Annotated in this window: 98 protein-coding genes and 5 tRNA genes (1 of these 103 running past the window's edge); 81 read left to right on the top strand and 22 right to left on the bottom strand. The window is 56.0% G+C overall.

The annotated features are described in order from the left end of the window. Positions 1–218, bottom strand: the 5' portion of a protein-coding gene (locus G538_RS0114020; protein WP_029069794.1) for a DUF7455 domain-containing protein. The gene continues 16 nt to the left of window position 1, outside the view; the window shows 218 of its 234 coding nt (coding positions 1–218); the start codon lies at positions 216–218; its stop codon lies off the left edge, out of view. Between the two features lie 211 nt (positions 219–429). Here G538_RS0114020 and G538_RS0114015 point away from each other — a divergent pair, with 211 nt between their 5' ends. From G538_RS0114015 to G538_RS17835, 7 genes are all read left to right on the top strand, one after another. After that, positions 430–2,562, top strand: a complete 2,133-nt coding sequence (locus G538_RS0114015; RefSeq protein WP_029069793.1) for a DNA gyrase/topoisomerase IV subunit B — start codon at positions 430–432, stop codon at positions 2,560–2,562. A gap of 53 nt (positions 2,563–2,615) precedes the next feature. Then, positions 2,616–3,662, top strand: a complete 1,047-nt coding sequence (locus G538_RS0114010; RefSeq protein WP_029069792.1) for a GNAT family N-acetyltransferase — start codon at positions 2,616–2,618, stop codon at positions 3,660–3,662. A 116-nt stretch (positions 3,663–3,778) separates the two neighbouring features. Beyond that, positions 3,779–4,837, top strand: a complete 1,059-nt coding sequence (locus G538_RS0114005) for a prenyltransferase/squalene oxidase repeat-containing protein (protein WP_029069791.1) — start codon at positions 3,779–3,781, stop codon at positions 4,835–4,837. Positions 4,838–4,850: 13 nt separating this feature from the next. Beyond that, entirely contained in the window at positions 4,851–5,516 is a 666-nt protein-coding gene (locus G538_RS17615; RefSeq protein ID WP_051197265.1) for a hypothetical protein, read from the top strand. 45 nt (positions 5,517–5,561) lie between these two features. Further along, on the top strand, positions 5,562–6,527 hold the full coding sequence (locus G538_RS0113995; protein WP_029069790.1) for a hypothetical protein: 966 nt from the start codon (positions 5,562–5,564) through the stop codon (positions 6,525–6,527). A gap of 7 nt (positions 6,528–6,534) precedes the next feature. After that, positions 6,535–8,259: an ATP-binding cassette domain-containing protein gene (locus G538_RS0113990; protein ID WP_029069789.1), complete on the top strand. Its 1,725-nt coding sequence runs from the start codon at positions 6,535–6,537 to the stop codon at positions 8,257–8,259. Continuing rightward, complete coding sequence (locus tag G538_RS17835; protein ID WP_157544509.1) at positions 8,256–9,122, top strand: ECF transporter S component; 867 nt, start codon at positions 8,256–8,258, stop codon at positions 9,120–9,122. The genes G538_RS0113990 and G538_RS17835 overlap by 4 nt, the downstream gene beginning before the upstream one ends. Here the strand turns inward: G538_RS17835 and metH are convergent. Further along, complete coding sequence (gene metH / locus G538_RS0113980) at positions 9,037–12,582, bottom strand: methionine synthase (RefSeq protein ID WP_029069788.1); 3,546 nt, start codon at positions 12,580–12,582, stop codon at positions 9,037–9,039. The two genes, G538_RS17835 and metH, sit on opposite strands and share 86 nt — an antisense overlap. Before the next feature lie 60 nt (positions 12,583–12,642). Further along, the gene (locus G538_RS0113975; RefSeq protein ID WP_029069787.1) at positions 12,643–15,114 is read right to left on the bottom strand and encodes a DNA gyrase/topoisomerase IV subunit A; all 2,472 of its coding nucleotides are present in this window, start codon (positions 15,112–15,114) and stop codon (positions 12,643–12,645) included. Between the two features lie 137 nt (positions 15,115–15,251). Between G538_RS0113975 and G538_RS0113970 the strand changes: the two genes are divergently transcribed. From G538_RS0113970 to G538_RS17080, 3 genes are read left to right on the top strand one after another with little or no spacing between them, the layout of a single operon-like run. Further along, positions 15,252–17,981 (top strand): GNAT family N-acetyltransferase, encoded by a 2,730-nt coding sequence (locus G538_RS0113970; RefSeq protein ID WP_029069786.1) that lies wholly within the window; start codon positions 15,252–15,254, stop codon positions 17,979–17,981. Positions 17,982–18,016: 35 nt separating this feature from the next. Then, on the top strand, positions 18,017–18,616 hold the full coding sequence (locus G538_RS0113965) for a DUF5998 family protein (RefSeq protein ID WP_029069785.1): 600 nt from the start codon (positions 18,017–18,019) through the stop codon (positions 18,614–18,616). Between the two features lie 5 nt (positions 18,617–18,621). Continuing rightward, positions 18,622–19,788, top strand: a complete 1,167-nt coding sequence (locus tag G538_RS17080; protein WP_051197263.1) for an alkaline phosphatase family protein — start codon at positions 18,622–18,624, stop codon at positions 19,786–19,788. Positions 19,789–19,792: 4 nt separating this feature from the next. Here the strand turns inward: G538_RS17080 and sepH are convergent, their stop codons facing one another. Next, entirely contained in the window at positions 19,793–21,028 is a 1,236-nt protein-coding gene (sepH, locus tag G538_RS0113955) for a septation protein SepH (RefSeq protein ID WP_029069784.1), read from the bottom strand. Between the two features lie 163 nt (positions 21,029–21,191). On the opposite strand from sepH, the gene G538_RS17075 reads away from it, so the two are divergent. The 6 genes from G538_RS17075 (at position 21,192) to G538_RS17070 (ending at position 25,093) form a co-directional block, all read left to right on the top strand. Continuing rightward, positions 21,192–22,058 (top strand): inositol monophosphatase family protein, encoded by an 867-nt coding sequence (locus G538_RS17075; RefSeq protein ID WP_051197260.1) that lies wholly within the window; start codon positions 21,192–21,194, stop codon positions 22,056–22,058. A gap of 240 nt (positions 22,059–22,298) precedes the next feature. After that, positions 22,299–22,595, top strand: coding sequence for a DUF4193 domain-containing protein (locus tag G538_RS0113940; protein WP_029069783.1), 297 nt, complete (start codon positions 22,299–22,301; stop codon positions 22,593–22,595). A 90-nt stretch (positions 22,596–22,685) separates the two neighbouring features. Further along, positions 22,686–23,150: a dUTP diphosphatase gene (gene dut / locus G538_RS0113935; protein WP_029069782.1), complete on the top strand. Its 465-nt coding sequence runs from the start codon at positions 22,686–22,688 to the stop codon at positions 23,148–23,150. 114 nt (positions 23,151–23,264) lie between these two features. Beyond that, positions 23,265–23,972, top strand: a complete 708-nt coding sequence (locus G538_RS0113930) for a DUF3710 domain-containing protein (RefSeq protein WP_029069781.1) — start codon at positions 23,265–23,267, stop codon at positions 23,970–23,972. Beyond that, a complete protein-coding gene (locus G538_RS0113925) occupies positions 23,973–24,356 on the top strand; it encodes an OB-fold nucleic acid binding domain-containing protein (RefSeq protein ID WP_245566871.1) in 384 nt (127 codons plus the stop codon). Continuing rightward, on the top strand, positions 24,353–25,093 hold the full coding sequence (locus tag G538_RS17070; RefSeq protein ID WP_035834383.1) for a DUF3159 domain-containing protein: 741 nt from the start codon (positions 24,353–24,355) through the stop codon (positions 25,091–25,093). Before G538_RS0113925 ends, G538_RS17070 begins: the two co-directional genes overlap by 4 nt. Here the strand turns inward: G538_RS17070 and G538_RS0113915 are convergent. Next, complete coding sequence (locus G538_RS0113915) at positions 25,038–25,700, bottom strand: potassium channel family protein (RefSeq protein WP_029069779.1); 663 nt, start codon at positions 25,698–25,700, stop codon at positions 25,038–25,040. The two genes, G538_RS17070 and G538_RS0113915, sit on opposite strands and share 56 nt — an antisense overlap. Then, on the bottom strand, positions 25,697–26,353 hold the full coding sequence (locus tag G538_RS0113910) for a potassium channel family protein (RefSeq protein WP_035834519.1): 657 nt from the start codon (positions 26,351–26,353) through the stop codon (positions 25,697–25,699). The genes G538_RS0113915 and G538_RS0113910 overlap by 4 nt, the downstream gene beginning before the upstream one ends. 66 nt (positions 26,354–26,419) lie before the next feature. Between G538_RS0113910 and G538_RS0113905 the strand changes: the two genes are divergently transcribed. The 6 genes from G538_RS0113905 to G538_RS0113880 all read left to right on the top strand — a co-directional run bounded on the left by G538_RS0113905 (position 26,420) and on the right by G538_RS0113880 (position 34,813). Beyond that, positions 26,420–28,453 carry an APC family permease gene (locus G538_RS0113905; RefSeq protein WP_029069777.1) on the top strand — a complete coding sequence of 678 codons (2,034 nt, stop codon included), beginning with the start codon at positions 26,420–26,422 and terminating at the stop codon, positions 28,451–28,453. A 7-nt stretch (positions 28,454–28,460) separates the two neighbouring features. Beyond that, on the top strand, positions 28,461–29,753 hold the full coding sequence (locus tag G538_RS0113900; RefSeq protein WP_029069776.1) for a class I SAM-dependent RNA methyltransferase: 1,293 nt from the start codon (positions 28,461–28,463) through the stop codon (positions 29,751–29,753). 104 nt (positions 29,754–29,857) lie between these two features. Continuing rightward, a complete protein-coding gene (locus tag G538_RS17065; protein WP_051197258.1) occupies positions 29,858–30,481 on the top strand; it encodes a serine hydrolase domain-containing protein in 624 nt (207 codons plus the stop codon). Positions 30,482–30,920: 439 nt separating this feature from the next. Further along, complete coding sequence (gene acnA, locus G538_RS0113890) at positions 30,921–33,677, top strand: aconitate hydratase AcnA (RefSeq protein WP_029069775.1); 2,757 nt, start codon at positions 30,921–30,923, stop codon at positions 33,675–33,677. A gap of 114 nt (positions 33,678–33,791) precedes the next feature. Further along, positions 33,792–34,505, top strand: coding sequence for an AzlC family ABC transporter permease (locus G538_RS0113885; RefSeq protein ID WP_029069774.1), 714 nt, complete (start codon positions 33,792–33,794; stop codon positions 34,503–34,505). Further along, positions 34,502–34,813 carry an AzlD domain-containing protein gene (locus tag G538_RS0113880; RefSeq protein WP_029069773.1) on the top strand — a complete coding sequence of 104 codons (312 nt, stop codon included), beginning with the start codon at positions 34,502–34,504 and terminating at the stop codon, positions 34,811–34,813. Before G538_RS0113885 ends, G538_RS0113880 begins: the two co-directional genes overlap by 4 nt. A gap of 54 nt (positions 34,814–34,867) precedes the next feature. On the opposite strand, the gene G538_RS17060 is transcribed toward G538_RS0113880, so the two are convergent. Next, on the bottom strand, positions 34,868–35,776 hold the full coding sequence (locus tag G538_RS17060) for a phosphotransferase (protein ID WP_051197255.1): 909 nt from the start codon (positions 35,774–35,776) through the stop codon (positions 34,868–34,870). Between the two features lie 182 nt (positions 35,777–35,958). Between G538_RS17060 and dxs the strand changes: the two genes are divergently transcribed. The 5 genes from dxs (at position 35,959) to G538_RS0113850 (ending at position 43,240) form a co-directional block, all read left to right on the top strand. Beyond that, positions 35,959–37,869 carry a 1-deoxy-D-xylulose-5-phosphate synthase gene (dxs, locus tag G538_RS0113870; protein ID WP_029069772.1) on the top strand — a complete coding sequence of 637 codons (1,911 nt, stop codon included), beginning with the start codon at positions 35,959–35,961 and terminating at the stop codon, positions 37,867–37,869. Positions 37,870–38,100: 231 nt separating this feature from the next. Continuing rightward, positions 38,101–40,365, top strand: coding sequence for a formate C-acetyltransferase (pflB, locus tag G538_RS0113865; protein ID WP_029069771.1), 2,265 nt, complete (start codon positions 38,101–38,103; stop codon positions 40,363–40,365). A gap of 204 nt (positions 40,366–40,569) precedes the next feature. After that, entirely contained in the window at positions 40,570–41,502 is a 933-nt protein-coding gene (gene pflA, locus G538_RS0113860; protein ID WP_029069770.1) for a pyruvate formate-lyase-activating protein, read from the top strand. Between the two features lie 179 nt (positions 41,503–41,681). Beyond that, positions 41,682–42,032, top strand: coding sequence for a YciI family protein (locus G538_RS17055; RefSeq protein WP_051197253.1), 351 nt, complete (start codon positions 41,682–41,684; stop codon positions 42,030–42,032). A gap of 2 nt (positions 42,033–42,034) precedes the next feature. Continuing rightward, positions 42,035–43,240 carry a sigma-70 family RNA polymerase sigma factor gene (locus G538_RS0113850; protein ID WP_169514135.1) on the top strand — a complete coding sequence of 402 codons (1,206 nt, stop codon included), beginning with the start codon at positions 42,035–42,037 and terminating at the stop codon, positions 43,238–43,240. 56 nt (positions 43,241–43,296) lie between these two features. Here the strand turns inward: G538_RS0113850 and G538_RS0113845 are convergent, their stop codons facing one another. From G538_RS0113845 to G538_RS17045, 6 genes are all read right to left on the bottom strand, one after another. Next, the gene (locus G538_RS0113845) at positions 43,297–43,509 is read right to left on the bottom strand and encodes a PLDc N-terminal domain-containing protein (RefSeq protein ID WP_029069768.1); all 213 of its coding nucleotides are present in this window, start codon (positions 43,507–43,509) and stop codon (positions 43,297–43,299) included. A gap of 91 nt (positions 43,510–43,600) precedes the next feature. After that, entirely contained in the window at positions 43,601–45,691 is a 2,091-nt protein-coding gene (locus tag G538_RS0113840; protein WP_029069767.1) for a 3-hydroxyacyl-CoA dehydrogenase NAD-binding domain-containing protein, read from the bottom strand. Continuing rightward, positions 45,688–46,914 (bottom strand): thiolase family protein, encoded by a 1,227-nt coding sequence (locus tag G538_RS0113835; RefSeq protein ID WP_029069766.1) that lies wholly within the window; start codon positions 46,912–46,914, stop codon positions 45,688–45,690. Before G538_RS0113835 ends, G538_RS0113840 begins: the two co-directional genes overlap by 4 nt. 215 nt (positions 46,915–47,129) lie before the next feature. Continuing rightward, positions 47,130–48,125, bottom strand: coding sequence for a lipid II:glycine glycyltransferase FemX (locus G538_RS0113830; protein ID WP_029069765.1), 996 nt, complete (start codon positions 48,123–48,125; stop codon positions 47,130–47,132). Between the two features lie 14 nt (positions 48,126–48,139). Continuing rightward, positions 48,140–49,360: an HRDC domain-containing protein gene (locus G538_RS17050; RefSeq protein WP_035834380.1), complete on the bottom strand. Its 1,221-nt coding sequence runs from the start codon at positions 49,358–49,360 to the stop codon at positions 48,140–48,142. A 19-nt stretch (positions 49,361–49,379) separates the two neighbouring features. After that, the gene (locus G538_RS17045; protein ID WP_051197251.1) at positions 49,380–49,952 is read right to left on the bottom strand and encodes a DUF3000 family protein; all 573 of its coding nucleotides are present in this window, start codon (positions 49,950–49,952) and stop codon (positions 49,380–49,382) included. A gap of 122 nt (positions 49,953–50,074) precedes the next feature. Here G538_RS17045 and G538_RS0113815 point away from each other — a divergent pair, with 122 nt between their 5' ends. After that, positions 50,075–51,316, top strand: a complete 1,242-nt coding sequence (locus tag G538_RS0113815) for a carboxylate--amine ligase (protein WP_029069764.1) — start codon at positions 50,075–50,077, stop codon at positions 51,314–51,316. Positions 51,317–51,322: 6 nt separating this feature from the next. Here the strand turns inward: G538_RS0113815 and G538_RS17040 are convergent, their stop codons facing one another. Continuing rightward, a complete protein-coding gene (locus G538_RS17040) occupies positions 51,323–52,111 on the bottom strand; it encodes a dihydrofolate reductase family protein (protein WP_169514134.1) in 789 nt (262 codons plus the stop codon). Between the two features lie 94 nt (positions 52,112–52,205). Here G538_RS17040 and zapE point away from each other — a divergent pair, with 94 nt between their 5' ends. Beyond that, positions 52,206–53,246: a cell division protein ZapE gene (zapE, locus tag G538_RS0113805; protein ID WP_029069763.1), complete on the top strand. Its 1,041-nt coding sequence runs from the start codon at positions 52,206–52,208 to the stop codon at positions 53,244–53,246. Positions 53,247–53,270: 24 nt separating this feature from the next. Here the strand turns inward: zapE and G538_RS17610 are convergent, their stop codons facing one another. From G538_RS17610 to G538_RS0113785, 4 genes are all read right to left on the bottom strand, one after another. Beyond that, a complete protein-coding gene (locus G538_RS17610) occupies positions 53,271–55,007 on the bottom strand; it encodes a glycosyltransferase family 2 protein (protein WP_051197247.1) in 1,737 nt (578 codons plus the stop codon). Between the two features lie 174 nt (positions 55,008–55,181). After that, positions 55,182–55,256, bottom strand: a tRNA-Val gene (locus G538_RS0113795). Positions 55,257–55,342: 86 nt separating this feature from the next. Next, complete coding sequence (locus tag G538_RS17030) at positions 55,343–56,173, bottom strand: aminotransferase class IV (protein WP_051197245.1); 831 nt, start codon at positions 56,171–56,173, stop codon at positions 55,343–55,345. Next, positions 56,170–57,270 (bottom strand): chorismate-binding protein, encoded by a 1,101-nt coding sequence (locus G538_RS0113785; RefSeq protein WP_029069762.1) that lies wholly within the window; start codon positions 57,268–57,270, stop codon positions 56,170–56,172. Before G538_RS0113785 ends, G538_RS17030 begins: the two co-directional genes overlap by 4 nt. 172 nt (positions 57,271–57,442) lie before the next feature. On the opposite strand from G538_RS0113785, the gene G538_RS0113780 reads away from it, so the two are divergent. The 22 genes from G538_RS0113780 (at position 57,443) to G538_RS0113675 (ending at position 76,480) form a co-directional block, all read left to right on the top strand. Beyond that, a tRNA-Gly gene (locus G538_RS0113780) sits at positions 57,443–57,514 on the top strand. Between the two features lie 31 nt (positions 57,515–57,545). Further along, positions 57,546–57,616: transfer RNA gene (locus G538_RS0113775), tRNA-Cys, on the top strand. A 27-nt stretch (positions 57,617–57,643) separates the two neighbouring features. Next, positions 57,644–57,715: transfer RNA gene (locus G538_RS0113770), tRNA-Val, on the top strand. 195 nt (positions 57,716–57,910) lie between these two features. Beyond that, a complete protein-coding gene (gene aztD, locus G538_RS17025) occupies positions 57,911–59,314 on the top strand; it encodes a zinc metallochaperone AztD (RefSeq protein ID WP_035834503.1) in 1,404 nt (467 codons plus the stop codon). Between the two features lie 170 nt (positions 59,315–59,484). Beyond that, a tRNA-Gly gene (locus G538_RS0113760) sits at positions 59,485–59,556 on the top strand. A 139-nt stretch (positions 59,557–59,695) separates the two neighbouring features. After that, complete coding sequence (locus tag G538_RS0113755; RefSeq protein ID WP_029069761.1) at positions 59,696–59,908, top strand: hypothetical protein; 213 nt, start codon at positions 59,696–59,698, stop codon at positions 59,906–59,908. 38 nt (positions 59,909–59,946) lie between these two features. Then, on the top strand, positions 59,947–61,989 hold the full coding sequence (gene thrS / locus G538_RS0113750) for a threonine--tRNA ligase (protein WP_425402192.1): 2,043 nt from the start codon (positions 59,947–59,949) through the stop codon (positions 61,987–61,989). Positions 61,990–62,051: 62 nt separating this feature from the next. Further along, positions 62,052–62,606, top strand: coding sequence for an HIT family protein (locus G538_RS0113745; protein ID WP_029069759.1), 555 nt, complete (start codon positions 62,052–62,054; stop codon positions 62,604–62,606). A 103-nt stretch (positions 62,607–62,709) separates the two neighbouring features. Continuing rightward, positions 62,710–63,333, top strand: coding sequence for a phosphatidylinositol phosphate synthase (gene pgsA, locus G538_RS0113740; protein WP_029069758.1), 624 nt, complete (start codon positions 62,710–62,712; stop codon positions 63,331–63,333). A 1-nt stretch (position 63,334) separates the two neighbouring features. Beyond that, positions 63,335–64,285 (top strand): phosphatidylinositol mannoside acyltransferase, encoded by a 951-nt coding sequence (locus tag G538_RS0113735; protein ID WP_029069757.1) that lies wholly within the window; start codon positions 63,335–63,337, stop codon positions 64,283–64,285. After that, positions 64,282–65,490, top strand: coding sequence for a glycosyltransferase family 4 protein (locus G538_RS0113730; protein WP_029069756.1), 1,209 nt, complete (start codon positions 64,282–64,284; stop codon positions 65,488–65,490). The genes G538_RS0113735 and G538_RS0113730 overlap by 4 nt, the downstream gene beginning before the upstream one ends. Beyond that, a complete protein-coding gene (locus tag G538_RS0113725; RefSeq protein ID WP_029069755.1) occupies positions 65,487–66,167 on the top strand; it encodes a hypothetical protein in 681 nt (226 codons plus the stop codon). Before G538_RS0113730 ends, G538_RS0113725 begins: the two co-directional genes overlap by 4 nt. Then, complete coding sequence (locus G538_RS0113720) at positions 66,164–66,688, top strand: NUDIX hydrolase (RefSeq protein WP_029069754.1); 525 nt, start codon at positions 66,164–66,166, stop codon at positions 66,686–66,688. Before G538_RS0113725 ends, G538_RS0113720 begins: the two co-directional genes overlap by 4 nt. A 160-nt stretch (positions 66,689–66,848) precedes the next feature. Beyond that, positions 66,849–67,610 (top strand): YebC/PmpR family DNA-binding transcriptional regulator, encoded by a 762-nt coding sequence (locus tag G538_RS0113715; protein WP_029069753.1) that lies wholly within the window; start codon positions 66,849–66,851, stop codon positions 67,608–67,610. 18 nt (positions 67,611–67,628) lie between these two features. Then, positions 67,629–68,201, top strand: a complete 573-nt coding sequence (gene ruvC / locus G538_RS0113710) for a crossover junction endodeoxyribonuclease RuvC (protein WP_029069752.1) — start codon at positions 67,629–67,631, stop codon at positions 68,199–68,201. An 89-nt stretch (positions 68,202–68,290) separates the two neighbouring features. Continuing rightward, positions 68,291–68,902, top strand: coding sequence for a Holliday junction branch migration protein RuvA (gene ruvA / locus G538_RS0113705; protein WP_029069751.1), 612 nt, complete (start codon positions 68,291–68,293; stop codon positions 68,900–68,902). Between the two features lie 61 nt (positions 68,903–68,963). Then, positions 68,964–69,947 (top strand): Holliday junction branch migration DNA helicase RuvB, encoded by a 984-nt coding sequence (gene ruvB / locus G538_RS0113700; protein ID WP_169514138.1) that lies wholly within the window; start codon positions 68,964–68,966, stop codon positions 69,945–69,947. Positions 69,948–70,041: 94 nt separating this feature from the next. Next, the gene (gene yajC / locus G538_RS0113695) at positions 70,042–70,413 is read left to right on the top strand and encodes a preprotein translocase subunit YajC (RefSeq protein WP_029069749.1); all 372 of its coding nucleotides are present in this window, start codon (positions 70,042–70,044) and stop codon (positions 70,411–70,413) included. 59 nt (positions 70,414–70,472) lie between these two features. After that, positions 70,473–72,347, top strand: a complete 1,875-nt coding sequence (secD, locus tag G538_RS0113690) for a protein translocase subunit SecD (protein WP_029069748.1) — start codon at positions 70,473–70,475, stop codon at positions 72,345–72,347. A 3-nt stretch (positions 72,348–72,350) separates the two neighbouring features. After that, positions 72,351–73,451 carry a protein translocase subunit SecF gene (secF, locus tag G538_RS0113685; RefSeq protein ID WP_029069747.1) on the top strand — a complete coding sequence of 367 codons (1,101 nt, stop codon included), beginning with the start codon at positions 72,351–72,353 and terminating at the stop codon, positions 73,449–73,451. A gap of 2 nt (positions 73,452–73,453) precedes the next feature. After that, entirely contained in the window at positions 73,454–73,987 is a 534-nt protein-coding gene (locus G538_RS0113680) for an adenine phosphoribosyltransferase (protein WP_029069746.1), read from the top strand. 168 nt (positions 73,988–74,155) lie between these two features. Then, positions 74,156–76,480, top strand: coding sequence for a RelA/SpoT family protein (locus tag G538_RS0113675; protein ID WP_051197299.1), 2,325 nt, complete (start codon positions 74,156–74,158; stop codon positions 76,478–76,480). Here G538_RS0113675 and G538_RS0113670 read toward each other — a convergent pair. After that, a complete protein-coding gene (locus tag G538_RS0113670) occupies positions 76,467–77,171 on the bottom strand; it encodes a hypothetical protein (protein WP_029069744.1) in 705 nt (234 codons plus the stop codon). The two genes, G538_RS0113675 and G538_RS0113670, sit on opposite strands and share 14 nt — an antisense overlap. A 96-nt stretch (positions 77,172–77,267) precedes the next feature. After that, positions 77,268–78,722, bottom strand: coding sequence for a DUF349 domain-containing protein (locus tag G538_RS0113665; protein WP_029069743.1), 1,455 nt, complete (start codon positions 78,720–78,722; stop codon positions 77,268–77,270). Between the two features lie 267 nt (positions 78,723–78,989). On the opposite strand from G538_RS0113665, the gene hisS reads away from it, so the two are divergent. Then, positions 78,990–80,363, top strand: a complete 1,374-nt coding sequence (gene hisS, locus G538_RS0113660; RefSeq protein WP_029069742.1) for a histidine--tRNA ligase — start codon at positions 78,990–78,992, stop codon at positions 80,361–80,363. Between the two features lie 80 nt (positions 80,364–80,443). Then, complete coding sequence (gene aspS / locus G538_RS0113655; RefSeq protein WP_029069741.1) at positions 80,444–82,207, top strand: aspartate--tRNA ligase; 1,764 nt, start codon at positions 80,444–80,446, stop codon at positions 82,205–82,207. Between the two features lie 198 nt (positions 82,208–82,405). Here the strand turns inward: aspS and G538_RS0113650 are convergent, their stop codons facing one another. Continuing rightward, positions 82,406–84,673, bottom strand: coding sequence for an MMPL family transporter (locus G538_RS0113650; protein ID WP_029069740.1), 2,268 nt, complete (start codon positions 84,671–84,673; stop codon positions 82,406–82,408). Between the two features lie 108 nt (positions 84,674–84,781). Between G538_RS0113650 and G538_RS0113645 the strand changes: the two genes are divergently transcribed. From G538_RS0113645 to G538_RS17010, 25 genes are all read left to right on the top strand, one after another. Continuing rightward, complete coding sequence (locus G538_RS0113645) at positions 84,782–86,155, top strand: replication-associated recombination protein A (protein WP_029069739.1); 1,374 nt, start codon at positions 84,782–84,784, stop codon at positions 86,153–86,155. A 161-nt stretch (positions 86,156–86,316) separates the two neighbouring features. Further along, entirely contained in the window at positions 86,317–86,943 is a 627-nt protein-coding gene (rpsD, locus tag G538_RS0113640; RefSeq protein ID WP_029069738.1) for a 30S ribosomal protein S4, read from the top strand. Positions 86,944–87,091: 148 nt separating this feature from the next. Beyond that, positions 87,092–87,475, top strand: coding sequence for a DUF948 domain-containing protein (locus tag G538_RS0113635; RefSeq protein WP_035834369.1), 384 nt, complete (start codon positions 87,092–87,094; stop codon positions 87,473–87,475). Then, positions 87,472–87,819, top strand: a complete 348-nt coding sequence (locus tag G538_RS0113630) for a hypothetical protein (protein ID WP_029069736.1) — start codon at positions 87,472–87,474, stop codon at positions 87,817–87,819. The genes G538_RS0113635 and G538_RS0113630 overlap by 4 nt, the downstream gene beginning before the upstream one ends. A gap of 110 nt (positions 87,820–87,929) precedes the next feature. After that, complete coding sequence (gene alaS, locus G538_RS0113625; RefSeq protein WP_029069735.1) at positions 87,930–90,614, top strand: alanine--tRNA ligase; 2,685 nt, start codon at positions 87,930–87,932, stop codon at positions 90,612–90,614. 5 nt (positions 90,615–90,619) lie between these two features. Then, entirely contained in the window at positions 90,620–91,132 is a 513-nt protein-coding gene (gene ruvX, locus G538_RS0113620; RefSeq protein ID WP_029069734.1) for a Holliday junction resolvase RuvX, read from the top strand. A 160-nt stretch (positions 91,133–91,292) separates the two neighbouring features. Next, a complete protein-coding gene (gene mltG, locus G538_RS0113615) occupies positions 91,293–92,480 on the top strand; it encodes an endolytic transglycosylase MltG (RefSeq protein ID WP_029069733.1) in 1,188 nt (395 codons plus the stop codon). Beyond that, positions 92,480–93,325 (top strand): shikimate dehydrogenase, encoded by an 846-nt coding sequence (locus G538_RS0113610; RefSeq protein ID WP_029069732.1) that lies wholly within the window; start codon positions 92,480–92,482, stop codon positions 93,323–93,325. The genes mltG and G538_RS0113610 overlap by 1 nt, the downstream gene beginning before the upstream one ends. A 125-nt stretch (positions 93,326–93,450) precedes the next feature. Then, on the top strand, positions 93,451–95,124 hold the full coding sequence (locus G538_RS0113605) for a GspE/PulE family protein (RefSeq protein WP_029069731.1): 1,674 nt from the start codon (positions 93,451–93,453) through the stop codon (positions 95,122–95,124). Positions 95,125–95,201: 77 nt separating this feature from the next. Next, positions 95,202–96,920 (top strand): PilT/PilU family type 4a pilus ATPase, encoded by a 1,719-nt coding sequence (locus tag G538_RS18470; protein ID WP_281170273.1) that lies wholly within the window; start codon positions 95,202–95,204, stop codon positions 96,918–96,920. Then, on the top strand, positions 96,920–98,152 hold the full coding sequence (locus G538_RS0113595; protein ID WP_029069730.1) for a type II secretion system F family protein: 1,233 nt from the start codon (positions 96,920–96,922) through the stop codon (positions 98,150–98,152). Before G538_RS18470 ends, G538_RS0113595 begins: the two co-directional genes overlap by 1 nt. A gap of 162 nt (positions 98,153–98,314) precedes the next feature. Beyond that, positions 98,315–98,725 carry a prepilin-type N-terminal cleavage/methylation domain-containing protein gene (locus G538_RS18465; RefSeq protein ID WP_029069729.1) on the top strand — a complete coding sequence of 137 codons (411 nt, stop codon included), beginning with the start codon at positions 98,315–98,317 and terminating at the stop codon, positions 98,723–98,725. A gap of 209 nt (positions 98,726–98,934) precedes the next feature. After that, positions 98,935–100,932, top strand: coding sequence for an Ig-like domain-containing protein (locus G538_RS0113585; protein ID WP_157544506.1), 1,998 nt, complete (start codon positions 98,935–98,937; stop codon positions 100,930–100,932). Next, entirely contained in the window at positions 100,932–101,564 is a 633-nt protein-coding gene (locus G538_RS0113580) for a PulJ/GspJ family protein (RefSeq protein WP_029069727.1), read from the top strand. Before G538_RS0113585 ends, G538_RS0113580 begins: the two co-directional genes overlap by 1 nt. Positions 101,565–101,641: 77 nt before the next feature. Further along, positions 101,642–103,186: an RICIN domain-containing protein gene (locus G538_RS0113575; protein WP_157544505.1), complete on the top strand. Its 1,545-nt coding sequence runs from the start codon at positions 101,642–101,644 to the stop codon at positions 103,184–103,186. A gap of 5 nt (positions 103,187–103,191) precedes the next feature. Beyond that, positions 103,192–104,016, top strand: a complete 825-nt coding sequence (locus tag G538_RS0113570; RefSeq protein ID WP_029069725.1) for a prepilin peptidase — start codon at positions 103,192–103,194, stop codon at positions 104,014–104,016. 91 nt (positions 104,017–104,107) lie between these two features. Beyond that, complete coding sequence (gene pilM, locus G538_RS0113565; RefSeq protein ID WP_029069724.1) at positions 104,108–105,169, top strand: type IV pilus assembly protein PilM; 1,062 nt, start codon at positions 104,108–104,110, stop codon at positions 105,167–105,169. Then, entirely contained in the window at positions 105,166–105,894 is a 729-nt protein-coding gene (locus G538_RS0113560) for a hypothetical protein (RefSeq protein WP_029069723.1), read from the top strand. The genes pilM and G538_RS0113560 overlap by 4 nt, the downstream gene beginning before the upstream one ends. Then, positions 105,878–106,699 (top strand): hypothetical protein, encoded by an 822-nt coding sequence (locus G538_RS0113555; RefSeq protein ID WP_029069722.1) that lies wholly within the window; start codon positions 105,878–105,880, stop codon positions 106,697–106,699. The genes G538_RS0113560 and G538_RS0113555 overlap by 17 nt, the downstream gene beginning before the upstream one ends. Before the next feature lie 132 nt (positions 106,700–106,831). After that, complete coding sequence (gene aroC, locus G538_RS0113550) at positions 106,832–108,046, top strand: chorismate synthase (RefSeq protein WP_029069721.1); 1,215 nt, start codon at positions 106,832–106,834, stop codon at positions 108,044–108,046. Positions 108,047–108,053: 7 nt separating this feature from the next. After that, on the top strand, positions 108,054–108,590 hold the full coding sequence (locus G538_RS0113545) for a shikimate kinase (protein WP_029069720.1): 537 nt from the start codon (positions 108,054–108,056) through the stop codon (positions 108,588–108,590). Then, positions 108,587–109,735 (top strand): 3-dehydroquinate synthase, encoded by a 1,149-nt coding sequence (aroB, locus tag G538_RS17015; protein WP_035834365.1) that lies wholly within the window; start codon positions 108,587–108,589, stop codon positions 109,733–109,735. Before G538_RS0113545 ends, aroB begins: the two co-directional genes overlap by 4 nt. A 16-nt stretch (positions 109,736–109,751) precedes the next feature. After that, the gene (locus G538_RS0113535; protein ID WP_169514133.1) at positions 109,752–110,186 is read left to right on the top strand and encodes a type II 3-dehydroquinate dehydratase; all 435 of its coding nucleotides are present in this window, start codon (positions 109,752–109,754) and stop codon (positions 110,184–110,186) included. A gap of 215 nt (positions 110,187–110,401) precedes the next feature. After that, positions 110,402–110,920 carry a hypothetical protein gene (locus G538_RS0113530; RefSeq protein WP_157544504.1) on the top strand — a complete coding sequence of 173 codons (519 nt, stop codon included), beginning with the start codon at positions 110,402–110,404 and terminating at the stop codon, positions 110,918–110,920. Between the two features lie 7 nt (positions 110,921–110,927). Continuing rightward, positions 110,928–111,338: a hypothetical protein gene (locus tag G538_RS17010; protein ID WP_051197244.1), complete on the top strand. Its 411-nt coding sequence runs from the start codon at positions 110,928–110,930 to the stop codon at positions 111,336–111,338. A gap of 9 nt (positions 111,339–111,347) precedes the next feature. Here G538_RS17010 and G538_RS0113520 read toward each other — a convergent pair whose 3' ends face one another. Continuing rightward, positions 111,348–112,244 (bottom strand): hypothetical protein, encoded by an 897-nt coding sequence (locus tag G538_RS0113520; RefSeq protein WP_029069717.1) that lies wholly within the window; start codon positions 112,242–112,244, stop codon positions 111,348–111,350. A gap of 152 nt (positions 112,245–112,396) precedes the next feature. Between G538_RS0113520 and efp the strand changes: the two genes are divergently transcribed. The 3 genes from efp (at position 112,397) to G538_RS0113505 (ending at position 115,259) form a co-directional block, all read left to right on the top strand. After that, on the top strand, positions 112,397–112,960 hold the full coding sequence (gene efp / locus G538_RS0113515; protein WP_029069716.1) for an elongation factor P: 564 nt from the start codon (positions 112,397–112,399) through the stop codon (positions 112,958–112,960). A 1-nt stretch (position 112,961) separates the two neighbouring features. Further along, the gene (nusB, locus tag G538_RS0113510; protein ID WP_029069715.1) at positions 112,962–113,378 is read left to right on the top strand and encodes a transcription antitermination factor NusB; all 417 of its coding nucleotides are present in this window, start codon (positions 112,962–112,964) and stop codon (positions 113,376–113,378) included. Between the two features lie 162 nt (positions 113,379–113,540). Continuing rightward, positions 113,541–115,259, top strand: a complete 1,719-nt coding sequence (locus G538_RS0113505; protein WP_035834493.1) for an AMP-binding protein — start codon at positions 113,541–113,543, stop codon at positions 115,257–115,259. Positions 115,260–115,343: the final 84 nt, after the last annotated feature.

Below are 115,343 nucleotides of genomic sequence, written 5' to 3'. Positions count from 1 at the left end.
GTGGCTGAACCGTGCTCTGCGTAGAGGCGTTCGGTTTCATCGTGAATCTCTACCGCCACGCTTTCAAACTTTGTGGCGTGTGCGCGTGCATGGTGGGCGCAGAAGAGAAGTTCGCCGGCGGATAGGACGACACGCACGTAGGCTTGGGCGCCGCACCGGTCGCACCTGTCGGCGGCGCTGAGCGTGTCCTTGCGGGGTGCTGTGGGAGTCTCGTTCATACTCACATCCAACCATTGACGGGCCTAAATATCTTCCCCTTTTGGTGCAGGTTCGCCACCGGCGTACAGGTGTACGTGTGACATCGCTCGCGTTCTTCGATGTGTGTGCCGCTACCTGAAGGAAACTACAGTGCCTTACTGCTGGTGGAATGGGGTGGGGACGTACAGGGCAGTGTTGGAACGTCAGCAGCTACGACTATGATGTGCAGTTGTGAGTTCCCCTTCAGCGCCTTCCGATTACACTGCCCGCCATCTATCTGTCCTCGAAGGGCTCGAGGCGGTCCGTAAACGCCCGGGCATGTACATTGGCTCCACTGATTCCAGGGGGTTGATGCACTGCCTATGGGAAATCATCGACAACTCTGTGGATGAAGCGTTGGCAGGCTACTGCACTCAAATCGGTATCACGTTGCACGCTGACCAATCTGTGACTGTGGTTGATGACGGCCGTGGTATCCCGGTGGACATCGAACCAAAGACCGGCTTAAGTGGGGTCGAAGTTGTTTACACCAAACTTCACGCTGGCGGAAAATTTGGCGGTGGATCGTACACTGCTTCCGGCGGCCTGCATGGTGTTGGTGCCTCGGTAGTTAATGCGCTCTCGACTCGACTCGATGTTGAAGTAACACGGTCCTCCAAGGTCCACCTCATGACTTTCCGCCGTGGGGAACCAGGAATATTCGATGACGCAAACCCCGCGGCACCCTCACCAGATTCGCCATTCGCCCCTTTTGTTGAGACATCACAACTGCGCACCATCGGCAAAGCACGCCGAGGCGTAACAGGCACCAAGGTGCGGTACTGGTCGGACCGCCAGATCTTCCCACGCACAGCACAGTTCGCATACGACGAACTCATTGCGCGTGTTCGACAAACGACCTTCCTTGTTCCTGGACTCAAGATGACGGTCCGCGATGAGCGTGGATTACCTGGCACACCAGCAGAGAACGGCCCCACGGAAGAGACCTTTGTGCACGAGGGAGGTGCTGTTGATTTTGTTGACTTCCTCGCACCTGATGTCCCGCTCACCTCAACGTGGCGTTTCGAAGGAACAGGGTCATTCAAAGAAACAGTTCCTGTTCTTGACGATAAAGGCCACCTTGTTTCACAGGAGGTTCAGCGTGATTGTGCCGTTGACATCGCACTACGGTGGGGAAATGGGTATGACACAACAGTAAAGTCGTTCGTCAACATCATCTCGACGCCCAAAGGTGGAAGCCACCTCGCAGGGTTCGAACAAGGTCTTGTGAAGTTCGTTCGCAAAGCGATTGAAACTAATGCGCGGAAACTGAAGGTCAGCATGAAGGACCAACAGGAGCGTATTGAAAAAGATGACATCCTCGCAGGGCTGACTGCTGTGCTGACCGTCCGGTTGTCGGAACCACAGTTCGAGGGGCAAACCAAAGAGGTTCTGGGGACCGCGCCCGTTCGAGCTATCGTCTCCAAGGTTGTGGAAGACAACTTCAAGGCCTTATTCTCTTCGGCGCGCCGCGATGACAAAACTCAAACAAGTTTGCTGCTTGAGAAGGTCGTTGCAGAAATGCGCGCCCGCGTGTCCGCGCGTCGGCAAAAAGAAATTTCGCGCCGTAAAAATGCTTTAGAAACCTCCTCACTGCCCGCGAAACTCGCCGACTGCAGAACTCATGATGTTGTCCGATCAGAACTCTTCATCGTCGAGGGGGACAGTGCGCTAGGAACCGCCAAATTGGCGCGCAGTTCAGAGTTCCAAGCGCTCCTGCCCATCCGAGGCAAGATCCTCAACGTGCAAAAGGCATCTGTCAGTGACATGTTAAGAAACGCTGAGTGTGCCGCGATCATTCAGGTGCTCGGCGCCGGTTCCGGTCGCAGCTTCGATCTTGAGGCAGCACGTTACGGAAAAATTATTCTGATGACAGATGCAGACGTTGATGGCGCACACATTCGAACATTGCTGTTAACTCTCTTTTTCCGATACATGCGCCCACTCATTGATGAGGGCCGTGTTTATGCGGCTGTTCCTCCACTGCATCGAGTAGAAGTCATTGGCGCTGGATCGCGTAAGAACCACTACATCTACACCTACTCAGAAGCCGAACTGGCCAAGACGCTTGCGCGTCTCGAGAAGACTGGGAAGCGGTACAAGGAAGATATCCAGCGTTACAAAGGGCTGGGAGAGATGGACGCAGACCAGTTGGCTGAGACCACCATGGACCCGGCGCATCGAACACTGCGCAGAGTTACCGCTGAACATGCTCACCGAGCCGAGACAGCCTTCGAACTTCTGATGGGTCAGCATGTGGCTCCGCGCAAAGACTTCATTATCCGGGGCGCGAGCCAGCTGGATCGGTCCCAAATTGATGCTTAGAGTGGATGTCGTTTTCTCTCCATGTGACCAGCCACAACAGAACGAGCCCGATCATGCCTGACACCAGTACGCCACTTCAGCCCTTGAGTGCCCGGGTGACGCGACCAGAACTCCCCGAACTCAGTGAACACCTCACGTGGCTCCCGCTGACATTGTCCGATGCTACAGACCTTCATGCTCTCCTCTCGGTCATCGAGGAACACGACCGGGTTCCGTATCGGACCTCCTTAATGGAAACAGAGGAACTCTTCGATGGTTCATGGAAAGACACGATCCGTGACACTATCGGAGGCTTTTCTGGCGGGCGCCTCGTCGCCTATGGGACGGTAGAACACCCACCGGGTGCAGATTCAATCGAGAGAGTATTCGTGAACTTTGGTGTTCACCCTGAGCATCGTGACCGAGATGTTGAGGCGAACATCATCGCGTGGACTACAGCCAGAGCCCAACAAAAGCTCCATGAGCTGACCTCAACCCTGCCGGGGAGGATCGCCTGCTATATCCAAGACAATGCACCTTGGCAGTGGCCGCTGCTCGAAGCATCAGGCTATGAGGTACGCCGCTACTATAAAACGTTGCACCGTGATCTCACCGCAGAGATTCCACACGTCGACTTAGCCCCGCACCTCACGGTGATGCCGTGGAGCGCCAACTTGGATGACGCTATACGCCAAGCGCACAATGACGCATTCCGTGACCACTGGGGGTCACAGCCTCAGACACTGGAAGCCTGGGAACACGGACGCTCCCAGTTCTGGGCACCATGGAGTTGCGCAGTGGTTGACACATCACAGGCCTCCACCAACAGTGAACCCCCTGTGGTGGCTGGCTACGCCATGTGCGGGCGGTACGAGGAAGACTGGGCGGTTTCCGGGCACTCGAGCGGATACATCGAAACGCTCGGCGTCAGGCGCGACTACCGCGGGCAGCGCATCGCATCGGCGCTGTTGTCCCATGTGATGCTAGTGCTCCGGGAGCAGGGCATTGAGTTTGCTGAGCTTGACGTCGATTCCATGAACCCGTCAGGCGCATTTGGAATGTACACCCAGCTGGGGTTCGTCGAGACGTCGAGTTCACGAATGTTCTCGCAGGAGTTCTAACCCATCACGCATGTTGTAACACGATTGTTGCACGGCGAACCTGAGACACCGCCAGGGCAGCCATGCGGCATCACGTAGGCTTGACTGCGGAGAAGATTCAACTGAAGGAGCAGCACGTGTTATCCCATAGCAGGGGGCTCGTTGGCGTTGTCACGGTAGGGGCGCTAGCCTTGGCCGGGTGCGCACAGCCGCAAGAAACCCCCGAGCCGACGATAGTACCCTCAGCGTTACTCGATCAAGAGACACTGAAGGCTGCTAGCTGGTTGGAAAGCCAGATCAGTGAGTCTGGAATTGTCCAGTCTGACTATCAAGGCGCAACTTTCCCTGACTACGGTCTAACGCTCGACACTGCACTGGCATTGACAGCTGTTGCTGGGGTCCAAGACCTACCTGTTCCAACAGCAGTGGTGAACGCTGCTGAGGCGCTTGCTACACAAGAGAATGTCCTGGCTTACACAACGTTTGATAAAGATCGTTACGTTGGTGCGACCGCGAAGCTCGCTGCAAGCCTCGACGCACTGGGGTACGACCCCAGCGACGTAGCAGGAATTGATTTGATAGCCCAACTCGAGGCGTTACAAATGAGTTCCGGCCAGTTCGCTGATCATGCCCAAGAGGACTACTCCAACACGGTGTCCCAGTCATGGGGTGTTATTGCCTTGGCGCAATACGGTGAAGACCCAAGTTCAGCTGCTGACTTCCTCGTTCGTCAGCAGTGCGACGATGGCGGATTCTCCATGTCTTTTGTGTCCGCTGACACTGAAGACGAATGCATCTCTGACCCTGACGCGACCGCTTTCGCAGTGTCCGCGCTCGCAGTGTACGAAGAGTCCTTCGGTGAAGGAGCGCGTCGTGCTGGTGTCATTGATGGTGCGCGGGATTACTTCGACACCACAGCTAACGAAGAAACCGTGGGCCGTTCGTGGAGTGATGCACTAAGCGGCGAACCTAGCGTCAATACCACAGCTGTTGTCACCGTAGCGTTGGCAGATGCCCACGATGACACATCGTCTTCCGCGCAGGCGTACCTTTTGTCGCTCTTGCATAATTCGCCTAACGGGGTTTTTCAAGTCGCCGGCCTTGATGACACGCGAGCAACAGCCCAGGGCGTCCTGTCCTTGTCGGGCTTGTCGTTTACTGACCTTTTCGCTAATAAAAGTTTGACCCAAGAGTGAAGCGCCGCTGATTGTGTTTCTTAGCAGTGCTTTAGCTGCAGCGGCCGCTGTGACTAGTTGGACTGTGCTTGATGCAGGACACGGTGACCCCACCTTGGGTGAATGCGCTGGGGTGGGAGTAGTAGTTGACTACGGACAATTGGACGATGTCGACACCGTCGTTTGTTTGACAACACATGCAACACACATGACTGGCAGTGAAGCATTGACTGCCAGTGGAATTCAGACTGAGGGAACTGTTCGTTTCCCAAGTTTTGTGTGCCGTGTCAATGGAAAACCGGCGCCAGACCAACCGGTCACCACAGACCACGGCACTATCTATGAACGATGCTCTGTGACACCCTCAGCGCAGGCATATTGGAGTGTGTGGACCGCCGACACGCAGGGCGTTTGGACTTACGCGAATCTGGGTGTGGAGGGGATCGTCCTCACTGAGGGGAAAGCAGTTGGTTTGGTTTTCCACCAAGGGGCAGGTCCAGTAACCGGGCCAGGTGCCGAAGCGTGGGATAGAACAGCACGCATGGTTGATGCTCCTACTGTCCCGCAAGAACCCACCAACGCTGCCCCCCGTGAGAGCTCGCCGTCTGCCGCCGTGATACTTCTCGGTGGGGGCGCACTCATGATGATGATTTTTCTCGTTGTGTGGAGACGGCGCGCACTTCAACGCCGTCGTGACTGATACTCATACCATGTTCTGGATTCATGCCCCGGTGTTCTGCACACCATGAAACCTGCGGGACTGTCGCTGATCACCTGGCCCGTGTGGGCGATCCTTATGGCGAGTGCTGCGCTTGTAGCCTCCTCAAACGTTGTGCCCTTGGCCGTCATCGTTGTGGCGTTTGCGGTAGGCGGTGCACTAGTTGTTGGGCGGCGCGGAAGAGTGATCCTCACTGTTCACGCATTAGGCGTTGCTGCTGTTTTCCTGTTCAGAGCGTTGGCAACTTTTGTTTTCCCCCAGGGGAATCACGGGAATCTCGGTCTGCCAGAACTCTCACTTGGGCCACTGACAGTTTTTGGCAATGTTTCACACCACGCTCTGAGCCAAGCGATCATCAGCGGCGCGGCGCTCGCTGCTGTGATCGCCGCAAGTGGGGTAGTGCTAGCCCTGGTGCCTCTTGCTGACATCACGGCGTACCTACCCCGTGCATTGGGACCGTTGTCTACCGCATTGGGCGTGAGTATCGCGGTGCTTCACAGTGTGAGTCGTCAGATAGATGTATCAACTAGGGTCCGACTTATTCGCCCTCACGCGTCGCGTAGGGCCGTGCTGATGAGCACCCTTGACGGCATCCTTGTTGACTCTGTGACGCTAGCAACCCAGCTTGACGTGATGGGCGAAAGTAAACAGAACACGTCGCGCACCAACTGGCAACGCATGATGCTGTCAGTTTTGGTTCTCGCTGTGTGTGCGATGGTGGCGCAAGCAGCGGGATACCTCGAGGTCAGTTGGGGTGTCACCGCGGTAGCAGTGTGTCTCACAGTGGCACTGTGGTGGCGTTTTGAACGTGACGTTTCGCACCTACGTCCGCTAAACGTTGGCCCCCGTGATGTCACGGTCATGCTCACTGCGGTGATCGCGCTAGGTCTTGGAGCTGTAGCATCCTCGCAGTGGGCCACTCTCGTTGTGGCCACGCTTTTCATGACTCCGTTATGGTGCGCAGGAAGGGAACGACATGTTGACAGTCCATAATCTGAGGGTGGCACACTCCCATGGGTGGTCAACAATCCCCGCATCATTTTCCTTGCCAGCAGCAACGATGACACTACTGTGCGGACCAATGGCTACGGGCAAAACCTCACTCTTACGAGCCATCGTCGGGGTCGCAGAAACAATCGACGGTGCAACCGTCACCGGAGAAACGGTGGTGGCAGGTCACCATCTGACGGAACTGGATGCAAGGGATCGTGCCGAGTGGATCGGCTATGTGTCACAGAACCCCGCAGCAGGGTTTGTCGGGGCCACTGTTGAAGCACATGTTGCTCGAGTTCTCGAAGTACGAGGTACCCCACGCTCATTGATGGCGCAGCGGGTCAGTGAGATTCTGACCGTTGTTGGTGCGTCACACCTAAGACGGCGAGCAGTTGATTCCCTCTCCGCAGGGCAAATTCAACGAGTTGCCTTGGCTGCAGCGTTAGTACGCACACCCCACGTACTGATCTGTGATGAACCGACAGCACTCTTAGACCCGCAAGGCGCAGCAGAGATCCTCGGGCTTCTCCACCGTTTAACCCGTGAGTTCGGGATGACCGTCCTGATCGCTGATCACCAAGTTGGTCGTTATACCTCAGTGGACAATGTGCTTTACCTCGACGAACAATCACTGCGTACCGGTCCACCCAGCGAAGTGCTCGCTGACACAGTATGCGAACCTGTCACGCTGTCGCTATCACGCATGTGGGGTACCCACCCAGCCATCACGTTATCTGATGCGCGAACAAGCTTGGGACCCATACTCGAGAAATCACACCCCACCCCTCCTCCCGCACACGTGCCAACCCAGAACAACACACAGGAGCAAACTACCTCCACCCCCCGTGTTCCCGGCGAACAAGGAACCACGATGCTCGCTGTGAAGCAGGTGACAATCAACTACCAAGAACGCACGACAGCAGGGGAAATAGAGCACATCACAGCCGTGCAGGACGCGACACTGCATGCCACAGGTGGGGAGCGTATTGCCCTCATGGGCGCAAATGGAGCTGGAAAGTCGAGCTTGCTCTGGGCATTGCGCGATCAGCGTCATGTCAGCCGAGGAACAGTGACCTGGAATGCTGAACACACCAGCGTCCCAGGCCGCCGTGTCACCTCCCGGACCGGGCGTAGATTTACCTGGCGCCGCAAGACGCACCAACAGCGTTCACACGCAGTAGATCTCAGATGGGTTCCTGCGGATCCTGATGAAGCGCTTATCGCTCAAACGGTGGAAGAAGAATGTTCCATGGCAGACGCAGAGTGGGCGTTGCCACCAGGAACTACCGCAGACCTAGTATCGCGTTTCCTCCCGCATATCGATGTCAGTGCGCACCCGCGCAGTCTTTCTGCAGGGAACAAACACCTTGTGGCGCTCGCAGTGTTGTGTGGAGGTTCTCCGCACGCAGTGGCATTGGATGAACCAACACGCTCTCTCGATGCACGTGGCACCGCAGTGCTGGAAGAGTTCTTGCTGGGCCTCGCCAATGACGGTTGTGTGGTTGTCTTTGCTAGCCACGATGTGGACAGCATTGCCCGGTGCGCCACCAGAGTTGTGTGGCTTGACCGCGGTGAAATCATTGCAGACCTCCCTCCGCGTGACCTATTTCTTTCATCCCGCTTTGTGCGCCCGCTGGTCACCGGCCTATGTGCACCGGTTCCGGTGATCACCGTGGAGGAAGCAACAACAACATTGCGTAACTCGGTTCTTCATCAAGAATCGAACCTGTGATGGCGACTACTGAACTGCGGTGGCAGAGGGGTGCGTTGTGGTTGGCAGGGGTAGCTACGTGCGCTTCGGCGCTGTGGCCGTTCACCGCATCATGGGCTGCTGGGGCGTTAACCGAGCCACCATGGGCGGTGATGGTGTTGATGCCTCTGGTGGCATTTGTTGCAGCAGCACTGGTGTTCAATCCTTTAGCGGAGCCACGAACTATTGCCCACGTTGCGGTGCTTGCCATTGGTGTCAGCATGGCCCGTCTACTCAGCGCCGGAACGTATGGGATGGAGATCGCCTTTTTTGTGCTGATCGTTTCTGGTTATGCCGCAGGAGCTCACCTCGGTTTCGTCTTGGGAGTGCTATCCATTGCGGTTTCGGCTTTGGTCACTGGGGGAGTCGGCCCGTGGTTGGCGTTCCAAATGCTGGGGTGCGGGTGGGTAGCATGTGGCGCCGGGGCCCTCGGTGACCGAGCCAGGCGCCACGCAGCGCTGGCACGAGAACCCCACCATGTGATGCGTCAATCCACGCGGTGGGTGTTGACCGGATACACGGTTGTGGCGTGTTACGCCTTCGGAGCTGCCATGAACCTGTGGTTCTGGCCCTTCGTGGTAGATACGACGAGCGCAGTGGCTTACAACCCAGAGCATTCCGTGCGTGAGCGGATTTCCAGCTATGTCACCTACACGTTGGTCACCTCGACTGCGACGTGGGATTCAGTTCGGGCAGTGACAAATAGTGTTCTCGTGGCCGTGGTTGGGCCAGCGGTGACTGGCATGTTGGGTCATCGTCTTACACGGAGAAGTACTTCGCTTGTGGGTGGTGGAACACAAACGCATCCGTTGACTGTTCCGGGGCCAACTGCAGCTCCTCACTGAGTTCCACTCCGTGGTCACGGGCACGAAGCAGCCGGACAACTTTCTTTCGGTCTTCCATGTCAGGGCACGCTGGGTAGCCGAGAGAAAATCGTGCGCCACGGTAGTCGAGTTTGAAGAATCCATCGAGTGATTGTGGTTCTTCATCTGCGAACCCGAGTTCCTCGCGCACCCGAGCATGCCAGAATTCAGCGAGTGCTTCAGTCATCTGTACGGATAAACCATGAAGTTCAAGGTAGTCCCGGTACTGATTGTTGGCGTACATCAGGGCAGTGTGGGGTTGCACGTGGGCGCCGATGGTTACTAGTTGAATGGGGAGGACGTCGGGTGTCCCAGTTGCTTCGAATTGTTCACGAGGTTTCACAAAGTCGGCGAGGCACAGGTGGCGGTCACGGCGTTGCCGAGGGAACGTGAAGCGCATTCGTTCAGTCATTGGTTCACCGCCGGAACCGCCGTCAGGGCCTTCATGGTGAAGTAACACCACATCATTACCTTCGGAATACACCGGGAAGTAGCCGTACAGCACTGTGGGGTCGAACATGTCTTGTGTCGTGATGCGTTCTAGCCAAGACCGTAACCGTGGTCGACCTTGGGTTTCGACAAGTTCGTCGTAGCTGAGGCCTTCACCGGAGCGGGTGGGTTTAAGCCCCCACTGTCCCATGAAGGTGGCGCGTTCATCGAGGAACGCAGCATAGTCCGCAAGTGCGATGCCTTTCACCACCCGTGTACCCCAAAACGGTGGGGTGGGGATGTCGTTGTCAGAAGCAACATCTGACCGTGCCGGGAGGTCCGATTCATCTACTTGGGTGGGGGTGACAACATTGTGGCGTCGTTTTTTCAGGGCGGGCAGATTCACGCTGTCTGGGGCTGCCCCGCGGGCTATTTTTACTAGCGGTTCCATGAGGCGCAGCGCTTCAAATGCATCTCGTCCGTAGCGCACTTCACCGTGGTAAATATCAGCAAGATCATCTTCAACATAAACACGCGTGAGCGCGGCACCGCCCAACAGGATCGGGTACCGGTGAGCCAGCCCACGAGCGTTGAGTTCTTCGAGGTTCTCTTTCATGACCACGGTCGATTTCACCAGTAAACCCGACATACCGATGACATCGGCATTGTGCTGCTCAGCGGCGTCGATCATTGCGGTAATGGATTGTTTGATACCGATGTTGATGACGTTGTATCCGTTGTTGGTCAAGATGATGTCGACGAGGTTTTTCCCAATGTCATGCACGTCGCCGCGGACTGTGGCCAGAACTATTGTTCCCTTGCCGCTGGCATCGCTGCGTTCCATGTGAGGCTCAAGCCATGCCACCGCTGTTTTCATGGTTTCCGCGGATTGCAGGACAAAGGGCAGTTGCATTTCCCCAGCGCCGAACAGTTCTCCAACGATTTTCATCCCGGCAAGAAGGTGGTCGTTGATGATCGTGAGGGGATCAAGACCGGTGGCCATGGCTTCAGCGAGGTCGGTGTCTAGTCCCTTGTGTTCACCGTCGATGATCCTGCGTTGCAGGCGCTCGGTCAGGGGCAGAGATGCGAGTTCTTCAGCTCGATTGCGTGAGACTGAGGTGGCATCGACGCCGGAGAAAATCTCGAGGAAATGTGACAGCGGGTCATGGGTGAGGTCGCCGTTCTCGTCATAGACGCGGCGGTCCCAAATGAGGTCGAGTGCTGCTTGGCGTTGTTCTTCGGGGATACGGGCCAGTGGAACGATTTTCGCTGCGTGCACGATAGCTGAGTCAAGCCCAGCGTCGATGGCTTCGTGGAGGAAAACTGAATTGAGGACGTGGCGTGCTGCGGGTTTCAGCCCGAACGACACGTTGGACACCCCTAGGGTGGTGTGGATGCCTGGGAAGGTTGTGGTGATGTCCCTAATCGCTTGAAGGGTTTCTATGGCGTCACGCCGGGTTTCTTCTTGGCCTGTGGCGATGGGGAAAGTCAGTGCATCAACGATGATGTCGTGCACGCTCATGCCCCAGGTCGTGGTGAGATCGTCAACGAGTCGGGTAGCGATGGCAACTTTATGGTCGCTTGTGCGGGCTTGACCTTCTTCATCGATGGTGAGGGCAACAACTGCCGCGCCGTGTTCTTTGACGAGGGGCATGATGCGTGCGTAGCGTGATTGGGGTCCGTCACCGTCTTCGAAGTTCACCGAGTTCACGATGGGGCGCCCACCGATGAGTTCGAGGGCAGTTTTGATGACTTCTGGTTCGGTGGAGTCAACCATGAGCGGCAACGTTGATGCTGAGGCGAGCCGAGAGACAACGTCGCGGGCATCGGCTGCGCCGTCGCGGCCCACATAGTCAACACACACATCAAGGACATGGGCGCCGTCACGGGTTTGGTCGCGGGCGATAGCTACACATTCGTCCCAGTTCCCGGCGAGCATTGCATCCCGGAAAGCTTTTGAACCGTTGGCGTTGGTACGCTCACCAATGGCCAAGAATGAGGCATCTTGGTGAAAGTCCGTGTGGGTGTACAGCGAAGCAACCCCATGTTCAGCAGTGATACGGCGTGGTTGTGGGGCGAGATCACGAACTGCGTCGACCACTGCTTTGAGGTGCTCAGGTGTTGTACCGCAACATCCTCCCACCAAGCTCAAACCAAACTCTTTAATGAACTGTCGATGTGCTGCCGCTAGTTCTGTGGGGTTCAACGGGTATTCGGCACCGTGCGCGCCAAGAACGGGCAATCCAGCGTTGGGCATGCAGGTGACAGGCACCGCGCAGTGCTTTGCCAGATGCCTCAAATGTTCCGACATTTCTGCTGGGCCGGTGGCACAGTTCAATCCAATGGAATCGACACCAAGCGCGGACAGTGCCGTGAGTGCTGCACCGATTTCGGACCCCATCAGCATGGTTCCTGTGGTTTCCACGGTGACTGAGACCATAATGAGGATGCGCACCCCAGTGCGGTCCATCGCCTCTTTGCAGGCATTGATTGCGGCTTTAGCTTGGAGGATGTCTTGAGCTGTTTCGATGAGGAATGCATCTGCACCCGCGTCGAGGAGCCCTAGTGCCTGCTGGGTGAAAGTGTCTTTCAGGTGGGCGTACGTGGTGTGGCCCAAACTTGGAAGTTTTGTGCCTGGCCCCATGGACCCTAGAACCCACGCATCGTGCCCACGGTGTGTCGCTGCCTTGTCCGCGCTGCGGCGCGCGATTGCTGCACCAGCGAATGCCAATTCGTAGATATGGTCGTCAATCTCGTAGTCAGAGAGGTTGGACCAGTTAGCGCCAAAGGTATTGGATTCCACGCAGTCCACACCCACGGTGAAGTAAGCATCGTGGACTCGTTCAATGACGTCGGGCACAGTAACGTTAAGGATCTCGTTACACCCCTCAAGCCCTTGAAAGTCGTCGAGCGTGAGGTTGGCTTCTTGGAGCATGGTGCCCATAGCACCATCAGCAACTACCACACGGGTAGCGAGGGCGTCACGAAGGCGGGCAGCGCGTGCAGTGAGCATGTTTGCAGTCTAGGTCACTGCCCGCCTCGTGGACTGGTTGGTTTCACCGTATGGAAAAAGTCACCCGAGGAACGTGATGGTGTGCGTTAACGGTGTTCCGGATCCGTCTCGTCGCTGATCATCCTCAGGCAACGCGCACGGCTTCCCGGAAGTATCTGCCGCTTTCACAGGAACCTGTGACACGCACGCTTGGGTGAGTGTGTCTTCGCCTTTGAGGAACCGATGAGCGCGAACGCCAGCTGTTGCTCGCCCTTTGCGCGGGTAGAGGTCAAAGGGGGAGACCTTGATACTTGCCGCTTCGGTGCCATCAAGAGCCCCAGATGAACCAGCAATGGTGACAACCCGAGCGTCGCTGTCTGCGGGGATAATGGAGAAACTCACCGCGCGTGCGCCGGCTGGCAGTTTAATACCGGCCATGCCACCTGCTGGGCGTCCTTGTGGGCGCACAGTTGACGCCTCGAACCGTAATAGTGTCGCCTGTGAGGTGACAAACACTAAGTCGCTCGAGTCGGGGGCGTGGCCCGCCCCAATGACAGTGTCCCCATCTTTCAGTGTGATGATGTCGAAAGCATCTCCCTTAGGCGCCTCACCTGGGGTAACCCGTTTGACGGTTCCTGATGCTGTGCCAAGTGTGATGGGCTCAGCGGTGGGGGATAGTGATACCAACGCGATGACCTGTTCGCCAGGTTCACAATGCACAATTTCGCCAATGTCTACACCACCAGCCAGTGACACGCCCCCTTGCGAACCGGGCAGTGAGGGTAATTCAACAACGCTGAGTTTGATGATTCGCCCCGCTGAGGTGACAACACCCACGTGCCCACGCACAGTTCCAGGGACAATGGAGCGCACAATGTCGTGGGCGCTCCGCTCGTCACCGCGCACAGGCTCTTGATCATCAGTTGTGCGCGCGACACGCCCGCCTGCTCCAAGCATCACCCAGCAAGGGGTATCAGCGATTTCCAGTGAAACGCCCAAACCTGCACTGCCGCGTTTGGCTGCGACGGTACCTACTGCTGATTGGGATTCTGAGCCGTCAGAGTCAAGCAACACAGTTCGCCGCGGGGTGCCATAAGTTTTTGACACCGCTGTCATTTCTTGAGCAACAACTTTGTGGAGTTGCTTCACATCGCCCAGAATCGCCTCTAGTTCAGCGATTTGCGCGGTGAGCTCCTCATTTTCTTTCTCTAATTCCAGGCGAGAGAACTTCGTGAGCCTGCGCAAACGCAGTTCGAGAATGTACTCAGCTTGAACGTGTGTCAGGTCAAACACAGACATTAACCGAGTGCGCGCGGTTTCAGAATCATCCGACGAACGAATCACGTCGATGACTTCATCAATGTCCACAATCGCGCGCAAAAGCCCAAGGACTAGATGCTGTCGTTCACGCCGCTTAGCGAGGCGGTGTTCACTACGACGCTTAATGACAGTGACACGGTGGTCAACCCAGACCTGCAGCATCTCTTTGAGGCCAAGAGTGCGTGGTTGCCCATCAACGAGGGCAACGTTATTGATCCCAAAAGACTCTTCAAGGGGGGTGTAACGGTACAGCGCTTCAAGGACAGCCTCTGGGTTGAAACCGGTCTTGATCTCGATAACAAGTTTCAACCCATGTGCACGGTCCGTGAGGTCTGTGACAGTGGCAATGCCAGAGAGCTTCTTCGCAGTGACACCCTCTTTAATCTTCTCGATGACCTTCTCAGGGCCGACCAAATACGGTAACTCAGTCACCACAATGCCCTTACGTCGGGCTGTGACGTTCTCAACGGTGGCGGTCGCGCGAGTACGGAAACTACCCCTGCCTGTGCGGTAAGCGTCACGCACACCATCAAGCCCGACAACACGCCCACCAGAGGGGAGGTCAGGTCCAGGCACAAACCGCATGAGTTCTTCGAGAGTGGCATCAGGGTGCGCAAGAAGGTGGCGTGCCGCTGACACTACTTCAACAAGGTTATGCGGCGCCAAGTTCGTTGCCATACCCACAGCAATTCCCGATGCCCCATTCACTAAAAGGTTAGGAATCGCAGCAGGCAGAACCTCAGGTTGGGTCAACTTGTTGTCATAGTTGGGGATGAAATCCACAACGTTCTCCGACAAGTCAGCTGTCATCGCCAAAGCAGACGACGCAAGGCGAGCTTCGGTGTACCGAGAAGCTGCTGGCCCATCATCCAACGAACCAAAGTTCCCGTGCCCGTCAACGAGTGGCAAACGCAACGAAAACGGTTGAGCCAACCTCACCAGTGCATCGTAAATTGCACTATCACCATGCGGGTGGAGCTTACCCATCACCTCGCCAACAACACGCGAACACTTCACATGCCCCCGATCAGGGCGCAATCCCATATCAGCCATCTGAAAAAGGATGCGCCGTTGCACAGGTTTCAAACCATCGCGCGCATCGGGTAAGGCTCGGGCATAAATCACCGAGTAGGCATACTCCAGAAAGGATGTCTCCATCTCTTGGGCGACATCAACATCAATGATGCGCTCCGCGATTGGCTCGGCAGAAGAGACAGCTGACCTACGCGCCATGAGGGCATGCGCTCCTAACAACTTAACTGGGTAAAGGCAGACAACGTCACCTAGCATACGGCCACCACCAGACACGCCAGCGCAAACGGGGGACAATACCCCTCAAGGACACGCACTACACGCCGTAGTCTTAAGGTGTGAGCAGCAGTGAAGATACCTTCCACCAGGCCTACCCGCAGCACTGGGAAGCAGATGTTGTCCTACGCGACGGGACAACCGCGCACCTTCGCCCCATCATCCCCACAGACCGCGAAGCACTCCAGCAGTTCCACACTGCCCAGTCACAACAGTCGACCTACATGAGGTTCTTTGCCTACCTCGAACGACTCTCCGACCGCGACCTGACACTCTTCACCGAAGTTGACTACACCGACCGAGTAGCCATCATCGCCACCATCACAGACTCCACCGCACCCACCACTGAACGCATCATCGGCGTCGCACGGTTTGACCGCATCGAAGCCGACGAAGCCGAAGTCGCCTTCAACATCTCAGACCAACTCCAAGGCAAAGGCCTGGGTTCAGTCCTCCTCGAACACATCGCAGACGCAGCCCGAGAAGTAGGAATACGGCGCTTCACCGCTGAAGTGCTCCCACAAAACAGCAAAATGCTCTCCGTCTTCACCGAAGCTGGGTACCAATCCAACCACTACGTCGACGACGGAATCGTCACCGTCTCCGTCAACCTCGACCCCACAGCGCGTTCCCTCCAAGTCATGGCAGAACGCGAATACCGTGCCGAAGCGCGATCCATGGCGCGCCTCTACGCCCCCCAACGCATCGTTCTCGTTGCCTCACTAACAGATGAAGCAACCCCCGAAGAGACACGCCTAGCCACAGCCGCCATCAGATCCCAGTGCGGCGTCACCGGCCAACAACTCCACATCGTCGGCCTTACCCCCGTCACCATCCGTGACGCACAACAACGCCACGGCCTCGGTGACAACTTCGTCCACCACCACAACCTCGACGCGTTCCGCCGCGACACCACAACCTTCGACCTGGCCATGATCGCCGTCGCCGACCACGCCACCACACCGCTGCTTGGTGTGCTCGCCGCCAAAGGCATCCACACAGCGGTCCTCCTCAGCTCCGGGTTCGCTGAAGGTGGGGAACACGGGCTCACACTGCAACGCGAAATGCTCCGTACCGCGCACGCCACCGGCATACGCATTGTCGGGCCAGCAAGCTACGGACTGTTCTCCCACACCGCCACACCACCATTCAACGCCTCTCTGGCACCAACCCTGCCACGCCCCGGAAGCATCGGACTGTTCTGCCAATCAGGAGCCATGGCAGTGACACTACTGACCACCATCACCCGGCGAGACCTCGGGATCTCCACGTTCCTGTCCGCAGGAAACCGCGCAGACATCTCCGGCAACGACCTCATGCAGTACTGGCACGACGACACCACATCGACAGCCGTAGGAATGTACCTCGAATCAATCGGCAACCCCAGAAAATACGCCCGTATCGCCCGCCGACTCTCCCGCAAAAAACCAGTTGTCGCCGTGATCGCCGGGCAAAGCGGCCACATCGTTCCACGCGGCCACGCAGTACGCACCACCCAAACCCCACGCAAAGCACTCGACCACATGTTCCAACAAAGCGGAGTCATCCGAACCGCCAATACCCACGAAATGGTCGACACCCTCCAATACTTCGCGACCCAACCCCTACCGGGCGGTCACAACATCGCCATCCTCGCCTCATCCGAAGCACTCGCAGCAATCACCGCCGAAGCAGCCTGGTCCGCGGGAATAACCATCACCCACACCCGCATCATCACCCACAACACACCAACCGCCGACGTACAAAACACCGTCGCCGCTATCTACGCAGCACCAGACGTCGACATCGTCGTTTTCGCACACGTCCCCACCACAGCGGACCTCTCACACACCACCCTCGCCGCCATAGCCGCCGCAGCAGCCAGCTCCCACAAACCAACAGTTGCCTCCGTGTTTGGGCTCCACGGCCTCACCTCAGCCCTCACCAGCGCCGAGCACACCATCCCGGCATACTCCACCCCCGAAGACGCCATCAAAGTACTGCGAAACGTCCTGGATTACGCCACCTGGGTCACAGAAGACCACGGAACCCACGTCGACTTCGACGGCATCGACCGCCACCGAGCCGCACACCTCATCGCCGGGGCACCACACGGCCCAGCCACCCCAGAACTCACCCGAGACATCCTCGCCGCATACGGCATCGACCTATGGGACTCCATCACCGTCCACGACGCCGAATCCGCCATTGCCGCAGCCCACACCCTCGGCTGGCCCGTCGCCCTCAAAAGCACCGTCGAAGCACTACGCCACCGCGCCGACCTCGGGGGAGTGCGACTCAACATCTCCACCCCAGAAGAACTCGCCACCGACTTCGCCGACATGAGCATCGACCTCTCCCGCCACCTCGGAACAACCCACGAAGCCCTCACCGCAGGATTCACCGTGCAACGCATGGCACCCAGCGGAGTAGCGTGCGTCCTACGCACCAGCGAAGACGACCTCTTTGGGCCCGTGGTGTCGTTCGGCCTCTCCGGAGACGCCACCGACCTCCTCGACGACCTCAGCTACGGCATTGCCCCACTGACCACCCGCGACACCCACACCATGGTCACCTCCATCGCAGCCGCCCCACGCCTCTTCGGATACAAAGGCCTGCCCACTGCAGACACCAACGCCATCGAAGAACTCCTCGGACGCCTCTCCCTCCTCGCCGACCACCACCCCCAAATCAGCGCCCTCGAGCTCTACCCCGTCGTTGTCGCACACCACGGAGCAGCAGTACTCAGCGCACGCATCGACATCCAACCAGCCCGACGCCACGACGGCCTGCGCCGTCAACTACCACACTGAACAAGACAAACTCACACGAGGACTACACTAGATCCGTGCACCACCCCACTACTCCAGCCCACGCATCACTCAACGCCGACATCCACCGATCGGGGTACTACCCCGAACTCGTCACCTCAGTCCTGGACATCGCGCTCGCAGGTGAAGAGGTCAAAGCCCATGTTGTCCACGTCGAGACCACATTCGCCCACACTGAAATCAAACGCCACATCACCGCGCTGGTTCTCACAGAAACCCGGCTCATCCTCGCCCACGTCGATGACCACTCCGAAGAACACACTCCCGACGGGACGATGCACGCCCGCGCAGCCGCAACCACAGAATCCGTTGCGTTGGGGGCCATTACGTCAGTGGTACTCACCCATACTGTGAACGCCCCGGAACGCTACCAGCCAGGAGACGCCCCCGTGGAGTTGACTCTTGCGGTCGGCTGGGGAGCGGTGTCACGTGTGGACATGGAACCTGTGCAATGCCCAGATCCAAACTGTGAAGCAGACCATGGGTACAACGGGTCAATCACCAGCGATGACGTCATGATTCGAGTGAGCGCACACGCAGAAGGCTTGGCAGCAGTACACCAAGCAGCCCAGTTTGCCCGAGCACTGTCGATGGCCACCGCGAAAGGTAGCGTGTAGCAATCGTGTCAGACATTCTTCACCGCTTCGCAGAGCACGGTTTTGTGGCCCCAAATATGGGGCAACCGCACATTGCGCATATTGCCCCACATCTGTGGCAGAGCCTGACCGGTGGAGCATCACAGGCGCTACCTACCCCTGATGTCAGCAACCCGTGGCCGCAATCATCGCGAGTAGTGCTGATTGTGGTAGATGGTTTGGGGTGGCATAACGTCAATGATCACGCCAGTGCCGCCCCATTTCTTAGCGAGCTCATGGCAGGAAAGTCTCCAGCAACCACTGGTTTTCCTGCAACGACAGCGACATCAATGGCGACTATTGGTACCGGACGGCTCGCCGGTCAAACGGGTTTAGTCGGATATTCAGCGATGAATCCGATGACAGGGGCGGTCGGAAACTTTGTCTCCTGGCGTGACGTTGAACCGCCGTTGGAAATTCAACGAGAAACGACCCTCTTCGAACAACTCACTGCAGCCGGCGTCCCAGTGACCAGCGTATCCCTTGAGCGGTTTGCTCAGTCGGGGTTGACTCAAGCCGCATTCCGAGGTGCCCAACACGTCGCCGCAGAGTCGCTGGATGACACGGTTGATTACACGCTGCAAGCATTGCGAGAGCCCGGTCTAGTCCACATGTACTGGGGAGAAATCGACAAGGTGGGGCACGTTCATGGGCCTCACTCACCGCAGTGGATTGACGAGCTCACCAGTTTTGACCAAGCACTTCAGCGGCTCATGGCCAGCGCGCCAGCGGGAACGCTCTGTGTCATCACTGCCGACCACGGCATGGTCAATATTGCACCGCGAGACCGAATCGACATTGCTGATGACTATTCTTTGATGCGCGGGGTGCGAGCCGTTGCCGGGGAACCACGCGCACCTCAGGTGTACACCAACTCACCAGGTATGGCCGACCAAGTCGCTCAGCGATGGGCAGCGCGTCTTGGGAAACGTGCGATGGTGGTCACTCGGACACAAGCCCAAGAAGCAGGGCTCTTAGGTGATGTTTCGGATCACGTTCTGCCCTGGTGCGGAGATGTCCTCGTGTTAACAACCGGCACAACAGCCATTGTTGACTCCTCGACAATGACACCCATGGCAATCGGCCTTCGAGGAATGCATGGCTCATTGACCCCATACGAGGTCCATGTGCCACTGATTGCCGCCACCTTATAGCGGGTTAGTCTGTGCGAGTGCCAAACACAATTTCGTCCCAACTGGGCATGGGTGAGCGTTGACGGCCCCGTGACCTGCGGTGTGACCGCCGAACGGTGTGTTCACTTGCGTCGCCGCTCAGGAGTTCGAGGTCTTGTGAAGGGGCTACGACTTCCCGGTTCGTGATCCCACCTGTTGGTGGGGTGGGCGTGTCCGGCGCGGAAGCGTGAACTATTGCACCTGTGGTGGGGGAAGCATGCGTGCTTTGCGCAGACACCCGCGGGATTCTGCCTGTTGTTGGCCGGTTCACAGGGGGAACGGCTTGATGTGAGCCTGTCACAGGTGGAACCACCGTCGAGGGTTCAGACTCCACGGTACGAGGTGTTTGCGCTGATAGTTGATACACCTTTGCGTCGCTTTCCACCATGGGGGTAGGCGACGTCCGTGGCCGCTGTGGATCATCGTGGGGGGCCCCAGAGACATGCGGGGAATCATGAACAACGTCTGAAAATTGCATGCCACCAGGCGAGCGGGTGCCACGAATTCTTTCTAACTCGTCCAAGAGCGCTTCTGTAGCTTGCGGTGAAGTTGACGCCGGCATGCCGTCCATTGCTTGACCATCAAAAACACCTGACTCCACAACGGATGACAAATGCCGCCGTGTGACAGGCTCGGCTGGTGGATCAGGTATGCGCGTTTCAGATAGCCATCTAGCTTCGCTCTCTAGAGCTTGTAGAGCCTTATTTGAGGGTTTAAAAGTCCATTGGGCTTGCTTGATGTGCTCATCTAATAGGTATGTCACGCTGACAAGCCAGCCGTGGGTTTCTGAGCGGTATGCGTCCCACACGAGGTCTGTAATGTCCACACCGCGTTGTGCGAGGCGGTCGACAACGATGTCGTGCAGGTGCGGTGAATCTGGTTGGGGTGACACGGGAGCTGACCTAGCGAGCTCTGCAATGTACTGGCGCTCAGCAAGCACAGGCCCTTCATAACGCCGAATGTGCTCGATGGGCACACCGTAGGCGTCAGCAAGTTCTCCCGCCGACATTCCACTACGGATACGAGCTTGAATGTCTCGTGGCGACAGTGGGGTTTTCTCTTGTGCGCGTAGTTGTTCGATCGCGGGGCGATCTTTGCGCACAGCAGCGCGCACCATGTCGGTGATTTCCAGGTGGTATTCGCCCCCGTCAGGGGCGCCCAACACCAAGTGGTTGCCTTCAAGGCCGATGAGCCTCAATGGTGTTCCCGGTTGGTCTGTCATCCGCCCTCCCGCAGTGTCATCACTCAATTGTTGCCTGTGTTGTGCTGTGTGTGCGGTGTTTCACGCGGTGCGCCGTGGGGGAAAGATGTGAAACTCACCGCTGTGTTCATGTGCGCCTCATCTTGTTCACCTGCGCCTCATCTTCGTGATGCAGGATAGTTGTATGTCCTCATCACCAAAAACCCCGCTCCACACCGATTCTCAACCAACTGCTTTGGAACTCGCCCAGTTGTGCCGTGATCTTGCTGAACTCGCCCAACAGCATATAGCGCAGCATAGACCTCCGCGGGCTTCGGTGCTGAGTACAAAAACCACTCCGACAGACGTGGTCACGCAGATGGACCGTGATGTCGAAGCGCTCCTCCGGGACCGGTTGCGTGTTTTGCGCCCGGAAGATGGTTTCTTGGGGGAAGAGAGCGTTGACCACGCTGTCGGCGGCACGAGCGGTTTAACGTGGGTTGTTGACCCAATCGATGGAACGGTGAACTACCTTTACGGGTTGCCGTCATACTCAGTGTCGATTGCCGTGGTGGAGGGGCAACCAGATCCACAACATTGGTCTATCGTGGCCGGCGCTGTCATTCGGGTGCCTGATGCGCACCTTTGGTGGGCAGCTCGTGGTGAGGGCGCCTGGCGTGATGGTCAGCGGTTAGCTTGCAGTTCCCCTGCTTCGCTAGGGGAGTGCCTGACAGGCACAGGATTTGGGTACGACGCTACGGCTCGTTTAGCACAGGCGCAGTGGCTGCCACATGTGTTACCGAAAGTCCGTGATTTACGTCGTATTGGTTCTGCAGCTCTTGATTTGTGCGCATTGGCTGAGGGTGCACTTGATCTGTACTACGAACGTGGCTTGAGTCCTTGGGACGTTGCCGCAGGTCAATTGATCGCTGAAGAGGCCGGTGCGGTCTCACGGGGGTTGCATACGGAGTACCCCACATCACGGATGACTATCGTTGGCTCGCAAGCCAGGGTGGATGACTTACAAGACATTTTGCGTCGTGTTGTTGTCGATGATCTCCCCATGCCCTAGGTCTATCTCCCACCGGGTGATTTGTGTCATAATAGCGCGCTTACACGTGCCCTACTTGCCCTTTCGGTGATCCACCCTGCATAATTGCGCGGAGTAATTGATCTGACGCAGGTGCCACATCGATGAACGGTCCGCATGTCTGCGGGAATAATTCGACCCGGTTCTGTGTAATATCTCGGCAATCAGTTCCTCTTTATTCAGGAACATGTCAACCACGTGCAACGGAGTGTGACCATACCGATGGCAACCGATTATGATGCCCCCCGGAAGACCGAAGAAGACATCAGCGAGGACTCACTCGAAGAGCTGAAAGCACGCCGGTCAGACAAGAGTTCAGGGGTTGTCGACGAAGACGAGATTGAAGCTGCGGAAGGGTTCGAACTTCCCGGGGCCGACTTGTCTGGTGAAGAACTCGCGGTGCGGGTTATTCCTCGTCAAGCTGATGAGTTCACCTGCACGTCATGCTTCCTCGTGCACCACCGCAGCCAACTCGTGACTCAGAAGAACGGTCAGCAGATTTGTTCTGAGTGCGCATAGCACTGAACTGGCGGTGATCTCATGGATCACCGGCCTGCTATTGGTGTACGACCATACTGGCGCAGTTGCGCCTGCCCGTGAATGGAAGTTATGTCAGCCGATTCTCCTGAAGTTCTCATCACCCGTGTTGATGTCGACCTGCCGCTGCCGCACTATGCGCATCCTGGCGATGCAGGAGCGGACCTTGTGACACGTATTGATTTTTCGCTTGCTCCTTTTGAGCGGCGGCGTGTTCCTACGGGGATTGCTCTTGCATTGCCTGATGGGTATGCAGCATTTGTCCACCCGCGCTCCGGGTTGGCAGCAAAGCACGGCATCACCATCGTTAATGCGCCCGGCACAGTGGATGCTGGTTACCGCGGTGAAATTGAGGTGACGCTGTATAACAGTGACCCAGAACATTCAGTTTCTTTCCACCGCGGGGACCGTATTGCCCAACTTGTCATTCAGCAGGTGGCGCGGGCGCGTTTCGTGGAAGCGGAAGTATTGCCAGGGTCAGTACGTGGTGAGGCAGGTTTTGGCTCATCAGGGGGATGGGCAGCCGCCCACGGGTGATACCCCCCATGGGAACTGGCGTGGACTATTACGAATTGGTCACGAAACGCGCTATGGTTGTCTCTGACTGTGTGAGGACCACAAAGACGTTCCCAAGTTGTGAAGGAGAACCCCGTGGCGTTGTTTCGGCGCAAGCAAGAGGTCGACGAGCTCGGCGAGTCACTGACGAGCCCAGCTGGCGACATCGAGCAGGAGACGCAGCTTGCACCGCGCGGCCCCTACGATGCCGACATGCTCGGTGAGCGTGGAAGTCGTCTCGACCTTGGTGCCATCTGGCTTCCGGGGCGTGAGGGACTTGAGGTCCGCATGGAAGTGGACAAAAAATCTGAACGGGTTACTGGTGTTGCCGTGAAGTTCGAGGAGTCAATCCTTCAGCTACAGGCTTTCGCTGCCCCTAAACGTTCAGGTATTTGGGATGAAATTCGTGCAGAAATTGCCGAATCCATCACGGGTCAAGGCGGCACTGTGGATGATGTGCCCGGTGCATTTGGCCGGGAACTGCTCGTGAAGTTACCAGTAAAACTCAAAGACGGTCAGCAAGGGATCCAACCCGCCCGCTTTGTTGGTTTTGACGGACCGCGCTGGTTCCTTCGGGGTGTCTTTTCAGGTCGAGCAGCGTTCGATCAGCAGGCAGCAGCTCCGCTAGAGGAAATTTTCTCGCAAGCAGCTGTTGTCCGTGGGACAGAACCACGACCACCACGAGACCTTCTTGAGTTGAAACTCCCTGGGCGCCCTGCTCAGCGGGCAGCCGCTGGTGCGTCACGCGGCGCACTTCCCGCTAACCCTTTGCAACGCGGACCTGAGATCACCGAGGTCCGATAGGTGGCTCCACGGCGTCTCCAGGACATGGTTCACCGTGTCTTTGCGTCAGCAGAGCAGGTCGCGGCAGACGAAGAACGGCTCGAAACTTCTCGTGACTCCCAAGTCACGCCAATTTCTCAAGCACGATCACGCCAGCGTGGAACGTTCACTGGTGTTATTCGCTCTGTAGTGCTGCGTCCTCATGGAGGGACCGCCGCACTGGAAGTTGAACTTTATGATGGCACCGGTGCGCTTGACCTTATGTGGTTAGGACGCCGAAAAATCGCTGGCATACAACCGGGTGCGCGCTTGCGTGTTCACGGGCTGGTTGTGACATCCCAAGGGCGCTACGTCCTGTTTAACCCCCGCTACGAACTAAAAGCGCGACACGGAGAGTCATTGTGACCCAAGATCACGGCACGACGCCACCAGCACGGGGGCTACGCTCTGTCACATCGGATGAGTTTGATGCTCTTGACGCGGTGGGAGGAGTTCGTGGCCTGGTCGAGGCGACGGCGCCAGGCATCGTCTACCTTGTGTTGTATGTGGTCACACAGGATTTGAATATCGCTCTGATCGCTTCTCTTGGCCTCGCTGGCCTTTTTGTTGTTGCGCGCCTTATCCAGCGCACCCCGGTGACCTTAGCTTTTTCGGGTATTTTTGGGGTTGCCATCGGTGTTTTCGCCGCGTGGCGTTCAGGGAATGCTGGAGATTTCTATGTGTGGGGACTTCTTGTCAATGTCTCCTATATGGCCGCTTTGCTCGTCTCAGTGCTAGTTCGCTGGCCAGGGGTAGGCATTCTCATTGAAATGTTTAAGTCTGGTGTAGGTGACTCTGCGCAGCGTGCGAAAAAGGGAGAAGACGTTCCACTCTCGGAACTTTTCGACTTCTCATGGCGCAAAGATCCACTGTTATTACGCAAATACACTCACGTAACGTGGCTGTGGGTTGCTATGTTCGCTGCTCGTCTGAGCGTGCAGGGTCCGCTCTACTTCATGGGAGAGGACGCTGTTGGTGCGTTAGGCACGGCTCGTCTGGTCATGGGTGTCCCACTCTTCGCACTCGTCTTGTGGTTGACCTGGCGAATTATTCGCCGACCAGCAACGCCTGCAGGTCTTCCAGAGCAACCGCAGCACCCGTAACAAAGAGTAGTTCGTCGCCTGCTTCGAGTGTGTCGTCCCCGCTGGGAGCAATAGGCAAGTCTCCGCGGACTATGGCTGCGAGCACTGTGTCCTGTGGCCATTCCACGGTCGACACAGTTTTTCCCACCAAAGGCGAGCGTTCAGGTACCGTGAATTCGAGGATGTCAGCGCCTGACTGGTGGAATGTGAAGATCTTCACCAGGTCGCCCACAGCAACGGCTTCTTCAACCATTGCGGTCATGATGCGTGGTGTGGATACGGCGACGTCAACGCCCCAGGAGTCGTCATACATCCACTCATTGCGTGGATTGTTCACGCGGGCAACGGTACGGGGAACCCCAAACTCTGTTTTCGCAAGCAACGAGATCACAAGGTTCGCTTTGTCGTCTCCTGTCGCAGCGACGACAACATCGCATTCTCCGACGTTTGCTTCGTCGAGAGTTTTTAGTTCGCAGGCGTCCGCAAGGAGCCATTCAGCTTCAGGAACTTGTGCAACACGCATCGCAGAGGGCTGACGGTCAACGATTGTGACATCGTGATCATTCGCAAGGAGTTCGAGCGCGATGGACCGTCCCACGGAGCCTGCACCAGCAATAACTACTTTCATGCGTCCTTCTCCTGTGCAGGTGCGTGTGTCAGGATGCGTTCAACCTTGGACACGTCTGAGGCGTGAATAAGCATGTGTAAGACATCGCCTTCTTGAAGGACTGTTGTTGCATTGGCTAGTTGACCTGTGCCGTAGCGTGCGATGAAGGCGGTCCGTGCGCCTGTTACTGCATCGATGTGTGTGACTGTTCGTCCATACCATTGGGGGTGAACATCGATTTGGCATAGCCTCACGTTCCCCGAGGGGTCACGGTATTCGTCTGTTGCACCCAGGGGGAGCATGCGCCGTAGAACTTGATCTGCTGTCCACCGCACTGTTGCCACTGTTGAGATGCCGAGTCGTTGGTATATTTCGGCTCGTTGCGTGTCATAAATACGGGCAACAACATGTTCTACGCCAAACTTTTCCCGCGCCACGCGGGCTGTCAGGATATTGGAGTTGTCGCCATCTGACACTGCTGCTAACGCGTAGCATTCGTCGACCCCTGCTTGATTGAGGGTGTCACGGTCAAACCCGATGCCGGTGACTTTTTTCCCGCCGAAGTCGGGGGAGAGGCGCCTGAACGAATCCGGGTTTTGGTCTACCACGGCCACTGAGTGTCCGTGGTTTTCGAGGGACTGAGCCAGTGTGGCACCGACACGTCCGCAACCCATAATGATGAAGTGCACAACTAAGGAAACTACACCATGTCGCGGTGTAGGGGTAACACGAAGCGTCGAATGGGCATAGCATTACTCAACGTGTCGGACATTATTAACGTCGCCAAGAGGTTGCTCCTTGGGCGACCAATGAACTCTGACCGCTTAGGGCACACCTTGCTCCCCAAGCGGCTCGCCCTGCCGGTGTTTGCTTCAGATGCGCTGTCATCAGTGGCTTATGCACCGGATGAAATTTTGTTGACCTTGGCGTTGGCGGGGGTTACGGCGATCACGATTTCGCCATGGGTGGGGTTGGCAGTCATTGTTGTGCTGCTTGTTGTGGTGGCCTCCTACCGGCAGAATGTGCGTGCTTATCCGTCAGGTGGCGGGGACTACGAGGTTGTGAGTGAGAACCTTGGCGGTCGTGCTGGAGTGTCTGTGGCGAGTGCCTTGCTTGTTGACTATGTACTGACTGTTGCGGTCTCTATTTCCTCAGGTGCACAGTATGCGTCGTCAGCGATTCCGGCGTTGCGGGGGCACGAAACTCTTCTTGCTGTTGTGCTGGTGGGTTTCTTGACGGTCATGAACCTTCGTGGGGTTAAGGAGTCTGGGCGGGCTTTCGCGCTGCCTGTGTATCTCTTTATGGCTGCTATCGGGTTGATGGCTGTTTTGGGGTTTGTGCAAACCATCACTGGGTCGTTGATGGAGGCGCCAAGCGCTGGATTTAGTGTGACCACTGAAGCTGCATTTGACCAAGGTCTGGTGGGGTTGGGCGGTGCGATTCTCATTGCTCGCGCCTTCGCATCGGGGTGTGCGGCTTTGACGGGGGTTGAGGCAATTTCAAATGGTGTTCCAGCGTTCCAAAAACCAAAGTCGAAAAATGCGGCCACAACGCTGTTGTTGTTGGGATCAATCTCGGCATTGATGCTGGGGTCAATCCTTACGTTGGCTGTTGCAAGTGGTGTGAAGTATGTCGAGAACCCTGCGGAGCAGTTAAGCCTCAATGGTGGTCCAGTACCTGAGGATTACGTCCAGCACCCTGTTATTTCGCAGTTGGCTGAGGTGGTCTTTGCTTCGACGCCGTGGTTGTTCTATGTGGTGTCTGCGATTACCGGAGTCATTTTGATTCTTGCTGCGAACACTGCATTTAATGGTTTCCCTGTGTTGGGTTCAATCTTGGCGCGCGACGGTTACCTACCTCGTCAAATGCACACCAGAGGAGACCGTCTAGCGTTCTCGAACGGCATTTTGACGCTCGCGGCCGGTGCGATCGTGTTGATTTGGATTTTTGATGCGCAGGTTACGCGCCTGATCCAGTTGTATATTGTTGGTGTTTTTATTTCTTTCACCCTGAGTCAACTAGGAATGGTGAAACACTGGACAGCGCGGTTGCGTAAAGCTGCTGATCCTACTGAACGCCGATCGATGCGCAGATCCCGTGTGATCAATGTTGTCGGTTTCATCATGACCGGCACAGTGCTCATCGTCGTGTTTATCACCAAATTCCTTCACGGCGCGTGGATAACGATCCTCATCATGGCTGTGTTGTTCCTGATTATGCAGGCGATTCGCCGCCACTATGATGCTGTGTCACGGGAGTTGGCGTTGGACGAAGATATCCGTACGGCACGGGCGTTACCGTCACGGGTCCACGCCATTGTGCTGGTATCCAAGATCCACAAACCAACGATGCGCGCTATTTCTTACGCGCGAGCAACACGTCCCAATACCCTTGAAGCGGTGACGGTTGGTGTGGATGGGGCTGAAGCTGAAGACCTCACTAAACAGTGGGAGGCTTTAGACCTCCCCGTTCCCCTTCGCGTCCTGACCTCTCCGTACCGAGAAATCACGCGCCCAGTGCTGTCTTATGTGCGTTCTATTCGCCGTGAGTCGCCGCGGGATCTGGTGGTTGTCTATGTTCCTGAGTATGTTGTGGGGCACTGGTGGGAGCAGTTTTTGCACAATCAAAGTGCGATGAGGTTGAAGTCACGGCTGCTGTTCACCCCCGGCGTTGTCATCTCTGCGGTACCGTGGCAGCTGGCGTCCTCGCGCACAGTGGGGATTGAGCACACGCACTTCACCCAGTCGGGTCAACCGCGGGCACTAGATGAATGAGGTTTTCATGTCACAAAACGCATCAGTTGTTGGTCAAACAATTGAGGTGACGGTGGACCGCGCCGCCCATGGTGGTGAGTGTGTTGGTCGTAGTGATGGCCGAGTGGTCTTTGTTCGCGATGTTATCCCTGGTGAGCGGGTGCTGGTGCGGTTGACAGAGGGGGATCAAGAGTCTCGTTTCTGGCGTGGTGAACTGGTGGAAGTCCTTGATGCTAGTGAGCATCGTGTTGTGAACTCGTGGGCTCAGGCGCGCCGTCACCATGTTGGTGGTGCTGATCTTGCACACGTGTCCTTGACGTACCAGCGTGAATGGAAACGTCAGGTTGTCGCAGATCAACTGCAGCGTTTAGGTGGCTACACCTGGGATGGCATCGTTGAGGCTGCACCGCGTGAGCAGCAAGCCCAAGAAAACGAATCACCGCAGGCCGGGTGGGGGTGGCGTACTCGGTTTGAGGTCGTTGCCGATGCTCGAGGCCGGGCCGGCATGTACCGTCACCGTTCCCATGATCTTGTCCCATTGAATGACATGCCACTGGCAACTGATGAAGCCCGCGAACTTGCCCGCGAACAAGGTATCTTTACCCGGACCTGGCCCACTGATATGCGACTGGAAGTTGTTGCGCCCTCTGCTGGGGCTGGTGTGGTCACAGGTGATGGGGAGCCGCTGCGTAAAGGACACATTGATGTTCGCCCCAACGCGCGCCGCAACGTCACCGAACAGGTGAGTGTTGGGGAGACCACATACCGCTACCGGGTTGCTGCTAACGGGTTTTGGCAAGTTCACGTTGATGCCCCCTCAGTGCTGGTAAACGCTGTGCTTGACGCGTTGGGCGACGTAACCGGTCGCAGCATTCTTGATGCTTACTGCGGCTCAGGGCTCTTTACGGTGCCGTTGGCGGACCGCGTAGGGGCATCGGGCTCGGTAGTTGGTATTGAGGGCAACACTCACGCTTTGCGTGATGCCCGCAGAAACGTCCTTGGGGCATCGCAGGACGATGCAGGGGAGCACGTGCGTCTGATCGAAGGGGATGTAGCGTCCGTGCTTCGCCAAGGCATTGGTGGCAGCGTCGACGTGGTTGTTCTTGACCCACCGCGAGTGGGTGCTGGCAAAAAGGTTGTTGATGCCCTTGCTGCCCTTGAGCCAGCCACCATTGTGTATGTTGCCTGCGACCCTGCTGCACTGGGCCGGGACATCGCTTTCTTCGCAGAAGCCGGGTACACCGTGAGTTCTGTGCGGGCCTTTGATCTGTTCCCGATGACCCACCACGTGGAGTGTTTGGCAGTATTGACCCGCGGGTAATTTTCGCTGAGTCCACGGAAAATCTGTGGCTTGGTGTGGTGCCATGTCGGTATGGTCATCACGGTCCGGACCGACCATGCCTTTCAGGCAAGGAACGCACCGTGATGACCAAAGAGCAAGAAACTCCTGTAGTTCGTGAAGAGCCCGCCGTTCGTGGCGCGCTCTGTGATGCCTCCTATGGGGCTGACTGGGTGTTACTCCCAGCGATGCGAACTAGGGCGTGGGGCTACGCAGATCTGGTGAATGAGCGCGCCAACACTGCTGAGACAAGATTCGCGACTGCGTCCGCGGGGAAAGCGTTCATTGCCGCCTCAATAATGCACCTTATTGAGGCGGGCAAACTAGACCTGTACCCGCTCTTCGCTGACCGTCCCGCAGTCCCCGACACTGAGGGGACCTTTCGGTACAACAACAGTGGCTATGTGCTGCTGGGTCGAATCCTCGAATCTGTCACCGGCGAGGTGTTTGATCAGTGGTTGGGGCGTAACCTCTTTCTCCCAGCAGGGATGACACGAACCGGCTACTACGAACTTGACCGGCTGCCGCAGGGGTGCGCGTACTCCTACATCGAAGACGGTGAGGGCGGGTGGTACACAAATATTTACTCCGTTGATGTGAAAGACACAGGGGCAGGCGGCGCTTTCACAACTGTCACTGATATTGCGCGTTTTTGGGAGTTCCTGCTGCGTGGCACGTTTCTTTCTGCAGCCACGGTCTCTCAGATGTGAAGCCCGCACGCGCAAAGCGATGAGGGTGTTTATGGCTACGGGTTTTGGTTGTTCAAAGACGGTGACTCCCTGACTCCTTACATCGAAGGATGCGACCCCGGGGTGGCGTTCATGTCGCGCCTGGATAACCGGACTCGTCGTGTTGCTCGCTCGGTCACGGTAGTGAGTAACTTCGGCGACGATGTGTGGGCTGCGTGCGATGCTGCACTAGCAGTGGGGGAGTAGCGTGGAAAGAAGCCGCGATTTACGCAACACACAAGTGATTTATCTTGACGTCAAGATACATCGTGTATGATGGCGGTGAAACACAGCACTAGTCACGGCGCGTGTGCGCGCCACAGCAAACCACACGTGGTTTCGCTCCCCCATGGTTGCCCCACAGTGCGGCGTGTGCCGCCAAAGATGGTGGCCGGAACTCGCCAATGATGAAGGAGTGTCCGTGAGTAACGTCGACACATTCAGGTCCAAGGGCTCCCTCGAGGTCAACGGGGCCTCATACGAGATTTTCCGCCTATCAGCGGTCCCTGGTCTTGAAAAGCTGCCCTACAGTCTCAAAATCCTCGCCGAAAACCTGCTGCGCACAGAGGACGGCGCAAACATCACCGCTGAGCACATCCAAGCGCTCGCGCACTGGGACCCAACAACCCAGCCCAACACCGAAATCCAATTCACCCCAGCCCGCGTCATCATGCAGGACTTCACAGGAGTGCCCTGCGTCGTTGACCTCGCCACCATGCGCGAAGCAGTGGTAGAACTCGGCGGCGACCCAGAACGCATCAACCCCCTCGCACCCGCAGAGCTCGTGATCGACCACTCCGTGCAAATCGACGTTGCCGGGCGCCGCGACGCTTTCGAACGCAACGTTGAACTCGAATACGAGCGCAACCGCGAGCGCTACCAGTTCCTACGCTGGGGCCAAACCGCATTCGAAGAATTCAAAGTTGTCCCACCAGGCACCGGAATCGTCCACCAAGTCAACATTGAATACCTCGCCCGCACGGTCATGACCCGTGAGGTCGGCGGAGTGCTCCGCGCCTACCCAGACACCTGCGTCGGTACTGACTCACACACCACCATGGTCAACGGACTCGGTGTCCTCGGATGGGGTGTAGGTGGCATCGAAGCCGAAGCAGCGATGCTCGGCCAACCAGTCTCCATGCTCATCCCACGCGTCGTTGGATTCAAACTCACCGGATCCATCCCCGCAGGGGTCACCGCAACTGACGTCGTCCTCACCATCACCCAAATGCTGCGCCACCACGGGGTAGTGGGCAAGTTCGTTGAGTTCTACGGTGCAGGTGTTGCCCAGGTTCCTCTCGCTAACCGCGCAACCATCGGAAACATGAGCCCAGAGTTTGGCTCCACCGCAGCGATCTTCCCCATCGATAGTGTCACCCTGGACTACCTACGCCTCACCGGGCGCTCACCAGAATCACTCGCATTGGTTGAGGCATACGCTAAGGAACAAGGTCTGTGGTTGGACCCAACAGACCCCAACTACCACGAGCCACAGTTCTCCGAATACCTTGAACTCGACCTCTCCACCGTGGTGCCCTCCATCGCCGGACCAAAGCGACCACAAGACCGCATCGAACTGACCCGCGCAAAAGAACAGTTCGACCGCGACCTACCAAACTATGTGTCCACCACAGCCAACCTCATCGACGAAGCTGAAAAAGAGTCATTCCCAGCATCAGACTCCCCAGCTATCTCCGAACACGGACAAGACGTCGTCGAGGTCACAGACACCCAAGGGCGCACCTTCGGGCTCTTCAACGGTGCAGTTGCCATCGCATCCATCACCTCATGCACCAACACCTCAAACCCCTCGGTGATGCTGGCAGCAGCGATCCTCGCCAAAAAAGCAGTAGAACGTGGACTCGACGCCAAACCATGGGTCAAAACCTCCATGGCACCAGGCTCACAAGTAGTCACCAACTACTACGAAAAAGCCGGCCTATGGCCCTACCTCGAGAAGCTCGGCTTCCACCTGGTAGGTTACGGCTGCGCAACATGCATCGGTAACTCCGGTCCACTCGACGAAAACGTCTCCACCGCAGTGAACGAACACGACCTCGCAATCGTGTCAGTACTCTCCGGAAACCGGAACTTCGAAGGCCGCATCAACCCAGACGTCAAGATGAACTACTTGGCATCACCACCTCTTGTCGTCGCGTATGCGCTCGCAGGCACCATGTCCTTTGACTTCGACACGGAACCGCTTGGCTTTGACCAGCAGGGCGCACCAGTCTTCCTCAAGGACATTTGGCCCACACCTGAAGAGGTTCAGGCCACCATCGATGCAACGATTGACCGCGAGATGTTCGTCAAGGACTACGCGGATGTCTTTGCGGGGGATGACCGTTGGCGTTCACTACCAACCCCGGTTGGTAACACCTTTGAGTGGGATGCTGAGTCCACCTATGTGCGCAAGCCCCCATACTTTGAGGGTATGGACCGCGAACCTCAGCCGGTGACCGACATTGCGGCAGCGCGTGTGCTCGCCAAACTTGGTGACTCGGTCACTACTGACCACATCAGCCCAGCTGGTGCCATTAAGCCTGGTACCCCTGCTGCGCAGTACCTTGAAGCGAACGGGGTGGAGCGTCGTAACTTCAACTCCTACGGTTCACGTCGAGGCAACCACGAAGTGATGATTCGTGGCACATTCGCAAACATCCGGTTGCGCAACCAACTGCTCACCGACGTTGAAGGTGGCTACACGTTCAACTTCCTCACCGGTGAACAGTCCTTCATTTACGATGCGTCACAGGATTACCAGCGCGCCGAGATCCCTCTTGTTGTGTTGGGTGGAAAAGAATACGGTTCTGGTTCTTCCCGTGACTGGGCTGCTAAGGGCACCGCACTGCTTGGGGTCAAGGCTGTGATCGCTGAAAGCTTTGAGCGTATTCACCGTTCGAACCTCATCGGTATGGGTGTTCTTCCGCTGCAATTCCCAGCAGGAGAGACCGCAGACTCGTTGGGCATCGATGGAACTGAGGTGTTCGACATCTCAGGCATCACCGCACTCAATGACGGGGCAACCCCGTCGGCCGTGCAGGTGACAGCAACCAAACCAGACGGAACCTCTGTTGCATTCGACGCTGTGGTGCGCATCGACACACCAGGTGAAGCGGACTACTACCGCAACGGCGGAATCTTGCAATACGTGCTGCGTTCACTCGTGACCGCGTAACACGAAAGATTATGACTGTGGGGCCGTCCAGATTACTGGGCGGCCCCACAGTCGTATGAGTAGCGCCGTGGACTCCTGATCGCCCTGGTGCTGCCCACCGATACGATCACCACTATGCGGTTCCTTCCCACGTTCTCTCCAGCGGTTGTGATGGGGATATCCATTTCCATAGCTACCGGGTTGTATGGCATTTCCTTTGGTGCGTTGTCCGTAGCGGCTGGTCTCACCGTTGGACAAACAGCTGCGCTGAGCCTGCTGATGTTTACCGGCGGCTCGCAGTTCGCCTTCATTGGAGTGATCTCCACCGGTGGCAGCCCAGCCGCAGCGTGTGGGGCAGCAACGCTGTTGTACCTGCGCAACGCTATTTACGGTGCTCAGATGAAGGCCCTTATTGCCCCGAAGGGCATCATGAAGTTCATTGCAGCACATGTCACTATTGATGAATCTGCCGGGACGGCAAGTGTGCAAGACACCGCAGAAGAACGTAACCGCGGTTTCTGGACGGCAGGTGTCGGTGTTTTTGTTCTGTGGAATGTGTTCACCCTTGTGGGAGCCTTAGGCGGGCAACACATCGGTGACCCTGCACAATGGGGTCTCGATGGTGCTGCGGTGGCAGCGTTCCTCGGGTTGCTATGGCCGCGGCTCACACAACGGTCAATGCGCTCCGTGGCTTTGGTGGCAGCGCTCATCACTGTCCTTGTGCTCCCGGTGACACCAACTGGTGTGCCAATCGTTCTAGCAGCCTTGGTCGCTGGACTGTGGGGGTGGGTGGTTGCCGTCAAAGCCCACAGCAACAACTCACTGACCAGAGGGGAAACTACGCCATGACGATGTGGGTGTGGATTGTGTGCGCCGCGGCGTTGTCCTACGCGGTCAAACTGGCAGGTTACCTGCTGCCGGATTCTTGGTTTGATGACCCTCGGGTCATCACCATTGCCAACCACGTCACAGTCGGTTTGCTCGCTGGGTTAGTGATCACCAACGCATTGTCATCAGGAGAGGGAATACACGCTGATGCTCGCCTTGGTGCATTGGTTGTCGCTTTCATTGCGTTGCTTCTGCGGGCACCATTTCTGGTTGTGGTCATTGCTGGCACCCTCGCGGCTGCGCTGCTGCGAGCCATCGGCTTTCCCTAACGGCGTTGTCCACGTGCCGCACAACAGTCCACCGTCCTGTCAGTGTGTTTGTGCTCAGGTCAGTGAGTCATCAAGGAGAACCTGGGACAAGCCGTAACGACCAAGTGCACGGTAACGCTCAGAGGCCAACGGGGAAGTGAGCAGAGGCGCAATAAAAGCTGCTACCGCCCACCCACGTGACCGAGAGATCAACGAAACACGGGCATCGTTATCTAACCCACGTGCCTGACAATACGTTTCAAAGTAGGTGGCACGCCCAGCCGATGTGAAACTCAGCCACGCGGTTGCACAATCCACTGCAGGGTCACCGCGTGTCAGATCCCCAAAGTCGATCACACCAGCCAGATCACCCTGCTCATCAAGAAGAAAATTCCCCGGGTGCAAGTCGCCATGACACCACACCAACGCGCCGTCATAGGTTGGCGCGTCAGCAACAGCGTGCAGCAACCTTTCTGAGTAGGGAAGCATCTCTGGGCAATTCACGTCATCGCTCAGGCGCTCTAACCGCACACCAAGCGCCACACCGCGAAAAGGGTTCGTTGGTGCATCGCGCGGTGCCTCACGATGCAAAGACGCCACAGCAAGAGCCAGAGAGCGCGCAGCACGGTCCCGGAGATCCGGGGAACAGCCGAGGGCAAGGTCCCCGTCAACCCAACGCGTCACGAGCCAGGGGTAGGGGAAAGTGTCGTCTGGGGGACAGGTGTGAACCACTTGCGGGGTGTTTGTAGCGATCACGGAAGCGATGTATCCAAGCCACTGTTGCTCACGCATGATGGTGTCAACGGATTGTGCTCGCACCGGAAAACGAGCAACAAGACCGTCACCAACATCAAAAATGATCGTGTCCCAACCCTGCCCAACACAGCGGATGGGCAATGGTTTCCACTGCGAGACATGGCGTGACAAAAGGTCATGGACTAAACCAACGTCGTTGGCTGTTATGAAGGGGAGCGCGGAAGACACCCGTTAAGTATCCCGGCGATGCCATGGCGTTCACCACAGCGCGACCGCGTGTCACTGTGAAGTTGGCGAAAATCGCTGAACGATGCCGTTCCCGAGTTAGCCAGCAGCCGCGCGAGAAACTACAGTTAAGAGTTCTGACAGGCACACACAACGTTGTGCCCTTATCTACAGATGGAGGGGTGATGGGCTACCTCGACCAGGTGGGCTCCCCGGCCGACGTGAAAAAGTTAGGTCGCGAGCAAGCGGAAAAACTCGCTGACGAGATCCGCCAGTATTTAGTGTCTTCAGTGTCACTCACTGGAGGGCACCTTGGCCCCAACCTTGGCGTCGTTGAGTTGACTCTTGCGATGCACCGCGTATTCAACTCGCCACGCGATTCCTTCATTTTTGATACCGGGCACCAGTCCTATGTTCACAAACTTCTGACTGGGCGCACCGACTTCACAAGTCTTCGCAAAAAGGACGGCTTATCGGGTTACCCTGCGCGAGCTGAATCCACCCACGACATTGTTGAAAACTCGCACGCATCCACAGCACTATCGTGGGCTGATGGCATTGCACGAGCCAACCTCCTCAAAGGTCACAATGACCGCCACGCGGTAGCCGTCATTGGAGATGGTGCACTGACCGGAGGAATGGCCTGGGAAGCGCTGAATAACATCTCAGAGTCAGATGACCGGCGGCTCATCGTTATCGTGAACGACAATGGACGGTCCTACTCACCAACCATCGGTGGCCTCGCGCGCCACCTCGATACCCTGCGCACTACCCGCCAGTACGAAGGAATGCTGTCCTGGGGAAAGCGCACACTGCCACGGTTCGGTGTCCCAGGGCAAATGATGTACGACGGCCTGCACGGGATTAAAAAGGGCGTCAAAAACATCATCCGCCCGCAGGGATGGTTTGAAGACCTCGGCATCAAATACCTCGGGCCCATCGACGGACACGACCTCAACGCTCTCGAGCACGCCTACACCCGCGCTAAAGCCTATGGTGCCCCCGTACTAGTCCACGTCATCACAGAAAAAGGACGCGGGTACAAACCAGCCGAAGAAGACCTCGCAGACCGGTTCCACGCGGTAGGCCAAATCCACCCTGAAACAGGACTGCCAGTGGCCCCAGCGCGCTTCGGCTGGACAAAAGTCTTCGCTGACGAAATCGTCAGCATCGGACGCCGCCGCTCCGACGTCGTCGGAATAACCGCCGCGATGCTCCAACCAGTCGGACTCCTACCCTTCTCACGCGAATTCCCCGAACGCACCTACGACGTTGGCATCGCCGAACAACACGCCGCGACCTCAGCAGCAGGAATGGCATTCGCAGGCCTACACCCCGTGGTGGCCTTGTACGCCACATTCCTCAACAGAGCGTTCGACCAAGTCCTCATGGACGTTGCACTGCACAAAGCAGGCGTCACCTTCGTACTAGACCGCTCGGGCATAACCGGAGATGACGGAGCAAGCCACAACGGCATGTGGGACATGGCATTGATGCGCATCGTCCCAGGGCTACGCCTCGCCGCCCCACGTGACGAAGCGACACTACGCCAAGCCCTCAACGAAGCAGTCGACATCAACGACGCACCAACAGTTGTCCGCTACCCCAAGGGCGCAATGGGCGAACCTCTCCCAGCGATCGACCAACACCAAGGCGTCGATGTTCTGGCACGCTTTGGCCCAGAAGCCCCCCAAGCACCAACCACAGGGCAACAGGTTCCATCCGTTCTGATGGCCGCAGTAGGCGCAATGGCCCCCACCGTCCTAGAAGCAGCACAAAAGGTCGCAGCACAAGGAAACCGCGTCACAGTGGTTGCCCCAACATGGGTGCTTCCCATCCCACCAGGTCTTATCGATCTGGCAAAATCCGCCGATGTTGTCATCACCGTCGAAGACGGATTGGCATCAGGAGGGATCGGCGCGCTCCTTGCTGAACACGTAACGGCAACAGGATCCTCTGTGCGCGTCCACCCCTTGGGACTGCCCCCAGCTTTCCTCGACCACGCATCCCGTGCTCAAATCATTGAAGCCACAGGCCTCACTGATCAGGCTATCGCTGACCGGACAGTACAAGCGCTCGCGGATCAGCTCGCGTAGCGATCGAGTTTCTTTGTGGAAGGGGCGGTAGACCAAGGGTGTGGTCTACCGCCCCTTTTGTCTATGGCTGTGTTGTTTCAGATAAAAACAAGGCATGATGGAGTAGTGGGAGCGGGTGTGACACACCAGACACTCACCAGAAGGGTTTCGGCCCGAAGGTCCCAAGTCATCCCATCAATTTGTTTCTAGGCTGGAAACAAGATCGAACAAGATCAGAAACGGGGTAAGGCGATGACCGCAACAACCGGCGAAGCTGTCATGAACACCACTGCATGGCGCGGGTTCGAACAGGGACAGTGGACGGACACTATCGACGTCCGCGACTTCATCCAGCGTAACTACACGCCCTATGAGGGGGACGCTAGTTTCCTTGCTGGCGCAACGAAGCGCACAACAAAGATTTGGGACACTCTCAGCGAGATGTTCCCTCAAGAGCGCGAAAAGGGCATCTACGATGTTGACCCTCACACGCCCTCAACCATCACGTCACACAAGCCTGGCTACATTGTCGAAGGCGAAGAGGTCATCGTTGGTCTTCAGACCGATGCTCCTCTCAAGCGTGCGATTATGCCAAACGGCGGATGGCGCATGGTCGAAGGTGCTTTGGAGACATACGGCTACGAGGTAGACCCTTTTGTCCGTGACATCTTCACTAAGTACCGCAAGACCCACAACCAAGGTGTCTTCGACGCGTACCCTGCAAACGTCCGCGCAGCGCGGTCTTCACACATCATCACTGGTCTGCCAGACGCATACGGCCGCGGCCGCATTATCGGTGACTACCGCCGTGTTGCGTTGTACGGCGTGGACGCGCTGATTGCTGCGAAGAAGCGTGAACGCGCTGAACTCGACATGGAGTTCGCTACCGAGAACGTTATTCGTGAGCGTGAAGAGAACTCCGAGCAGATCCGTGCTTTGCAAGAGCTCAAAGCAATGGCGTCAACGTACGGCTATGACATTGCACGGCCCGCAGAAAATGGCCGGGAAGCTGTCCAGTGGCTCTACTTTGCATACCTGGCGGCAGTCAAGGAGCAAAACGGTGCGGCAATGTCGTTGGGACGCACCTCAACATTCCTCGACGTATTCCTTGAGCGTGACCTCCGTGAAGGCACATTCACTGAAGAGCAGGTTCAAGAGGTTATCGATGACTTTGTCATCAAACTGCGTATCGTGCGGTTCTTGCGCACACCAGAGTACGACACACTGTTCTCCGGGGACCCAACGTGGGTTACTGAGACCATCGGTGGCGTTGGTGAAGACGGCCGCCCACTGGTCACCAAGACATCCTTCCGCTACTTGCAAACCTTGTACAACTTGGGCCCTGCTCCAGAGCCAAACCTGACCGTGTTCTGGTCACACAAATTGCCACGCGGATTCAAAGACTTCTGCGCTCAGGTGTCTATTGATACCTCAGCTATCCAGTACGAGTCCGATGAAATCATCCGTGACTACTGGGGTGACGACGCTGCCATCGCATGCTGTGTCTCGCCAATGCGCGTTGGTAAGCAAATGCAGTTCTTCGGTGCTCGCGTGAACCTGGCGAAAACCATGTTGTACGCCATCAACGGCGGTCGTGATGAGGTTTCGGGCAAGCAAATCTCACCAGCGCGCACACCAGTTGCCGTCGATGGGAAACCTCTCGACTACGACGAGGTGAAAGACGCTCTCGATGACACGATGGACTGGTTGGCTAAGACATACGTCGAAGCGCTGAACATCATCCACTTCATGCACGACAAGTACGCCTACGAGCGTATTGAGATGGCCCTGCACGACCGTGCTGTGCTGCGGACGATGGCTTGTGGTATCGCTGGTTTGTCAGTTGTCGCTGACTCGCTCTCGGCGATTAAGTACGCCAAGGTCTACCCAGTCATGGATGACACCGGGCTGGTCACTGACTACCGCATTGAGGGAGACTTCCCCATGTTCGGTAATGATGATGACCGGGTTGATGACATTGCTGTGTGGTTGGTTGAGAGCTTCATGACCAAAATCAAGCAGCACCCCACATACCGTGACGCTGTGCACACTCAGTCTGTCCTGACCATCACATCGAATGTTGTGTACGGGAAGGCAACGGGTAACACTCCAGATGGTCGACGCGCAGGTGAGCCATTCTCACCTGGTGCTAACCCCATGAACGGGCGTGACTCCCACGGAATGCTCGCTTCGGCTCTGTCTGTCGCTAAGCTTCCCTACAGTGAGTCCCAAGACGGTATCTCGTTGACGAACACCACGGTTCCTGCTGGGCTTGGCCGCACCAAGGAAGAGCAAGTGAACAACTTGGTCGGTCTCATGGACGCTGTGAACAAGTCCAACGGCTACCACCTCAACGTCAATGTGCTGAACCGCGACACGTTGCTCGATGCGATGGAAAACCCAGAGAACTACCCGCAGCTCACGATCCGAGTTTCAGGTTACGCAGTGAACTTTGTTCGCCTCACTCGTGAACAACAACTCGATGTGCTGAACCGTACGTTCCACTCCTCGATGTAACGTTTCGATTCAGGCGTAACGCCGAATAGTGCACGTGACGGCCACTACTCCTCAAAGGGGTAGTGGCCGTCACGTATCTCTAAGACATGATCCGTGACACACTGGGTATGGGACTAAAGCCGGAAGAATTCATGGGATGACTCCCGTAGATTAGGAGTTACCAAGCCGGTAACAATCCTTACCGGCAGCGGAACGGAGGGCATCATGACACAGGCGGCACCGCACCCCTGCACCATCATCTCCGATGGGCGAGCAGGAACAATGAGCTCGGACAATGACGTAGACGTCGAGAAAGACGGCCTAGCCGTCCCCGGTAAAGCAGCCGTGGGGCGTCAACTCGCAGCCGGGATCAATGGTCTTGGAACAGCAGACGTTGACCGACACGAAAAGTTTGAACAAATGCGCGCGGGCCTCCTCGGATCAGTGCACTCGTGGGAACTGGTCACCGCTGTTGATGGCCCGGGAACCCGCATGACGCTCTTCTTGGCAGGTTGCCCACTACGTTGCCTGTACTGCCACAACCCTGACACCATGAAAATGAAAGACGGGGAGCCAGTTACCGCCGATGAGATCGTCAAACGCATCTCTCGCTACCAGGGAATTTTCGAAGCAACCGATGGCGGATTAACCATTTCGGGTGGTGAAGTCCTCATGCAACCCGCCTTTGCTGCGAACATCCTCCACCAGGTTCATGCAAAGGGTATTCACACCACGATCGACACCTCTGGGTACCTCGGTGCGGCATGCACAGATGAGATGCTCAAAGATATTGATTTGGTTCTCCTTGATGTCAAAGCAGGAGATGAAGAAACATACAAAAAAGTTACTGGTCGTTCCCTGCAGCCAACTCTTGACTTCGGGCAGCGCCTCGCAGACGCCGGTAAGGAAATCTGGATCCGGTTCGTCCTTGTCCCGGGCCTGACAGACTCTTTTGACAATGTCGAGAAAATTGCCGACTTCGTTGCCGCTTGGAGCACCGTTTCCCGTGTTGAAGTTCTTCCATTCCACCAAATGGGCCGTGACAAGTGGGCGAACCTGGGGCTGAAGTACGAACTAGATGGTACTCAACCACCCAGTAAAGAAGACACCGAACGGGTTCGCGACCAGTTCCGTGCGCGCGGGTTGACAGTCTACTGAGTGGCGGACGTTGACGCTCTGCGGCACGTATCTTGCGGTGCTTAACAGGGCTTTGTAAGGTCTCCAATTCTCCGTGTGAATATGACGTGTCTGCTCTTTCTTGGCACCGGTGTCGATTTCGTTGGTGCTCATCCGTCACCATGATGATGGTGCGCGTGCACCGCGAGAGGAGTAGAGGTATGAAATACATGCTGTTGTTGACCGGAGACGGCGATGTTCCCGCGTGGAACGGGCTAGATGAGTCTGAGCAGGCCGCACTGATGGAACGGTTCGAACAATTCCAGAGTGAGTGTACTGCCCGTGGCGTTGAAATATTGGCAGGTGAATCCCTCGAAAGCGGCGAATCTGCCACAACCGTGCGCAGGTCGGGTGGCTCGCGGGTGATCTCTGAAGGACCGTATGCCGCTGCCTACGAAGGGCTAGGCGGGTTCTATCTCGTGGAGACACCAAACCTTGACCTACTTCTTGAACTCTCGGATGTTCTGCCGCCATACGACATGGAGTTCCGGCCAGTCGATCTGATGGTGTGAGCTTGGAAAGTGCAGATCAGGCAGTAGCGGCGCTGGTGCGTGAGCACTGGGCGTCGCTACTGCGGTCTATCATATCGTTCTCCGGCCGGGTGGACCTCGCGGAGGATGCTCTTGCTGCTGCATGCGAACGTGCGCTGACTGCTTGGGGTGAGAAGATGCCCGCGCATCCTGTTGCCTGGGTTCGGCGTACAGCTCAGCGCGCATTGATCGACGAATTGCGCCACGAGCAGTCATTCGTGCGAAGACAACACTTAGTCGCAACCAAGGAGTCAGTTGAGGCGAACGAAAGTACACCCAGTCGGATCGATGATCGTATCGAGATGCTGTGGTTGGCTTGCCATCCCGCGCTGGGGAGCGAATCTCGACCGCTGCTAGCGCTGCGTTTCGTACTCGGCTTGTCAACGGAGCGGATCGCACGCATGTTTCTTGTGAGCACATCGACTATGGCAGCGCGGATCACCCGAGCTAAGAAACGCGCAGCGCAAGCCGGATTCGCACTAACATCATCACAAGAACATCCCGAACGTGCCGACGACGTTGCTCGAGCGATCTCAGTAGCGTATGCAGCTGCCTATTTTGCCAGCGACGAGTCCGCCGCCGATCTTGTCGCCCTCTTGCATCAGACTGCAGAGCGCCGCCCCCATCCTGCACTCAAAGCGCTCGACGTACTGATCTCACTCACCCATGCTCGACGCGACGCCCGCATCGGCGTCGACGGGCGTTTGCTTACCCTGGCCGAACAGGATCGCTCCCTCTGGCATGCGAGTGAGATGACGGCGGCGCTTCGCCAATACACTGCGCTATTTCCGAGCGTCGGATATGCGGAGGAGCTTCGCGCATACGCCACGATCGAGGCAGCACACGCGGTGGCTCCCGATATCGAACGCACGAACTGGAATCTTATCGACGCAGCTCACGAGCGGCTCGCCCAGCTAGGAGACTCACCGTTGGACCGACTAGAACGGGCAGCAGGAGGCGTTGTCTCCGGCCGCCCGATCGCCAGCGCTGAGGTGGAAAGGCTACGCCACGAGCTCCCAGACCATCACCGAGTACTGGTCGTTGGCGCACATCTGCTGCGCCAAGAAGGTGACGATCTGGGTGCCGACGACCTTCTCCGCCGGGCCATCGAACTGTGTGAGTATGAACACGAGCGCCGCGCTCTGCACCACCTCCTCAGCGGTAGTGGTACGAACAATCACCGTCCATAAGGCTGGGAACGACCAAGGGCTACACACCATCTGGTGTGTAGCCCTTGGTCGTTGAGCTAGAGCTGTTCGATTGCATCCAAATTTCTACGTCCCCATGCCAACCACAGGATTGACCCAAGAATATTGCCAACAAAAACAATGAGGGCCCAGAGAATCCGGGTGCTCCGGCGAGGGATGCGAGTTTTCACGAAGTCGAGAATTGCCCACACCCACACGGCGATGCCAACGACGGGAAGAACATAACTGAACAGAACTAAATACGGCGACATGTCGCGACACTACTTCCAACAGGCACTCAACGAAATGAACACCTGAGTATATCCAACAAATGTCCAGTTCAACCCATGTTTTTCACGATCCTCACACCGGCGGCAGGCTCGCTTCACCGACGGGATGAAACCGCGTTCCCGTGATTCGTTCGCTGTACCCGGTGCGATCAAGATACGGAGTAATTCCCCCCAGGGCAAAAGGCCATCCAGCGCCCAAGATCATGCACACATCGATGTCGTTCGCATCTTGTGTTACTCCTTCATCAAGCATGAGACCCACCTCATGGGTGAGAGCTTCGACGACGAGATCCAGAACCTCTTGCTCAGTGCGCACAGTGGGAGAAGACGGAGAGTCGAAGTACTGCATAATGTCCGGGTCGACTCGTGCCGGTATGCCGCGGTGTTCCGGTTCACGGATCACACGCGCATGGGCATCAACAATCTTGTGCAAACCAGGGGAGCGTGGAAAACGATCACCAAGGTTTTCTCGTAGTGACACCAAGACATGCAGTCCAACTGCGGGGCCCACAAGATCAAACAAGGCGAAAGGTGGCATCGGGAGGCCAAGCGGCGCGAGAGCCCTATCTGCGACGTCAACAGGTGTGCCCTGTTCCACAACTTCCACGATTTTGCCAAGCAACAGCACGAGAAGGCGATTGACCACGAACCCAGGCCGATCAGCTACAAGAACTGCTGTTTTCCCCAACTTTTTCACCACAGCAAAACCAGTTGCCAAGGCCTCGTCACTCGTGTGCTGTGCACGAATTACCTCGACCAGCGGCATTTTGGCAACGGGGTTAAAGAAGTGAAGTCCAACAACCCGTTCAGGGCTGCGCAGACCTGCCGCCATTTCCGTGACAGACAAGGCTGAAGTATTTGTGGCGAAGATTGCGTGCTCGGGTGCGACGTCCTGAAGTTCAGCAAATACTTTCTTCTTCACGTCCATGACCTCTGTGACCGCTTCAATGATCAAGTCACAATCGTTGAAGTCAGCTATCTGGGTGGTGCCCCGCACGCGTTCGATGATTGCTGCACCACGCGGCGAGGACAGTGTCCCGCGTTCAACAAGACGCTCAACGGTGGAACGGATGTAGTTCACACCCGCCACAACACGTTCCTCGTCCAGGTCGCGCATCACAACCGGCACTTCCAGTTTCTGGGCAAACAACATCGCAAGCTGTGCTGCCATGAGCCCTGCTCCCACAACACCTACCCGCCCAATGGGGTGGGCGAGTTTTTGGTCTGGGGCGCCCTTGGGGCGTTTAGCCGCATTGACGGTGTGGAACGCGTAAATCGACGCACGGAACTCCTCGGTCATGATGAGGTCTGCTAGTGCGTCATCCTCAGCCGCGAACCCTTCGTCTCTGGTTGCGGCAGGCCCGAGCGACATCACGTCAACAGCACGGTACGGTGCAGGGCGTGCCCCCGCGAGGGTTGCGTCGAGAGTGCGACGAGCTGCCGTGATCGCTGCCTCCCACTCGTGTGTGGTTGGTGCAGAGGGCCTGGTCACCGAAACGTCGCCGCGGAGAACCTGCGCAGCCCAGATAACAGACTGCTCGAGGAAGTCAGCTGGATCAAGTAAGGCATCGACCATTCCCCACTGTGCTGCCTCACTGGCAGTACAGACCTTATTTTGCGCTGGTCGATGAAGGATGATGTCAACGGCTCGTTCAATGCCGACCAACCGAGGCAACAAGTACGCACCACCCCACCCTGGGATAAGACCCAAACCGGTTTCTGGTAGACCCAAGGCGCGGATATTCGATGCGACGGTGCGGTAAGTGCAGTTCAGCGCAACTTCGAGCCCTCCGCCCAAAGCAACCCCGTTGATAAAAGCAAAACTAGGTACTGGCATTTCGCCGAGCAAGCGAAGTGCGTCGTGCCCTGTTTGCCCCAGCGCGTGGGCTTGCTCACGGGAAGAAACTTTGGTGACTCCGCGCAGATCAGCTCCCGCAGCAAAAACATGTGGTTTACCGGTAATCCCAACTGCGGCGATGTCACCTGCGTCAGCGCGTGCGGCAACGGTACGCATAGCCTGCGTCATGTTCGCGATGCCTTGCTCACCAAGGGTGGTGGGGCGTGTGTGGTCTTCGCCGTTGTCAAGAGTGATCAGAGCGAGAGTTCCACCGCCTTGTGGTAGTTCGATGTCCCGCACGTATGCGTGAGTAACAATTTCGCTCATCGTGTGGCCTCGTTTTCTGTTGCAGTAAATGTGCCGTTTTCCCAAATCACGGTTGCGCCCATCCCTAAGCCGATGCACATCGTTGTCATCCCGTAGCGCACGTCGGGGTTCGCGGCGAATAAGCTGGCAAGTTGTGACATGAGTCGAACCCCTGAAGCTGCTAGCGGGTGCCCCATAGCGATTGCGCCGCCATAAGGGTTGACGCGGGGGTCATCGTCTTTGATGCCGAAGTGGTCGAGAAACGCGAGAACTTGCACAGCGAACGCTTCGTTGATTTCGATAAGTCCGATGTCGTCCATTGTGAGCCCAGCACGGGCAAGTGCTTTGAGGGTTGATGGCACGGGTCCGTAACCCATGATTTCCGGTTCAACACCGGCGTACGCGAAGGTCACTAAGCGCATAGCGACCGGGAGGTTCAGATCTCGAGCAACAGGTTCGGCGGCAAGCAGCGACATGGTTGCGCCGTCGGTGAGTGGTGATGCGTTGCCTGCAGTTACTCGGCCACCTGCTCGGAAAGGGGTTGGTAGGTCCGCGATGCTTTCAACAGTTGTTCCAGGCCGGGCAAGTTCGTCGCGTGTTGCTAAGCCCCAGCCGCGCTGTGGGTCGCGCAGGGCAACGGGGACGATGCTTGGTTGAATGTGCCCAGCGTCCCAAGCGGCTTGGTAGCGCGCTTGGGAATTGACGGCGTACTCATCTGCTCGTCTTTTGGTGAGGTGAGGGAACCGGTCATGGAGGTTTTCAGCGGTGACGCCCATGTTCAGAGCGTCAGGGGAGACGATTCGTTCAGCAACAAATCTGGGGTTTGGGTCGGCGTCAAATCCCATGGGATGGTGCCCCATGTGCTCAACGCCTCCTGCGATGGTGATGTCAGCAAAGCCAGCAGCTATTGTGCTGGCGGTTGTCGTGACAGCCGTCATCGCGCCGGCGCATAGCCGGTCAATGGCAAACCCTGGAACTTGCTGTGGCAATCCAGCAAGGAGGCCAACTGTGCGGCCAAGGGTTAAGCCTTGATCTCCGCTCTGGGTGGTAGCGGCGATGGCCACATCATCAATGAGTTCTGGATTTAAGGATGGGTGCCTCCGCAAGAGATCACGCAGAATAGTGACCGCAATGTCATCGGCGCGAGTGTGGGCGTACAAGCCATCGGGTTTGGCTTTTCCGAATGGGCTACGCACAGCGTCAACAAACGCGACGGGACGGTTTGGGGGAGTTGCATGGGCCATGAGGTGGTTACTCCTGACGTGGGGACGACATTGTCCGGGCAGGTCGCGGGTGACCTACGTCCTTTAAAGTACACGATACTGCAAGTATCAGTAAAACGCTGTTGGTGTAGCAACTCAGACCAGGTGCGTTAGGCGGCTGTTCTGTGGGCCGAAATGGACAAAGAAACGGGAGGCGACTGCACACGCAGTCGCCTCCCGTGAGATTGTTCTAACGATTAGCCCCGTACTTTGCGGATAACCCGTTTCGCAGTGGGGAGCGCTTTGTTCCAGGTTGCGTGCAAAGGCGAAAAAGGTACATCTAGTGACGACTGTAACGTATTTTCGTACTTTGCAAAGCTTCGCTTGAACTCTGAAATACCATCATTCAGCAAGCCATTCATGTCATAGCGTAGAGCGCCAGATTCATTGGCAGCGGAGATGGCGAACCACTTCACCGGAGCGTTGGCTCGCAATTTTCGCCCAGCGTCAGTCGCTGACGCGTACAGTTCAAACCACGTGTTACCAGATTTGGCGAGCCACACAAAAGAGGCAACCTCGCCCTCGGCGAAGCAGGCGGCGATAAAGGAATCTTCGCCCAGAAGCGAGTGAACATCGCGGTAGTACTGGTCCGAGTGAATGGCGAACCCCGCGCGCTCTGCGTTGGTGCGGTACGTGTGCAAAACCTGAGTCACCTCGTCGTCGGTGACAACGCGACGAATATCAAGGTTGTTTTTCATGCCTTTTCGAATGTCGTAGCGTGTGGTTTTTGACGCTTGTGCCATCAGGTCATCAGCCGGCATCGACAAATCGAGAATCAACGTGACAGGGTACAGAATCGGGTTCGGTGAACTGATACCGCCAGCTGGGTGCAAAGCTTCTGACTCATCGAGATCAGGCTCGATAGTTACCCCAACACCACCGGTGTTCTTCTTCAACCAGGCAACAACAGCGTCGGTAACTCCATCACGCTGCGCCATGGTGAGGTCTGGCCCAAAGAATGGGCCACGCGGGACATGAGAGACAGACTTAAAGGGAAAAGGTAGGTGACGGTGCAAAACTTGGGCGCCAGCAACGCGTGCGCCATGTGCATCACTCACCAGAAGCCGCGAAGCACTCCAGTTGTGTGCTGACTTCAGTTCACCCCACCCCCACTTTTGCAAGGGGTGGCCGAGCAGGCCTTCAACGGTGGCATCCCACGTGGTCGCATCACTGACGGGTGTGACGGTAAACATGAACTTCTGTGTCCTTAGGGAGTGGTGACGGTCTGAATGATGGTGTGCAGCGTGTCACCCACGAGACTGATTTGCCACGGACGGGCTTGCTGCTCACCGAGATACTGTGCAACGTCAACGTGGGTGTCTGTCGCATCCCACAGCAGCTGGCGGACGAGTTTAGGTTGAATGATGTTTTCAGCAGGCATGGTGTATTTCTCAGCGAGTGAATCGATAAACTCACGTGCTTCGTCGTAGCGCCGGGCTGCAAGCGGGTTCTTATCAAACCAAAATTTCGCCGGTGGCGCTTTTGGTGGGGCAGCAACTCGAAGCGGAGGTAGTTCTTGTTGCGGCATAACCAAAGCTTGAGAAATCGCGCGTTGCCACTGATGTGCACGTCTTCGGTGGGCGTTACCGCCGAATTCGTGCAGGGCCAAGAGCGCACCGACACTTCGAGGCAGGCGGACCGCAGCCTCAATGATGGCACGATCAGGAAGGATCCTCGACGGTGCAATGTCGCGGGCTTGTGCGATCTTTTCGCGTTCTTCCCACAAGTTCTTCACTACTGCCATGCGTCTACGGTCAGTAATCCGCTGAATCCCTGACGTACGGCGCCAGGGGTCAGGTCGGTGAATGGTAGGGAGGGTGCGAACATACTCAAACTCTTCATAAGCCCACTGCAGTTTTCCGGACTCTTGGAGCGCGTTGTGCTCGCTGCGAGCCAGTGGTGCCAAGAGTTCAACATCTAACGCTGCATAAGTAAGCCACTCAGGGGGAAGGGGACGCGTAGACCAATCCTGGTGAGAGTGTTGTTTCTCAAGAGAGACACCAAGGAAATGGCTTGTTACAGCAGCAAGGTTGACACGTTCAACACCTAAGAGTCGCGCAGCGATCTCTGTGTCAAACACTGAAGGAGCGTGCAACCCTTGGGCACGTAGTGGTCCCAGATCTTGGGTAGCTGCGTGAAATATCCATGGGTCATCCGCCATGAGAGCGTTGAGGTCGCTGAGATCAGGAACAGCAATCGGGTCGATCAGGAAAGTTCCTGCACCCTCTCTACGGACTTGGATCAGGTAATTGCGGTTACCGTACCTGTATCCAGAAGCACGTTCAGCGTCGACCGCGAAAGGACCTTCACCGCTAGCAAGTAGGCGCAGGGCGCGACCATAGCCGAGAGCTGTGGTGACCAAGTCCACCGGGCCATCGGAAGGCTCGGTGAGCACAGGTAAGGACGGGGGAGTGGAAGTCTCGGACATCGACCGCTTTGCGTAAAGATCAGTGAATAAACAACATGGGGGAGCCGGAAGTCGCAAACAAAAGATTCATCCACGACTCCACATGGCGCTCTAAGTGCCAGTCTACCGTCTGTACGCCACTGGGCTGAGGCGACCAGGACATCCTGATCTCAAGTTGAGTGTCAAGGTCACCAGTTCCCTGTTCTTCAAATTTTTCAGAGACAACAATAGTGACAGTTCCACGTAGCGCTGAGTAGAGCGCCCCTGTTGTTTCCAAAGACTCATCAATCCATGAACGAGCGACCTGCTGCAATAGCGGGTCACGTCCCATGTCATGATCAATATCTGCTCGAACAATAGCCGCGATTCTGAACCGGGACTCCCACTCAGGCACCAGTGATGGGGAGTACAACACAGATAGGTTTCCATGAGCGAGCATCTCTGGATTGCGTCGCGATCTTTTAATCTCACCGGACAACGCTGCCGAAAACGGCGCAACTGCGCCGCGCGCTGGGATTTCCCGCAGCGTCAACGCAGGCGGGATCGACATCTGACGCAACGGTGCCAGAGCCGTCAAGAATTCGGCTGGGGCGTCACTGCGATCCTCGGGCATACGGTAAGCCTAGCCAGCGTTGGTACGCTGGTGCGTGCGACTCGCGAACAAACCACAGATTGGTCCGATCACGTCGCGCCGGCTTAGCCGACTACACCCACTGTGCTGCACAAAGGATGAGGATGAACCTGCTACCCGTTGCCGTCGGAGGCGATATCGGAGTTTACGCATTACTGCGAGACTTCCACGCTCGATACAACGCTGATTCCATCGTGGTTTCGACAAATGCCACACGCGCTATTGGTCACTCGCAGTTCATCACCAACGTCATTGAGCCCGGTATCAACGATGCACGGAAACTCACTGACACCCTCATTGACATTGCCCGCAAAAATCCAGATCGCACACGTATTTTGCTGACAAACGCCGACTGGTACGTCCAGGCGATCCTTCAGTACCGCGATGAATTGGCGCCGCACTACATCATTCCTCACCCCACCCAAGACAACTTTGACTTGGTCGGTGACAAACAGGCTTTTGCAACTATCTGTCAACGGCTGGCGATCCCAACCCCAGCTGAAATTGCTCTCGATATTGCTGACCTCACAAGCGCTCAAGTACCTGCGGCAGTCAAGCATGCATCGTCGACGCTTAAGTTCCCGCTCGTCGCGAAACCCGCGTCAAGTGCTGAATACTTCTACATCAGCTTCCCTGGAAAAAAGAAGATCCACCACATCGACACAGAAGAAGAACTCTCGGAACTCATCTCCGCTTTGGTAACCGCCCGCTACCAAGGAACGTTCCTGATCCAAGAGTTCATCACTGGTGACGAAACCCAAATGCGTTCACTGACCGCATACCGCAATACTCGCGGACACGTGACTCTCGCTGCGACTGGGCGAGTGCTACTTGAAGAACACACCCCAGGAACATTGGGTATCCCCGCCTCGATCATGGTGGAAAAGTACGACGGAGTCATCGAGCAAGCAATCTCGTTCCTCGATGAGATCGATTACCACGGGTTCGCAAACTTTGACATTAAATGGGATACCACCAATCACCGATACGTCTTCTTCGAAGCTAACCCGCGTATCGGGCGGAACAACTACTACGTCACTGCTGGTGGAGCATCAACAGCTCGTGCCATCGTCGAAGACTACCTCGACCCCACAGACACGCTCTACACTGCTGAAAATCCTGTCCTCTACTCGGTAGTTCCTCACCGGCTGCTGTTACGGTACATCCTTGATGAAGAACTGCTTGCCCAGGTAAAACGCCTCATGAAAGAGGGCACGACTGTACACCCTCTGCGTTATAGCTCTGACAAATCACCTAAACGCACGCTCGCCGTTGAAGGCATGACAGCGAACTTTTGGCGCAAGTACAAGCAGTACTACCCAAAGCCCACCGCTTCAGGGTTCTAAGTGCGACTACGGTCTGCGCTCAGGATTGAGGCGCCACAGCGCTAGCGTAGTCACCGGATCTGGACACACAAGTTGGTGGGCAAGAGTGCAGTGCATCAGCACGTTGCGTTCTTGCCCATCATCTGTCACTGTCCGGTGAGAACCAGGGCTTAATGCTCCAACAGTGGTAAGGCACAACTCATCAACCAACCCAGCTCTGAGTAGTTGAGACAAAAAAGAAGGGCCGCCTTCTGTCAAGATGCGGACAAGGCCCAGTTGGGCAAGAGCACTGATGACACGCGAAGGTTCCACCTGCTCTTGACCGACCACCACGATGTTGTCTTCAACGAGTTTCCCTCGAAGTGACTCGCGGCCGACCAAAGTTGTGAAAACAAGCGGTACACGGCCCGTGTCGCCACCTGATAAGACCACGTCAGGCACATGACCAGACGCAGTGACAACCGCGAAGACGATGTCCGATGCTAGCCCTAGGCGTTGTCGTTGTTCGCGCCAGGTTTCTGGTACCTCAATGGACTCGTACCCTTCATCACGCACTGTGCCTGCCGCCACGAGCACCACGTCACACAAGGCACGTAGCGCATCGAACACGAGTTTGTCTGCCGCGTTGTTTAACGAACCAGACAGGCCATCAGGCCCCTGAGCGGCACCATCAATACTGGAAACCATGTTCGCCCGGACTGTCACTTTGTTATCTGGCCATCGGTAAAGATCAATAAGGTCGTCACTCTTCACAGGGTGGGATCGTCCGAGGGGCCACGCTTGGAAAACTTCACCGACTTCAGGGTGTTGACTCAACTCACTACCTCCAAGAACAACATAACTCACCTGACAACGTGTCATCTCTCACATCCACACCATGGCTTAGGCGAGAAAACTACAATGGGTTGCTGTGACCTCCCCACTCACCGACGCCGCCGTCAATTCCCTGACAGCGCGGACCCCCCGTACCGACGCCACACGCCTGCTCGGTGACCTCACACCGCCACAGCACTTCCACACCGCACACTTCGACACTTATCGGCCTGACCCTGACCACCCCAGCCAAGAGTCAGCTCGCCAACAACTAATAGACATAGCCAAAAAGCTGACGTCACGCAGAACTCTCCGTCAACGGTTGGCTAAAACTCCACCCCCTGCGGTGTACCTCGATGGTGGGTTTGGAGTGGGAAAAACCCACTTGCTGGCTTCACTTGCACACGAAATCGGTCCAGATGCGGCCTCATTCGGTACTTTCGTTGAGTACACCAACCTTGTGGGGGCGTTGGGATTCCAGGAAACCGTCACTGCACTTTCATCGCGTCGTCTCGTGTGTATTGACGAGTTCGAACTTGATGATCCAGGTGACACAGTGTTGATGTCTCGTCTTCTTCGTGAACTGGCTGATAATGATGTCGCGTTAGCCGCCACGTCGAACACCCTTCCTGAGTCGCTGGGGGAGGGACGTTTTGCTGCAGAAGACTTCTTGCGGGAGATTCAAGCACTGGCAGCGCGGTTTACAGTACTGCGCATTGATGGGGAAGATTACCGTCGCCGTGAAACTGTCACCCACCTCGATGAGGTGAGCGATGAGGCTATAGCAGCACGTGCTGCACACTTGGCGATGCGTCAAACTGTCACGCTTGACTCGTTTGATGCGGTTCTTCAGCATCTCACAACCGTGCACCCGTCAGCGTATGGGGCCCTCCTTGACGGTATCAGCGTTGTTGCACTCACCAATGTGCGCCCGATGCTCCATCAAGCTTCCGCGCTGCGTTTTGTTGTGCTCGTTGATCGACTGTATGACCACGACGTTCCAGTGTTGCTCGGGGGGAGTGGCCTTGACGGTCTATTTACCGAAGAAATGCTCCGTGGTGGGTACCGAAAAAAATACTATCGAGCACTATCTCGCCTCGGCGCTCTAGCCCAGCAAGGGTTGACGCTCAGCGAATAAGTGCCAGGGCTCAGTAAGAGAGGTTTACGGTAGGGCCCGCTTCAGCAGTACCTCACCGTGACTTCCTTCAACGAGAAGTTCCGTTGTTTTTCGTGGGACTTCCGCGTAAAAAGTAGATGCGTCAACTGACACCCCAGTGACTGGTACCCGGCGGTCAGAGACGATGGCGAAAACCTGCGCGGCACCCTCTGGCATCCCTGCCACGACAACCCGGTCGCGCCGTAATCCACGCTCAACATGGAGCACCGCGGGGGATACCATGCGCGCGTTGTGGCTGTATTTTGTTCGCGGTTTCGCTTGGATGCTGAGGTTGCGGTAGGGAGTGAAGTAGACACCTGCCTTTGAGGGAACGACGCGTGTTGTTGTATCGAGGTCGGATTCTTCAGTCACGCCTAGTCGTTGTTCGACGATCGAAAGTCCCCAGGATGCGCGGATATATGCGTCCCAATCGCCGCTTTCGTCGAGTGCAGTGTGTGTGGTTTTGGAGGTGTACGTTGCGCCAGAAGAAAATTCTTCAGATGTGTTCACCACCGTACACGGGACGACATGTTCTTGCCCTGTCTTGCGATGACGCCAGACCAGAGTGACGGTGCTGGGCTGATCAACGATCCACCCCGCCCGAGCATCAACAGTGACAACTGTTTTAGCAGCGATGACTGAGAGACTTGAGATGCTGCATTCAAGTTGGGGGAGAAGCATCGTGACGCTCTCGCCCTGTGAGGGTTTGTATGACAGTGAGTCACTCTCAGAGCAATACCGGACTTCTAGTTGCCGAAAATCGTGAAGTGATTGGGCAGCTTCCTCGAGCGCCGTGAAGCCACCTGCAACAATAAGTTCACACAGGATCACTGATTCTAGAGTCCCGCTGGCGCGGAGCCGTTCATTCCACACCCCTTTGAGTAGGGCGTGCCCCTGTTCAAAAAGATCCCGGCGGCGTTCTGGAGTGACAGTGCCGATGAACTTCGCGCCAAAAACAGAGCGAAAACCACCACCATCAACAACAGGACGTTCAAGGAGTAGATCACGGCGAGGGCCTGGTTCGCAGTACTGAACTATTGCTTCGATCAGGCCACGCACTTTCGCAAATTCTTCGTCCGCTGGCTGCCGTCGCGCGGTGACGTTTGTGCCATCCTCACGATTGCGAACCCAGTAGTAGACCTTGTCGGAGAGCGCCGAAATATGGGGGGTGTTGAGATAGAGCGACATATTGAATGGTTGATCTTCACCGATGGCGTAGTTGGTGGGGAAGCGCAACCCTAATCGTTCGATGAGTGAGCGGCGGATGAGTTTCCATGAAGCCAACGTCCTGTAGGCAAAGGATTCGACGAAATCCTCGGCTATGCGTTCCTTACGGAACACCATGACAGGGAGGGGACGGATGGTGTCTCCCATATTGCCCCCACGGCATAGAACGATTTCCGAACCACTTGCCTCAGCCCGTTCGCGAAGACGACGTAATGTGTCTGGTTCGATTTGATCATCAGCATCGAGGAAGAACACCCACTCACCGCGCGCATGATCGAGTGCGAGGTTTCGAGGTGCACCCGCGGAACCTGAATTTTCCATGGAAAAGGAGCGCAGATTCTGGTGGGCTGCCGCAAGTTTTTCAACGATGCGAGGTGTGGAATCTGTCGAACCATCATCGACAACGATGAGTTCTATGTCCTGGGCGGGTAGGTCTTGCGTCAGCGCAGAGAGAAGCGTTTCCTCTATGTAGTTTTCGCAGTTGTACACAGGAACGATCACAGAGATCGAGGGCATAGTATTCAAGGTCACTCCACGAGACGTGCAGCCCAATACGATTTACGGCAAATTGGGACAACAGGGAAAACAGATAGTCACGGATGACTGCAACAAAAGTACCAGAAGTTCCCGGTCATTCTGTGCGAAAAAAGCCGGCGCCCCACCTATCAGTGCAGGTGAAGCGCCGGCTTATGGTGGGCGATGCGGGTATCGAACCCACGACCTCTTCCGTGTGAAGGAAGCGCGCTACCACTGCGCCAATCGCCCAAGAACCCAACAGAACCGTTTTCGGTTCCTGTGTGGTTGGTACCTGTCGATAATAGCGCCACGACCGGCTAAACCCAAAACTGGGGTTAGTTGGTGAGGAAGTCGTGCATGCGGTCAGCGAAGAGTGTTTGCGCTTCTCGGATCAGTGTTTTCACGTGTACCGGCTTGTTGTCGACATGACCTACGGCGTGAACTCCTCGGAACGTTCCCACGAGTGCGAGCCCAGAGGTTGCGACATTAATGTTCGACAAGTCTCTAGCCGCCATCATCAACACACCGCCGAGTTCATCACCTATTGCCGTGAGGATGTTTCGAGTTACTCCAGGTAAGCAACCACTGTCATCGGCCGGGGTGTAGAGCTTGTCCTGATGGACGAAAAGAAGGTTCGCTGTTGTGCCTTCACAGACACCGCCCCATCGGCCCCGCCACAAGACTTCATCAAAGGAGCGCGTTTTACCCCACCGCAAGGCTGCAACGTTTCCGCCATAGGAGGTTGATTTGTGACCGGTTAAGGGGTTGGCTGGGTCACGTATCCACGGGCCGATTCCCACCCGTGCATCGGTGGTTTTGATCATGCCTAGCAGGGGTGCGTTAGGTTCTTCGCGCAGCGACACTGCCAGGTGGGTTTCGTTCCCAGTTCCGTGCCAGAGGGTTACGCGTAATCGGGCTACAGGCAGATCGGCGCTATGGTGGGCAGCTTCGGTGCACACAGCGGCTATGTCCCACTCAACAGGAGCGAAGCCAAGCGCGGTGACAGATCGATTCAAGCGTGCCACGTGTTGGTCACGAGCAAAAATTCGACCGTGGTAAACAGCCATTGTTTCAAAAAGACCGTCCCCGACACTTAAACCCGGGTCGAATGGGCCAACGACAAGTGTGTCATCGGGTAAGAACTTTCCATCGCACCACAGCGTCATGTTAGTTCCCCTCCTGGTGTGCCGCTGGCTAGGGCGATGAGTCGTTGCGCTTTGAGTTGCGTTTCGCGCCATTCAGCGTGCGGATCGGAGCCCCAAGTGATCCCAGCACCTGTCCCAAAATGGAGGCGACCACCTGGACCGTATGCGCTGTTCTTTTCCCACCAAAAACTGCGAATGCCGACGCACAATCGCGCAGTACCTTCGTCAAAATCCACCCACCCGAAGCCTCCACAATAAGGCCCCCGAGGCCCTGGTTCGAGTTCACTGATAATGCTCAGTGCACTATGTTTCGGGGCGCCACTGACTGAAGCAGGGGGGAACGTGGCGTCAAAAATGTGCTGCCAGTGCTTAGGTGTGATCGGAGGGCTCGCAAGGTCTCCGGTCACGGTGGACACCAGGTGCACGAGCCCGGGGTGGTGTTCCACCTCGAGGAGGTGGTCAACAACGACTGTCCCGGGCGAGCATAGGTGCGACAAGTCATTGCGTACCAAGTCGGTGATCATGATGTTTTCAGCTGTGTCTTTGTCGAGTAAACCGGCGGCTGTGGGGGCTGTTCCTTTGATGGGGGCTGACGTTATTGTCCAATGATCCGCAGTGCGGTTCACAGACACAAAAAGTTCGGGTGAAGCACTCACGAGCCAAGCGGAATTGCTGGTGTGGTTCCCTTGGACGTCGATATAGCCCTGGTACGGTGCGGGATTTCCTGCGGCCAGATGCGCAGCGAGTGATTCTGCGGGGCCAGGGGTGTCAAGTTGAGCATGAAGTACCCGACACATATTGACTTGGTAGGCGCGTCCGTCGCGGATGTGTTGACGGATGGTTTCGACGCCTGTTTGGTAGTCCTCTTCGGTGACTGATGAGGTCCAGTCGAGTCGAAAGCCTGGAAAGTCACTTGGTGTTGTGGCCTGTGGAGTGGGTGTTTCCACGGTGGTTGTGTTTTCGAAGCTCCAGCCTCGGATTCTTCCTTCGAAGTCCGCGACGACAAACCACACCCCAGTGTGAGGTAGATCCCACGGGGCGGTATTGTGGGCTCGGAATTCTCGATACTCCACTGGATTAGTGCCTGAACGGCCTGCGAAAACGGCTTTTCCCTTCACAAGATCAACCGTACAGTGGTCGCGATGGCATCTGATTGTGTTGCAGCAGGCTTGAGATGGTGCGGGTTCTGCCAGTGTGACCCAAGCCGGTTTGTGTTTCGCAGTCAATCCATACTATGGTTTTACATGTCGCCGAGAGCGGCGGGGAAAACCCGCTCAACTCAGTGAATATGCGGATGTGGCTCAGTGGTAGAGCATCACCTTGCCAAGGTGAGGGTCGCGGGTTCGAATCCCGTCATCCGCTCGGAGACTCCACGTTAGTGGACGAATCTCATGGTGGAGTGGCCGAGAGGCGAGGCAGCGGCCTGCAAAGCCGTATACACGGGTTCGAATCCCGTCTCCACCTCTCAAGACTCATGTGTTATGAGATCTTGCGCGATTGGCGCAGCGGTAGCGCGCTTCCCTGACACGGAAGAGGTCACTGGTTCGATCCCAGTATCGCGCACAAAAGAAGGTCCCAGAGTTTACTCTGGGACCTTTTGTGTTGCCTTGACAGTTGTCATGTGAGCCATCGCACTTACTCTGTAATTGATAATCGTTATCATCGATGGGTAGGGTTGGTGATGGAGCAAGGGGGGAGTCCCCCTAATTAACCAGAATGATTCTCATTCTAGATGAGGAAGGACGCGTACTCCGCGCCATGACTACGACACGTAAAACTGCCAAAAAACCATTGAGTGCACTCGCGCTGACAATGGCACTCTCTGTGGTTCTCGCGAGTTGCGCTGACAGCTCGGCGAGCGAGAACAATGATGCGCAAACTCCTGCTGAAACCACCGAGACTGAGCCTGCCCAGGCGCAAGAAGCTTCAGCGCGAACTCCTCGCATCGCAGTGACCTACGAAGGTGGAGTGAAGTACCTCGACGCTCTAACGCTCGAGGAAGTGGGAGACACCGCTGCGCAAGGATTCATCCGATTGAACCAAGCTGGCGATAATCGCCACCTCTTCCTCTCAACAGGCGGAGGGTTCGAACTCCTCGATGCAGGTGCTTGGGCTCAAGCTCACGGGGACCATGCTCACTACTACACCCAAACGCCTGCATCAACAGGGGTCGTCAAAGAAGCAACCACACCAGGTCACGCTGTTGTCCACGATGGCTTGACAGCGCTATTTGATGACGGCACCGGCAAGGTTGACGTGTACGAAAGTGCTCACATTGCGGAGGGCGAAGAGCCGGTCATGACATGGCAGGCGCCGGAGGCGCACCATGGCGTCGCTGTCCCGCGCGCTGACGGTAGCCTCGTTGTGACAATCGGAACGGAAGAAGAACGTACCGGGGTGGCAATTATTGCTGCCGACGGTTCAACTGTTACTGAAAACACTGAATGCCCAGGAGTCCACGGTGAAGCTGCTGCCCAGGACGGGCGCATTGTTGTGGGGTGCCAAGACGGTGTCCTCATCATTGACGGCGACACCATCACCAAGGTGGAAAGCCCAGATGACTATGGACGCATCGGTAACCAATCAGGTTCGCCAGAGTCGCCGATTGTCTTAGGTGACTACAAGTCTGACCCTGATGCTGACCTTGAACGCCCAACGCGTATCTCTCTCATCAACACCGAAACCGCGGAACTTCAACTAGTTGATATTCCATCAAGTTACACCTTCCGCTCCTTGGCTCGCGATGACGACGGTAACGCTTTGGTACTGGGTACAGACGGAGCTATCCACGTTATTGACCCAGTCAAAGCGAAGGTGACAACCTCGATTCCAGTGATTGAGGCCTGGGAAGAGCCAGAAGAATGGCAGAAGCCACGTCCCACCATTTTCTTCCTCGACGGCATGGCGTATGTCACTGACCCAGCAACGAACCGCGTCATCATTGTTGACACCGTTGCTGGTGAAGTATGGAAAGAAGCCACTCTTGAGGTCACTCCTAATGAACTGAACGGCATCACTGGTGGTGAACCTAGCCACGAAGGTCATGACCACGGGGAAGAAGACCATGCTGAGGACGACCACGCCGACGAAGAACACGGTGATGACGAGCACACTGATGATGAGCATGCAGAGGATCACGAGCATGACGGGCACGATCACTGATCAGTGAAGTAGTCTCTGAATCCGCAAGAATTGGCCTGTGAGAGGGACAATAGTGCTGGGTGGAAGGCGGAAACACCTTCCACCCAGCTTCTTCGATTGGGGGGCCTATCAGATTTTGGCTCCCTGTGGATCTGCGGTACAGTTTTCTCTGTTCCACTGCAGTGGAACACGCGGATGTGGCTCAGTGGTAGAGCATCACCTTGCCAAGGTGAGGGTCGCGGGTTCGAATCCCGTCATCCGCTCAGTAAAGGTTCCAAGCATCGCTTGGAACCTTTTTGTTTTCCTGCTGTGTTTTGTGCAGTACTGCTTGTGGTGATGTTGTGGCTGACCGACAATGGGGTCACCCCACAATGGGGGGATCAACACCATGATGGAGGCGACATGGGAATCGATGACCTAGTAAACAAGGCAAAAAACGCGCTGGCACGCTCCGATGGCACAGTGGCGAAGCTCAAAGCTGCTGCCACCGACGAACGCATTGATACTGTGGCCACTCAGATGAAGAAGGTTGCCCCAGATGCAATTGACGGGCACATCGACACGCTTGCTCGCAAAGCCAAGCAGGCGAACGACGAGCCACCACAAGATCGCTAAGATGGGAGGGTGCTGCTACCCAGCAGCACCTTTTTGTCATGACCAAGGAGAACACAACCGTGTCAGAAGCACAGATGCAGCCACCACACATAACTATCACCCGTGACGGTGACACAACGACGGTGACTGCAGGCTCGACCGGCACCGACGTGTACTCCGGGCAGCGAGAGATTGTTGCGCTTCGCATAGATGGTGAGTTGAAAGACCTGTCTACTGTTATAGAAGACGGCAATCTTGTTGAAGGTGTGGCAATTACCGAGCCAGATGGACTGAACATCTTGCGGCACTCGGCAGCGCACGTGCTTGCGCAGGCTGTGCAAAAGGTAAACCCCGACGCAAAATTGGGAATTGGCCCTCCCATCGTTGATGGTTTCTACTACGACTTCGATGTAGAGGTCCCCTTCGCGCCAGAGGACTTGAAGAAGCTCGAAAAAGAGATGCAACGCATCGTCAAAGAGGGACAAACATTCCGTCGCCGAGTCATCAGCGACGAGCAAGGGCACAGCGAACTCGCCAATGAACCGTACAAAATCGAACTCATTGGTTTGAAGTCTCAGTCGACTGATGCAGCTGAAGGTGCATCAGTTGAGGTAGGTGCTGGGGAACTTACTATCTATGAAAACGTGCGGCGCAACGGTGAGGTTGCATGGCAAGACCTTTGCCGGGGACCACACCTGCCCTCAACTCGCCTGATTGGCAACGGCTTTAAACTCACACGCTCGGCGGCAGCATACTGGCGTGGCAGTGAAAAGAACCCACAACTGCAACGCATCTACGGCACGGCGTGGCCCACAAAAGAAGAACTTGTTGCCCACCTGGACCGCATTGCAGAAGCAGAAAAGCGCGACCACCGCCGTCTCGGCGTGGAACTCGACCTCTTCTCTTTCCCAGACGCCATGGGCTCTGGCCTTGCCGTTTTCCACCCCAAGGGCGGTGTGGTGCGCATGGAGATGGAAGAGTACTCACGTAAACGCCACATTGATGCCGGGTACTCCTTCGTGAACACCCCTCACATCACAAAATCACGGTTGTATGAAGTGTCTGGGCACTTGGACTGGTACCGCGAGGGCATGTACCCAGCGATGCACATGGACGAGGAACGTGACGCGGACGGAACTGTGCGCAAACAGGGGCAGGACTACTACCTCAAGCCCATGAACTGCCCAATGCACAACCTGATTTTCGATGCGCGTGGTCGGTCATATCGCGAACTTCCTTTGCGTCTTTTCGAATTTGGAACCGTATACCGGTACGAGAAGTCAGGTGTTATCCACGGTTTAACTCGTGCGCGCGGTTTCACGCAAGACGATGCCCACATTTACTGCACCAAGGAACAAATGAAGTCAGAGCTCACTGACGCTTTGAACTTTGTCCTTGATTTGCTGAAAGACTACGGCCTCGATGACTTCTACCTCGAACTGTCAACCCGTGACCCACACAAAACAGTGGGTTCTGATGACATGTGGGAAGAAGCAACACGAACCCTTGAAGAGGTTGCGCAGGCATCTGGACTTGACCTAGTGCCAGACCCAGGCGGCGCAGCGTTCTATGGTCCAAAAATCTCAGTTCAGGCCAAGGACGCCATCGGGCGCACGTGGCAAATGTCTACAATCCAGCTGGACTTCAACCTTCCTGAGAAGTTTGATCTGGAATACCAAGCAGCTGATGGGACACGCCAACGTCCGGTCATGATTCACCGTGCATTGTTTGGCTCCATTGAGCGATTCTTCGCTGTTCTCCTCGAGCACTACGCTGGCCAGTTCCCGGTGTGGCTTGCACCCGTTCAAGTTCTTGCGGTCCCTGTGGCTGAGGCATTCAATGACTACCTCGCTGACGTGGTCGCTCAATTGCGGGCTGCTGGTGTTCGAGCGGAACTCGACAATTCCACGGAACGGTTCCCCAAGAAGATCCGAAACGCATCGACATCGAAGGTTCCGTTCACCATCATTGCTGGTGGGGAAGATGCAGAAGCGGGTGCGGTGTCATTCAGGTTCCGAGATGGAAGCCAAGAGAACGGAATCCCCGTGGCAGATGCCATTGCTCGCATTCGAGAGGCGATCTCCACAAAAGCGCAGGTTTAGTATCCATGGGCGGTCACCAACCGGTGACCGCCCATCACTATGGAGCACAGAACGTGAGAGAAGTGGCTGAGCACGAGTACACCGTTGATCTGGCACAAGAATTTGCGGGCACACAAGATTCCCTCGACAGGCTCTGGACCCCGCACCGAATGGCGTATGTTGGTGGCGAGAATAAACCCCACGACTCAAGTTCTCGTCAATGCCCCTTCTGCCATATTCCGGAGCGCGACGACCGCGCAGGGCTGATCGTGCATCGAGGGACCCTGGCTTATGCGGTACTGAATCTGTATCCGTACAATTCAGGGCACCTGATGGTAGTGCCCTATGAGCATGTTTCCCTGTATTCCCAGATCAACGTCGACGTTGTCACAGAAATGGGCACAATGACGCAGCAAGCAATGGCTGCATTGAGCTCCGTGATGTCTCCAGCTGGTTTTAACATCGGAATGAACCAAGGCGAGGCTGGTGGTGCTGGCATCGCAGCGCACCTCCATCAACATGTCGTTCCGCGGTGGGTAGGAGACGCCAACTTTTTCCCCATCGTTGCGCAAACCAAAGCGATGCCTGCGCTTCTTTCTGATACCCGAGACCGCCTTGCCGCGTCGTGGCCTACCTGAACATGAAGACAGCAAGAATACTGCCGGTACACCCCACAACATGGCATAGTATGAACGGCTCCATCACCATGGAGGATGCACCACACAACAAGAGGAGAGAACGTTGCTGAACGGCTTGCGCGGGGTGATGGCAAAGATTTTCACTCCCATTGCCAGATTCCTCCTGAAACTGGGAATCACCCCAGACGCAGTAACAGTTGCTGGGACTCTCGGCGTTATTGCCGTTGCCCTATGGCTCTTCCCGCAAGGGAATCTGATTGCCGGTTCTCTGCTGCTTGGTCTCCTCGTCTTCACGGATTCCCTTGATGGAACGATGGCTCGTCTCTCTGGTCGCTCTGGGCCATGGGGGGCGTTCCTCGACTCCACACTTGACCGGTTGGCAGACGGCGCCATTTTTGTTGGCTTAGCAATGTATTTCGCGTGGACATCGCCTAGCAACAACCACCTCGGTATGTCAGCTGCGCTAGCCTCACTGGTCCTTGGACTATGCGTCTCATACGCACGCGCCCGTGCCGAAGGTTTAGGCCTTGATGGAAACGTTGGAATCGCAGAACGCCCTGAACGCTTAGTGGTATCACTCGTCGCTGCCCTTATCGCTGGACTCACAGACCAGCCCGCCGTTCTTGCTTGGGCTCTCGTGTTCCTCGCCGCGATTTCTGCTGTCACACTTGTGCAGCGCATAACGCATGTGCGTTCTCAGACCTTAGTTGCTCGCGAGGAACCATAAAATGAATCTCTCTACGCTGTATATGCTGGCTTGGCGCCATGCTTGGCGGGTGCCAGGGCCACTGTGGCGTGGTGCGATGGCTGGAGTTGCAGACCTCACATGGCTGATGCGTGGCAAAGGTGTCACACAACTCGAACGCAACCTGAGCCGGATCCGCCCTGAGGCCACACCCCAACAAATCAGGCGACTGTCTCACCAGGGAATGCGTTCGTACATGCGCTATTTCGGAGAGGCATTTGTGGTAGCGCATTTGACTGCACAGCAGCGCGACGCACGAGTGCGGGTAGTTGGCCGCGAGAACATTGATTCCGCGCTGGCACACGGGGGCTCGCCGATTTTGGCGCTGTCCCATCAGGGAAACTGGGACTTGGCAGGGATGTGGGCAAGTGTCCACCTACGTCCAGTTCTTACAGTAGCCGAACGCCTCAAACCGGAGGAACTCTTCACGGAATTTCGTCAATTCCGCGAGACCTTAGGAATGTCAATTCTCGCGGCCGGGGATGACGGAGTTTTCAGGCAGCTCATGCGAGCATCGCGCACAGAAAAATACCTCATTTGTCTCCTTGCAGACCGAGATCTATCGCATTCCGGTGTCGAAGTCTCGCTTTTTGGGCGGACTGCCCGCGTCGCTAAAGGGCCCGCCGCCCTCGCATTAAGCAACGATGTTGCTCTCGTCCCCTCAGCGATCTACTACGAACGTCTCCGTGGAGAACGGCGCCGTCAAGCAGGCAGCCCGTGGGGCATCGTCATTGAATTTTGCCCCCCTGTGTATGCAACGCCAGGCGCCACAGGCCATAGTGCGATCGCTGACCTCTCTCAACAGTGGGTGAGCGCACTGGAAACGCCAATATCTAAACACCCCCAAGACTGGCACATGCTTCAGAAAGTGTTCGTAGAGGACCTCGATGCAGCACGCTACAGCACAGTAACTGCACCTGAGGAGAACGTATGACCCCGGCAAATGCCTCTCGGCAACTGCGCGTAGGGATTGTCTGCCCTTACTCATTCGATGCCCCAGGTGGGGTGCAATTTCACATTCGAGACCTCGCGGAAGCGTTAATGGCGCAAGGCCACCACGTTTCTGTACTCGCGCCAGCCGATGAGGACACCCCAATTCCGGACTATATTGTCTCCGCTGGGGCCTCAATTCCCATACGTTACAACGGGTCAGTCGCCCGGTTGACGTTTGGTCCACGCATCGCAGCCCGGGTTCGACGGTGGCTCGTTGAAGGGCGTTTTGATGTTCTTCACCTGCATGAACCAATGACCCCCTCACTGTCGATGCTTGCTTTGTGGTTGGCCCGCGGCCCAATTGTCGGTACTTTCCACACTGCCCTGCTGCGTTCGCGTGCCTTGCAGTTCGTTTACCCCATGGTGCGACCCAGCTTGGAAAAGTTCTCCGCCCGGATCGCTGTGTCTGAGGACGCCCGCCGGACCCTCATTGATCACCTTGGGGGAGACGCCATCGTGATCCCTAACGGGGTGTATGTCGAGACGTTCCGTGCAGCACAACCTGATGAACGCTGGCAAGGTACCCCACAAGCACCAACGATTGCTTTTTTGGGGCGTCTCGATGAACCGCGAAAAGGCCTGCCGCTCTTGATGGGAGCGGTCAAAACAGTGGTCGCTACCCACCCAGGGGCGCGGTTTCTCGTTGCTGGGCGAGGTGATGACGGGATGAAAGCTGCCATCGAACAGTTGGGGGAGTTGGCGCATCATGTCGAATTCCTTGGCGGCATCAGTGACGAAGAGAAAGCTTCATTACTGAGTTCAGTTGACCTGTACGTCGCCCCGCAAACAGGTGGCGAAAGTTTTGGGATTGTCCTCGTTGAGGCGATGAGCGCAGGCACATGCGTCGTCGCTTCAGACCTTGGCGCTTTTGAACGAGTGTTGGACAACGGACGCGCGGGTTTTATGTTCACAAAGTCCGATAGCGATGACCTTGCCCGTGCGATTTGTGAAGCGCTGAACGACCCTGAGGAACGGGCAAAACGTGTGGCTCAGGCTACACAGTTCGTAGACCAATTTGACTGGTCAGAGGTGACGTCAAAGATTTTGACCGTTTATGAAATGGTGCTCTCTGCATCAACTGCACTAGATGGTGTCACTGAAGACCCTGCCGCCACGTCACCACGCCGATTGGGGTCACGTCGATGACTTGGTCAGAAATTGCTGTTCTCGTGCTGGTCTTTGTCGCTGTTCTGGTGTGGCTTGCGCTTGCTCAGGCTCAACGTTTGGACCGGCTGCACCGTAAAGTAGTGGCATCACGGTTGGCGCTTGATGCGCAACTTCTGCGCCGTTCCTCGGCGGCTGGGGAACTAGCTGCCGCAGATGTTCTCGACCCCGTGAGTGCACTTCTCATCACCGATGCAGTGGGGGCAGTACAAAATTCGTGCCGTGATGGCGACCAAGAACTTATGGTTGCAGTACCTGACCTGCACGATTTAGTTGTCCGGCATCGTAGTGGTATGCCTGAGCCAACAAGGCGGGGTGTGATCCAAGCGCTGGATGGAACGTTAGGGCTCGAGCGAGAAGCTGAAGAGAGTTCGCTCACTGCCGTGTTGTCGCAACTCTTTGACGATCCCCTCGAAACGCAACCGCTCTACGATATCCCCGAAGCTGAAGAACTTCTCAGCTCACTAGCTGCGGCCTGGTACAGGGTCCAAATTGCTCGTCGCTTCCACAATGAGGCGGTTCTGCAAGCACAACGCCAACGCGCCAACCCTGTGGTGCGTCTACTGCGCCTTGCAGGCCGTGCACCGATGCCGCAGACAGTGGAGTTCGATGATTCGTGGCCGAGCGGTTTGCGTGTGACCACGAGCAAAGCGTCATGACGCGTCACGCGAACCTAAGGGAACGCCATGCGGCGCGCGTGATCCTCCTCAACAATCAAGGCCACGTCCTACTGATGCGCGGACATGATGAACATAATCCCAGTAGATCGTGGTGGTTCACGATGGGCGGGGGGATAGACCCCGGAGAAACGCCACAGCAAGCAGCTATACGTGAGGTGTCTGAGGAGGCCGGTATTACGTTGCCACCTCAGGATTTGCTTGGCCCTATTCTGGAACGCACGGCCCTCTTCGATTTCGCTCAAGAACACATCATTCAGCATGAAGTGTTCTACCTCGCATATGTTGCCGACGATGTGGCGATAACACGGGACGGCTGGACCGAGGTTGAACGCAGCTTCGTTGATGATCTCGCTTGGATGAGCGTGCCAGAGTTGCAGAACTCGCCATGTGAGGTCTTTCCGCGTGGTCTACCAGGGATCCTTGCGAACCTTGCGCACGGATGGGACGGAACTGTGCTTCAGTTAGGTCTAGAAGACGAGAACACAACAATTGGGCTGTGATGATCAGCCTGTTGTCGCAGACCGCCGACGGAAGCCGGTAAAATCGTACAAGTTTGATGGGGCATGATGTGTGACAAACAACGCGCATACCGTGAGGTGAGCGCACCACAGTCACACGATGCTCGGAGACAATCACTCAACACGCAAGGAGTCCACACCGATGTCAGGTCACTCCAAATGGGCCACAACCAAACACAAGAAGGCTGCTCTTGACGCTAAACGCGGCAAACTTTTCGCCAAACTGATCAAAAACATTGAGGTCGCGGCGCGCACTGGTGGCGGCGATGTGTCAGGTAACCCAACACTCTTTGATGCGATCCAAACAGCGAAAAAGAACTCAGTCCCCGGTGACAACATTGACCGGGCGGTAAAACGCGGTGCTGGCCTTATCGAGGGTGGCGCGGACTACCAAACCATCATGTATGAAGGTTACGCACCGGGCGGTATCGCCATGCTTGTTGAGTGTCTGACTGACAACAAGAACCGTTCCGCGGCTGACGTCCGTGTTGCCTTCACCCGATCTGGCGGACAGCTTGCTGACCCAGGTTCAGTGGCGTACATGTTCTCCCGCAAAGGCTTGATCGTTATTCCTGCTAATGGGCATGACGAAGATGAGATTATGGAAGCTGTCCTTGACGCTGGTGCGGAAGAAGTCGCGTCTGAGGGAGATGTTTTTGAAGTTCTCTCAGAAGCTACAGACTTGCGTGCGGTCAGGGACGCCTTGGATGCTGCTGGCATCGAGTATGACTCCGCGGAAACTGTGTGGCACCCTGCGACCCGTCTCGACGTTGACGCTGAGGGCGCACGAAAGGTATTCCGGCTCATTGATGCGTTGGAAGATTCAGATGACGTACAAAACGTCTATGCGAACTACAACGTTTCGGCTGACGTGATGGCTGAACTCGATGAAGACCCAAGCTAACGAAAAGACACGTTAACGATGAGAGTTCTGGGTGTTGATCCAGGGCTGACCCGCTGCGGAATCGGTGTTGTCGACTCCGTAGCGGGCCGCCGTGCGCGCCTTGTTGCGGTGGGTGTGGCACGCTCATCCCATGAGTCTTCCATTGATGTTCGGCTTCTGAAGATCTCCAATGAACTCGATGAATGGATGGACCGTCACATACCTGACGTTGTAGCTATTGAGCGGGTTTTCGCACAGAACAACCTGTCAACGGTTATGGGTACTGCCCAAGTTGCTGGCATCGCGATGCTTGCTGCCGCGAAGCGACAAGTGCCCGTGGCCTTGCATACTCCTAGTGAGGTAAAGGCCGCGGTGACAGGTCATGGTGGCGCAGGAAAAGAACAAGTTCAGCGCATGGTTGCGAACATTTTGGGGCTTGCAGAAGCCCCGAAACCCGCTGATGCGGCGGATGCGCTAGCACTGGCGATTTGTCATCTGTGGCGACCCGCTGGTGTTCTGGACAAAGCAGAACGTTTCCAAATGACACCAGCACAACGGCAGTGGGCTGCAGCCGAGCAATCAGCTCGTCAGAATGTCAGGCGCATGCATTAGGGTCTGTTAGGTGCTACCACCGGGTAAAACTGGTTGTGGTGCTACTGGTGTGGATGTTCTTAAACCAACGATGAAGAGTGTGAAAACGCATGATCGCCTCATTAACCGGCGTGGTCTCCCATGTTCGTCTCGATTCCGCCATCCTGGATGTTGCTGGGGTCGGATATCTCGTGTACGCGACCCCCACGACTCTGTCGACCATGCGTAAGGGTGAGGTAGTCACTGTATTTACCTCGTTGGTTGTCCGGGAGGACTCCATGACGCTGTTTGCCTTTTCTGATTTCGATGAGCGAGAGGTATTCGAGACCGTACAAACAGTGTCGGGGGTTGGTCCACGCTTGGCACTAGCGATGCTCGCTGTACACACATCAGAGATGTTGCGGCATGCGGTTGCATCCTCTGATGCTCGCGCCTTGACGCGAGTTCCTGGGATCGGCCCTAAAGTTGCGCAGCGAATATTGCTCGAACTTGCCGGAAAACTTGCTCCTACCGGAACGCAAACACCTACGCCGAGTGCTACCGAGGTGGACGAGCGACACCAGGTCATTGAGGCATTGCAGTCCTTGGGGTGGAATGCAAAACAGGCTGAAGACACAGTGGCTCATGTCCTTGAGGAAACTGGGGCAACTGCGGTTTCTGCCCGTGATGTTCCAGCGACGCTAAGGTCAGCGCTGAAAGTGCTAGGAGGAAACCGTGCATGAGGACGATGACTTCCCCCATGAGGTGACCTCGGAGCGGCTTGTTGCATCGTCAGCAGACGATATGGAACGAGCTGCGGAGGCTGCGTTACGTCCGAAATCTCTCGATGAATTTGTTGGACAGCGGGTAGTTCGCGAACAGCTCTCTCTTGTCCTGGATGCGGCAAAGGGCCGTGGAGCCCCGCCGGACCACGTGTTGCTGTCCGGGCCGCCCGGGCTCGGTAAAACGACGTTAGCAATGATCATCGCCGCTGAACTTGGGGTGTCACTGCGGGTGACGTCAGGCCCTGCTATCCAACATGCAGGTGACCTCGCTGCCGTTTTATCATCCCTCGATGAGGGCGAAGTTCTCTTCATTGATGAGATCCACCGGTTGGCTCGCCCTGCAGAGGAACTGCTGTATGTCGCGATGGAAGACTTCCGTGTCGATGTCGTGGTAGGTAAAGGTGCAGGTGCCTCGGCGATTCCTTTGAGCCTGCCTCGGTTTACTGCAGTTGGGGCGACAACACGAGCGGGGTTATTGCCAGCCCCTCTGCGGGACCGATTCGGATTCACCGGGCACCTAGATTTTTATGCGGCAAGTGACCTTGAACGGGTTATTGTCAGATCCGCGCGGCTTCTTGGGGTGGAACTTGCGGCAGATGCAGCAGCTGAAATTGCTTCTCGCTCACGCGGAACCCCGCGTATTGCCAACAGACTGCTACGTCGGGTGCGCGATTGGGCCCAGGTAAAGGGCACGGGACAACTTGATTATGCTGCGGCGCAAGCAGCATTGGCCGTTTATGAGGTTGACGAAAAGGGATTGGATCGTCTCGACCGAGCCGTGTTGACGGCGCTGTGTACGCGCTTCGGCGGCGGACCGGTAGGTCTTTCAACGCTTGCGGTCACGGTGGGTGAAGAACCAGAAACAGTTGAGACCGTGGCTGAGCCCTTTCTCGTCCGCGAGGGTTTGATGGGCCGTACACCGCGAGGGCGTGTGGCAACACTAGAAACGTGGCGTCACCTGGGGCTTGCTCCACCTGCGGACTCCAGCACACTGTTTAGGTAAAGTGGGCACTTTTCTCCCTGCCCCGCCGTTAGGTAAAAGGGCGTGTGAACGCCTAGACTCCCTTTGGTACTCAACCACATGAAAAGGTGTAACGATGGAATACCTGATTCTGTTCGCTGCGATGATCGCGCTCATGTTCTTCATGACTCGCGGAACCCGCAAACGCCAGAAAGAGATGATCGCTTTCCGTGACTCAATGGAGCCAGGTATGCGTGTCATGACAGCCTCAGGCTATGTCGGCGTTGTCGTATCGATTGACGGAGATCTGGTGACCCTTGAGTCATCGCCTGGTGCGCACACATCTTGGGTTCGCGCAGCTGTTGCCAAGCCATATGAGTCAGTTGAAGCCGTTGCACAAGAGCCTGCCACTGAAGAGACTTCTTCCGGTTTTGTTGTTCCAGACGATGTATCTGGTCTCATTACCCGCCCGCAGGACGAACGTCGGGATGACGACACCACAAAGTAGTACCTGTACCACCACACGTTGTTAGCGCCTCGGCGCATGTTATGAGAAGAGTTTGACAGTTGGCCAGTACCAACAGCGACGCTAGCCGTCCATGGCGGCCGTTGATCACCCTTTTGCTGGTGATCACCGTCGGGGCAGGGATTCTATTCACCGGCGTGAGGTCCTCTGATGATGCCTCGTGGACACCGAAGTTAGCCCTTGACCTCGAGGGTGGCACACAGATCATTCTGCAAGCAGTAACAGCGAATGATGAGCCGGTGTCAGCGCAAGACATCAACCAAGCTATCTCCATCATTCGACAGCGTGTGGACTCCTCAGGTGTCGCTGAAGCAGAGATCACGAGCCAAGGGGGCCGCAACATTGTTGTTGCACTCCCAGGTAGCCCAAGCGAAGAAACCCTTGCGCTTGTACGTGAATCAGCGCAGATGCAGTTTCGACCTGTTTTGTATTTCGGTGATCCCGGGCCCATTGTCTTGGACGACGCGGCTGTTGATGGTGAAGCGGAAGTTCCTGAAGGTGACGACAGCGAATCTGCAGAGTCAGACTCTGCTGACGGGGTCCAGACTCCTGACAGCGACGATGCGGAGTTGGTCGTTGAAGGGCCACTTGATGCACTTGTGGCTGATGATGAGTCTGCCGCACAGCCAGCAAACCCCAGTGATCTAGTACAGATTACGCAAGAAGTTGTTGACGAATTTTACGCTTTGGACTGCACATCGCCAGAGAGCCTCATTGGCGGCGGAGGAGTAGCTGACCCGGATGGTGTCTTGGTCACCTGCTCAGAAGACGGCAGCACAAAGTACATCCTTGGTCCAATGGAGATCAGCGGTAACAACATCGCTACCGCTACTTCTGGTCTGAAGACCACTCAAACGGGTGCAACAACCAATGAGTGGATCGTGAACATCTCGTTTAACTCTGCTGGCACCAAGGAGTTTGAAACCGTCAGTTCCCGGTTAGCGGATCTCCCTGAGTACGAGCAGTGGATTTATGACCCCACGAGTTCTGCACCAAACATGTTTGCGATGGCCCTAGATAACCTCGTCATCTCTGCTCCTAGTGTTACTCAACCTTTCTATGACGGTCAGGCCTCGATCGAGGGAACCTTCACCAATGAGTCCGCTAACAAGTTGGCAAATCAACTCAGTTTCGGTGCGCTGCCATTAACTTTTGAGGTTCAGAGCGAAGAAACAATTTCCGCGACCCTGGGCTCTGAGCAACTCCAAAAAGGTATTCTCGCTGGTCTTATCGGTCTTGCGCTCGTTGCAGTGTACTCCTTGGTTCAATACCGCGTTCTTGGTTTGATCACTATTTCATCACTCGTTGTAGCGGCGGTGCTGACCTACCTTTCCCTGGCGATTCTTTCCTGGGTTCAGGGGTATCGATTGTCACTCGCTGGTGTGGCGGGAATCATCGTGGCGATCGGTATTACAGCTGACTCCTTCATCGTGCTCTTCGAGCGTATCCGTGATGAATTACGTGAAGGCCGAACACTCAGTGGCGCTATCGATGTCGGGTGGGATCGAGCAAAGCGCACCATTCTTGCGTCAGATGCCATTAACTTCATTGCAGCTATCGTGTTGTACTTCCTCGCAGTGGGCGGGGTACGTGGCTTCGCGTTCACACTCGGACTAACAACACTGATCGACCTCATCGTGGTGTTCTTCTTCACCCACCCACTCTTGAAGGTACTGTCCAAACTGCCGTTCTTCCGAGACGGACACAAGTTGTCCGGGTTCAGCCCAGAAAGTCTCGGTGTGGATCGTGTACGTTACGTGGGCCGAGGCCGAGTGAGCCAACCTGATCACGGGTCATGGTTGAACGAAGACGGTACCCGCATGACAATCGCTCAGCGTAAGGCTGCACGAGAACGCCAACAACACGAAGAATTGGGCGGCTCAGCGCAGACCACCCACATCAAGGACGGTGAGTGAACCATGGCATCTGGGTTCTCTAAGTGGGGCAACGACCTCTACACAGGCAAACGGTCCTACGACATCGTTGGCCACCGTAAGTACTTCTTCATTGCTGCGGCCGTAACTCTTCTTGCTTGCCTTGCGATCCTGGGCATTAAAGGCTTGAACCTTGGTATTGAGTTCCGTGGTGGTTCGCAGTTCACCATCTCAAACGCTCAGACCAGCGATCAGGGCCCAGCGATTGATGCGGTTGCCTCAGTTGACCCGAGTGAAGTTGCCCGGGTGTCGACTCTTGGGACGAGCGCTCTGCGGGTTCAGACCAACACGTTGACTGACCTTGAAGTGCAGGAAGTACGCACTGCTCTTGCGCAGGCTTACGGTGTTACGTCTGATGACGTTGCGAGCTCATTTGTGGGACCTACGTGGGGGCAAGACGTTTCAGCGAAGGCTTTTACGGGTATCTTCGTGTTCCTGGCTCTTGTCATGCTTGTGATGTCTTTGTACTTCCGTGCGTGGCGTATGGCAGCAGCAGCGATCCTAGCGCTCTTCCACGACCTCATTATCACCTTGGGGGTTTACGCGATAATTGGCTGGGAGGTGACGCCAGCAAGCATCATCGGGTTGCTGACAATCTTGGCATATTCCATCTATGACACGGTTGTTGTGTTCGATAAGGTGCGCGAAAACACTGAAGGCATCACAGAGCAGTACCGGCACACTTACGCTGAACGCTCAAATCTTGCTGTCAACCAGACGATGGTGCGTTCGATCAACACTTCAGTAGTTGCGCTGCTTCCGGTTGGGGCTATCCTCTTCATTGGCGCGTTCCTGCTCGGAGCTGGGACGCTGCGCGACATTTCTCTCGCACTGTTTGTGGGAATGGGTGTTGGTGCATATTCTTCGATCTTCTTGGCAACACCACTTGAAGTAGCGCTACGGAGCCGCGAGAAAGCAATCAGCGAGCACACCGCGCAAGTATTTGCAGCTCGTGATGCGCGCGACCGTGGAGAAGACCCAAGCCAAGCTATCGGTGCATCACTGACAGCTGGTGGCGATGACCGCGATATTGTTCCTGGCGTCCGGCTTGCAAACCGCGCTCAGCCGCGACGAAAGAAGAAGTAGAGATGTCTGTACATAGCATTACACCTGTCGACCTACGGTCGTATATTCGCGATCTACCTGACTACCCAAGTCCAGGAATCGTCTTTCGCGACATCACCCCTCTGCTTGCTGAACCAGCAGCTTTCACCACAGCAGTTCACGCGCTGGCTGAACTAGTTCCTAGTAACACTGATCTCATCGCTGGAATGGAAGCCCGAGGCTTCATCTTTGGAGCCGCACTCGCACACCACATGGGCATTGGTTTTGTGCCTGTGCGTAAGGCGGGCAAACTACCGCCACCGGTTCGTAGTTACACCTACGACCTTGAGTATGGCCAGGCAACGATCGAACTTCGCGATGAAACATTGCCTGATGGCGCTCAGGTTGTTCTGCTTGACGATGTCCTTGCTACAGGTGGAACAGCTGCGGCAGGCGTGGCACTCATCGAGCAGTGTGGGGCACATGTGATTCAAGCGTTGTTCCTGATGGAGTTAAGTGGACTTGGAGGGCGTGACCTGTTGGGAAGTAAACCTGTCGCGGCGTTGTTTGACCTGTAGTTCTACAATGAACTGACAGGGGCCTCGTAAGTTCGGGGCCTGGCCAAGTTTTTCTGGCCCGACGACGTCCAAGGAGGCCTCATGTCTGCAGACAGTCCACACACGCAGGTGGCCTCACGCGGTGACGACCTTGAGGGAAGCATCGCAGCGGGGCAAGCAGGAGAGCGGATGCTGTCCTCAGCGAAGCCAGCCACCGCTAAGCCAAGTGATATTAAGTCCGTTGCATCTGCTGCGGATCCTGACATCGATGTTGCGCCTATCTCCACTGCTGGGCGGGTGCGCTCACGCTTCGGGCGGTTTGGCGCTCGTCATGCGGTCGGTACCCCGACGCTTGAACCGTTGATGAGGGCGTTGCGCAACAATCACCCGAAAGCAGATGTCTCGCTCATTGAGCGGGCTTACGTGACTGCTGAGAAAGCGCACCGCGGTCAACTGCGTAAAAGCGGAGATCCTTACATCACCCACCCCGTTGCGGTTGCCACGATTCTCGCGGAATTGGGGATGACTCCGTCCACATTGGCTGCGGCTCTTTTGCACGACACTGTGGAAGACACACCGTACTCCCTTGCTCAACTGACCAAGGAATTCGGTGAAGAGATAGCTCTTCTTGTTGACGGCGTCACAAAACTCGACAAGGTTCAGTACGGGGAGGCAGCGCAAGCTGAGACTGTCCGCAAAATGGTTGTCGCTATGGCCAAGGACATTCGGGTTTTGATGATTAAACTCGCTGACCGTCTTCACAACGCGCGTACCTGGAAGTTTGTCCCTTCTCAGTCTGCAGCGAAGAAAGCTCGGGAAACACTCGAGATTTATGCCCCGCTTGCTCACCGCCTGGGTATGAACACCATTAAGTGGGAACTGGAAGACCTGTCGTTCCAAACGTTGTACCCCAAGGTGTATGAGGAGATCGTTCACCTTGTTGCAGAGCGGGCGCCGGCCCGCGAAGAGTACTTAAGTACAGTTCGTGACCAAATCATTTCTGATTTGCGTACTGCTCGCATCAAAGCAACGGTCACAGGCCGCCCTAAGCACTACTACTCGATCTACCAGAAAATGATTGTCCGGGGCCATGACTTCCAGGACATCTATGATCTGGTGGGAACCAGAGTGCTTGTCGATACTGTGCGCGATTGTTACGCGGCACTGGGCGCACTTCATGCCAGGTGGAACCCTGTTCCTGGGCGATTTAAAGACTACATCGCGATGCCAAAGTTCAATATGTACCAGTCCCTCCACACGACTGTTATTGGGCCCGGCGGTAAACCCGTTGAAATCCAGATTCGTACGCATGACATGCACCGTCGTGCAGAGTATGGTGTCGCTGCACACTGGAAGTACAAAGAAGGTGCCAAAGCTCCTAGCGGGGGTGAAGGCTCAACAGACATGCAGTGGCTCCGGCAGCTTGTTGATTGGCAGCGTGAAACAGCTGATCCGTCAGAATTCTTGGATTCACTACGTTTTGAGATTGGGTCTCGTGAAGCGTATGTCTTCACTCCTAAGGGTGACGTCATTGCGCTTCCCCATGGTGCGACTCCCGTCGATTTTGCTTACACGGTGCACACCGAAGTGGGTCACCGCACGATGGGCGCGCGCGTCAATGGGCGTCTTGTTCCGTTAGATTCTGCACTTGAGACCGGTGACACGGTTGACATCCTTACGTCAAAGGCGCAAACGGCTGGTCCTTCGCAAGATTGGCTTGCTTTTGTCAAGAGTGCTCGTGCGCGGAACAAGATCCGGCAGTGGTTCCAAAAGGAACGCCGTGATGAGGCGATTGAGCATGGCAAAGATCAAATCGCTAAGGCGTTGCGCAAGCAAAACCTTCCGTTCCAACGTTTGCTGTCTCATGAAGCGGTGCTCGCCACTGCCAACGATATGCGCTATCCCGATGTTTCAGCGCTCTATGCAGCAGTGGGTGAAGGCCAGATTTCTGCCGCGAATGTGGTGCAGAAACTTGTGCAATCCATGGGTGGTTCCCAAGCGAATGAGGAAGACCTCGCTGAGGTGGCACGCCCGTCACGTGTGTCCAGGCAGAAGCGTGGGGGAGACCCCGGCGTCCGGGTTAAAGGCGCTGATGATATTTGGGTCAAACTTGCAAAGTGCTGTACCCCCGTGCCTGGTGACGACATCATTGGGTTCGTGACGCGCGGTCAGGGTGTATCAGTTCACCAAATGGATTGTCACAACGTCGAACAGCTGAAATTGCAGCCTGAACGCATTGTCGATGTGGAGTGGACTACCGGGTCAAGTGCTATGTTCTTGGTGCAAATCCAAGTCGAAGCCCTTGACCGTCCTCGCCTGTTGTCTGACGTGACGCGGATCCTTTCTGATTCCCACGTCAATATTCTTTCAGCTGCAGTGTCAACGTCCACGGATCGTGTTGCGATTTCAAAATTCACGTTTGAAATGGCGGAGCCGGCGCACTTGCAAACGGTACTGAACGCGGTACGGCGCATTGATGGTGTGTTTGATGTCTACCGAATCAAGGGTGCATAAGTTCTCTGACGCGGCGTAGTGCCACTGCGCTGTTGAAGTGCTTGTATGTCCCTTTGATGCGAGTAATGAGTGACGTGAGTGTCGCCGAGTCGATGTCGAGCGTTTGGACCATGTGAAAAAACGCATCTGGTTGGTGACCATGTGCGAGGTCGTACAGGGTCCGTTCTACGCTGGTGACCTGGACTCCGGCGACATTCACGGTATCTGTGCCGCGCAGTGATGTTCGTTTGCGGGTCACGCCCGTGCGCCGCCGCGGAGTGGGATCGAACGTTCGGTAGATGATGGTTCCGTGCGCAGGCATTGGGCCCCCACAGTGCACCCAGCTTGCGCTTTCCATGGCGACAACTTCATGGACTGATACCTGCAGGTGTATGCGGGCAATTCGAGCCCTCGTGCCAGGGGACTCAATCATTTTGCTGGGGATGGCGTAGCCTTCGGTGACACAACTGAGCCAACCTTCGCGTATAAAGTCTTGCCATGCTAGTTCACCCCCAACGCTCTCTGGGGTGAAAATGAGCGCTGACGAGTGACGAAACGCGGTGGCTGAGAATGTGCCGGGGGCATCAAGCTCTGGCAGGAGTGCGCGCAGTTCTCGGTAGCTCATCCGTGGTGTGGGGCGACCTTCGGGGAGTGGTTTGAGAGCTGGCGGTGCAGGAAGTGGCGGCAGCGTGGCGGTTACTGTCAATGTCATGGCGTCAGTGTGCCACAGGGACCTTCTTGGGTTACACGTATGGCCTGCACCCTGTGGATAGGGTGCAGGCCATAGGCAATGTGTTGCTAGAAAAGGTTACCCACGTGATTCGTCGGCAGCTTTCTTGATTTGCTCCAGCCAACTGCGGCGCGCTTCAAGTGCTGAGGTCAATTCTTTGACCTTCTTCTCTTTGCCTGCTGCTTGTGCTGCTGCGAGGTCCGCTTCGAGTTGCTCGATGCCTTGTTCTAGCTGAGCAAGCGCTCCTTCTGCTCGTGCACGGGTCTCAGGGTTCGTGCGGTCCCACTGTGACTGCTCAGCGTCTTTGATGGCCCGCTCGACAGCTCGCAGTCGCCCTTCAACGCGTTGGATGTCGTTGCGTGGGACCTTGCCGGCAGTTTCCCAGGCATCTTGGATGCTGCGCAGCTCGGTTTTGGCGTGTGATAGATCCTTCACTGGCACTAACGCTTCGGCCCGGACAAGGAGTGCTTCTTTGACAACAAGGTTAGCTTCGAACTCAGCGTTAATGGCTGCGTTGGCTTCTTCACGGCGAGCAAAGAAAGCATCCTGCGCTCCGCGGAAACGGGCCCACAACGCGTCGTCATCCTTGCGGCTTGCACGACCAGCCGCTTTCCACTGGTTCATCAGCTCGCGGTAAGCAGCAGCTGTTTCGTTCCATTCAGTGGATGTTGAGAGTTTCTCAGCCTGCTCCACCAGCGAAGATTTCACCTCTTTTGCTGAGGCATTTTGTTTTTCTAGTTCAGAGAAGAAGTGGCGGCGTTCGCGGTCAAATGTTGTGCGTGCGTGGGAGAAACGCTTCCACAGGCTGTCTTCAGCTGCCTTATCGAGACGAGGACCGCTGCGCTGAGCTTCCTTCCATTGCTCCAGCAATGCGCGGAGTTCTTCGCCTGCAGGGCGCCACTGAATTTTCGAGGGGTCCGTGCCAGCGATCTTTTCTGCCCGCTCAACGATTTCTGTGCGCTTGGCGAAAGCAACCTGCTTTGCAGCTGCACGCTGCACTTCAAGCTCTTCTCGGCGCTTTGCTGCCACCTGGGACAATGCTTCAACCCTGGCGCGAAGCGAAGGCAGGTCGCCCACAGCTGATGGTGAGGCGGTTTCCTCATTCAGTTTCGCAAGGGTGGAGTCGATTTCTTTGACGCTCAGATCAGTAGTCGTTAAACGCACCTCGAACAAGGTGACTTTGGCGTCGAGATCAAGGTACCGGCGGGCGTAGAAAGCTAGCGCCTCATCGGGAGTTGAATCAGGGATTTGCCCTACTGTTCGGGTTTCTTCGCCATCGCGAACATGCACGGTGCCGTCTTCGTCGACGGATCCGAATGTTGATGCCTCAGCGATGCGTCGAGTTTCATCCACTGAAACTGGGGTCACTGGTTGGCTTGTAGCGCCTTGCTCTGAAGGTGCTGGCTTTTTGATGGCGCTGGGCTTGATGGCGCTAGGGGAGGGGCGAGCACCGCCCACAGTGGGTGTCGCGGGAGCCGTCACCTCACGAGACTCGGCTGTCGTCTGAGATTGTTGTTCGGTGTTTTCGCTCATCGGCTTGCTCCTTGTGCGTAGTGGCGAGAAGAGAGATCTTCTCGTCAGCGACTGTCCCCTGGCTGCGTCGCCTGTGGTGACCTGACGTGATGGCGCGTGGGCGCCACTACCCAGTTTAGGGACCAGACAGCAAAAATGTGGTATTCAGTTCTGAATATCTTACGCAGAAGGACTCCTGCACCTCATCTTGTGTGGTGTGTCACGAGATGAGTTGTTGGTCGCCAACTATTCTCACTCTTGCTTCCAGACGTGGGAAGATATGGAGTTATGGCACGCCCAACTCCACTCTCCGGTTTCCCCGAATGGCTCCCACAGCAGCGCATTGTTGAGCAAGAAATTCTTTCCCGAATCCAAAAGACGTTTGAACTCAACGGATTCGCTGGCATCGAAACACGCGCTGTTGAGCCACTTGACCAACTATTACGCAAAGGTGAGACCTCAAAAGAGGTGTACGTCCTTTCGCGCCTACAGGCGGGCGACGAGGACTCCCACAGCGACCGCTCACTGGGGCTACACTTCGATTTGACGGTGCCATTCGCGCGATACGTCATCGAAAACGCAGGGAAACTCGACTTCCCCTTTAAGCGGTACCAAATCCAAAAAGTATGGCGCGGTGAACGCCCACAAGAGGGCCGCTTCCGTGAATTTTACCAAGCAGACATCGACGTTGTTGGTGCAGGAGAGCTCCCGTACCACTACGAAGTTGATCTGCCCCTAGTCATGGCGCAGGCTCTCAACTCACTGCAACCCCTCGGCGTTCCGGCATTCAAAATCCTCGTCAACAACCGCCGAGTCGCTGAAGGCTTCTACCGAGGTATCGGGCTGACCGATATTGATGCGGTGCTGCGCAATATCGATAAAATCGATAAGATCGGCGCCCAGCGTGTCGCAGCCCTCATTGTTAACGAAGCAGGCGCTACCACCGAACAAGCCCAACTTTGCCTTGACCTGGCAGCTTTGCACGGTAGCGACCAGAGCGTCATTAACGACGCCAGAGCACTTGCACAACGCGCAGGTGTAGACAACGACCTCTTCACCCAGGGAATCACTGAACTGTCCACCCTCCTCGAAGCAGCAGCACAGCGTGCGCCCGGAGTCATTGAAGCGAACCTCAAAATCGCTCGCGGCTTGGACTACTACACCGGATCAGTCTACGAATCAGTTCTCATCGGACACGAAGACCTCGGATCCATCTGCTCGGGCGGGCGCTACGACACCCTAGCCTCAGATGGAAAAAACACCTACCCAGGTGTCGGACTGTCCATTGGAGTGTCCCGGCTCGTGTCGCGACTCATCAGCAAACAACTAGTTACTGCCAGCCGGTCAGTGCCCACCGCAGTTCTTGTTGCCGTCACCGACGAAGCAACCAGGCACCAGTCAGACGCAATCGCCCAAGCCCTACGTTCGCGCGGTGTCTCAACTGACGTGTCACCAACGGCCGCAAAATATGGGAAACAAATCAAGTTCGCAGACAAACGAGGAATTCCTTTCGTCTGGTTCCCCGCATCCACTACTGACGGTGAAGACCACCCACACCAGGTCAAAGATATTCGCACCGGGGAGCAACACAACGCCCTCCCTGAGACCTGGCTACCACCAGCGTGCGACCTCACCCCGCAGGTCACCAGCACTGAGACGTAAATCCATTCGCTTCACAAGCTTGCGCACCTACAATGAAACAACCTGACGTGCCTAATACCACTCAACTGAAGGAAAGACCTGTGCTTCGCACCCATACAGCTGGATCCCTGAGCGCCGAGAACATCGGTGAGACCGTCACCCTCGCCGGCTGGGTCGACCGCCGCCGAGATCACGGAGGCGTTGCATTCATCGACCTCCGTGACGCCTCAGGCATCGCCCAAGTTGTCATCCGCGATGAAGAAGTTGCCCACCCTCTGCGATCAGAATTCGTGTTGAGCGTGACAGGCGAGGTCGCACGCCGACCAGAAGGCAACGAGAACACCAACCTCGCTACCGGTCAGATCGAAATCATCGCGACCCAGGTCACCGTCCTCAACGAATCAACCGCACTGCCTTTCCAAGTGTCAACCGCGCTAGACGGCACTGAAACCATCGGTGAAGAAGCACGTCTCAAGCACCGCTACCTCGACCTGCGCCGCCCAAAGCCAGCATCGTTGATGCGCCTGCGCTCACAGGTCTCCCAAGCAGCCCGCACAGTACTCAACGATCACGACTTCGTCGAAATCGAAACCCCCACCCTGACCCGCTCCACCCCAGAAGGCGCACGTGACTTCCTCGTCCCCGCACGCCTAGCACCAGGGTCATGGTACGCACTGCCCCAATCACCACAGCTCTTCAAACAGCTCCTCATGGTGTCAGGCATGGAACGCTACTACCAGATCGCGCGCTGCTACCGTGACGAAGATTTCCGGGCAGACCGCCAGCCAGAGTTCACCCAACTCGACATCGAGATGAGCTTCGTCGACCAAGAGGACGTCATTGCGCTCGCGGAGAAGATCCTCGCACGCGTGTGGTCGCTCATTGGTGTTGACCTCACTTCACCTATCCCACGCATCACCTATCACGAGGCGATGCGCCGGTTTGGGTCAGACAAACCAGATTTGCGTTTCGATCTGGAAATCACCGAGCTGGCGGAGTACTTCACGGACACTCCGTTCCGCGTGTTCCAGAGCGAGTATGTCGGTGCCATCGTTATGCCAGGGGGCGCAGCACAACCGCGCCGCCAGTTTGATGCGTGGCAGGACTGGGCGAAGCAGCGTGGGGCGAAGGGGCTTGCCTATGTCACCATCGCAGAGGACGGCGCACTAGGCGGTCCAGTAGCAAAGAACATCACCGAAACAGAACGTGAAGGCCTCGCAGCTGCAACAGGTGCTCAGCCGGGCGACTGCATTTTCTTTGCTGCCGGTAAAACTGACGAGTGTCGCTCACTATTGGGGGCAGCTCGCAATGAAATTGGTTCACGCACCGGATTGATCGACGAAGACGCGTGGGCTTTTGTGTGGGTTGTCGACGCCCCACTCTTCAAGCCTTCAGGGCAAGACGACGACGTCGATTTGGGGTCCTCAGCGTGGACTGCTGTACACCACGCGTTCACCAGCCCAACCCCACAGTGGGCTGACACATTTGATACAGACCCTGGTAGTGCTTTGGCCTATGCCTACGACATTGTCTGCAACGGCAACGAAATTGGTGGCGGTTCGATCCGTATTCACCGCCGTGATGTGCAAGAGCGCGTCTTTAAGGTGATGGGTATTGGTCAGGAGGAAGCACAGGAGAAGTTTGGGTTCCTTCTCGATGCCTTCCAGTTTGGCGCTCCACCTCACGGAGGAATCGCTTTCGGGTGGGACCGCATCGTTGCGCTACTCGGTAAAGCTGATTCCATTCGGGACGTCATCGCTTTCCCGAAGTCTGGTGGAGGGTTCGACCCGTTGACTCAGGCACCAGCTCCAATCACCCCTGCACAACGTAAAGAAGCAGGTGTAGACGCTAAACCTCAGTCATAAACCCATGACATGAACTGTGCCGGGTAGAACATCAAAAGATGTTCTACCCGGCACAGTTGTTTCTCAACGCCGTGATGGGCTCATACGGACCCACGGGCTGCTTAGTCACTGTGGTGTTGCTAGACGTGTTGATGGTCTAAATAGGCGCACTGACCATCACTCATACCGGGAGGGAGTTGGGACGCGTCCATCACGATGTCAGTGAATGATGGCGAACCGGTTGTACAGCTTCGCTAAGGGGGCTGGAGCCCACCAGTTCCACCGCCCAAGCAGCGTCATCGTTGCTGGTACCAAAAGCATGCGCACGATAGTCGCATCGATGAAGACCGCCACTGCGAGAGCGAACCCAACTTGTTTAATGACAAGAAGGTCCCCAGCAACAAACCCTGCAAAAACAATGATGATAATCCCCGCTGCAGAGGTGATTATGCGCCCAGATCGCTGTAAACCAAGCCGGACCGCTTTTTCAGAGTCGTGACCCGCATCAACAAACTCCTTAATGCGTGACAGGAGGAAAACTTCGTAGTCCATAGCGAGCCCAAACCCAAAGGCAAGGACAAGAGCGACAACGAAGGTTTCAATTCCACCTGTTGACGTGAAATTCAAGATGCCTGACAGGTGATTGTCCTGGAAGACCCAGACAAGTATCCCCAAGGAAGCCCCCAGAGAGACCACATTGGTGAAGAGCGCCTTGATGGGAATGACTAACGAACCTGTCATGAAGAACAACAACACCATGGTGGAAAGCACAACAACAGACACCACAAGCCAAAGCCGTTCACCCAAAGCGCCTTGGAAGTCAACTTGAGAGGCTGCCTGCCCAGTGACGAGCACATTGGCAGGCGACTCAAGTTCCCGAATCTCCCGCACGACCTCCGCAGCTTGTGGCGACCCTGGATCATCACCATCGATCAGCACACCAACAACAAAGTAGTCACCCAATGGCGAAGGCGGGACCACGCTACGCACACCCGAAAGAGTGTCAATTCGTTGCCCAAGATCCGCAGCATCAATATCTGAGCCATCGACAACCACCTGAATATCGGCAGACCGCGTTTGAGGAAAGTCCTGGGCCAGCGTGTCAGTGAACTGCCGCTGCGTTGCTGTCGTCGGTAGGAGTTCAATACCAGAATTACGCATCTGAAGGTCCAAGACGGGAGACGCAAGAAAAACTAGAAGAGCAACACACCCGATAACAACAAAAGGAGCCCTGCGCTGTACCCAACCAGCCAAACGAGAGAAGACACCTTCGGTGGCTTCCACATCGGCGGTATAACGCATGACCCTATCCACACCAGGAAGCTTCTCCACCGGCGAACGGCCAATCGTCTTCATACCAGCGAGACGCAACACCGCAGGCACCAGAGTCATCGCGGTTGTCACAGATAGCAACACAATAATCAGCCCAACAGCCCCGATCGCACGTAACACTGGAGGGGTAAAAATAATCAACCCTGCAATCGACAAAGCAATCGTCACAGCAGAGAACGCCACGGTACGCCCCGCAGTGCTCAACGTCGTCACTGTCGCATGCGTGACTGCTTGCCGTCGCTGCGCAGGAGTGAGTTCATCAACAAGATCACGGGGACGCACAGTAGGTAAATGTGGAAACTGGGAGCGAACAAAACGCGCCAACTCTTCCCGGAAGCGTGACACCACCAACAACCCGTAGTCGATGGATAAACCCAACCCCAACACAGTCGCAACATTAATGATCGACGCATCAATGTCCATCACAAAGGTGAGAGCAAACATCGCCCCCAACCCAGTCAAGATCGACGCTATCGCCCCAGCCAACGGCATAGAAGCCGCCATGAGCCCACCAAAAACAAGCACCATCATCACAAGAGCAAGAGGCAAAGCCACCAGCTCACCGGTAATAAGGTCTGCTTTAACCTGATCAGTGATCTCCGCCAAAATGAGATCCCCAGAACCAACAAAAGCCGCAGCCCCCGGCTCCAATGCTTCAAGCTCGTTCCCAGCTTGCTGGAAAGAAGCAACCACCGCATCACTAACAATCGCACTATCAGCCTCAGTGAGATTGCTATGCAATGTTGCTACAACAAGGAACCCCTGACCGTCCTGCGCACTAAAGAGCGCAGCGATATCAGTTGCCGTTCCATCAACTGCATCAAACGGGTCCAAAATCGATTCAATACCGCTGATATCAACAAGACGCTCATGCGCTTGCGCAACAATCGAGCTCACCTCATCACCGGAGGGTGCAACACCCTGGACCGCCAACGTGATGGTCTCCCCAGTTGAGGAATTCTCCCGCAGTATCACATTCGCCGCATCGCTTTGTGAGCCGGGAACACTATATTCACCAGTCACCAAACGATCGAAAAGATTGCGACCATCAACCCCCACCGTAATCATCGTGGCAGCGCCCACGACAATGACAACCCACACCAGCGCGGTGAACAAGGGAGACCTATCAACGAAACGACCTAGTCTGTCAAACACAGTCTCACCATGACAGACAAACAACCCTCACCGCATCTTCACACTCCGAGAGTTACCAAACCAAAGCCAACCACCACCCACACCCACCCCTCCCGATACCCTTAAACGATGGACCTCTTCCACGCCACCAGCACCACCAACCACGGCACCCCCAAACAATCACCCACCGCCCCACTCGCCGTCCGCATGCGCCCACAAAGCGCGGAAGAAGTCGCAGGCCAACACCACCTCCTCACACCAGGCTCCCCACTACGCCGACTCCTCGAACCCCACACCGCAACAACCCGCACAGCACCAAGCTCCATCATCCTGTGGGGACCACCAGGCACCGGCAAAACAACCCTCGCCTACCTCATCGCCCACAGCAGCGACCGACACTTCACAGAACTCTCCGCCGTCACCGCCGGAGTCAAAGACATTCGCACAGTCGTCGACTCAGCCCGCCAACTCCTCGTCACCAACGGACAAGAAACCGTCCTCTTCATCGACGAAGTTCACCGGTTCTCCAAATCACAACAAGACGCACTCCTACCAAGCGTCGAAAACCGCTGGGTCACCCTCATCGCAGCAACCACAGAAAACCCCAGCTTCTCGGTCATCTCCCCACTCCTCTCCCGATCCCTCCTCCTCACCCTGCGCTCACTGACCGACGACGACATCACAGCACTCCTCACACGCGCGCTCGCAGACGAACGCGGCTTAGCAGGCACCGTCACCCTTCACCCCGACGCGCAATCCACCTTGGTGCGCCTCGCCCAAGGCGACGCACGCAAAGCACTCACAATCCTTGAAGCAGCAGCCAGCTCCGCAACAGCAACCGCTACCACACCCAACGCGCCAGCCACCATCACCACCGATGTCCTCGAGCAAGCAATAGACATCGCCACCGTTTCCTACGACAAAGACGGCGACCAGCACTATGACGTCACCTCAGCATTCATCAAATCCATGCGAGGGTCAGACGTCGACGCAGCCCTGCACTACCTAGCCCGCATGCTCGTCGCTGGCGAAGACCCACGCTTCATCGCTCGACGCATCGTTATCAGCGCCTCCGAAGACGTCGGCATGGCAGACCCCAGCGCATTACAAACAGCCACAGCCGCAGCCCAAGCCGTCCAACTCTTAGGCCTCCCAGAAGCCCGCTACGCACTCGCCCAAGCCGTCGTCCACATCGCCACCGCCCCAAAATCCAACAAATCCCACGACGCCATCAACGCCGCAATATCCGATATCCAAGCAGGACGCACCGGCCAAGTACCACCTCACCTCCGGGACTCCCACTACAGCGGAGCCCAGCGACTCGGTCACGGCGCGGCCTACCAATACGCCCACGACTACCCCCATGCCGTCGCCCCCCAGCACTATCTGCCAGAAGAACTCCAAGGAACCCGCTACTACCACCCCACAGACCGAGGGTTTGAGCGTAACGTCACACAAAGACTCGAAATCATTCGAACAATCCTGCCAAACAACAACGCCTGAACTGGTAGAGTTGACGGGTTGCCTGGATCCAGGCACCACCTGGGACCTCAGCCCTGATGACACCGACTGCACTAGCGGTCGCGGAGTCCGTCGGCCGGTCCCACACCTCAGGACACCTCCTGAGTTGTGACGTACAACCACGACAGGAACGGAAACGACCTATGTCTTCTGTAACCCGTTCGCGCCGCCAGGTTCGCCTGAGCCGCGCACTGGGCATGGCACTAACCCCCAAGGCAGTCAAGCACTTCGAAAAGCGCCCTTACCCACCGGGCGAGCACGGCCGTTCACGCCGTCGCACTGAATCTGACTACGCCGTGCGTCTGCGGGAAAAGCAGCGTCTACGCGCCCAGTACGCATTGCGTGAAAAGCAACTGCGCGCAGCGTACGACAAAGCTCGCCGCCTGGACGGCTTGACCGGTGAAACCATGGTCGAGTTGCTGGAAACCCGCTTGGACGCTCTCGTTCTGCGCGCAGGTTTCGCTCGCACCATCCTTCAGGCTCGCCAGGCTGTGGTTCACCGCCACATCCTCGTTGATGGCAAACTCGTTGACCGCCCTTCATTCCGCGTGAAGCCAGGTCAGACCATCCAGGTCAAGCCAAAGATGCAGGCTGCCACCCCTTACCAGGTGGCTGCTGCTGGTGCACACCGCGATGTTCTTGCCGCTGTTCCTGGTTACCTCGACGTTCAGCTTGAGAAGCTCACTGCTGTTCTGTCACGTAAGCCACAGCGTGTTGAGATCCCTGTGCAGTGCGAAGTTAACCTCGTTGTTGAATACTACGCACGCTAAGTAAGTGCGCACTGTGTGTGCTCTCTCTGCGTAACCAAAGGGCCCCCTCGGGGGCCCTTTGTGCGTTGCGGCCTTTGTGCGAGCAGTGTGTGGGGTCGAGGAATGGGCCCCGGTGCGGGTAGTGTGTGCATGACGGTGAAACAGGTACATGCAGGGAGAGATAGTGATTGGTGACATTGCCGGACTGATCGCCGCGATCGCGTTCGTCGCGCTCGTTGGGCTGGTCGCTGTTCCGTTGATTAAGTTGGGTAAAGTTCTCGACGCTGCGGCGAAAACCATAGAGGACGTCGCTGAGAACACGCTCCCCATCCTTCATGAGTCGGCGCAGACTTTGACAGCTGCTAACGCTCAGTTGGAGAAAGTCGACACCGTCACGACGTCAGCAGCTGAGGTATCACAAAACATATCTGCACTGACTGGACTCTACGCGGCGACTTTTGGTGGTCCACTGATCAAGGTGGCAGCGTTTAGTTATGGTGTTCGTCAGGCTGTCGGTAAAGCTTGGGGCAAGATGCGGGGCGCCCAGCGATGAAGAAAATTTTCTGGATCGGCACAGGAGTTGCGCTCACTGTTCTGGTTTATACCAAAGGCCGCAAAGTAGTGAGGCGCTACGCACCAGAAGCCGTTGCTGAACGAGTTGGGCACCAAGCCGCAGACTTCGCGGAACGTGCTGATGCAGCCGCACATGGCTTTATACATGACTTCACCACGGCCTTCCACTCTCGTCAGGATGAGCTCATGGCCGCGCTCCTCGCGGACACGCAACCATCAGTTGATGAGTTGCGCGCCCGACATGCCGCACGTAAAGCCTCACCACGTGCCGAAGACTTCCCAGATGTCGATCCCATTGAAGAAGAGCTCGGTTACTCTTTTTAATCGTGCCACGTTGAGCGCCACGTGAGTCTTCGAGAAGTATCACTTACCCGTAATATTGTTCTCAGCCCTACTGTTGGGGCTATCTTGTCTTGTCTGAAGTAGAGGAACCCATGCGCACCGCTGACATCCGCCAACGCTGGCTTGATTACTTTGAAGCACGTGACCACCACGTTGTGCCCTCAGCGTCGTTGATATCTCCTGACCCGTCGGTGCTCTTCACGATCGCTGGCATGGTTCCCTTCATCCCCTACATGCTGGGGGAGCAGAAGGCGCCCTGGCCTCGTGCAACGTCGGTACAAAAGTGCATTCGCACAGGAGACATCGACGAGGTGGGAAAGACCACCCGGCACGGAACCTTCTTCCAAATGAACGGCAACTTTTCCTTCGGTGATTACTTCAAAGAAGAGGCAATCACCTACGCCTGGGAGTTCATCTCAGGTGCGGAATCCGATGGGAAGTTGGGGTTCGATCCAGAGAAGATTTGGGTCACTGTCTACCACGATGATGATGAAGCGGCTGAAATCTGGAGCCGCGTCGCTGGTCTACCACAGGAACGCATTCAGCGTCGTGGAAAGAAAGATAACTTCTGGCACACTGGTCAGCCTGGACCAGGCGGTCCATGCTCTGAGATTTACGTTGACCGTGGGCCAGAGTTTGGGCTCGAGGGCGGCCCCGTCGTTGACGAAGACCGATACCTTGAAATCTGGAACCTCGTCTTTATGCAGTACTCCTTGGAGAATGTTCGCTCCAAAGAAGAGTTCGATATTACTGGCGCCTTAACCCAGCACAACATTGACACTGGCATGGGCCTCGAACGTGTTGCACTCCTCAAGCAGGGAGTGAACAACATGTACGAGATCGATGAGGTATTCCCCGTTGTCCAAGCTGCAGAGAAGCTCTCAGGTCGTCGCTATGGTGCGAACTCGGAAGATGATGTGCGGTTCCGTGTTGTGGCAGACCACATTCGTTCGTCACTGATGCTTATTGGTGATGGGGTTAGACCATCGAATGAAGGACGCGGTTATGTGCTGCGCAGGCTTCTGCGTCGCTCTATTCGTGCAATGCGCCTGTTGGGTGTCCAGGACCTTGCAGTGCCTTCACTGATTACCGCATCGAAAGAGGCGATGAAGGCCTCATACCCTTACTTGGAGGAAAACTTCTCCAGCATTCTTGCCACGGCCACGACGGAGGAAGAGGTTTTCCGCAGGACGCTGAGTCAAGGGTTGACGTTGCTTGATTCTGCTGTGGAAAGTGCAAAGGCTTCACAGGGGAGTGGCGCTAGTCTCAGTGGTGATCAGGCTTTCCAACTCCATGACACCTATGGTTTCCCCATTGACCTGACATTGGAAGTTGCTGCTGAGCAGGGTGTATCCGTTGATGAAGTGGCTTTCCGGTCACTCATGCAAGAACAGCGTGACCGTGCTCGTGCCGACGCGTTGGCAAAGAAGCAGGGACACGGTGATATCAGCGTCTACCAGTCTGTTTTGGCTGATTTGACGGCTCCGGTTGAGTTCCTGGGGTATACCGACGCGCAGGCGCCTGCAGTTGTGAAGGCGCTACTGGTTGATGGTGTTGCTGTTGATGCAGTTACTGCTCCTGCTGATGTTGAACTCATTATGGACCGCACGCCGTTCTATGCAGAGAAAGGCGGTCAGCTTGCTGACCACGGGCGAATCTATTCGTCGAACGGTGCCATTTTTGAGGTTGATGATGTTCAAGCGCCAGTTAGTGGGTTGAGCGTTCACCGCGGCACGTTGGTTGATGGCACATTGCGCCGGGATGAGTCCGTAGTAGCTGAGATCGATGTGGTGCGCCGCCGCCAAATCTCTCAGGCACACACTGCGACTCACATGATCCACAAGGCCCTGCAGGAAACGCTAGGTGCTGATTCCACTCAGGCTGGTTCAGAGAACTCGCCGAACCGTATTCGTTTCGATTTCCGGCAAAACCAGGCTGTCCCTGGGGGAGCGCTTGAGGACATCGAAGGTCGGGTAAATGATCGCCTTCGGGAAAACCTTGAGGTGAGCGATCTGACGACCTCGTTGGATAAAGCCCGGGAGATGGGCGCGATGGCGTTGTTTGGTGAGAAGTATGGCGACCGCGTCCGTGTAGTGTCCATTGGTGATGACTGGTCCCGTGAGCTGTGTGCAGGGACCCACGTTGGCAAATCGGGTGACATCGGGCTTGTCACTATTTTGGGTGAATCTTCTATCGGTTCAGGGGTTCGCCGCGTTGATGCGCTGGTGGGTGCTGGCGCGTATGGGCACCACGCACGTGAACGTGCTTTGGTGAGCCAACTTTCTGGTCTGCTGAATGTGCGGTCTGACGAGTTGCCAACCCGCATTGAATCGTTGGTGGGGAAGCTGAAGGACACGGAGAAGGAGCTTGCCCGGTTGCGACAGGCACAGTTGCTGGCTATTGCTGGTGAGCTTGCTGCGGGCGCAACATCTGTTGGGTCAGTTCGCGTTGTGACTCATGACGCAGGTGAGATCGCGGCTCCTGATGCGCTACGAACCCTAGCTCTCGATGTGCGCGGGCGCCTTGGTGACGCGGCTCCGAGTGCTGTTGCTATTGCTGGTGTGTCCAAGGGAAGGCCCCAGGTCGTTATTGTGACAAATGCCTCCGCCCGTGATCTCGGGGTTCGTGCTGGGGCGTTGGCGAAGACCGCTTCGGGTGTTTTGGGCGGTGGCGGTGGCGGTAAAGATGACATGGCGCAGGGTGGTGGCCAAGATGTCACGGCTGTACCTGCTGCTCTTGCTGCGATCGTCTCTGACGTGACGGCTGTTCAAGGCTGAGTTTGATGGATTCTCCTGGCGTTCCGCGTGGTGTGCGGATAGGACTTGATGTGGGAACTGTTCGCGTCGGGGTTGCTATGAGTGACCCCGACGGGATTATGGCGACACCTGTGGCCACGCTGCGCCGTGATCGGTCAATCACGTATGTGGTTGGTGGGAGGCTTCCTACTCAGTTACCTGACGATGTTGCCGAATTGCTGGACATCATGGATGAACGTGACGTGGTGGCTGTGTATGTAGGTCAGCCCCGCCACTTGTCTGGCAAAGACGGCGCGTCGGTGTCCATGGCTGTGAACTATGCCGCACTAATTTCTCAATTGCGACCAGAGATAACGGTACGTCTTGTCGATGAGCGGTTGACGTCGGTGACAGCGCACAGCATGTTGACTCAGGCTGGTCGCTCAACGCGTCACCAGCGTCAAGTGGTGGATCAGGCTGCTGCTGTTGTCATCCTCGATAGTGCGTTAGATGCGGAAAAACATAGCGGTGTTCGTGCGGGAATTTCTGTGCCGCAGTGACGTGGGTATTCCACTTTTTCAGAAAACTGGTGTACCTTTTGGCAAGAACCGTTACCGAGTTGAGATAATCGTGGGGTTTAGTGGTCAGCCAAGTCGCTGTCGATCTACCTGTACGTCATCTCTTCCGGAGCCCGCCTGACCCCGGCCTGAAGGACTTCCTGTGAGCGATCTCTTTGACCAGTACAGTCAAGAGGAGTATTCCAGTACGCGGTTGAGCCGCCAGCAACGCCGAGCCCTCGCGGCGCAGCGTAAGCGCGAGGCGGCCCGTCGGCGAAAGTCTCTTCTTGCTGTTCTTCTCGCCGTGGTGGTTATTGGCACCGGCGGGTTCTTTGCCTGGTCATGGGGAGTGGACTTCTTCTCGGGCTTGTCGTTCTCTGCCCCTACGTCTCCTGAAGAGGCGAAAGACTATGAGGGCGAGGGAACTGAGCCTGTTGATGTCACGGTAAATGAGGGTGACACGGGTGCGGCTATCGCGCAGACCCTTTTCGCGGCTGATGTCGTGGCGTCACCGCAGGCTTTTGTTGCTGCTGCCAATGCGCACCCTGATGGTGGTTCGATTCAGCCGGGCACTTATGCGTTGTATAAGCAACTTCCAGCTCAGACAGCTGTTGAGATGCTGCTGGATCTGGAGAACCTGTCCGGTAACCGTATTCAGGTGATTCCAGGTGCGAAGTTCAGTGACGTGGTTCAAAAAATCAAAGCGGTGACCGGTTTCACTGATGAGCAGATGGAAGCCGCTATGGAGAACACCGAGGCTACTGAATTACCCAAGCAAGCTGACGGTAGCTATGAGGGGTGGATAGCGGACGGTGATTACCGGTTCGGTTCTGATGTGACACCGGAGGAAGTCCTCGCTGAGATGGTGAAGCGTCAGCGTTCTCGGTTGAAGAAATTGGATATCGAGACCGCAGAGTGGGGGCGGATAGCCAACATCGCTTCGATCATTCAGATGGAGGGGCGTGAAGAAGACTTCGACATGATCTCTTCGGTGATTTACAACCGCCTTGATATCAACATGAAACTCCAGATGGACTCCACCGTCCACTACGTATTTGGTGGCACGTCGGATGCCACGACAAGTTCTGATCAGCGTAAAGACGACAACCCGTGGAATACCTACAGGTACGAGGGCTTGCCTAAGACGGCAATCGGCACACCGAGTTTGGCTGCTCTTGAGGCTGCGGTTTCTCCGGCGACCTCTGATTACCTCTTCTTTGTTGCGGTTAACCCACTGACAAAGGAAACAAAGTTTGCCGTGACGTGGACTGAGCATGAAGCGAATGTTCGCGAGTACCAGCAGTGGTTGCAGGAGAACAGCGACACGTTGAACTCAGGGTCCTCTGACTGATGACTTACCGTGCGGCGGTACTGGGGCACCCCATTAGTCATTCGTTGTCCCCAGTCCTACACCAAGCTGCATACGATGCGTTGGGTATTGATTGGCTCTATGGTAGGTGCGACGTTATCGAGGAGGACCTCTCAGGCTTCATTGAGGCGTTGGATAGGTCCTGGCGTGGGTTGAGCCTGACTATGCCGTTGAAGCAGCGTGTTATTCCTCTGTTGGATCATGTTGATCCACTAGCTGCAGTGACAGGCGCAGTCAACACGGTATTGATTCAGCCCGTAGGGGCAGCGCGAGCGTTAACGGGCACAAACACTGATGTCCACGGTATCGTTCACGCTATCCGTGAAGCGCGTACCGCTGAGGTGCGCACCGCAGTGATTCTTGGGGCGGGTGCAACAGCCAGTTCCGCTTTGGCAGCCGTTGCACAGTTAGGTTGTGCGACCCCTACGGTCGCTGTTCGGTCTTTGGCGCGTACGGCGGATCTTCGGGCGGCAGCACACCGCATGGGGGTGGAGCCGGTATTCGTGACATTGACGAGCGCCTTTGAGGCGATATGTGCCGCTGATGTGGTGGTCTCGACGCTGCCTCCTTTTGCTGCTGATGGGCTCGCAGCACAACTTAGTACAGATGATGTTGTGGGGCGTCTGTCGGGCACTCTGCTTGATGTCGCATATGACCCGCAACCCACTGCTCTGATCGCGGCCTGGGCGCACAGAGCAGGGGTCACGGTTACTGGTGAACGGATGCTCCTCCATCAAGCTGGGGAGCAAGTACGCCTGATGACTGGGCTCCCTGCGCCACTTGACGCAATGGATGTTGCACTGCGCCGTGCACTGGAACGTCACTGACGGCTACCGGCCCACAAGAAACCCGTTCGTCGCTCGAACTTGTGATGTTCCCTCTTCGCGGAATCATTAAGTCCAACGGTTGACGTGCCGATCTCCACTGCAAGGTCAACTTGCGGGAGAGACACGTGAAACAACTTGGGGAAATCCTCTTGGAGGAGGGGCTTGTCACAGAAGACGAGCTCCTGCGCGCACTGGATGAGCAGATTGCACGAGGCACCAGCCTAGGGCGGGTGCTCGTCGAATTAGGCGTCCTTACTGAGAACCAACTGGTCGCTGCTTTAGCGCACCAAGTGGGTATGCGGTTCGTGGACCTCGATGATTATGCGGTCGACCGCAAAGCGGTGTCATGTGTTCCTGGTTCACTTTGCCAGCGTTACACGGTGCTTCCTATCGGGTTTGAAAATGGATCACTCCTGCTTGCGATGGCAGACCCAGGTAACGTTCTTGCCCTTGATGATGTCCGCCAAGTGGCGCAAATGCCTGTGCAGCCTGTGGTTTCCACCCACGAAAACCTCAGTCGGGCACTTGAGCGGTACATTCGCGCTGATGGCGAAATGGATGATCTCGCCAACGCGCTCTCTGAAGAACAACAAGAAGAGGAAATCGACCTCTCAATGTTGGGGGACTCGGCTACGGACGACGCTCCCATCGTGCGGTATGTCATTCTTGTTGTGACCCAAGCAATCAAAGACCGCGCCTCAGATATCCACATCGAACCGACTGAACATGACTTACGAGTTCGCTACCGGATCGACGGTGTTCTCCACGAAATGCAAAAGTCACCCAAATCAACGCAAAACGCGGTGACCTCGCGCATCAAAATCCTCGCTGATATCGACATCGCGGAGAAGCGGAAACCTCAAGACGGACGCATGTCCGTCACGCACAACGGACGAAAAATTGACCTCCGTGTCGCGACTCTGCCCACCGTGTGGGGCGAAAAAATCGTCATGCGTATTCTGGATAACTCCACGGCATCGTTGGATCTACGAGACTTGTCATTCGGCGAGAAAAACCTTGAGATTTACAAAGAGTCGTACAGCAAGCCCTACGGCATGATTCTGGTGACCGGCCCAACAGGGTCTGGTAAATCCACCAGCCTTTACGCCACGTTGAACGCAGTATCCAAACCTGAAATCAACGTCATCACCGTCGAAGACCCTGTTGAATACCGACTCCCCGGGATCAACCAAGTCCAAGTCAACCCCAAGGCTGGACTAACTTTCGCCTCCGCGCTGCGATCCATTCTGCGTTCAGACCCTGATGTTGTCCTTATTGGTGAAATTCGTGACCATGAAACCGCGCAGATCGCGATCGAAGCAGCTCTTACAGGTCACCTCGTGCTTTCCACCTTGCACACCAACGACGCTCCCTCAGCAATTACCCGCCTCACCGAAATGGGCATTGAACCATTCCTCGTTGGTTCAGCGCTTGACTGCGTTGTCGCTCAACGCCTCGCCCGTAAGCTCTGCGATAAGTGCAAAGAACCGTACCAACCTACGGAGCGTGAACTGTTGTCCGCGAACTTCCCATGGGTTCCGGGCGAAGAATTTCCGCAACTCTACCGCCCAGGCGGATGTGCCACCTGCTCCGGAACTGGATATCGTGGGCGCCTCGCACTCCACGAAGTCATGCAGGTCAACGAACACATCGAACGCCTCGCCGTGTCACGTTCATCGGCAGCAGAAATCTCAGAAACAGCCCAAAAAGCAGGCATGTATACGCTGCGAGAAGACGGTTGGATGAAGGTCATCGAAGGGCGCACCTCCATCGAAGAAGTTCTACGCGTCGTCGCCTAACCCTCAAGAACACCCCCCACCACGCCGATACCTCCCCAAGGCAGGCATAGGAGTGGACATTAGGAAAGGCCCATACGGTGACACAACCCGACCACACGCGGCACACACACGCCGCAGACCCCCGCCAAGTCAGCGAATGGGCTGACCAGGCGAACATGTCGCAGCTCTTTGCGAGGGAACTCTCACGCAACAGTATGGCGCGTCCCCAGGGGCACTACGTAGAAACGGGCGGGTTCGCAGATGAACAGCAACATGCCCCCACCTCGCCCTCTGCGACATCAGTGAGGCCACTGCGTCGTCCCGCTCAACAGGGTCATTACAACGAACCTGTACCAGTGGTTGCGGGTGCTCAGCCTTTGACGCCTCCGATGCTCACACCGCAGCAATCTCACACTACTTCGCAGGCGCCGCACGCTCAACCGGTTGTTGCGCCCACCATGAATGCCCCGACACAACCACCTATGGCGCACAACCAAGGACCATACGGACAGCCCCCCACAGGGCAACCACTGAGCTCCGGGGTTACCCCACCAGTGTTCAATACACCGCAGACAGCTCTACCCACTCCTGCAGTTCCTCCGACACGCCGTGCGCGCGGTATTGTGGCGACCGATCAGGCTGCTGCAGGTCGAGTCGGTATGTCTAATGCTTTACGCAAGGGAGATCTGCTCCTCGATGATGTTCTGCGCGACATGGTGGACCAAAGTGCCTCAGACCTCCACCTGACGAATCGTGCTCGTCCGATGATCCGTAAATCAGGTGAATTGACACCATTAATTGGGTATGACGACGCCCTAGATTCAGATTCCCTGAAACGTTCTCTCTACATGATGCTTACCCAAAAGCAGCGTGAGGTGTTTGAAGAACAACTAGAACTCGACTTCGCCTACCAGGTGCCTGACGGTGCACGATTCCGTGTGAATCTCTATCAGCAAAGAGACTCCGTGGGGGCAGCTTTCCGAGTCATTCCAACTGACATTAAACCTCTTGAAGACCTCGGTGTACCAACATCAGTGGGTGCGTTCGCCAAATTGGCGCGTGGTCTCGTTCTTGTCACTGGACCAACAGGGTCAGGAAAATCCACGACCTTGGCTTCAATCATTGACTTAGCGAACCGAACCCGTCCCGACCACATCATGACAGTAGAGGACCCTATTGAGTTCCTCCACGACCACAAAAAGTGTGTGGTCAACCAACGTGAAGTTGGTACGGATACGCACTCCTTTGCGTCGGCCTTGAAGCACGTGTTGCGTCAGGACCCCGACATCATTCTTGTCGGAGAGCTTCGTGACTTGGAAACCATCGCCATCGCGCTGACCGCCGCCGAAACCGGCCACCTTGTTTTCGCAACTCTGCACACACAAGACGCAGCGCAAACCATTGACCGTGTCATTGACGTGTTCCCACCGGAGCAACAGGAACAAATCCGTGTGCAGCTCGCGTCAGCGATTCAAGGGGTGGTGTGCCAGACATTGTGCAAGAGGGCAGACGGTGGCGGACGCGTTGTTGCCACAGAAGTTCTCGTAGCGACTCCTGGTATCCGCAACATGATTCGTGAAGGAAAGACTCACCAGATTTACTCCTCCATGCAGGCTGGGAAAAACGACGGAATGCACACGATGGACCAGCACCTTGCTGACCTCACGAAACGCGGTTTGATCAGTTACGAAGTCGGCTTGGAGAAGTGCCAAAGTGCCGCTGACTACAACAGGCTTGCAGGCCGATCGTCGATGCCGGTAGGTACGGGCATCGCGAACGCCGGAATGGGCGGACACCTTGATGGGAGTAACTTCTAATGGCTGCCAGTGACATGAAAACCTTCACCTACGAGGCTGCCGACAAATCCGGCAAAATCGTCAAGGGAAAAATGGAGGCTACCTCGGAGGCAGCGGTTGTCCAACGCCTGATGGCAAACGGCGGTCAACCTGTCTCTATTACACAGGTCAACACGGGTGGCCTTAACTCGGAAATCAGTATCCCTGGGATCAGTGACAAGATTTCTCTCAAAGAAATCGCCATCATGTCACGGCAGCTCGCAACAATGATCAACGCAGGGCTGTCACTCTTACGCGCGCTCACCATCTTGACTGAACAGACTGAAAACAAGGTGCTGCAAGTCATACTGGGAACCGTTCGCACTGATGTCGAAACCGGTGGGTCGCTCTCCTCAGCGCTTGCGAAACACCCTAAGGTGTTCCCACCGCTCATGATCAATATGGTGCGGGCCGGTGAGACTGGTGGGTTTCTTGATAAAACTCTGCTCAGCATCGCCAAAAACTTCGAGGATGAGGTCAAACTCAAGGGCAAGATTAAGTCTGCGATGACCTACCCCGTGGTGGTTCTGGTGATCGCTATCTTGGCCTCGGCCGGTATGTTGATTTTCATTGTTCCGGTGTTCGCCGGAATGTTCGCCACCCTTGGCGGAGAGCTTCCTTTTGTCACACAAATCCTCGTGACGATGTCGAACTTTCTGAAAGTCGCGATCTTCCCGCTGTTGATTCTCGTCTTTGCAGGGTTCATCTGGTGGAACCGGATCAAGCACCGTAAATCGGTACGGGAGAAGGTTGACCCGATCAAACTGAAAATGCCGGTGTTCGGGAAGCTAACTCAGAAGATCTCGATCGCGCGGTTCACTCGCAACCTGGGCGCGATGCTGAGCGCAGGTGTTCCGATCTTGCAAGCCCTGGAGATTGTGGGTGAAACCAGCGGCAATATTGTTGTGGAACATGCGGCGAATGACGTCATCGACAATGTGCGGCGTGGCCGATCGCTTACTGCTCCTTTGGCTGAGAACCCTGTGTTCCCGCCGATGGTCGTTCAAATGATGGCGGTAGGTGAAGACACCGGTGCCCTCGACGACATGCTCGAGAAAATAGCCGAGTTCTATGACGCCGAAGTTGAAGCGACAACCGAACAGCTCACCAGCCTCATTGAACCTCTGATGATCCTCGTTATTGGTGGGGTCGTGGGCGGTATGGTCATCGCCCTCTACATGCCAATTTTCTCGATCTTCAACCTCATCCAATAGCTTTTCCGCACAAAAAATAGCGGAAAATTTGTGGAATTCGTTCCTCAAGTGCCGGCTGCAACACGCCGATACCCACAGTGGTGCAGAGAAGACCTCCAATCACATGGGGGAGTCACTGCCACAATCATCACTCACCATGACACAGAAAATGGAGGGATCTTCATGATCGCTCGCCTCTCCAAGGCAATGAACGAGAAAGAAAAGGGCTTCACCCTGATCGAACTTCTCGTCGTTATCATCATCATCGGTATTCTTGCCGCAATCGCCATCCCCGTCTTCATGAACCAGCGCCAAAAGGCCGTGGACTCCAGCGTTAAGTCAGACCTGCGCACCCTCGCCACCCAGATTGAAGACTACTGGGTTGATAACCAGGGCTACCCAGCCACTCTTGGTGGGGATGCTGCTGCAGGATACACCATTGATGGCGATGCGGTTGCCACAAGCGAAGGAAACACCTTCGTGTACACCGACAACGGACAGTCCTACACCATCGTGGGGACAAACCCGAACGGTGACCAGGCTGTTGCTGGAATCACCTATGACAGCGCAGCTGGTGGTCTGCAACAACCGTAACGGTTGCTTGACTCAGCACTGTTGAAATGGCATGAGAGAGGGATGAACAACACCGGCACACTGTGCCTATGGAGATTCCTCCCTTGATCAAATCGACGGGGTGTCACTGGTGACTTTCGCCGGTGGCACCCCGTTCGGTTGACAGCACCTCACACAGAGGTGCATCTCGGTTAAGAGCACAATGGACAGTTGTGAGGGCGTAGTTAACGATGAAACGCAGTCCGAAGTTTATGCCTGCAGAGCGCAACCGTGAGAGTGGCCTCTCCATGGTTGAGGTGATTGTTGCTGTCGTCCTCATTGGAATGGTGGCAACCTCCGCAGCGGCGTTTTTCATCACGGGGCTCGCCACCGTGTCGGATCTTCAACGCAAACAAGCTGCTGTTTCGCTCGCTAACAGTGCGGTGGAACGAGCGCGAGCCGTAGCGCCTGGTGACGTCACCGGTACTGGTGTAAGCGGTCTGGTGAAAGGACGCACCCAAGCAGCGGTGACTGCCACCTGGGACGCTATCGCCACAGCTGACCCTACTGACACCGCTGACATGAACCCAGCGTGGGACAACTCGCCCTCCGCGGCCAGCACTGACCAGTGGGTTCCCCTCACTCAAACGCAACGTGTTAATTCACAGACCTACACCATCACCACTCTCATTGGTCAGTGCTTCCGCGCGAAGGCAGCGACAACGTCGTCAGCTAACTGCGTGCGCACAAACCCAAACCCAGCCGGCAGCTCTCACATTGAGATGTATCGAGTGCGTGTTGTTGTGTCATGGTCGGAGGGGCCAGGGTCCGAGCTTCAGACGTACCGACTTGCCACGCTGATCGACCCAAGCATCGATGCTGTGTGGAATACCGTGCTTAAACCCTACGCATATGACGATGAAGTCTCTATGAACGCGGGTGACGGCTCACAATTCTTTGCAGTTGTCGCGAACGACCAACTCGACTACAACCCTGACTCAGCAATCGGTCCTATCGTTGACCTCACGCAACCAACACCAAATTACGGAAGTGTGGCTGTTGGTACCGGTAGCCAATCCAATGGGGTCATCTTCACTCCGCCGGACCCAAGTTTTTCTGGAACCGTCACCTTCACGTACAAAGTCAGAGGGACATCCGGGGAGGTGTCCAATGCGGCAACAGTGACTGTGCACATCCTCCCGAACCCTCGATTCGACGAGATGATCGTCGCGTATGGGTCGCGAACAATCCTTAATGACAGACTCCTGGCCAATGACTACGGGACTACTCCCATAGAGTCGAACCGTGAGGTGGCTTTTGCGCTGGCATCGAACCCCACGGTTGATCTCTTTACTGATGAGGCGCCCCCTGCCACCGTCCAAGCGCGTACTTCATCAGCACAAGAGCTTGCGAGCAAGGGGATCAGCATCAATGCTGCAGGTGAGGTGGTGTATCAGGCGCCAAGTGCAGGCTCAGGATCTGACACTGTGGAGTTTTACTATTACCTCGTAGACACCGCGAGAAGTGGCGAGGGACAAAAATACCCCAGCGCGCTTCCCGCAAAAGTGACCATCACATCCGGCGCCTGCGTGTATGTCAATGACCTTGAGGTCGACATCACTGCTGACCAGCGTGGAGAATTCGTTGATCTTGGTATCAACGAAGCGAATGGGAACGACGCAGATTGTCTCGTGGACATCGTCTCTGTTGACTACACGCCACTGGATATTCGTGGACAAATTCGCGTTGGGAACAATGACTACAACGCTACAGACAATAAGCGTGGTTCCCTGATTAGCTACCGGTTCCAGGATGACATTCCATTCCAGTTCCGCATCACCTATCGGATGTTTAGCGCTGATGGGCGCTCAACGACCGGTGAAACCGGCGTCATCACAGTGACTGTTCTTCCTGTCGCTGTTGATGATACATACACGATCTCTCCGCGTGACATCAATGGAAATAACCAGCGCTTCAAGTTGGCTAATCTTGGGCCCAAACTTCGAGACAATGATGCGCCCAACCAGGGGGCACAAGTCGACATCGAGTTGGTTTCTCCGCTGACCTGCGGTCGGTTAACCGATGGAACTCAACAGCGAAATGGGAAAACCTACCTCTTGAATGACTCGCTGGAGTATCAAGTACCTAATAACCGTTCCACCTGTACTTTCACGTACAAACTTGTCGGAAAGAACCTTCCGGATGTTGAGTCGGAGACTGCTACGGTGACAATCGAGGTGACAAACTGATGGGCCGTCACAGAAAAGAAGGTTCACGCGAGGATGGCATGACCCTCGTAGAACTCATCGTCGCGATGGGGATTCTGACAGTGCTCCTGACGATATCAATGGCTGCTGTTGTGGGGATGACCCGAAGCACAGTGAAAGCGCAAGCTGTCACAAACGCGGCTGACCATCTCCGCAACACTTTCCAACAGATGGATAAAGAAGTCCGGTATGCGTCAGCCATCAACACGCCAGGTGAGGTTGACGGTTCGATCTATATCGAATACCTCGTCGATTCGAATGCTGCATCAGGTATCGAACAATGTGTGCAGTGGCGGTACAACAGGGCCGAGGGCGAACTCCAACGGCGTACCTGGGAGCCTGGTGCTGGTGGGGGGGCACAGTGGCGTACCACAGTGACAGGGCTGCGCAACGACCTGACAGACCCAAGGCAGCAACCATTCCGTGTGACTGCCATTGGGAATGACGGGGGAGTAATGCTCACGAAACAGCAATTGCACGTGTACCTCGATGCGGGAATGGGCGATGCGGGTGATTCGCGCGGTGGGCAACTGCAGGTCCAACTCGTTGCTTTGAACTCATCTGCTTCGTCACCTAATACCGTGTGTATGACAGGAGGGCCGGGACGCTCATGAATGGCACACACAACTCTTTGAACATTCGAACGTTGAGTAGACGCCTTCGACGTCATCATGAAGAAGGCATGGCTCTGATGAGCGCCATGATGTTAATGATCGTTATCACGATGCTTTCTCTCCTTGTCTTGGGATTCGTGGTATCTGAGCTGCGACCGACCCTTTACTCGAACAAGAACATCCGCACATCGTCGGCGGCGCAAGCGGGTATTGAAGCCGCGATCTCGCAGATTCGTAATGCAACCACAACGGATGCTGCCGGAAACGTTGTTGGGGACATTCACCAGTTGCCCTGCTTTGTGAGCGGACCGGTGGAGGGCGCTCCAGAAGGAACAACCTTCACAGCGGCAGTAAGTTACTTTGCTGATGATCCTGTTGGGCGAGATGCCCAATGGAAAACAGACAACGCGTTGCGCTGCTACACCTCGGGCGTAACGATTGGGCTTCGTGCTGTCCCGCGTTACGCGGTCATCCAATCGGAAGGATTGGATCCGCGTGCAGTGGTGATGGAGGATGTCGCGGACCGTAAACTCGAAGCGACCTACACGTTCCCGTTGATGACACGAACGATCAGCGGTGGGCAAATTTTGGATGCAAACAGCCAGTTCTGCCTTGTCGCTGAAACGACGTCCGCAGGGAGCTCAGCACGTTTCCGCCCAATGAACGGTGATCTGTGCCGCGAACCGAGTGAACGGAACTTATGGAGTTGGCGTTCTGACTACATGATCCACCTCAGCTCGTCTGACCTTGATGGGCGAGTGCCACTGTGTTTGTCCGGCAGGGCAACAGGATCAACACCTACACGCATGACCCTACGCCCATGCGAGCTTGGGTCCACTGACCCTCTTGGCCAACGGTTCGCATGGATTGGTTCCCACACCTGGCAGGGGCAGAACGCAACGAATACGAATCGTGCAAACAGTTTCATCGTCAACAGCGATGGAACAGTGTCGAACGGTGACTACATCTCTGTGTCTACCTCGACGGGCAACCCCAAACCTAAGCCACTGCCAGCAGTCGGTAAGGGAAACGCCTCTTACGCGACTTCGCAAGTGGTAAACCAAGCAGAATTTGGCCGTTGTCTTGACGTAACAAATGCTCGTATCAACTATGCGTTTATGATCTCGTATCCGTGTAAGCAAGACCCAACCGGTGGTGGGGGGTTCGACTGGAACCACAAGTGGTTCTACGACGAACCAAATGCTGACCTCGGCCAAACCTCGATGGTGACGAAAATTAGGGTGAACAATGGGAGCAACAAATGCCTCATTACACCTAGCTCTGCTGGTATTGTTGCTGGCGAGAGGCCCGGTGGCGTGAACGTCGGCAGTTACTCAGCGCACCGATTCCCTCGGTTTGTGACAAACAGTGGAGCAACCGACTGCACGAGCCAAAACACTCAGTGGACACGCTACGGTGACACAGGAAACGACAACGCTTGGACAATCCAAGACCGCAATGGACGGTGCCTTTCTGTGGCTGACATCCCGGCGCTTTTTGGTTGGAGCGCAATCGTTGTGCAACCCTGTGACGGTGGCGACTACCAAAAATGGAATGTACCTGATGACCCAAACACGGCAGCGTTGGGTGACTTCAAAGAAGTCACCAACCGGGAGCCCTAACAGTCATGGGTGAATTTGGTGCGGCGTGTGGGCCGCTCATCGTGGGCTTAGCTGCAGTACTTGGTTTAGTCATCGGTTCGTTCTTGAATGTGGTGATCTGGCGGGTGCCGCGCGGACAGTCAGTGGCTCACCCGCCAAGTGCGTGCCCCTCATGTGGGGCACGTATTCAGTGGTATGACAACATCCCGGTTGTGTCATGGCTGATCCTCACAGGGCGCTGTCGACACTGTCAGAGCCGGATTTCGCCGCGGTATGCGTTGGTTGAAGCGCTCACGTCCGTGCTTTTTGCGCTCGTGGCACTCAGGTTTCTCCGCGATGTCGAAGTAGTGGGGGATATTGGCATTCTCCTCCCTGTCTTGTTCCTCACAGCAACTGGTGTGGCGCTTGCCTTCATCGACCTTGATACGCACAAGTTGCCCAACAAGATTGTTCTCCCCGCATACCCAGCAGTCGCAGTACTCGTTGCGCTTGCCACGTGGTCATCGGGCTGGGAGTGGAGCAGTGTCATCCGCGCTGTTCTCGGTGGTGTCATCCTTTACGTTCTGTACTTCATTCTCTGTGTCATTGGGGGGATGGGGTTCGGCGACGTCAAACTTGCTGGTGTGCTCGGAATGTCACTGGGATGGTTGGGCTGGAGCTATCTGATTATCGGCGGGTTCCTCCCGTTTGTTCTTGGCGGACTTTACGCTGTTATTCTCCTGGTCCTCCGGCGAGCCGGCCGGAAGTCAGGCATTCCCTTTGGCCCCTGGATGATTCTCGGCTGGTACTTGTCACTATTCGTTGCAGAACCTCTCTCACAGTGGTACCTGTCATTCATTTTTAGTGCCTAACCAACCGACAGATCACAGAGCGTCAAGTTGCTCGCAGTTCATGCCGATAGACGAATGAAATCACTCGTGCATGTGACTGAGAGGAAGATCGGTGGCTCGAACATCGACTATAGGCTTGGATATTGGCTCAACCGCTGTCCGTGCCGCTCAACTGGAATTCGGTTCTGGAGGTCCAGGATCAAAATCTCCAACATTGACCGCGTTTGCGCAACTACCACTACCAGCCGGTGTTTTGCAGGACGGCGTGGTTGTTGAACCGGACAAAGTTGCATCCGCAGTCAAGGCGCTATGGCAGCAGGGAAAGTTCTCCGCGCACGAAGTTGTCATCGGTGTTGGAAACCAACACGTTATCGTTCGTGAAGCTGACCTTGCATGGCAACCCATGAGCGTGTTGAAAAAGTCTCTGGCGTATCAAGCGCAGGATCTCCTTCCTGTTGCATCAGGTGATGCAGTGTTCGATTTCGTTCCCACAGGGGAGTTTGACTCTGACGAGGGCCGACGCATGTCCGGTCTTCTCGTTGCCGCTATTCGTGACATGGTCTCGGCAAATGTCCGTGCTGCTGAGGCTGGCGGTGTGCGCCCTCTCATGGTTGACCTCAACCCGCTTGCTATTCAACGAGCACAGATACAGGGTGAGCTAAAAAAATTTACTGTTGCGTTTGTTGATGTCGGTGCCCGGATCACCAATGTTGTTATTTCAGAACGTGGATTACCACGGTTTGTGCGTGTTCTGCCGCATGGAAGCCAGGAATGTACTGATGCACTTTCGCATGCGATGTCGTCAACACCTGAGGATGCAGAGCGTATGAAACGCGAACTGGGTGTGGGGTATCCAACAAGCCCTGAACGGCAACCACTTGCGGATGTTGTGATGAATGTGACGTCGCAACTGATCGAGTCCGTCCGCTCAACTTTCAGCTACTACGGAATGAAGAACCTCGGTGCACCTATCGATGTCGTAGTTCTCACCGGAGGAGGGGCATTGTTGAACGGTTTTGGTCAATTTCTTTCGTCAGTTGTTCGCCTCCCCGTGCAAATGGGAAATCCTTTTGAGGGAGTAACGGTGAAAAAAGGGGTGGACCTTGGACCAATTCGGGGCAGTGAACAGGTGGCGACTGTTGCTCTCGGCTTAGCTTATGGGGACGCAAAATGACATCGAAAAAGAAAAAGTCAACGGCAAGCGTAGACAACGGAGTTTCGGCTCATAAAGTCATGCTTCCGCAAGTCAACCTTCTCCCGGCAGAGTTTGTTAAGAAGCGTGAACTGGGCGCCCTGAAAAAGCGAATTGGAACGGGATTCATAGGACTTTTCGTGGTCCTTGTGCTTTCTTTTGCTGCGGTCCACGTTGAGAAGATAGCAACGGATCGCCGCTATGATCAGGCGCTAGAAGAAACGACACGCCTCAAGGCAGAAGAAGTCAAGTACGCGGAGGTTCCTCGCATTCTCAACCAGATTACAAAAATTGAGTCTGCACTGCGGGATGGGATGTACCGCGAAATTTTGTGGCGTGATTATCTTGGTGCGATCGCAGCAACCGTTCCTGATGATGGAATTATCCAAACACTCTCTGTTACCGCAGCGACCCCCAATGACCCAGAGCCACAACCTATTGATGAGCTTCAAGGTCCAGGAATCGGCCAACTGACGTTCTCGGTGAACCTCAAAACGATGCCTGATACCGTCGCATGGATCAACGAGTTGAACTCGATTCCAGGGTTCACCGCGGCACGATTCGCTGAAGCCCGCTACCTCCAGTCACCCGACGGTGACAGCACCTATGAGTTCACCGGCACGGTTCGGTTACTCGAAGACATTTACTCACTGCGGTTTGAACCTGAAGCAACGAAAGAGGTAGAAGACGATGCCCTCGACTCGTAAAACATGGTTGGGTGGAACAGTTGTTGTTGCGGTTCTTCTTCTCGTCGCGACCTGGTTCTTGCTGTTGTCACCTGTACGTGACGAATCGGCGACGGTACGCGCTGAAGCCGAACAAGTTGAGATGTCTAATGAGACGCTTAACGTTCGTGTGACGAAGCTGCGTCAGCAATTCGCGGAGATCGATACATTCCGAGCCAAGTTGGCGGCCCTTGAGAAGCGCATTCCTTCAACGGTCGATTACCAATCGATCGTGGATGAGATTGAACGTTCCGTTGATCGTTCCGATGTGTTCCTTATGTCCATTTCTTCGGCTGGTGGAATTGTTCCGGTCACACCATTCACCGAACTGAAGCAAGACACCAGCACAGCAACGGAAACCGGTGAGGCCACAACCGTTGAGAGCTCAACGGCATCGACGTCAGGTGTTCCACAAACTGTTTCTGGTGCTGAGCCTACCCGCACAGGGGCGTTGTCTACGCAGATTCCGGGGTTCTACCAAATCCCACTCACCATCACAGTGCAAGGCGACTACGCTGAAATCCTGAAGTTCTCTGAAACCCTCCAGGAGGAATCTGATCGCGTGCTCCTTGTGCCATCTGTGGCGGCTGCAGCATTGACCGAGGCGCCAGAAAGCGATGGTGCACCAAAAGCTGACGTTGGTGACATCAACTATGTCCTCAATGTGTTTGCTTACGTCTTGGAATACGACCAGACCGGGATCATCACAGATGAGGAAGTTCCGGACGAGATCCAAGGAACTCTCCCAGCAGCTCCTAAGGACAACATTTTCGCACCGTCACGGTGACGCCGCCTTGTCCAGATAGCCTAGATAAACCCTGACGTGAGGGCCGGTTCTTTCCGCAAAGAACCGGCCCTCACGTCGTCCGTATCACGGTCAGGACCGGCTGTAAGGCGGTTCGCGTGACACAATGACTCTATGTTTCGTTGGCTGACATCAGGTGAATCGCACGGCCCAGCGCTCGTTGGCATCATTGAAGGACTCCCAGCCGGAGTTGAGGTTGTCACGGCAGATATTCAAGATGCCCTAGCGCGCCGGCGCCTCGGGTACGGGCGTGGTGCCAGAATGAAATTTGAGCAGGACAACGTCCGTGTCCTTGCAGGTCTGCGCCACGGTGTGAGCCAGGGCGGGCCAATGGCCATTGAAATCGAAAATACCGAATGGCCCAAGTGGGTTGATGTGATGTCAGCTGACCCGGTCGACCCGTCACGACTTATGGTTGATGCCGGCACTGGCGACCAGCGTGAGATCGCCCGTAATCGCCCCATTACGCGGCCCCGCCCGGGGCACGCGGACCTCGTGGGGATGCGTAAGTATGGCTTTACCGATGCCCGGCCGGTACTTGAACGTGCTTCAGCTCGAGAAACTGCAACGCGGGTAGCGCTTGGTACTGTTGCCGCGAAGTTCCTTGAGCAAGCGTTCGGAATTCGCTTGGTATCCCACGTTGTTTCCATCGGCCCAGTTGCCGTTCCAGCGGATGCTGAAAAACCACACCCCGATGACTTAGCGCACCTCGACAATGACCCGGTGCGTTGCTTTGATGCGGCAACCTCCGCCGCAATGGTCGCTGAAATTGATGACTGCCACAAAGCAGGGGACACCCTCGGTGGCATCGTCGAGGTACTGGCATACGGTGTTCCTTCCGGCATTGGAACCTACATTCAAGGCGACTTGCGCCTCGATGCTCGCCTGGCTTCAGCGCTCATGGGAATCCAAGCAATTAAGGGCGTTGAGGTAGGTGATGGGTTCCTCACCGCAACACGCCGTGGAACCCAAGCCCACGATGAAATCGAACCAGGTGACGGTGGTATTCGCCGGCGAACCAACCGTGCTGGTGGCATCGAAGGTGGCATGTCGAACGGTGAAGTTATCCGGGTTCGCGCAGCAATGAAACCAATCTCCACCGTTCCTAAAGCTCTTGACACCATTGATACAGCAACCGGATCTGTAGCACCTGCCCAGCATCAACGCTCTGATGTGTGTGCCGTACCGCCGGCAGCTGTTGTCGCTGAAGCCATGGTTGCCCTCACACTCGCACAGGTCGCGTTGGAAAAATTTGGCGGCGACAGCGTGGCTGAAACCCGCCGCAACGCCGAAGCGTACCTCGCCGCGATCCCGACCACTCAACGTTAAGAGCACTATGACTTCGCCTCGTGTCGTGTTGACGGGCCCTCCAGGCGCTGGAAAAAGCACGGTGATGCGTGCGCTGGGTAAGCTCCTCAACCTACCGTGCCGGGACACTGACTCAGATATTGAGCAGTCGGCAGGTAAACCTATCTCTGAGATTTTTGTTGACGAGGGTGAAGCTCACTTTCGGTCCCTTGAAGTTGCTGCGGTTACCCAAGCGCTTCGCGACCATGATGGCGTTCTTGCCCTTGGTGGTGGTGCCATCATGGATCCACACACTCAAGCGCGCCTTGCTGAGTACACGGGCGCGGGTGGCACGCTAGTGTTCCTTGACGTGTCACTTGCTGCGGCAGCTCCACGAGTTGGTTTCAACCAATCACGCCCTCTGTTGCTAGGAAACCCCCGGTCACGGTGGAAACAACTCATGGACTTGCGCCGCCCCACGTATGAACGTGTCGCGACTATGCAGGTTCTTACTGACAACAAAACACCCGAAGCGATCGCCCAAGAGATCTCTGATCACCTCACCGGTAAAGCGAGAGAACAGTGACGCACAGTCCGCAACACACACCAGAACCATCACGCGTAACGGTTACCGCGGAACGCACTTACGATGTTGTGATTGGACGCCACCTCCTTGCGGAGTTGCCGTCCATGATTGGAGCTGCAGCGCGCAAAGTCCTCATTGTGCACCCCGGTTCGCTGGAGACTTCCGCGCAAGCCGTGCGGGAGGATCTTGTAGCACAGGGGTATGAGGTCTTACTTGCTGTCATCCCGGACGCTGAAGAAGCGAAAACCATTCAAGTTGTTGCGTTCGCTTGGCAAATTCTCGGGCAATCAGATTTCACACGCTCCGATGTGATCGTGGGACTCGGTGGTGGAGCAACAACTGACGTCGCAGGTTTCATCGCGGCAACGTGGTTGCGTGGCATCAACGTGGTTCATATCCCAACAACGATGCTCGCTATGGTTGATGCTGCAGTTGGCGGAAAAACAGGGGTGAACACCGCCGAGGGGAAGAACCTCGTCGGAGCTTTCCACTCACCCGCAGGGGTCCTGTGTGATCTTGCATCGTTGGAAACACTGCCACGCTGGGATTTTGTTGCAGGTCTTGCCGAAGTCATCAAAACAGGGTTCATCGCTGACCCCGTTATTCTCGACATTATCGAGGAGCACGCAGAAGGACTGAAGAACTGGCCTGAACAGGCCCAAGAACTCTGGCCTGTCGTTCAGGAACTGGTGGAACGGTCCGTTGCTGTCAAAGCGCGTGTTGTGTCCGAAGACCTCAAAGAGGCATCGTTGAGAGAAATCCTCAACTACGGCCACACATTTGGTCACGCCATCGAGCATGTTGAAAGGTATCAGTGGCGCCACGGTGCGGCTGTGTCTGTGGGGATGGTGTTTGCTGCGGAGTTGGCCCGCCTCGCCGGGAAACTGGATGACAGTGTTGTTGACCGGACCCGTTCACTACTTACCTCTGTTGGTCTGCCAACAACCTATCGCGGTGACCAATGGGAAAAACTTGTTACCGCGATGCGCCGGGATAAAAAAACCCGCGGTGACTTGTTGCGGTTTGTTGTTTTGGAAGATGTCGGGCGTCCCGCGCGTCTTGAAGGCCCGGACCCAGCACTGTTGAGCGCAGCCTATGGTGAAGTCAGCGCTGATCGTCCTCTTTCTCGGGCTGTTGCCCTCTAGCAATGTAGGAGCTTTTGTGCCACACATTCTCGTTCTTAATGGGCCAAACCTTGGTCGTCTTGGGGTACGGGAGCCTGACGTTTATGGTGCGTTGACGCTTGTTGACCTCGATAACTCGTGCCAGCGATGGGCGACGGATCGCGCGACCGTTGAAGTCCGTCAGACGGACAACGAGGCCGAGATGATCGGGTGGCTTCACGAAGCAGTGGATCGCCAGGCTGACGTTGTCCTCAACCCGGCTGCTTTTACGCATTACTCCTATGCGATCCGTGATGCCGCTGCGATGGTGACGAAGGGCGGGTTACGGCTGATCGAGGTCCATATTTCGAATCCTTATGCTCGCGAAGAGTTCCGTCATCTCTCGGTTGTTGGGCCAGTTGCTACCGGAACAATTGCCGGGTTTGGGTTTAACTCGTACCGGCTAGCCATCAGTGCCATCCTTGACTCTTAAGAGTCAAGGCTAAAAAATTGATTAAGCAAAGTCAAGGTCGCTGGGTTGACACCCGCCCCTCAAGGACACAAGCTTGACTTCGTCAATCCTTGTGCCATAATGAAGAAATGTTCGTTGTCACGATTGATCAAGAAAATTCACGCAAAGTTGGGGACAGGGTCCCTCATCTTCTGGCAGAGTTTGATACCTGCCTGACTGGGCTATGGGAACCGCGCGTGAGTTTCTCACGCTCAGTGGGCGATGAGGTGCAAGGCGTTCTCGAAAATCCCCTCGCGGTATTGGCTGTACTGCGCATCGCGATGCGCAGTGGTGGGTGGTATGTGGGAATCGGAATCGGGTCCGTCAATTATCCGCTACCACAACGTTCTGCTGATGGTTATGGCCACGCCTTCGTGCATGCGCGTGCCGCGGTTGAAGACGCTAAGACAAACAGGGGGATCGTGCCGGTCTCGGTGAATGCCGGAGAAATCGACGCGAATGCCCCGCAAGCACTCCTTCGGCTACTTGCCGTGATTTTTGAGTCACGCAGTGCAAAGGGCTGGGAAGCCGTTGACCTTGTTGCGTCCCCTGATGGAACTGCGAACGGAACAACCCAGGCGCAGGCGGCGTCTTTGTTGGGGGTGACAAAGCAAGCCTTGTCAGCGCGCATTAAAGCAGCGCGTTGGGACGAAGAGCGGGGAGCAGTTCCCTTGGCGGTGCGCCTCCTCGACGAAACTCATAGGCTTGCTTCATAGTTAAGCCATGGAATATGTTCTTATTGCGGTTTTCTTCGTTGTTGCCACGTATCTGGGAAACTTTGTTGTTCGCGGGATATTAGCGCTTGCCCAACGCCGCTCTGAAAACCACGCGACAGCTACTGGTGATGGTAGAGATGGTCAGCCGAATGCCGAAGACCCCGCCGATGCTTCTCCGAAACTACGTGGCGGCCTATGGATAGGCATCCTCGAGCGTGCCGCGATTTTTCTCTTTCTCATCGCCGGGTATAGCTCAGGTATCGCCGTAGTCATTGCGATTAAAGGACTAGCGCGATACCCCGATTTCAAGGACTCCAGCGAAACCGCAGAGAAGTTCATCATTGGAACGCTGGCGTCCCTTTTCTGGGTCGTTTTTGTGTGGTGGGCTGGTTCCCTGTTTGTCGAGGTCGCGTGGTAGAACGCACAATCAACCTATCTGCTCTGAAGCCCACCGTGCCATAAACCAAGCACCAGCGTCATCATGGATTAGCGTGGGATGAGTGAGTACCTCGTAGGGGACGGAGAGTATGCCATCTGATGGGCGAACATCAACGTGACTGACCTGGTGTCCTTGCTGATGGAGCCACGTGGCCATGGCGTAGTCTGTGCGAGAATCGCCCATTGTGAACCAACGGCCAGGCAGTGGTGTTCCTGTGCTGTGTAAGAGTGCGAGAAAACGCGCTGCACCGGTGTCTTTCCCGGTGGTAACATGCTCGATATCTGTGGCAATGATCGTAGGATCGATACGGATAGTCGGTTGCGGGTCACTAAGGTCGCTGCGGCCTTCCCAAGTCAGCCGTTCTCCGTGGTCGCGCACAATGGCAGCAATGTCGAGATCTAGGCGGTGACGGCGCTGAGCGTAGTGCTCAGCGCTCACGGAAATGCGTTGTTCGAGGGAGGCCATAGTTCGTTTTGTCTCGTCGAAAAAGACAAGGTCAGCGTAGCTTTCTTCCGCTAACTGACGGATGTCGTGAAGAATCGCGTCAGGTAAGGAGATCGCAGGGTCAATTTCCACCTGCCCTTGCTGAGCAAGATGAAACCAGGTGCCCCCCTTTTCGCCAATGCCCCACACGGCAGTGTCTTGGCGCAAACCAGCAGAAACAAGAGGGGGCAGTACGCGGTCAATCAAAAAATCATCAGAACGGCCAGTATTAAAGGCGATGGGAACTCCACTGTTGGCCAAAGCCACCAAGGAATCAGCCAATCCTGGTGCGCGAAGGGTGCGAGTGACTGGACTTGAAATAGGTCCGTCGACGTCGAGAAGAAGCCCAAAAGATGCGGGTGACGGGATGGACGAGTCGCTAAGAGTGTTTTCGTGAGGCACGCTATAATGTAACGCACCCTCTCGCGCCTATCGTCATCGCAGCGTGGAGCCGCTTTGGTCCCATGGCTCGCGACACAATGGCGAACTGCGACTTTGCGCGGTCAGCGGCAGCAGGGACGTACATTGCACAATCGATAGGAAGTTCATCACACGTGGCTACCACCAATGACATCAAGAACGGCAGTGTTCTGCGACTCGACGGGCAGCTGTGGGCTGTGCAGGAGTTCCAGCACGTCAAGCCTGGCAAGGGTGGTGCGTTTGTTCGCACCAAGATCCGCAACATCACCTCAGGCAAACTCGTCGACAAGACCTTCAACGCTGGGTTGAAGATCGAAATGGCGATCGTTGACAAGTCCGACATGCAATACCTTTACCAAGACGGTGAAGACTACGTATTCATGGATCTCAACACCTACGACCAGTTGACTATCCCCGCCTCCATCGTGGGAGACGCAAAAAACTTCCTGTTGGAAAATGGCACAGCAACAGTTGCCACCAATGACGGAACGGTCCTATACATCGAGCTTCCAGCATCGATCATCACTGTCATCACGTACACCGAACCTGGTCTACAAGGTGACCGTTCTTCCGCTGGTACCAAATCTGCAACCATTGAAACCGGTTACGAGATTCAAGTACCGCTGTTCCTCGAACAGGGGACTAAGGTCAAGGTTGACACCCGCGATGGTTCATACCTCGGACGAGTGAACGACTAACGTGTCAGCGAGAACTAAAGCGCGTAAACGCGCACTGAACGTCCTGTACGAAGCCGAACAACGCAACATGCCAGTCGTTGAGCTTTTGTCCGTGCGTCTCGCCGACCCAGGGGTGCAATCGGCGCTGCCGCAGTACGCTGTGGATATTGTTCATGGCGTTGTGGACCACCACGAGAGGATTGATGAAATCCTCGAAACCTACTCGCATGGGTGGACTATTCGGCGTATGCCAGCGGTCGACCGAGCGATTCTGCGTATGGGGACATGGGAGCTTCTTTACAATGACGAGGTACCAGACGTCGTGGCGATTGATGAGTCAGTGGAGTTGGCACGCGAACTCTCTACCGACGATTCACCGTCTTTTGTGAACGGATTGCTTGCGCGCGTCCTCGACGTCAAACCAAGCATCACTGATTAAGGAACTCATCAACGGCAACAGGTTGTCCGTCAATGAGTTCTGAAATATGCGCCTCATGGGGTGGGTATGTACGCACACATGCGTACATACCCACCCCATGTTTTTTACGGCAAGAGTACTTACGCCCTCGTAGGTTACGCAGCCGTAGGTTACGATGGTCGTGTGACCTTTACACGCATCTGGCATGACAGCTACAGCCCATCCGTCCCTGCTGAGATCGAGGTACCTGACAGTGATGTCACGGCCGCTCTCGCCGCGTCTGCGGAACGATTCCCGGATCGCATCGCCGTAGATTTCATGGGGCGAGGGGTAACCTACGCCCAGTTGCAACAAAACATTGATCGTGCAGCGGGCATGTTGGTGGAACGCGGAGTGAAAACCGGTGATCGTGTTGCGATCGCGCTGCCTAACTGCATTTCACACGTTGTTGTTTTCTACGCGGTATTACGCATCGGCGCTGTAGTTGTGGAGCACAACCCGCTTTACACAAAAGCTGAACTCATTCACCAACTCAACGATTCTGGTTCTTCTGTTGCTATTTTCTGGGAGCGCACAGCGGTTGAGCTGGGCGAGGGGATTGAGAATACCGGTGTTACTGAACTCATAAGTGTCGATGTGTCCCGTGACCTTCCCTTAAGTAAGCGGCTTTTGTTGCAACTTCCTATCGCCAAAGCGCGGGAAACGAAAGCGCAGTTGACGGCTCAGCCTCCTGCGTACGCGAAGCGTTTTGATCAGTTGTTGGAAGGTGCGACACCGATAGATCCTTCGCGTGCGCGTCCATTGGGTGATGACTTGGCCGTGTTGCAATACACCGGTGGTACCACGGGGACACCCAAGGGTGCGATGCTGACGCATCGTAATCTTGTTGCCAACACCGTTCAAGGTGCGGTGTGGACGGGTGCGGACGACCGTCCTGGCACTGAGGTGGTGTATGGAATTTTACCGTTTTTCCATGCTTTTGGGCTGACGTTGTGTTTGACGTATTCGCTGAGGATTGGGGCAACTCTTGTCCTGTTCCCCAAGTTTGATGTTGAAACGTTCCTTGCTGCACAAAAGCGTATTCCTGGAACATTCTTGCCTGCAGTGCCACCGATGTTGGGTCGGGTTGTGACGGCTGCCGAGAAGAAGAGTGTCGATCTGACGTCGTTCCGATATGCCATTTGTGGGGCAATGCCGATGGGTAAAGAAACTGCTGCGGCGTGGGAGAAGGCGACGGGTGGATTGGCGATCGAAGGTTATGGGATGACAGAGACGTCCCCTGTGGCGCTTGGTAATCCTCTCAACGATAAGCGAATGCCAGGTCACCTGGGACTACCGTTCCCTTCTACGGATGTGCTCATTGTGGACCAGGAAGATGGTGTTACTCCGGTTGCTCAAGGTGAGCGTGGTGAGTTGCTGATTTCTGGGCCTCAAGTGTTCTCTGGGTATTGGAATAAGCCAGAGGAGACTGAGCAGGTTCTGGTGGATATTGATGGTACTCGGTGGATTCGTACGGGTGACATTGTGACGATGGATGAGTCTGGGTCCTGTGTGGTTGTTGATCGTATTAAAGAAATGATCATTACTGGTGGGTTCAAGGTGTTCCCAAGCCAGGTGGAAGAGTGCATCCGTGAGATGCCAGAAGTTGACGATGTTGCTGTGGTTGGTGTCCCCGGCGGAGACATGGGGGAGAAGGTGGTTGCGGCTGTCGTGCTTGCCCAGGATGTTGCGTCGGTTGAACTTGCGCGGGTGCGTCAGTGGTGTGAGGAGCGGGTGGCGCGTTACGCCTTGCCCAAGGACGTGGTGATTGTTTCTGAGCTTCCACGTTCACAGATCGGTAAGGTATTGCGCCGCGTTGTTCGTGATCAAATTCTTGATGGCGGTTCACCTCACACTGCGTAACGCGTTGTGGATGACAGGTACGCCACGTTTAGCGGTTGACGGGGTTACGCGTTCCTGATCAGTTGGGTGTCTAACCGTTCCAGC

It is taken from the genome of Jonesia quinghaiensis DSM 15701 (assembly GCF_000423205.1).
Taxonomy (GTDB): Bacteria; Actinomycetota; Actinomycetes; order Actinomycetales; family Cellulomonadaceae; genus Jonesia; species Jonesia quinghaiensis.
The sequence above is the reverse complement of the archived record's forward strand: the minus strand, read 5'-3'. Positions and strand labels throughout refer to the sequence as shown.

Coding starts and splice junctions, on each gene's coding strand:
- G538_RS0114010 (WP_029069792.1), top strand. CDS start 2,616: ATGCCTGACACCAGTACGCCACTTCAGCCCTTGAGTGCCCGGGTGACG.
- G538_RS0113995 (WP_029069790.1), top strand. CDS start 5,562: ATGAAACCTGCGGGACTGTCGCTGATCACCTGGCCCGTGTGGGCGATC.
- metH (WP_029069788.1), bottom strand. CDS start 12,582: ATGCTCACTGCACGCGCTGCCCGCCTTCGTGACGCCCTCGCTACCCGT.
- G538_RS0113975 (WP_029069787.1), bottom strand. CDS start 15,114: ATGGCGCGTAGGTCAGCTGTCTCTTCTGCCGAGCCAATCGCGGAGCGC.
- sepH (WP_029069784.1), bottom strand. CDS start 21,028: ATGACAGACCAACCGGGAACACCATTGAGGCTCATCGGCCTTGAAGGC.
- G538_RS17075 (WP_051197260.1), top strand. CDS start 21,192: ATGTCCTCATCACCAAAAACCCCGCTCCACACCGATTCTCAACCAACT.
- G538_RS0113940 (WP_029069783.1), top strand. CDS start 22,299: ATGGCAACCGATTATGATGCCCCCCGGAAGACCGAAGAAGACATCAGC.
- dut (WP_029069782.1), top strand. CDS start 22,686: ATGTCAGCCGATTCTCCTGAAGTTCTCATCACCCGTGTTGATGTCGAC.
- G538_RS0113915 (WP_029069779.1), bottom strand. CDS start 25,700: ATGAAAGTAGTTATTGCTGGTGCAGGCTCCGTGGGACGGTCCATCGCG.
- G538_RS0113910 (WP_035834519.1), bottom strand. CDS start 26,353: ATGGGTTGCGGACGTGTCGGTGCCACACTGGCTCAGTCCCTCGAAAAC.
- G538_RS0113905 (WP_029069777.1), top strand. CDS start 26,420: ATGGGCATAGCATTACTCAACGTGTCGGACATTATTAACGTCGCCAAG.
- G538_RS0113900 (WP_029069776.1), top strand. CDS start 28,461: ATGTCACAAAACGCATCAGTTGTTGGTCAAACAATTGAGGTGACGGTG.
- G538_RS17065 (WP_051197258.1), top strand. CDS start 29,858: ATGACCAAAGAGCAAGAAACTCCTGTAGTTCGTGAAGAGCCCGCCGTT.
- G538_RS0113885 (WP_029069774.1), top strand. CDS start 33,792: ATGCGGTTCCTTCCCACGTTCTCTCCAGCGGTTGTGATGGGGATATCC.
- G538_RS0113880 (WP_029069773.1), top strand. CDS start 34,502: ATGACGATGTGGGTGTGGATTGTGTGCGCCGCGGCGTTGTCCTACGCG.
- dxs (WP_029069772.1), top strand. CDS start 35,959: ATGGGCTACCTCGACCAGGTGGGCTCCCCGGCCGACGTGAAAAAGTTA.
- pflB (WP_029069771.1), top strand. CDS start 38,101: ATGACCGCAACAACCGGCGAAGCTGTCATGAACACCACTGCATGGCGC.
- pflA (WP_029069770.1), top strand. CDS start 40,570: ATGACACAGGCGGCACCGCACCCCTGCACCATCATCTCCGATGGGCGA.
- G538_RS17055 (WP_051197253.1), top strand. CDS start 41,682: ATGAAATACATGCTGTTGTTGACCGGAGACGGCGATGTTCCCGCGTGG.
- G538_RS0113845 (WP_029069768.1), bottom strand. CDS start 43,509: ATGTCGCCGTATTTAGTTCTGTTCAGTTATGTTCTTCCCGTCGTTGGC.
- G538_RS0113840 (WP_029069767.1), bottom strand. CDS start 45,691: ATGAGCGAAATTGTTACTCACGCATACGTGCGGGACATCGAACTACCA.
- G538_RS0113835 (WP_029069766.1), bottom strand. CDS start 46,914: ATGGCCCATGCAACTCCCCCAAACCGTCCCGTCGCGTTTGTTGACGCT.
- G538_RS0113830 (WP_029069765.1), bottom strand. CDS start 48,125: ATGTTTACCGTCACACCCGTCAGTGATGCGACCACGTGGGATGCCACC.
- G538_RS17050 (WP_035834380.1), bottom strand. CDS start 49,360: ATGTCCGAGACTTCCACTCCCCCGTCCTTACCTGTGCTCACCGAGCCT.
- G538_RS17045 (WP_051197251.1), bottom strand. CDS start 49,952: ATGCCCGAGGATCGCAGTGACGCCCCAGCCGAATTCTTGACGGCTCTG.
- G538_RS0113815 (WP_029069764.1), top strand. CDS start 50,075: ATGAACCTGCTACCCGTTGCCGTCGGAGGCGATATCGGAGTTTACGCA.
- G538_RS17610 (WP_051197247.1), bottom strand. CDS start 55,007: ATGCCCTCGATCTCTGTGATCGTTCCTGTGTACAACTGCGAAAACTAC.
- G538_RS17030 (WP_051197245.1), bottom strand. CDS start 56,173: ATGACGCTGTGGTGCGATGGAAAGTTCTTACCCGATGACACACTTGTC.
- aztD (WP_035834503.1), top strand. CDS start 57,911: ATGACTACGACACGTAAAACTGCCAAAAAACCATTGAGTGCACTCGCG.
- G538_RS0113755 (WP_029069761.1), top strand. CDS start 59,696: ATGGGAATCGATGACCTAGTAAACAAGGCAAAAAACGCGCTGGCACGC.
- thrS (WP_425402192.1), top strand. CDS start 59,947: ATGACCAAGGAGAACACAACCGTGTCAGAAGCACAGATGCAGCCACCA.
- G538_RS0113735 (WP_029069757.1), top strand. CDS start 63,335: ATGAATCTCTCTACGCTGTATATGCTGGCTTGGCGCCATGCTTGGCGG.
- G538_RS0113730 (WP_029069756.1), top strand. CDS start 64,282: ATGACCCCGGCAAATGCCTCTCGGCAACTGCGCGTAGGGATTGTCTGC.
- G538_RS0113725 (WP_029069755.1), top strand. CDS start 65,487: ATGACTTGGTCAGAAATTGCTGTTCTCGTGCTGGTCTTTGTCGCTGTT.
- G538_RS0113720 (WP_029069754.1), top strand. CDS start 66,164: ATGACGCGTCACGCGAACCTAAGGGAACGCCATGCGGCGCGCGTGATC.
- G538_RS0113715 (WP_029069753.1), top strand. CDS start 66,849: ATGTCAGGTCACTCCAAATGGGCCACAACCAAACACAAGAAGGCTGCT.
- ruvC (WP_029069752.1), top strand. CDS start 67,629: ATGAGAGTTCTGGGTGTTGATCCAGGGCTGACCCGCTGCGGAATCGGT.
- ruvA (WP_029069751.1), top strand. CDS start 68,291: ATGATCGCCTCATTAACCGGCGTGGTCTCCCATGTTCGTCTCGATTCC.
- ruvB (WP_169514138.1), top strand. CDS start 68,964: ATGGAACGAGCTGCGGAGGCTGCGTTACGTCCGAAATCTCTCGATGAA.
- yajC (WP_029069749.1), top strand. CDS start 70,042: ATGGAATACCTGATTCTGTTCGCTGCGATGATCGCGCTCATGTTCTTC.
- secF (WP_029069747.1), top strand. CDS start 72,351: ATGGCATCTGGGTTCTCTAAGTGGGGCAACGACCTCTACACAGGCAAA.
- G538_RS0113680 (WP_029069746.1), top strand. CDS start 73,454: ATGTCTGTACATAGCATTACACCTGTCGACCTACGGTCGTATATTCGC.
- G538_RS0113675 (WP_051197299.1), top strand. CDS start 74,156: ATGCTGTCCTCAGCGAAGCCAGCCACCGCTAAGCCAAGTGATATTAAG.
- G538_RS0113670 (WP_029069744.1), bottom strand. CDS start 77,171: ATGACATTGACAGTAACCGCCACGCTGCCGCCACTTCCTGCACCGCCA.
- G538_RS0113665 (WP_029069743.1), bottom strand. CDS start 78,722: ATGAGCGAAAACACCGAACAACAATCTCAGACGACAGCCGAGTCTCGT.
- hisS (WP_029069742.1), top strand. CDS start 78,990: ATGGCACGCCCAACTCCACTCTCCGGTTTCCCCGAATGGCTCCCACAG.
- G538_RS0113645 (WP_029069739.1), top strand. CDS start 84,782: ATGGACCTCTTCCACGCCACCAGCACCACCAACCACGGCACCCCCAAA.
- rpsD (WP_029069738.1), top strand. CDS start 86,317: ATGTCTTCTGTAACCCGTTCGCGCCGCCAGGTTCGCCTGAGCCGCGCA.
- G538_RS0113635 (WP_035834369.1), top strand. CDS start 87,092: ATGCAGGGAGAGATAGTGATTGGTGACATTGCCGGACTGATCGCCGCG.
- G538_RS0113630 (WP_029069736.1), top strand. CDS start 87,472: ATGAAGAAAATTTTCTGGATCGGCACAGGAGTTGCGCTCACTGTTCTG.
- alaS (WP_029069735.1), top strand. CDS start 87,930: ATGCGCACCGCTGACATCCGCCAACGCTGGCTTGATTACTTTGAAGCA.
- ruvX (WP_029069734.1), top strand. CDS start 90,620: ATGGATTCTCCTGGCGTTCCGCGTGGTGTGCGGATAGGACTTGATGTG.
- G538_RS0113610 (WP_029069732.1), top strand. CDS start 92,480: ATGACTTACCGTGCGGCGGTACTGGGGCACCCCATTAGTCATTCGTTG.
- G538_RS0113595 (WP_029069730.1), top strand. CDS start 96,920: ATGGCTGCCAGTGACATGAAAACCTTCACCTACGAGGCTGCCGACAAA.
- G538_RS18465 (WP_029069729.1), top strand. CDS start 98,315: ATGATCGCTCGCCTCTCCAAGGCAATGAACGAGAAAGAAAAGGGCTTC.
- G538_RS0113585 (WP_157544506.1), top strand. CDS start 98,935: ATGAAACGCAGTCCGAAGTTTATGCCTGCAGAGCGCAACCGTGAGAGT.
- G538_RS0113580 (WP_029069727.1), top strand. CDS start 100,932: ATGGGCCGTCACAGAAAAGAAGGTTCACGCGAGGATGGCATGACCCTC.
- G538_RS0113575 (WP_157544505.1), top strand. CDS start 101,642: ATGAGCGCCATGATGTTAATGATCGTTATCACGATGCTTTCTCTCCTT.
- G538_RS0113570 (WP_029069725.1), top strand. CDS start 103,192: ATGGGTGAATTTGGTGCGGCGTGTGGGCCGCTCATCGTGGGCTTAGCT.
- G538_RS0113560 (WP_029069723.1), top strand. CDS start 105,166: ATGACATCGAAAAAGAAAAAGTCAACGGCAAGCGTAGACAACGGAGTT.
- G538_RS0113555 (WP_029069722.1), top strand. CDS start 105,878: ATGCCCTCGACTCGTAAAACATGGTTGGGTGGAACAGTTGTTGTTGCG.
- aroC (WP_029069721.1), top strand. CDS start 106,832: ATGTTTCGTTGGCTGACATCAGGTGAATCGCACGGCCCAGCGCTCGTT.
- G538_RS0113545 (WP_029069720.1), top strand. CDS start 108,054: ATGACTTCGCCTCGTGTCGTGTTGACGGGCCCTCCAGGCGCTGGAAAA.
- G538_RS17010 (WP_051197244.1), top strand. CDS start 110,928: ATGGAATATGTTCTTATTGCGGTTTTCTTCGTTGTTGCCACGTATCTG.